This is a genomic window from Sphingomonas yabuuchiae, from assembly GCF_014199595.1.
Lineage (GTDB): Bacteria > Pseudomonadota > Alphaproteobacteria > Sphingomonadales > Sphingomonadaceae > Sphingomonas > Sphingomonas yabuuchiae.
In genome coordinates this window covers 225,348-337,155 of record NZ_JACHNX010000001.1, presented here as the reverse complement: position 1 = coordinate 337,155, position 111,808 = coordinate 225,348, and the positions used below count along the sequence as shown (strand labels likewise).

Genomic DNA, 111,808 nt, shown 5'->3' with positions numbered 1-111,808 from the left:
GCGATCGACGATCTGGGATGAAGGATCGCCCCGGCAAAGGCCGGGGCAGGTTCACGCGAAGCCGCGACGAGGTTCGCGCGGAGACGCGGAGGCGCGGAGATGACAGCCCGCGCGGCAGCGCTTGGACATCGTCGACACGTGGAGATGACAGGGCCGCTGGCGCGGCAAGTCCCAACCCTCCGCGTCTCCGCGCCTCCGCGCGAACCTCTTCTCCTTCGCGGCTTCGCGTGAACGACGGCCTTATACCACCGTGAACCCCGCCCAGAACGGGTCCTCGCGGTCGATCCAGATCGTGTTGTAGCCGGTCGACACCGCCGAGCCCTGGATCGACGGCACGATCGCCGTTTGCCCGCCGAGTTCGGTCGCTTCCTCGACCCGACCGATGAAACGGCTGCGGATATAGCTTTCATGCACGAAGCGGTCGCCGACCTTGAGCCGCCCCTTCGCCGCCAGATGGGCAAGCCGCGCCGAGGTGCCGGTGCCGCACGGGCTCCGGTCGATCGCCCGCTCGCCATAGAAGACCGCGTTGCGGCCGTCGGCATCCTCCGCCGAAGGCTTGTCGGCCCACAGCACATGGCTGACCCCCCGGATCGAGGGTTCGAGGGGATGGACCGGCTCGAACTTTTCGCGCACCAGCTCGCGGATCGTGCGGCTCAGTTCGACCAGCTTCGACGCACCCAGATCGTCCAGCCCGGTATAGGCCCCCTGCGGCTCGATGATCGCATAATAGTTACCGCCATAGGCGACATCCAGCGTCAACGGACCGAAGCCCGGCACGTCGATCTGAATCCCCTCGGCCGCCAGATAGGCGGGGACGTTGCGGATACGTACGGCGGTGACCTTCGCGCCGTCCTTCTCATATTCGATATGGATGGTGCCAGCGGGCACCTCGACCTTCAGCTTGCCCGGCTCGCGCGGGGTGATCAGGCCGTTTTCCAGGCCGAAGGTGATCATGCCGATCGTGCCATGCCCGCACATGGGCAGGCACCCGCTGGTCTCGATGAACAGGATCGCGGCGTCGCTGTCCAGCTCGCAGGGCGGATAGAGGAAGCCGCCCGACATCATGTCATGCCCGCGCGGCTCGAAGCACAGGCCGGTGCGGATCCAGTCGAACCGCTCCAGAAAGTCCAGCCGCCGCTCGGCCATGCTGGACCCGCGCAGCAGCGGCGCGCCGCCCGCCACCAGCCGGACGGGATTGCCCGCCGTATGGCCGTCGATGCAGAAAAAGGTATGGCGGATCGTGGGTGACGTCATCGGGATTCCCTTGCTGTAAAATCCGTATACGATATGACCAGGGTCATGCCCAAGCCGGAAAATCACACCTCAGCCTCGGATCGTCGCAGCGCCATCGTCGTGGGCGGCGGCGTCATCGGCACCACCACCGCACTTGCGCTGCAACGCACCGGCTGGACAGTGACGCTGGTCGAGGCGGAGGACACCCCGCGCGCCGCGTCCTGGGGCAATGCGGGCCATATCGCGACCGAACAGGCCGAGCCGATCGCCTCGCCCGCGATGGTGCGCGGTTTTGCCAAACGGCTATTCTGTCGCGGCGGCGCGCTCGCCCTGCCGCCGCGTGAGATCGCGACATGGCTGCCCTTTTCGCTCCGCCTGCTGAAAGCGGCACGCCCCGCGCGGTACGAACGTTCGCATCAGGCGCTGGCCGCGCTGCTCGCCCAAGCCATGCCTGCGTGGCAGCGGCACGTCGCCGCGCTCGGAGAGCCCGATCTGCTCCGCCCAGACGGCCATGTCGTGCTGTGGGAAACGCCGGAGAGCGCCGCGCGCGGTCTGGCCAACTGGCAGGCGGCGGATACTGGCACCACGCGCTTCCGCTCCCTGACCGAGGCCGAACTGCACGACTGGCGCGCTCGGGTGCGCGCGCCCATCGCAGGCGGCATCCGCTTCGAGGGCAGCGGCCAGATCGCCGACCCGACCCGGCTGGCAGAAACCACGACCACGCGCCTCCTGGCAGATGGCGGCACCCGCCTCATCGCGCGCGTCGCGGCTGTCGGCGACGGCGAGGTCCACCTGACCGACCATCGCCCCCTGTCCGCCGACCAGATCATCGTGACGGCGGGCGTGGCGAGCGCTGCCCTACTCCGCCCCTTCGGCCTGAAGGTCCCGATCATCGCCGAGCGCGGCTATCACCTCCAGACCGGCCCCGACGTCGACTGGCCCGCCGACCTGCCGCCGGTGGTGTTCGAGGACCGCTCGATGATCGTCACCCGCTTCGCAGGCGGCCTGCGCGCCGCCAGCATCGTCGAGTTCGCTCGCGCTGAAGCCAAGCCCGACCCCGCCAAGTGGAACCGCCTGCGCCACCATATCGCCGCGCTCGGCCTGCCGATCGGCGAGGATGCCAAGCCCTGGATGGGCGCGCGGCCGACCCTGCCGGATTACCTGCCCGCGATCGGCAAGGTGCCGGGGACCAGAGGCGTATCCTACGCGTTCGGGCACAACCATCTGGGCCTGACGCTCGCCCCTATTACGGGCGAATTGGTGGCGGCGATGGTGGCTGGGGAGTCGACGCCCGTTCCCACGTCGCCGTTCGAATTGCAGCGATTCAGGTGATCCGGGACAACTCTCCGTCGAACGACGGGTCTTGCCGAAGATCGGGCAGTGGCTAGTCGAAGATGCCAACCGCCGCATCGGCCCATATCGTGCACACCACTACCACTGTTCCGATCACGATCAGGGCACGGACCGCCAGGGGAGCCGACAGGCGCGGGGCGCATTCGCAGGCAACGCCGATCGTCCCGAGCAATATGGCGGCAAATATGAAGTCGACCAGGCTCCAATCGACCTCACTGGTAAATGGCATTGCCAGGGCCGGGGCGAGAAGCACGCACGTCAGCAGCGTCCAGACGGAATTCCGCAATGCCCGGGAATTGCTCCCCCGTAGGTTATGGATCAATTGCATAAGCACTCCATCTGACGGACGGCGGTCAGCATCATGACGTTGTTTGCCGGGTAAGGAAAGTGGCCGAATATGGCGCTTGTCGATCGCTTGGGCGAATGCCCCTCATGGGTAACCCGCGATACCACGCGATCGAGGTCATACTCACGTCGGCGGTATCATAATCCTTCCCTCGACATCCCGCCCCCATTCGCTATCGGTTAACCACAGCGCATCGGGGGAGCGGCGACCGGGTCCGTGCAGATCAAGCGGCTTCGCATTTCGGGTTTCAAGAGCTTCGTCGATCCGGCCGATCTGGTCATCGAACCGGGGCTGACCGGCGTTGTCGGGCCCAATGGCTGCGGCAAGTCGAACCTGCTCGAAGCGCTGCGCTGGACGATGGGTGAGAACAGCGCGCGGTCGATGCGCGGGGCGGGCATGGAAGACGTGATCTTCGCGGGCACCGCCACCCGCCCGCCGCGCGACTTTGCCGAGGTCACGATCCTGGCGGAGCGCGAGGGGGACGAGACCGAGATCGTCCGCCGGATCGAACGTGGCGCGGGCTCGGCCTATCGGATCGACGGGCGCGACGTACGCGCCAAGGACGTGGCGCTGCTCTTCGCCGACGCCGCGACCGGCGCGCATTCGCCAGCACTGGTCAGCCAGAACCGGATCGGCGCGGTCATCGCCGCCAAGCCCGCCGAGCGCCGCGCGATGCTGGAGGAAGCGGCCGGAATCGCCGGGCTCCATGTCCGCCGCCGCGATGCCGAGACCAAGCTGCGCGCGACCGAGACGAACCTGACCCGGCTGGACGAGGCGATCGCCGATCAGGACGCCCGCATCGCGACGTTGCGGCGACAGGCCCGCGCGGCGGAGCGGTATCGCCTGCTCTCCGACCAGATCCGGGTGGCCGAGGCGCGGATGATCTTCGCTCGCTGGCGCGATGCGGCCGAGGCGGCGGGCGCGGCCAAGATCGAGGCGGAGGCCGCCGAGCGCCGCGTCACCGAAACCACCGCCGCCGAGCGCGAAGCCGCCGCCGCGCAGGAACAGGCGGTCGCGCGCGCCGCCCGGACCCGCGCCGCCTCGCTCGCCGCGCGCGATACGCTGAGCGAGGCGGGTCATGCCCTGTCGCGCACTCGCGACCGCCGCCATGGGCTGCAACGCCGGATCGAGGAACTGGCCGCCGCGCGTGCCCGCATCGACGAGGACCGCGCGCGCGAGGATGCGCTGGCGCACGACGCGGCCGCCGCGATCCGGCGGCTGGCCGAGGAGTGCGAGGATCTGGAGGCGCGCATCGCCCATGCGGTGCAGGCCATGCCCCGGCTCGACGCGCTGCTGGCCGAGGCGGAGACGAAGAACCGCAATGCCGAGGTCGCGCTGGCCCGCGCCTTGTCGGCCCAGGCCGCCGAGGCCGCCGAGCGCCGCATCGCGGAGGCGGCGCTGGCCGCCGCCCGCGCCCGCCATGCCCGTGCCGAACGCGATGCCCGCGCGGTCGCCTCCGCGATCGAGGCGCTGCCCGACATGGCCGAGCAGGAGGCGGCGCGCGAAGCGGCGATTGCGACCCAAGCCGCTGCCAAGGTCGATGCGGACAAGGCGCGCGCGGCTTTGGGCTGGGCCGAGGAAAGCGAACTGACTGCGACCGGCGAACGCGATTCCGCCGAGGGTGCCCGCGCCCGCGCCATCGCCGCCCTTGCCGCGCTGGAGGCCGAGGCGGCGACGCTGACCCGTGCGACGGCGAGCAAGGGCGGGGACCGACTGCTCGACGAGGTGCAGGCCGAGCCGGGGTTCGAACGCGCGCTGGCGGCCGCGCTGGGCGACGAGCTGGAGACGCCGCTGGTCGACTGGCATGGCTCCCCCGTTGCGCCCGACGACCCCGCCGCGCCGGTCGGCACGCTAAGGCTGGGTGAGCGGATCAAGGCGCCGCCGACGCTTGCCCGGCGGCTGTCGCAGATTTTCCTGGTCGAGGCGGATTCGGGCCAGCATCTGAGCGTCGGGCAGCGGCTGGTCACGCGTGAGGGGCGGCTGCGGCGCTGGGACGGCTATATCGGCGAGGGCGGCGGCGCGGCGGCGGCGGAGCGGATGGAGCGGCGCAACCGGCTCGCCGCGCTGGAGGTCGAACGTCCGGCGGCCGAGGCGGCGGTGCAGACCGCGACCGAAGCCCGCGCCGCGATCGAGGACCGGATCGCCCGCGCCCGCGCCGCCGCCGCCAGCGCGCGGAACCTCCACGCCACCGCCGAAGCATCCTTGCGCGATGCCCAGCGCGCCGAGGATCGGGCACAGGCGGTGATCGAGCGACTATCCGCCCAGCGCACCGACCTCGCCGCCCGTGCCGAACGCATCGCCGCCGAGATGGACGAGGCGCTGGCCGAATGCGACCGCGCTCAGGCGACGCTGGCCGGACTGCCCGACGGCACGGCGAGTGCGGCGGAGACGGCGCGGCTCCAGCAGGAGACACAGCTGGCGCGCTCGGCGGTGGCGCTGGCCCGGTCGGAGCGGACGACGCTGGAGCGCAGCCTGACCCAGACTCGCGACCGGCTGTCCGCCGCGATGGCCGAGGCGCAGGGCTGGGACCAGCGTGCGGGCGAGGCGGCGGGCCGGATCGCCGAGATGGACGACCGCGCCGCGACGCTCGACCGCGACGCCGCCGCGCTGGCCGACCAGCCCGATCTGCTGGCCGAAGAGATCGCGAGGCTCGCCGCGGCGCATGACACCGCCAAGGCCGAGGCGGAGCGCACCCAGATCGAGGAAGCCGACGCCGAACGCGCGCTGCGTGCCATCGAGGCCGCGCATGCCGAGACCCATGCGCTGTTGTCCGCCGCGCGGGAGGCGCGCGCGGGCGCGCTGGCGCGGGTCGAGAATCACGAACTCCGCCGGGTCGAGCTGGGCCGTGTGTCGGGCGAACGCTTCGCCTGCCCCGCGCCGGTGCTGCCCGAGAAACTGGCCTTCGACAGCGCCAGCGTCGGCTCGCCCCAGGCCGAGGCCGCCGCGCATGACAAGCTGTCCGCCGACCGAGAACGCATCGGCCCGGTCAATCTGGTCGCCGAACAGGAACTGGCCGATCTGGAGGCAAGCGGCGCGGCCAGCGCCGCCGAGCGCGAGGATCTGGTGCAGGCGGTGGCGCGCCTGCGCAGCTCGATCGGACTGCTCAACCGCGAAGGGCGGCAGCGGCTGCTGGAGGCGTTCGAGGCGGTGAACGGCCATTTCCAGACCTTGTTCGCGACGCTGTTCGACGGCGGCTCGGCGCATCTGGCGCTGATCGACTCGGACGATCCGCTGGAGGCGGGGCTGGAGATCATGGCGCAGCCGCCAGGCAAGCGGCTCCAGTCGCTTACGCTCTTGTCGGGGGGCGAGCAGGCGCTGACCGCGGTGGCGCTGATCTTCGGCCTGTTCCTGACCAATCCGGCGCCGATCTGCGTGCTGGACGAGGTCGATGCGCCGCTGGACGACGCCAATATCGACCGGTTCTGCGGCCTGCTCGACCGGATGACGCGCGAGACGGATACGCGCTATCTGATCGTGACGCACAATGCGGTGACGATGAGCCGGATGCACCGGCTGTTCGGCGTGACGATGATCGAGCGCGGGGTCAGCCGGCTGGTGTCGGTGGATTTGCAGGCGGCGGAGACGTTGCTGGCGGCGGAGTGATGCCGCGTTTCAAAACGCCGACCTGGCGAATCCTCGCCGTACCCCGGCGAAGGCCGGGGTCCAGTTGCGGTGCGCTGTCGCAGGTGGGACGCCTTTGCCTCCCCCGCATCGAATAGCACGGCACCGACTTGGTGGAGCCTGGGCCCCGGCCTTCGCCGGGGTACGGCTGTATCTTCAAAACCTCCGTTCAGCCTGAGCGAAGTCGAAGGCCACGCGAAATCCTCACGGCAGCAGGAACGTCCCCTCGATCACCGTGACGCATCCACCGCCCAGGATCACCCGGTCACCCGCCAACCGACAGCTCAACCGTCCGCCCCGCGCACTGGCCTGCTCCGCCACGAAGGACTCGCGCCCCAGCTTCTGCGTCCAATAGGGCGTCAGCACCGCATGCGCCGCGCCCGTCACCGGGTCCTCGTCGATGGCGAAGGCGGGCACGAAGACGCGGCTCACCACATCGGCCTCCCCCGCCCCGCCACGCGCGGTCAGGATGACGACATAACGCCCGGCCTTGGCCAGTGCGGTAAAGTCCGGCGTGCAGTTGCGTACCGTCGCCGCATCGTCGACGACCACGACCACATAGCCCGCCGGATGGCGCAGCGTCTCGACCACGCCGTCCACACCCAGCGCCTCGACCACCCCCGGCAGCGCCTCGGGCGACGGTGAGCGCTCCGGCAAGGACATGCTGTAGCCCAGCCCGTCGCGTGCCACCTCCAGAACCCCGGCATGGCGCGTCGCGAACCGCACCCGTTCGCGCGTCGTATCCGACAACAGCACGACATGTCCGCTCGCCAGCGTGGCATGACCGCACATCTCGACCTCGTCGCCCGGCGTAAACCAGCGCAGCTCGAAATCCGCTTCACCGCCGTCCATCGGCACCAGGAAGGCGGTTTCGGACAGGTTGTTCTCCTGCGCGATCGCCAGCAGCGTGGCGTCGCCCGGCCAGGACGACAGCATCATCACCGCCGCCGGATTGCCGCCGAACGCCGCGTCGGCAAAGGCGTCGACCTGGGTAAAGGGTATGCGCATCAATAGCCTACCCGCTTGCCGAACCAGTGGGGGGTCACGTCCGCCTCGACCAGCGGATTGTCGGTGTCGACATGGCCTTCGGGATCGAGATGGATCAGCACCTCGACCTTGGGGAAGGCGCGGCGCAGCGCGCACTCGACGCCCTCGACCACGTCATGCGCGGCGGCGACCGTCATGTCGCGGTCGACCTCCATATGGAATTGCGCGAAGTCGTGGCTGCCCGAGCGGCGGGTGCGGAAGTCGTGAATGCCCTTCAGCCCCGGCTGGCGCGCGGCGACGTCGAGAAAGGCGGCGCGCTGGTCGTCGGACCATTCCTTGTCCATCAGCTGATCGATCGCGGTCGAGGATGCCTGGAACGCGCCCCAGGCCAGCCACACGGCGATGGCGATGCCGAAGACCGGGTCCGCGCCGTGCCAGCCGAAATACTGGTCCAGCACCATCGCGATGATGACCGATCCGTTGAGCAGCACGTCGGACTGGTAGTGGACATTGTCGGCCAGGATCGCGACTGAACCGGTGCGGCGGATCACGCTGCGCTGATAGGCGAGCAGGACGATGGTCGCCAGGATCGCGATCACCGACACGCCGATGCCGAATTCCGCGTCGCTGGTCGGATTGTCCGCGCCCAGCGCCATGACCGCGCGCCAGGCGATCCCCGCCGCCGAGGCGGTGATCAGCGCGACCTGGAACAGCGCCGCCAGCGCCTCCGCCTTGCCGTGACCGAAGCGATGGTCGTGGTCGGCCGGGGTTGCCGCCAGTCGCACGCCGTACAGCGTCACCAGGCTGGCCAGCAGGTCGAGCGCGGTGTCGGCGAGCGACCCCAGCATCGCAACCGAGCCCGTCCGCCACGCAGCGAACCCCTTCAGCGCCAGCAGGAACAGCGCCATCGCGACGCTGGCCAGCGCCGCCTTGGTCGCCAGCGGGATGACCTTCTTGCGTTCGTCCTGGGTCACGGGAACAGCAATCCCTCGTCCCAGCCATGTTCGCCGGTGCGGGTGAAGACGCGTCGCTCGTGCAGCCGGTGTTCGCGGTCGAGCCAGAACTCGATCCGCTGCGGGGTCACGCGGTATCCGCCCCAATGCGGCGGGCGCGGCACGGCGCCGCCGTCGAAGCGGGCACGCATCTCCTCGAAGCGCGCCTCGAACGTCTCGCGGGCGTCGAGCGGGCGCGACTGGTCCGAGGCCCAGGCGCCCAGCTGCGAGTCGCGGCCTCGGCTGGCGAAATAGGCGTCCGACTCGGCATCGTCGACGCGCGACACCGGCCCCTCGATGCGGATCTGGCGGCGCAGCGATTTCCAGTGGAAGAGAAGCGCGGCGTTGCTGCCCTCGCCCAGGTCCTGCGCCTTGCGGCTCTCGCGGTTGGTGTAGAACACGAATCCGCGGCGGTCATGGCCCTTCAGCAGGACCATGCGCACCGAGGGTTGCAGGCGCGCATCCACCGTCGCCAGCGCCATCGCGTTGTAATCGTTGATTTCGCTTGCCCGCGCCTCGGCAAGCCACGCATCGAACAGGGCAAAGGGATCGTCAGCCATGCGCCCGCCCATACGCCTGTGGGGTCGGAAAACCAATGTCGGGAACGGAAACGCTGAGTCCGTCATTGGAGGGATTACGCAACGGAGATTTCCCCAATGCCCGCACGCGCTTACTGGCAAGGCCAGATACGCCTCGCGCTCGTGTCGATCCCGGTCGAGATCTATCCGGCGACCAAAAGCGGCGCGACCATCCAGTTCAAGCAGATCCACGAACCGAGCGGCAACGCGATCCATTACGAAAAGGTCGTCAACGACATCGGCCCGGTCGACACCGACGAGATCGTGAAGGGCTATCAGGTCGCCAAGGGCGATTACGTCCTGCTCGACCAGGACGAGATCGACGCGGTCAAGCTGGAGTCGAAGAAGACGTTGGAGCTGACCCGCTTCGTCGATGCGGGCGAGATCAACGTCCTTTACTATGAGCGCCCCTATTTCGTCGTGCCCGCCGACGATCTGGCCGAGGAAGCCTTTATCGTCCTGCGCGAGGCGTTGAAGCGGACGGGCAAGGTCGGGCTGGGCCAGCTGGCGCTGCGGGGGCGCGAATATATCGTCAGCCTGCGGCCATGCGGGCGCGGGCTGATCCTGGAGACGCTGCGCTACGCCGACGAGGTGAACAAGGCACAAGCCTATTTCAGCGATATCGGTGATGCCAAGCCCGATGCCGAGTTGCTCGACCTGGCCGAGGCGTTGATCGAGAAGAAGTCCGGCCCCTTCGACCCCAAGCAATTCCACGACCATTATGTCGAGGCGCTGCACCGCCTGATCGAACGCAAGCGCAAGGCCAAGGGCAAGAAGGTCATCGAGGACGAGGATGACGCAACGCCCAAGTCGAGCGGCAATGTGGCCGACCTGATGGCGGCACTCAAACAGTCGATGGAGACGGGCGAGACGCGCAGCCGATCCCGCAAGGCTCCGGCCAAGACGACCCGCAAGACGCCTGCGAAAAAGACCACCCGCAAAGCCCCGGCGCGCAGACATGGCTGATCCGCTCGAACGCTATAACGCCAAGCGCGACTTCACCCGCACCGCCGAACCGGCGGGGACGCTGGCGCCGGGCAAGGGCAACAGCTTCATCGTGCAGAAGCATGACGCGACCCGGCTCCACTGGGATTTCCGGCTGGAGGTGGACGGGGTGCTCAAAAGCTGGGCGGTCACGCGCGGGCCGAGCCTGGACCCTGACGAAAAGCGGCTGGCGGTACGGACCGAGGATCATCCGCTATCCTATGCGACGTTCGAGGGGACCATTCCGGCGGGCGAATATGGCGGCGGCACGGTGATGCTGTGGGATCGCGGCACCTGGTCGCCGGTCGCGGGCAAGAGTGCCAAGGATCTGGAGGACGGGCATCTCCACTTCATCCTCGATGGCGAGCGGATGAAGGGCGAATGGCTGCTCGTCCGCATGAAGCCCAGGGGCAAGGAGAAGCGCGAGAACTGGCTGCTGCGCAAGGTCGCCGACGCCCAGGCCGGGGGCACCGACACGCTGACCGATCAGGCGCTGACCAGCGTGTCGACCGGACGGACCATGGCGCAGATCGCCGAAGGGAAAGCGGCGAAGCCAAGGTCCGCCAAGGCAGCGAAGGCGCGGCCGGGCAGTGCGAAAGCGAAGGCCAAGGCGAAAGCGGGCACGATGCCCGAATTTCAGCCCCCGGCGCTCTGCACTTTGGTCGATCAGGTCCCGGCCGGAAATGGCTGGCTGCATGAGATCAAATATGACGGCTACCGCGCGCTGATCGCGGTCGGCGGGGGCGAGGCGCGGGTCTTCACCCGCAGCGGGCTGGACTGGAGCGAGAAATTCCCCGGCATCGTGGCGGCCGCCGCCGACCTGCCCGTCACCAGCGCGCTGATCGACGGAGAGATCGTCGCGTTCAAGGACGGTCGCCCCGATTTCTCCACGCTGAAGGATGCGATCGGCACGACCAAGCCGATGAGCCTGTTCGCCTTCGACCTCCTCTCGCTGGACGGCGAGGATGTGACCGGCCTGCCGTTGGTCCAGCGCAAGGAGCGGCTGCGCGGCATCGTGCCCAAGGGCGACGAGGTTATCCAGTTCGCCGAACACGTCACCGGCTCGGGCGAGGCGCTGTTCGACAAACTGTGTGCCGAGGGGCTGGAAGGCGTCGTCTCCAAACGTGCCGACAGTCGTTACCCATCGGCGCGCAGCCGCGACTGGCTGAAGATCAAATGCCTGAAGCGGCAGGAGTTCGTGATCGTCGGCTGGCTGCCGTCCGACAAGGCGCGGCGGGGATTGAAATCGCTGCTGCTGGGCGTGAATCGCGACGGCAAGCTGGCCTATGTCGGCAAGGTCGGCACCGGCTTTACGCAAGACCGCATGGCCGAGTTGCGCACCTTGCTCGACGCCCGCACCCGCAAGACCGCGACCGTCGAGGCGCCGCGCGCGATGGTACGCGGCGCGAAATGGGTGCGCCCCGATCTGGTCGCCGAGATCGCGTTTACCGAGACGACGCCCGACGGCCTGCTCCGCCATCCCAGCTTCATCGGACTCCGCGAGGATAAGCCTGCCGATCAGGTGGTCGAGGAACGCCCCGCCCCCGCGCCTTCGGCCGAGGAGAGCGATATCGCCATCACCCATCCCGAACGGGTAATCTTTCCCGACGGCGACCTGACCAAGGGCAATCTCGCCGATTATGTCGCGACGGTCGCTCCGTTGATGCTGCCCTGGGTCGCGCGCCGACCGGTCAGCCTGGTCCGCTGTCCGCAGGGGCGGGCGCGGGCGTGTTTCTTCCAGAAGCATGACGCGGGCAGTTTCGGACCGCATGTCCATTCGGTGCCGATCCGGGAAAAGGACGGCGGCACCGAACCCTATCTCTATGTCGAGGATGCGGAGGGCCTGCGCGCCTGTATCCAGATGGGCTCGATCGAGTTTCACGGCTGGGGCTCCTCCATCGGCACGCTGGAACAGCCCGACCGGATGATCTTCGACCTCGACCCCGACCCGTCCGTGACCTTCGACGATGTGAAACGCGCCGCCGTGCATATTCATGACCAGCTCGCCGAACTGGGCCTGACCAGCTTTGCCATGCTGTCGGGCGGCAAGGGCGTGCATGTCGTCGTACCGCTGACCCCGAACGCCGAATGGCCCGCCGTGTCGGATTTCGCCGAACGCTTCGCCAAGGCACTGGCAAAGAGCGATCCCGACCGCTTCGTCGCGGTGGCGACCAAGGCCAGGCGCAAGGGCCGAATCTTCATCGACTGGCTGCGCAACCAGCGCGGGGCGACCGCCGTCATGCCCTATTCGGCGCGGGCAAGATCGGGCGCGCCGGTCGCGGCCCCGGTGGCGTGGCGCGAGTTGGACGGCATCGACACGGCGGCGCGCTGGACGATCCGCGATGCCGGGGAACTGGCGACGCGCGCGGGCGGTGCGGCGTTGCGCGGCTGGGGTGTGGCGGATCAAATCCTGCCCGATCTCTAATCGCCTGTTGCAACCTTGGGCCGATCCGGCGATTTTCCCCGCCGATGGACCCCTCCGAGGATAGCCCCGCGCAGGCCGCCGCCTGGATCGACGCCTATCGCGCGGCCGCCCCCGGCGCGGACGTGCTGGCGCGGTCCGGCGACCCGGCCTGGTCCGCCATGCTGGAGGAACTGGCCGCCGTCGCCAGCAACCTGGCCCATGCGCGCGAACGGGTGCAGCGCCACGCCGCCGATATCGGCACCGGCTTTCGCATCATCGGCGAAACCGACGAGCGGCCCTGGCCCGTCTCGCCCGTCCCCCTGCTGATCGACACGCGGGAATGGGCGGGGATCGAGGCGGGCGTGATGCAGCGCGCCGCGCTGCTGGAGACGATCCTCGCCGATCTCTACGGCCCCGGTCGGCTCGTGGCGGAAGGGCTCATCCCCGCCGCGCTGGCGACCGGCAGCCCCTATTTCCTGCGGCCCATGGTCGGCGTGACGCCGCCGGGCGGCCATCATCTGAGCTTCGTCGCCTTCGACCTGGCGCGCGGGCCGGACGGCGAGTGGCGGGTGCTGGCCGATCATCTGCGCAACCCGGCGGGCGCTGGCTATGCGCTGGAGAACCGGCTGGCGGTCAGCCGGACGCTGGGTGGCTTGCAGAACCGGCTGAACGTGCAGCGCCACGCGCCCTTCTTCGCCGCCTTTCGCGCCGGGCTGGCCGCCCAATGCCGCCGCACCGATCCGCGTATCGGCCTGCTGACGCCGGGCCGGTTCAACCCGAGCTACCCGGAACAGGCGCATCTGGCGCGCTATCTCGGCCTGTTGCTGGTCGAGGGCGCGGACCTCGCCGCGATCGAGGGGCAGGTCTATGTCCGCACCGTTGCGGGGCTGAAGCGGATCGATGCGCTGTGGCGGCGGCTCGATCCCCGGCTGCTCGACCCGCTGGCCTTTGACAGCCATTCACAGATCGGCGTGCCCGGCCTGATCGACGCCTATGTCGAGGGGCAGGTGGTGATCGCCAATGCGCCGGGCGCAGGCGTGCTGGAGAGCCCCGCCGTCTCCGCCTTCCTGCCCGCGCTGGCACAGGCTCTGGCGGGTGGGCCCCTGATGCTGCCCAATATCGCGACCTGGTGGTGCGGTGGGCCGCGCCAGGCCGCGCATGTCGCCGAGCATCTCGACACGCTGCTGATCGCCCCCGCCTTCGGCCCCCGCCCGCTGGGCCTGCCCGATGGCGCTCGCACGGGCGCGAGCCTGTCGGCCGAGGAGCGCGCCACGCTGCTGACCGACATGGCGAAACGGCCGCAGGATTATGTCGGGCAGGAGATGGTCCGCCTGTCGACCATGCCCGTGGTCATCGGTGACCGGCTGGAGCCGCGCCCCTTCACCTTGCGCGTCTTTGCCGCGCGTGACGGTGAGGGGCGGTGGACCGTCATGCCCGGCGGCTTCGGCCGGATCGGCGACCATCCCGAGGCGACGGCGGCGATGATCGGCGAAGGGCTGTGGTCCGCCGATGTCTGCGTCCATGGGCCTGAGCCGGTGACACCGATATCGCTGCTCGCCGACCCCGATTCGCTGCATGTCCGGCGCAATCCGGGGACTTTGCCCAGCCGGGTGGCGGACAATTTCTATTGGCTGGGCCGCTATCTGGAGCGGGGCGAGGCGCTGCTCGCGGCGATCCGCGTGATGCTGGGCAATTCGATCGACGTCGATGGCGGCGCGGCGCTGGACCCGCGCACGGTCGGGCGGCTGGTCGGCCTCATCACCGGCGGCGGCGCGGCCCCGCATCCCGACAGCCTGCACCGCGCCGCGCTCACTCAGTTCGCGCGGACCGCGATGGAGGATGAGGGCTTTCATTCGGTTGCCCGCATCAACCGGCTGGCGCGCGGGATCAGCGAAGGATCGCGCGACCGCCTGTCGGCCGACATGGTGCGGCTGCTGGAAGCCCCCTTCCCCAGCCATGCCGGGATGCTAGACCGGGCGGGGTCGCTGCAACGCCGCTATGCCGCGATCGCCGGACTGTCGGCCGAGCATATGGTGCGCACCACCGCCTGGCGCTTCCACGACCTCGGTCGCCGCGTCGAGCGGGCGGTGGCGGTGGCGCGCGCGACGCGGCTGTTCGGCATGGCGGGGGCGTCGGCGGACGACCTGTCCACCCTGCTCGACCTCGCCAACAGCCAGATCAGCTATCGCCAGCGTTATCCGACCGGCCTGGCCCGCGTCGCGGTGGTCGATCTGGTCGCGCTCGACCCCAACAACCCGCGCGCGCTCGCCTATCAGACCGCGCGCATCGCCGACTGCCTGTCGCGCCTGCCCGTCTTGTCCGACGACGACATGGCCGAGCCGCAACAGGCGCAAGCCATCGCCATCCGCGCCGCGCTGGAAACGGCGGACGCCCGCACGCTCGACGCCGATACGCTGGGCGATGTCGAGCGGCGGCTGGGCCTGCTGTCGGAAGCGATCGCGCGCCGCTATTTCCTGCAAGGCGCGGAGCCGTTGCGCGCCGGGGGACTTACCCTGGCATGAGAGACGGGGCATGATCTACGACATCCGCCACATCACCCGCTTCGATTACGGCGCGCAGGTCAAATATGCGCGCTGCAATCTGCGGCTGAAGCCCATCGACTGGCCTGGCCAGACGCTGGAGGCGTACGACCTGATCGTCGAGCCGGTCGGCCGCACCCGCGCCGCCCATGCCGAGGCGGGGCTGGCGCATGTCACCCGGCTGGTCGTCGACCGGCCGGTGCGCAGCCTGACCATCGAGAGCCGCGCGCGCATGGTCGTCGATCGCCCGGTGCCGATGCCGTCCCCGAATGATCCGACACTGGCCGAAGTCTCCGCGCTCGCCCGAAGCAGCCGCGACCTGTCGGCGGCGAGCCCGGCCAATTACATCTTCCCCTCGCCGCTGATCCCGCTCGACCCCGCCATAGCCGAATGGTGCGCGTCGGACCTGTCGCCGGAACGCGGCGCGCTGGAAGCCGGATTTGCGCTCGCCAACCGCATCCAGCGCGAATTCGCCTTCGACCCCGCCGCCACTTTGGTCGACACGCCCCCGGCCGAGGCGTTCCGCCAGCGGCGCGGCGTCTGCCAGGACTTTGCGCAGATCATGATCACGGGCTTACGCGCGGCGGGCATCCCGGCGGCCTATGCCTCGGGCTATATCCGCACGCTGCCGCCGCCGGGCCAGGCGCGGCTGGTCGGCGCGGACGCCACCCATGCCTGGGTGCTGATCTGGGGCGGGCCGGAGCATGGCTGGGTCGGGGTCGATCCGACCAACGGCATCTGGATGGCGGGCGACCACATCATCGTAGCGGTCGGCCGCGACTATGCCGAAATCGCGCCGGTCGATGGCGTCGTATTGGGCTCGGGCGCGCAGAAGATGGACGTCAGCGTCGACGTCGCGCCGATGGAAGAGATGGTCGCGGGATAGCCCGCCATCCCGCGACCTAACCCAACCTCCGTTCGCACTGAGCGAAGTCGAAGTGCAAGCCGAGCCGTTCCCCGCGAGTTGTATCCCGTGGCCTTCGACTTCGCTCAGGCTGAACGGAGGTTAGGGATAGACGCAGGTCGGGTTAGCCCTCTTCCGTCACCGCGTTGGGATTGTCCTTGTCCGGGTCGGGGTGGCCGCCCTTTCCATGATAGGCCGCCCCGCTCTGGCCGCCATGAAAGTCGCCTTCGCGCTCGGGCACGCCTTCGTACCCGCCGCCCTGGCTCTCGCCACCATGTTTGCCGGGCGCATCCGAAACGCCGTCCGGCGCGCCCTTCTTGCCGTCCTTGCCAACGGCCTGCATCGGTTCGGTCATGATCCGTCTCCTTCCGGCGCTCCAACGCATGGGGAACGGATTGCGCTCCGGCACGGACTCCCCCACATGAGAAGGTAATACACTGCCAACGGGGAACAGAGTGGCCGATCCATATCAGACGCTGGGCGTGAGCCGCATGGCCAGCGAAGCCGATATCAAGAAAGCCTATCGCAAGCTGGCGAAGGAACTGCATCCCGACCGCAACAAGGACAATCCGAAAGCGGCGGAGAAGTTCAGCCAGGTCACCAACGCCTATGACCTGTTGAACGACAAGGACAAGCGCGCCCGGTTCGACCGGGGCGAGATCGACGGCGACGGCAACCCCACCTCGCCCTTCGGCTATAGCGGCGGCCCCGGCGGTTTCGGCGGCGGTCCGCGCCCGGGTGCGGGTGGCGCTGGTGGGGCCGGGGGCGGTTTCCGCCAGCAATTCGATTTCGGCGGCGAGGGCGCCGATATGTCGGATATTTTCGAGGGGATGTTCAGCGGTGCCGGGCGCGGCGGTTTTTCGGGCGGCTTTGGCGGGTTCGGCGGACGGGGCCGTTCCGCCGCCAAGGGCGCGAACAGCGCCTATGCCCTGCGTGTCCCCTTTGTCGACGCCGCCACGCTCAGCCCGCAGCGGATCACGCTGGCCGATGGCAAGACGATCGACCTGAAACTGCCCGCCGGTGTCGAGAGCGGCACCCAGATGCGCCTTGGCGGCAAGGGCGAGCAAGGCCCCGGCGGCCCCGGCGACGCGATCATCACCATCGAGGTCGTCCCCCATGCCTTCTTCACCCGCGACGGCGACGATGTCCGGCTGGACCTGCCCATCTCGCTGGCCGAGGCGGTGCTGGGCGGCCAGGTGAAGGCGCCGACGGTCGAGCGTCCGGTCATGCTGACCGTGCCCAAGGGCACCAGCTCGGGCAAGACGCTGCGCCTGAAGGGCAAGGGCTTTCACAAGAAGGATGGCGGGCGCGGCGACCAGTTGATCACGCTGATGATCGACATCCCCGCCGATGATGCCGCGCTACAACAGTTTGCGGCGGAATGGACCGACGGCAGGAACCCGAGGGCCGCCATGGGCGTCTGATCGTTCCATGAGCGATGTGAACGGCCTGACTCCAGAAGAACGCGCACACCATCTAGGCAAGGCTCGACAGCGGCTGGACCGGCAGATCGCCAAGGTCCGACCCGGCTCCTATGCTTTTGAAATCCTGAAGCGAACGAGCCTGGGCGTGTTCAATGACGGGTTCATCCATGCCGGGAACCTCGCTTATCTGGCGTTGATGACGCTGTTCCCCTTCTTCATCACCACCGCCGCGCTGCTCTCGCTGTTCGGGCAGAGTAACGAGACGCAGCATGCGGTGGAGAGCTTCCTTCACGTCCTGCCCCCCGATGTCAGCGAACTGTTGCGCAAGCCCATCTCCGACGTGCTGGCGGCGCGGACCGGATCGCTGCTGTGGCTGGGCGGGCTGGTCGGCCTATGGACGGTCGGCGGGTTCATCGAGACGATCCGCGACATCTTCCACCGCGCTTACGGCGTAAAGGCGACGGCCGCCTTCTGGAAATCGCGGCTGTCCTCGACGCTGGTCATGATCGCCTCGGTCGTCGTCGCGCTGTTGTCTTTCCTGGCGGCCGGTATCCTGACGGCGGCGGAGCAGTTCATCTATCGCCTCGTCCCCTTCGCGCAGGACATGGCGGGCTGGATCGGCCTGTCGCGACTGATCCCCGGCGTAGTCATGTTCGGCGCGCTTTACCTGCTCTTCTATTCGGTCACGCCGGGGAAATATCGCGAGAGCGACTGCCCCAAATGGCCGGGGGCCCTGTTCACCGCCGCCTGGTGGGTCAGCATGACCGCACTGCTGCCCTGGGTCCTGTCCAAGCTGGGTGGTTATGACCTGACCTATGGCAGCCTGGCGGGCGTCGTCGTGATGCTGTTGTTCTTCTATCTCATAGGCCTGGGGCTGGTTTTCGGTGCGCATTTGAACGCGGCACTGGCGGAACCCCCCGAACCGGCGCTAGAGAGGGGGATTGATGGAAGTGAACCGGCAGGAGCGGTAACGGCGTGAACGGATTGATGGCAGGCAAGCGGGGGCTCATCATGGGCCTGGCCAATGACAAATCGCTGGCCTGGGGCATCGCCAAGCAGCTTTCGGAGGCGGGCGCGGAGCTCGCCTTTTCGTATCAGGGCGCGGCGATGGAAAAGCGGGTTCGCCCGCTGGCCGAACAGCTGGGCGTGGCGCGCCTGTTCGATTGCGACGTCTCCGAGATGGAGTCGCTCGACAAGCTGTTCGTCGATCTGAAGGCCGAGTGGCCGACGATCGACTTCGTGGTTCATGCCATCGGCTTTTCGGACAAGTCGCAGCTGCGTGGAAAATATTACGACACCACGCTCGACAATTTCCTGATGACCATGAACATCTCGGCCTATTCGCTGGTCGCCGTCGCCCAGCGTGCGCGGACGATGATGCCCGAGGGCGGCTCGATCCTGACGCTGACCTATTACGGTGCGGAAAAGGTCATCCCGCATTATAACGTCATGGGCGTGGCCAAGGCGGCGCTGGAGACCAGCGTGAAGTATCTCGCGGTCGACCTCGGCCCGGAGAATATCCGCATCAACGCGATCTCGGCGGGCCCGATCCAGACGCTGGCCGCGCGCGGCATCGGCGACTTCAACTATATCCTGAAGTGGAACGAGCTGAACGCGCCGATGCGTCGCACCGTGACCATCGAGGATGTCGGCGGCGCTGGCCTCTATATGCTGTCCGACCTGTCCTCGGGCGTGACCGGTGAAATCCACCATGTCGACGCCGGGTACAACGTCATCGGCATGAAGGCCGAAGACGCACCGGACATCGCGCTGGCGTAAAACCAGTCCTCCCCAAGCTCCGCTTGGGGAGGGGGACCATGCGGAGCATGGTGGAGGGGCATGGGCGGTGGCGAGGACAGCCCGCCATCGCGAATGCCGACACCCCTCCGTCAGGCCTGCGGCCTGCCACCTCCCCTTACAGGGGAGGAGTGGGCGGCCAACTTTATCTATCGCGCCTTGCGCCCCGGCGACGCTAAAGACGAACCCATGTCCGACCAGCTTTCCGCCGCCATCACCATCCGCCCGGCCCAAGGGCAGGACGTCGCCGCGCTCGACGCGCTGCTCGTCGCCAGCTTCTCCGCCCCCGCCGAAGCCGCGCTGGTCCGCGACCTGTGCGTGGAGGGCGACATGGTGCTGATGCTGGTCGCCATCAACGAGGCCACGGACGGGCTGATCGGCGCGATCGCGTTCAGCCGGATGGCCGTCGAGATCGGCGGCAAGCCCATCAATTCCGTCGCCCTCGCCCCCATCGCGGTCGCGCGCGACTGGCGGCAGCAGGGCGTCGGCGAGGCTTTGGTCGCCGCTGGGCTCGAACGGCTTGAAAAGGAAGGCGTCGTCCTGTGCTTCGCATTGGGCGATCCCGCTTTCTATGGCCGCTTCGGTTTCGCCGCCGATGTCGCGAGCGGTTTCGACAGCCCCTATGCGGGCGACTATTTCCTGGCCGCCCCGCTACAGGGCGGCCTGATCCCCTGCGGCGTGCGCGGGGCCGCCACACATGCGCCGGCCTTTGCCCGGCTGGGAGATGCTGCGTGAGCTTCAACAGTTTCGGCCGCCTGTTCCGCTTCACCACCTGGGGCGAGAGCCATGGCCCGGCGCTGGGCGCGGTGGTCGACGGGTGCCCGCCGGGCATCGCGCTGTCGGAAGAGGACATCCAGCCCTGGCTCGACAAGCGCCGTCCGGGCACCAGCCGCTTCACCACGCAGCGCCGCGAACCCGATCAGGTCCGCATCCTGTCGGGCGTGTTCGAGGGGCGGACCACCGGCACACCGATCAGCCTGATGATCGAGAATGTCGACCAGCGGTCCAAGGATTATGGCAACGTCGCGCTCGCCTATCGCCCCGGCCATGCCGATTATGCCTATGACGCGAAGTACGGCTTTCGCGACTATCGCGGCGGCGGGCGATCCTCGGCGCGCGAGACGGCGGCGCGGGTCGCGGCGGGTGCGGTCGCCCGCGCCGTGATCCCTCAGGTCAAGATTCGCGCATGGGTCGAATCGATCGGCGGCGATCGGATCGACTATGAGGCGTTCGACGATGCTCAGATCGACGCCAACCCCTTTTTCTGCCCCGATGCTGCGGCCGCCGAACGCTGGGAAGCGATCGTCGACGGCGCGCGCAAGTCCGGCTCCTCGGTCGGCGCGGTCGTCGCGTGCGAAGCGACCGGCGTGCCCGCCGGTTGGGGCGCGCCGCTCTATGCCAAGCTGGACAGCGAACTCGCCTCCGCCTGTATGAGCATCAATGCAGTCAAGGGTTTCGAGATCGGCGACGGATTCGCCGCCGCCGCGCTGACCGGTGAGCAGAATGCCGATCCGATGCGCGCCGGCAATGGCGGGCCCCGCTTCCTGGCGAACCATGCGGGCGGCATCGCGGGCGGTATCGCCACCGGCCAGCCCGTCACGATGCGGGTTGCGTTCAAGCCGACCAGCTCGATCCTGACCCCGGTCGACACCATCACCCGCACCGGCGAGGAGACGCAGATCGCCACCAAGGGCCGTCATGATCCATGTGTCGGCATTCGCGGCGTTCCCGTGGTCGAGGCGATGGTCGCGCTGGTTTTAGCCGATCAGGCGTTGCTTCATCGCGGCCAATGTGGTTAGCTAGAGGAACGGACGTTCTCCTGCCTCGTTAACCATTACGAGAATAAAGCAGGAGAGAATCAATGCGTTACATGCATGTAATCGCCGCCGCCGCGCTTGTGATCCCCGCTGCGGGCTTCGCCCAGGTGTCGGGCGGCACGGCCGGCGGAATGTCGGGACAGACCACCGCACCGGGCCAGTCGATGCCGGGTCAGACCATGCCGGGGCAGATGCCCGGCCAGACCATGGGCCAGCCCGGTGACACGATGAGCACGACGCCCGGCACCACCACCCGCTCGACGACGCGCGGCAAGAGCCGCAGCCGGACGACCACGCCGGACAGCACGGTCAACACCCCCTCGACCCTGCCGGACGCCACCGGATCGTCCACCACGACCGGCAGCGGTACGCTTGGCAGCGATCCGACCACCAGCGGCCAGGTCGGCACCGGCACCAGCGGTGGGACCACGACGCCGCCGGGCAGCAGCGGCGGCATGTAATCCCTTTCGGGTTCGTCACTACGGCAAGGGCCCGGTCGCGCAAGCGGCCGGGCCTTTTGCTGGGTTCCGGGGCAAGGGAAACCTGCCCAAAAAAAGGCCCCGACTTCCGCCGGGGCCTCCAAGATCAATCCGCGAAGGGATCGCGAACCAGGATCGTGTCCTCGCGCTCCGGGCTGGTCGACACCAGCGCCACGGGGCAGCGGATCAACTCCTCGATCCGCCGGATGTACTTGATCGCCTGCGCAGGCAGATCGGCCCAGCTCCGTGCACCCGCCGTGGATTCCTGCCAGCCTTCCATCGTCTCATAGACGGGGACGACCTTCGCCTGATCCGCCGCATGGGTCGGATAATAGTCGAGCGTCTCGTCGCCCAGCTTGTAGCCGACACAGATCTTCACCTCGTCGAACCCGTCGAGAACGTCGATCTTGGTCAGCGCGATGCCGGTGATGCCGCCGACCGCCGCCGACTGGCGCACCAGCACCGAGTCGAACCAGCCGCAGCGGCGCTTGCGGCCGGTGACGGTGCCGAACTCATGACCGCGCTCGCCCAGACGCTGGCCGGTCTCGTCCTCCAGCTCGGTCGGGAATGGGCCCGAGCCGACGCGGGTGGTGTACGCCTTGGCGATGCCCAGTACGAAGCCGACGCCCGACGGCCCCAGGCCCGAACCACCCGCCGCCGCACCCGCGATGGTGTTGGACGAGGTGACGAAGGGATAGGTGCCATGGTCGATGTCGAGCAGCACGCCCTGCGCACCCTCGAACAGGATACGCTTGCCGCCGCTGCGCGCCTCGTTGAGGTCGCGCCACACCGGCTTGGCGAAGGGCAGGACGAAGGCCGCGATTTCACGCAGATCGGCCAACAGTCGCTCGCGATCCACCGGCGGCTCGCCGAACCCGGCACGCAGCGCATCGTGATGCGCGCAGAGGCGGTCGAGCTGCGGGCCGAGGTCGTCCAGATGCGCCAGGTCGCACACGCGGATCGCGCGGCGGCCGACCTTGTCCTCATAGGCCGGACCGATGCCGCGCCGCGTCGTGCCGATCTTGCCCGCGCCGCTGGCGTCCTCGCGCAGACCGTCCAGGTCGCGGTGGATCGGCAGGATCAGCGGGCAATTGTCGGCGACGCGCAGCGTCTCGGGCGAGGCATGGACGCCCTGCTCGCCCAGACGCTCGATCTCGGCCTTCAGCGCCCAGGGGTCGAGGACGACGCCGTTGCCGATGACGCTGGGGGTGCCGCGCACGATGCCCGAGGGGAGCAGCGACAGCTTGTAGACATTCTCGCCGACGACCAGCGTGTGACCGGCATTATGCCCGCCCTGGAAACGGACGACCATGTCGGCGCGCTCGGCCAGCCAGTCGACGATCTTGCCCTTGCCTTCGTCGCCCCATTGCGCGCCGATGACTGCTACATTTGCCATGGATGCTATGCTCCGCCTGCCGGACGGACCCCATGCGCCCTTCGACAGGACTCGGCGGATGGGGGTTTCCAATAATGTGCGGGGCGCGCCTAGCGGGACGCGGCCCCCTATGTCAACCGGCGATGGCGGTTGGCTGGCCGTTGTTCAGGATATGGGTGCAAAGCTGTGCTTCGGGCGTGTCGCCTTCCTCCAGCGCCTGCACCGTCACCCAGCCCTGCGCCCGCAGCGAAGCGCCCGTTTCAGGCGCGGTGCCGAAGGGCAGGAACAGCCGCCGCCGCTCGGTCGGCGGCGCGGTGGCGACGATGGCATCGGCATAGAGCGAAAAGCCGGTGGCCTTCTCCTCCGCGCCGTCCTCATGGAAGATCGTATAGGTGCCGCCGCGCCCGACCTCACGCGGAGGGCCAGCGACGAACAGCGAGAAGCCCAGCCAGCTCTGAAACTCGAAACCATGCCGCTCGGTCGGGTCGAGCGTCATCGACACCCCCTCACCCAGCGCCGCCGCAATCGCCTCCAGCGCATCAAGGCGGCTGGCGAGCACACCCTGGGTGTCGAAGGCACGCAGCCGCTCCATCGCGGTCGCGAACGGCCCGGCGGCTTCGACCAACGGCAGATAGTCCGGTGCGATCGCCGCGACCCCGCCCGCATCCTTGGCGTCCAGCCGGTCCCGCAGCGCCGCCACCTGATCGGGAGCGACCGGCAGCGGCCCGGCGGCGAGCAGGTCGACCAGATCGGGTAGCGTGAAGTCGATCGAAATCCCGGTCGTCCCCGCAGCGACCAGAGCCTCCACTGCGACCCGCACCACTTCGGTGGCGGCGGCCGTCGAGTCGAGCCCGATCAGCTCCGCCCCGATCTGCCGCCACTCGCGTGCGGGCGCGAGTTCGGAGCCGCGCAGGCGGACGACCGTGCCCGCATAGGACAGGCGCACCGGGCGCGGGTGATGCCCCATGCGGGTGGCGGCGATGCGCGCCACCTGCGCGGTCAGGTCGGGCCGGATCGCCAGCGTGCGCTGCGACACCGGATCGACGAAGCGAACCGCGTCATGCAAGCCACCCGCCTTCAGCCGCGAGCCCAGCGCCTCGGCAAACTCGATCGACGGCGGATCGGCGCGCTCATATCCATGCAGCCGCGCCGCCTCCAGCACCCGCGCCTCCACCGAGGCGGCGGCATCGGCATAGGGGGGAAGACGGTCGTGATAGCCTTCGGGAAGGAGCGCGGTCATCGGATAAGCCTGTTCATCAGCGTGTGCGCCACGCCGTCGGGGTTGGTCATGACATCCGCGTTTCGGAAGCGGATCACCGCATAGCCTCGGCCTTGGAGCCAAGTGGTACGGTGGGCGTCGCGTGATTGGTCGTTATGCGTATCGCCGTCAACCTCTATGACCAGCTTGTGGGACCGCGCGGCGAAGTCGGCAATGTATGGGCCGATCGCGACCTGGCGCGAGAATTTGATGCCGTGGAAGCGGCGATCACGCAGGATCAGCCAGAGGCGTTTTTGCGGCTCAGTCATCTCCCGACGCATGGCGCGGGCGCGATCGCGGAGTACCGGATCGGTCTGCATAGTTTATCGCCCCCCGTTTGGAGGAATGTACCACTCCCTCTCCCCACTGGGGAGAGGGCCGGGGTGAGGGGCTGGGGCCGGGTGAGACGTCGCGGCCCAGCCCCTACCCCTCACCCAACCCTCTCCCCGGCGGGAGAGGGCTTTCCCCATTCGCTCGGTGATATGCTATACACCGATCAGCAGCAGCGAGGATGACCTCATGCCCATCAAGGACCTTACCGGCCCTTCCCGCATGACCGATGCGGAAAGGGAAGCCATACGAGCCGGGATCACGGCGATATTCGTGGCAGGCGGCCGTCCACCACCCAAATTCCCGCCCTTACGCCGCGACGATGGACCGGAACCTGTCGAGCCTCCGTCAGGACCGAGACCGCGGCCCTTGTCGGGCGGAGCAGAAGCCCCGCTCGAATAGCTTTTTGCAGAAAAAGGGCCGAACGCGTTTCCGCATCCGGCCCTTTCCATCAGCTTCTGATTTCAGCTGATCAGAACGCCAGACCCATGGCGGTCTTCACGCCCGGCAGCGCCTTGACCTTGGCCAGCAGCTCCGCATCCACCGCCTCGTCGACCGAGAGCAGCAGCACCGCTTCGCCGCCCGCCGAGCGGCGGCCGAGGTGGAAGGTGCCGATGTTGACGCCCGCCTCGCCCAGCGTGGTGCCCAGGCGGCCGATGAAGCCGGGTGCGTCCTCGTTGACGACATAGAGCATCGGCCCGGCGAGATCGGCCTCGACCTTGATGCCGAACAGTTCGACCAGGCGCGGGGCCTGATCGCCGAACAGCGTGCCCGCGACCGAGCGCTCGCCGTCCGCCGTCGTCACCGTCACGCGGACCAGCGTGTGGTAATCGCCCTCGCGGTCATGACGCACTTCGCGCACGTCGAGCCCGCGCTCCTTGGCGAGGAACGGCGCGTTGACCATGTTCACCGTGTCCGAATGGACGCGCATGAAGCCCGCCAGCACGGCGCCCGTGATCGGCTTGAGGTTGAGCGCGGCGGCGGCCCCCTCCGCCTCGATCGCGATGCCGGTCACCGCGCCATGCGACAGCTGGCCGACCAGCGAGCCGAGCTTTTCGGCCAGCGCCATGTAGGGCTTCAGCTTGGGCGCTTCCTCGGCGGTCAGGCTGGGCATGTTGAGCGCGTTGGTGACGCCGCCCGAGACCAGGAAATCGGCCAGCTGCTCGGCGACCTGGATCGCGACATTGACCTGCGCTTCGGTGGTCGAGGCGCCCAGATGCGGAGTCGAGATGAAGTTGGGCGTGCCGAACAGCGGGCTTTCCTTGGCCGGTTCGACTTTGAACACGTCGAGCGCCGCGCCGCCGATATGGCCCGAATCGAGCCCTGCCTTCAGCGCATCCTCGTCGATCAGGCCGCCGCGCGCGCAGTTGATGATGCGCACGCCCTTCTTGGTCTTGGCGAGATTTTCCGCCGACAGGATGTTGCGGGTCTGGTCGGTCAGCGGGGTGTGCAGCGTGATGAAGTCGGCGCGGGCGAGCAGCTCGTCCAGCGTCACCTTCTCGACGCCCATTTCCAGCGCACGCTCCGGCGTCAGGAAGGGATCGAAGGCGACGACCTTCATGCGAAGCCCCAGCGCGCGGTCGGCGACGATCGAGCCGATATTGCCCGCACCGATCAGGCCCAGCGTCTTCGACGTCAGCTCGACGCCCATGAAGCGGTTCTTCTCCCACTTGCCGGCCTGGGTCGAGGCATCGGCCTCGGGCAGCTGGCGGGCGAGTGCGAACATCAGGGCGATGGCGTGTTCGGCGGTGGTGATCGAGTTGCCGAACGGCGTGTTCATCACCACCACGCCCTTGGCGCTGGCGGCGGGGATGTCGACATTATCGACGCCGATCCCGGCGCGGCCGACGACCTTCAGGTTCGTCGCGTGCTCCAGGATCTCCTTTGTGACCTTTGTCGAGCTGCGGATCGCCAGACCGTCATATTCGCCGATGATCGCCTTCAGCTCTTCGGGCGTCTTGCCGGTGATTTCGTCGACCTCGACCCCGCGCTCGCGGAAGATCTGGGCGGCTTTGGGGTCCATTTTGTCGCTGATGAGAACTTTGGGCATGAGGAAAGCTCCGGGAAATTGGGGCGCGCGTAGGCGCAGAGAAGCAATGCTCCCTCTCCCCTTTGGGGAGAGGGTCGGGGTGAGGGGTTGGGGCTTGGCGACACACGCGCCGATGGCCCAGCATCGCCCCTCACCCAACCCTCTCCCCAAAGGGGAGAGGGCTTTGAAAGGTCAGGCCTTGGCGGTTGCGTAGGCCCAGTCGAGCCAGGGGCCGAGCGCTTCGATATCGGCGGTTTCGACCGTGGCGCCGCACCAGATGCGCAGGCCAGCGGGCGCGTCGCGGTAGCCCGCCACGTCATAGGCCGCGCCTTCGGCTTCGAGCAGCGAGGCCATCTTCTTGATGACCGCCTCGTCCGCACCCTCGACCGTCAGGCAGACGCTGGTGGTCGAACGGATCGCCGGATCGGCCGCCAGATGGCCGAGCCAGTCGCGCTCCTCGACGATTTTGTTAAGGGCCGCCGCATTGGCATCCGAACGCCTGATCAGCGCCTCAGCACCACCCAGCCCCTTGCCCCATTCGAGCGCGAGGATCGCGTCCTCGACGGCCAGCATCGAGGGCGTGTTGATCGTCTCACCCTTGAACACGCCCTCGGCCAGCTTGCCCTTCGACACCAGGCGGAAGACCTTGGGGAGAGGCCAGGCGGGGGTGTAGGTCTCCAGACGCTCGACCGCACGGGGCCCCAGGATCAGGACGCCATGCGCACCCTCGCCGCCCAGCACCTTCTGCCACGAGAAGGTCGCGACATCGATCTTGTCCCAGGGCAGGTCATAGGCGAACACCGCGCTGGTCGCGTCGGCGAAGGACAGGCCCTGACGGTCGTCGGCGATCCAGTCGCCATTCGGCACGCGCACGCCCGAGGTGGTGCCGTTCCAAGTGAAGAGCACGTCGTTCGACCAGTCGACCGCATCCAGGTCCGCGATCTGGCCGTAATCGGCGCGCAGGACGGTGGGATCGAGCTTCAGCTGCTTGACCGCGTCGGTCACCCAGCCCTCGCCGAAGCTTTCCCAGGCAAGCGTGGTGACGGGGCGCGCGCCCAGCATGGTCCACATCGCCATCTCGAACGCGCCGGTGTCGGAGCCGGGGACGATGCCGATGCGGTGGGTGTCGGGCAGCTTGAGCAGCTCGCGCATCAGGTCGATGCAATATTGCAGCCGCTGCTTGCCGATCTTCGAGCGATGCGAACGGCCGAGGCTGTCCGTCGCGAGCTTGGCTGCTTCCCAACCGGGAGGCTTGGCGCAGGGGCCGCTGGAGAAATAGGGACGCGCCGGTTTGGTGGCGGGCTTCGCGGGCGCAAGAGTGGCGTCAGCGGTATTCAAATCAGTCATTTAAGACTCTCCTCACAGAGAGCACGCGCGGCGTTGGGACCGCGTGGCCCGTCGACGGCCCTAGCGATGTCGATCGACGATGACAACCACAATCGCGATGACGCAATTTTACTTTTGTCGTGCGGCTAAACGCAGGACTTTTGCGATGTGAGCCTCGCCTACCCTTTCCGTACGTTGTCGAGCGTGTGCGCTCCACACACTCAAAGAAGCCATCCTCGTTATCCGTCATATCGATTTTCAATATATTAGTTGCACGATATTCGATGATGAATTATTGAATATCGATATTGATTTGGAATGGAGGATAGGACGGATGACACGCTTTGCCAGTCACATCAGCACGTTACTCTACGTCGCGCTGCTCGCCATTCTGGCGTTCGTCACGGCCGTTATCCTGGCGGCTGCCGGTGTGTTAATCGTCGATGCGATCTCGCCCGGCGCGCTGGGGGCGGTGCATGTGAACGCACAAGCGCTAGACATGAAGACCTCCGGCGTGGTCGTCGCTGCGCTGGCAGTCATGCTGACGGCCCTGGGGCTTGCCTGGGCCGCGCTGCTGCCGCTGATCCAGATGCTGCGCAGCACGGCGGCGGGCGCGCCCTTCACCCTCGCCAACGTCAAGCGGCTGAACTGGATCGCGGGCACCATCGCGGTCGCCTATCTGCTACAATTCGCGCTGCCCCCTATGCTGCCCTTCGACGCGCACGACATGATCAAACCGATGGGCGTGGACGGCGTGTTCGCCATCCTGCTGACCCTGGTGCTGGCACAAATATTTCGCGAGGGCGTGCGCCTGCGCGAGGATGCGGAAGGGACCATCTGATGGCGATCCGGATCAATCTCGACCGGCTGCTGCTCGACCGGCGCATGTCGCTGACCGAACTGGCCGAGCGGGTCGACCTGACGCTCGCCAATCTGTCGATCCTGAAGACCGGCAAGGCGCGGGCGATCCGCTTCACCACGCTCGATGCCATCTGCACCGCGCTCGACTGCCAGCCGGGCGACATATTGGAACATGTCGCAGACACGCCTCAGAATGGCTGATCGGGGCTGGTCAAAGCGGCGGTAAAGGGAGCAAGGGGTCGCATGGTTCGCGTCCCCCTGTTTCTCGTCGTTCCGATCCTGGGGACGGCGCTCCTCTCCGCCTGCGGGCGTCCCGATCGGCCCGTCCAGCAGGCCTCGCGCCCCGAACCCTATCGCCCGCCGGTCCGCGAAACTGCGCAGTGCGAGGCCGATCTGCGGCGCGAGGGCGTCGATTATCGCCGCCTGCCCGACAAGGAACTGGGGCCGGGCTGCGGTCTCTATGGCGCGGTGCAGCTGACCGATATCGGCGTGCCCGTCACCGGCGTCACCGCGATGCGATGCGGCAATGCCCGCGCCTTTGCCGGATGGGTGCGCAACGCCGTCGCCCCCGCCGCCTGGCAGATCCTGGGCTCGCCGCTGGCCAAGGTCGAGGGCATGGGCACCTATGCCTGTCGCAACATCGTCGGGACCAAGCGGATCGGCGACCGGCGTTCGGGCCATGCGCTGGCCAATGCGGTCGATGTCGGCGGCTTCGTGCTGAAGGACGGGCGGCGGATCACCCTGCTGAACGACTGGCATTCGACCGACCCGCAGGTGCGGCAATTCTGGACGGTCATCCGGGCCTCGGCCTGCAAGCGCTTCGGCACGGTTTTAAGCCCGGATTACAACGCGGCGCATCGCAACCACCTGCATCTGGAGGATGATGCCGCACATTTTTGCCGGTAGCGCATGGACCGGCGATACCCTACATCACCCAAAATGACCGATAAAACCCAAGTACCGAACCGCGTCTTCCCCAATGCCAGCCAGGACGCCGAGAGCGCCAAGACGATCGTCTCGACGCCGCAGACCGAAAGCCCCGCCTATACGCTGGCCTTTCAGGACATGGACTTCCTGCTGCGCGAAGACCTTCGTCCCGTCCGTTTCCAGCTGGAACTGCTGAAGGCGCAGTTGCTGCTCGAAGAGGCCAAGATCGCCTCGACCTTCGTCTTCTACGGCTCGGCGCGCATCCCCGAGCCCGCCAAGGCCGAGGCGCTGCTGGCGCTGGCGCATGACGACAAGTCGCGCAAGATCGCGGAGAATCTCGTCGCCAAGAGCAAGTACTACGACATCGCGCGCGAGCTGGCCCAGATCACCAGCCGCCTGCCCCGCGACGATCGCGGGATGCGCCAGTTCGTCGTCTGCTCGGGCGGTGGCCCGTCGATCATGGAAGCCGCCAATCGCGGTGCGGCTGACGTCGGCGCCGAGTCGGTCGGCCTGAACATCGTCCTGCCGCACGAGCAGGCGCCCAACCCCTATGTCACGCCGTCGCTGAGCCTTCAGTTCCACTATTTCGCGCTGCGCAAGATGCACTTCCTGCTGCACGCCCGCGCGTTGGCGGCCTTTCCTGGTGGATTCGGCACGTTCGACGAGCTGTTCGAACTGCTGACCCTGATCCAGACGGGCAAGATCCAGCCGATTCCCGTCCTGCTGTTCGGCCGCGCCTTCTGGGAACGCGTCGTCAATTTCGAGGCGCTGGTCGAGGAAGGCGTGGTGTCCGAGCGCGATCTCGGCATCTTCACCTATGTCGAAACCGCCGAAGAGGCGTGGGACGTCGTCCGCAACTTCTACGAGGAACGCGCCCGCAAGGAAGCCGAACAGGCCTAACGCCGGTTGGCTGATTGGACCATCGATAGCCCCTCCCCTTCAGGGGAGGGGTTGGGGTGGGGCCTGTCCACCGGCGAAACGTTTGCGGAAGCGCCCCACCCCCGCCCCCTCCCCTGAAGGGGAGGGGTGACTTAAACCTTCGCCATCGCCCGCGACGCGGTGCACAGGTTGCGGCTTGTCTCCTGCGGCACAGGCACCGCAACGCTCGCCCCCTTCGCGGCATCGCGAAAGGCGAGCAGGCGGAAGTCGTGGCCGATGCCGCCCTTCTCGACCCAGACCAGCCACAGGTCGCGCACCCGATACGCCCGCAGGAAACGCACGCGCGGCGGCGCGTTCGGGGGCACGACGTCCGACGCGTGGAACGGCGCCCCCGCCTCGGCGATCGGCTGTCCGACCGAGGCCAGCAACGCATCATGCACCGGCGTCGGCAGGTCCGCCATGCGCTTGGTCGCAGGCCGGGCGCCGGCGATGGCGCAGTTCGGAAGAGCGGGCATCGGGGAAACCTGTCCGGCATCGATCATCAGCATAGCCGCGCCACCCTTTTCGTTCGCCGGGCGTTCAGCCGTCCGGTGTCAGAGGCAATAACTATCACCGCCGCAAACCCGGTTGTCTACCACGGCCGACCCGTCGATAGAGGAAGCATGAAGCGTCTGATCGCCGCCTTCGCCGTTACGGTCCTGATCTGGGCGCAGCCGGTCGCCGCGCAGTCGATCCTGCGCGATGCGGAAACCGAATCGCTGTTCGCGGACATGTCCGCGCCGATGATCAAGGCCGCCGGGCTTTCTCCGCGCGACGTGAAGATCGTCCTGATCAACGATGATTCGATCAACGCCTTCGTCGCTGGCGGGCAGATCGTCTATGTTCATTCGGGGCTGCTCCAGGCGGCGGACAATGTGAACGAGGTACAGGGCGTCGTCGCGCATGAACTCGGCCATATCGCCGATGGTCATGTCATCCTGAGCGAACAGGCGATGAAGCCCGCGATGAAGATGCAGCTTCTGTCGATGGTGCTGGGCCTGGCCACCATTGCGATGGGCGGCGGTGCGGCGGGCATGGGCGTGCTCGCCGCGGGACAGCAGGCCGCGATGGGCCAGGTCCTCGCCTTCAGCCGCAACCAGGAATCGGCGGCCGACGCGGCGGGCGCGCGCTATCTGACCACGGCGGGTATCACCGGCAAGGGGATGCTGAGCTTCTTCAAGAAACTGCAAAACCAGCAATATCGGTACGGCTATACCAATATCGATCCGTTCGCGCAGACCCATCCGCTGTCGGCGACGCGTATCCAGTCGCTGACCGCCGATCTTCAGGGATCGCCCGCCTGGAACACGCCGATCGATCCCAGGCTCCAGGAACGCTTCCTGCGGGTGAAGGCCAAGCTGTTCGGCTATGTCTCGCCGCCCGAAACGACGCTGAGCAAATATCCCGACACCGACCAATCGGTCTATGCGCATTATGCCCGCGCCTATGCCTATCATAAGGCCGCCTATCCCGACAAAGCCGAGGCGGAGGCCGTCGCGCTGATCGCCAAGGACCCCAAGGACCCGTATTTCCAGGAAATCCAGGGGCAGATCCTGCTGGAATCGGGCAAGCCGCAAGAGGCGCTGGCGCCTTTGCGTGCCGCGACCATGGGCTCGGGCCAGAATGCGTTGATCGCCACCACCTTCGGCCATGCGCTGATCGCCACCGAGGACAAGCGCAACCTGCCCGAGGCGGTGAAGGTTCTGAAGGTCGCGGTCCAGCGGGACGAGGACAATCCCTTTGCCTGGGTCCAGCTGGGCACTGCCTATGAACAGATGGGCGACGAACCCCGCGCCGCACTCGCCACCGCCGAGCGGGCGAGCATGATGGGCGACACCCGCACCGCCATCCAGAGCGCACGCTATGCGATGGCCAATCTCACCCCCAATACGTCCGAATGGATTCGGGCGCAGGATATCGCCATGACCTCTGCCGACGCCGCCGCCAGTTCCAAGAAGAAGCGCCGCTGATGGGCATGAAGACTTTGGCCGCCGTCGCGGTCCTGGGTGGCCTGGTCGGTGGCGGCACCGCGCTGGCGCTGGCTCCGCTGGTCGCGCCGGGCGGTGCCTCGGGCGACAGCGTCCGCGCCTATCTGCTCGACCATCCCGAAGTCATCCCGGAGGCGATGCAGCGCCTGCAGGACCGCGAACAGGGCAAGGCGGTGGCGGCGATCGGCGGCGACCTGACCAAGCCGTTCGGCAATGCCTATACCGGCAATCCCAAGGGCGATGTCACGCTGGTCGAGTTCTACGACTATAATTGCGGCTATTGCCGGGCCAGCCTGCCGCTGTTGAAGCAGCTGACCCAGGCCGATCCCAAACTGCGCATCGTCTATCGCGAGCTGCCGATCCTGGCGCCGTCCAGCCGTGCGGCGGCGCGCGCCAGCCTGCTCGCCGCATCGCAGGGCAAGTTCGCCGCCTTTCACGACGCGCTCTATGCCGGGGGTCCGGTCAGCGACGCGACCATCGCCGCCGCCGCCGCCAAGGCGGGCGTCGACATGAGCAAGATGGCCGCCTTCCAGCCCCAGGCCGATGCCGAGATCGCCCGCAACCTCGAAGCCGCCGGGCGGCTGGGCCTGACCGGCACGCCGAGCTGGATCGTCGGCAACCGCATCCTGTCGGGCGCGTTGCCGCTCGAACAATTGCAAAAGGCCGTCGCCGAAGCGCGAAACCGTTGATAAAGCGGCGGTCTTCCAACGGGGGACTGCCGCATGACCGACCCGATCCTGTCCGTCGAGGGCGTGACCAAAACCTATAAGGGCGGGTTCACCGCCCTTCAGCCGGTCGATCTGAGCATCCGGCGCGGCGAGATTTTTGCGCTGCTGGGACCGAACGGCGCGGGCAAGACGACATTGATCTCGATCGTCTGCGGCATCGTCACGCCCTCGGCCGGGACCATCCGGGTCGACGGGCATGATGCGCTGCGCGACTATAAGGGCGCCCGGCGCAAGATCGGGCTGGTGCCGCAGGAATTGTCGGTCGACATGTTCGAGCGGGTCATCGACACCGTCAATTTCAGCCGGGGCCTGTTCGGCCGCGCGCCCAACCCCGCCTATGTCGAACAGGTGCTGCGCGACCTGTCGCTCTGGGACAAGCGCCACTCAAAGCTGATGGAATTGTCGGGCGGCATGAAGCGCCGCGTGCTGATCGCCAAGGCGCTGTCCCACGAACCCGACCTGCTCTTCCTCGACGAGCCGACCGCGGGCGTCGATGTCGAACTGCGCCGCGACATGTGGAAACTGGTCCATCGCCTGCGCCAGCGCGGCGTCACCATCATCCTGACCACCCATTATATCGAAGAGGCCGAGGAGATGGCCGACCGGGTTGGCGTGATCGCCAAGGGCAAGCTGCTCCTGGTCGAGGAAAAGGCCGAGATGATGAAGAAGCTCGGCAAGCGCGAGATGGTGCTGACGCTGGCCGAACCGATGGCGGCGATCCCGGCGACGCTGGCCGAATGGCAGCTGACCCTGGAGGACGAGGGCAAAAGGCTTCGTTACATCTTCGATGCGCGTGCCGAACATACCGGCATCCCCTCGCTCTTGCGGAGGCTGGGTGAGTTGGGGATCGGGTTCAACGATCTGGAAACCTATAAATCCTCGCTGGAGGATATCTTTGTCGATCTGGTCGAGGGGACACGCGCATGAACCTGCATGGCATCTGGTCGATCTATCGCTTCGAAATGGCGCGGTTCCGGCGGACGGTGTGGACCAGCCTGATGGTGCCGGTCATCACCACGACCCTCTATTTCGTGGTGTTCGGCACCGCGATCGGCTCGGCGATGAACCAGGTTTCGGGCGTGCCCTATGGCGCGTTCATCGTACCGGGCCTCATGCTGCTGTCGATCTTTTCGGAGAGCATCCTGAACGCGAGTCTGGGCATCTACATGCCCAAATTCACGGGGACGATGTACGAAATCCTCTCCGCCCCCTTGTCACCGATCGAGACGGTGCTGGGTTATGTCGGCGCGGCGGCCAGCAAGTCGATGGTGATCGGCCTCGTCATCCTCGCGACCGCCCATCTATTTGTCGACCTGACGATCCTGCACCCGGTCGCGATGCTCTTCTACCTGCTCTTGGTCGCCGTGACCTTCTCGCTGTTCGGCTTCGCCATCGGCATCTGGGCGCGCGGGTTCGAGCAGTTGCAGGTCATCCCGCTGCTGATCGTCACGCCTCTCACCTTCCTCGGCGGCGCCTTCTACTCGGTGACGATCCTGCCCGAGCCGTGGCGGACGGTGACGCTGTTCAACCCGGTCGTGTATCTGATCAACGGCTTCCGCTGGACCTTCTTCGGCACCTCGGACGTGACGCCGGGGGTCAGCCTGGGGGTGACGGCGCTGTTCCTGCTGGCGTGCCTGGCGTGGATCGGCTGGATCTTCCGCACCGGCTGGCGGCTGAAGAACTGACCTCATTCCTCCCCTGTAAGGGGAGGAAGATCTACTTTCTGAGCACCCCGCTCAGCACCGGCGTCACCACCAACCCGTTCAGGTCCACCAGCACATGGACCAGCATCACCACCCACAAACTGCCGGTCATCAGATACAGCCCGGTCATCACCGCCCCCAGCGCGGTGGTGGCGGCCACCCCGACCCAGCCCTGATAACGGTGCATCGCCCCGAACAGGATCAGCGAGGCGACAAAGCCGATCCCCGCCTGCCCCGTCGCCATCGCGACCAGCAGCGGCAGATAGAGGCGAAAGAACGCCTCCTCCGTCACCCCCGCCATGATGCTGAGCGCGGCGGCATATTTCACCTCTCGCCGCTCGCGCGGCAGCAGTGCGGAAATATTGCCCAGCGGCTTGCGCTTGCGCAGCCGTGCCAGCACCGCACCGACGACCAGCCCGCCGATCGCGCCGCCGATCAGCATCCCCTGCATCGCCTCGCCGCTGTCGAAGATCGGCGGCATGGTCGCGGCGACGGGCGCGAACTCGTCCGGCATCACGACCAGTGCATCGCTCCGGCCGAGCAGCGCCAGCCCGACGAGAACCGGCAAAAGGAACGCCAGCGCCGACCGCGCCAGCCACAATCGGAAGCGCATCCGCCGCGAATGGCTGTCGTTCAGCGCGCTGAACCGCCGATACTCGCCCAGGTCGCCCTTCTGGAACCACCAGATGCCCGCCAAGGCGGCCAGCAGCAGGAGGGCGGCGGCCGTCGTCATTCACCCCTCCCCTTCAGGGGAGGGGACGGGGGTGGGGCGCTTCCGCAAGCACAGGGTTTGAGGCGAGGCCCCACCCCAACCCCTCCCCTGAAGGGGAGGGGCTTGGTCAAGACGGAACCCTCACGCATTGCACATCAAAGCCGATGCTGTCCCTTCACCCAGCGCACGGTGCCCGACGAGGCGCGCATGACCACGCTCTCGGTCGTCATGACCTTGGGCCGACGCTTCACCCCGGCCAGCAGCGAGCCGTCGGTCACGCCGGTGGCCGCGAAGATGCAGTCGCCCTGCGCCAGCTCGGTCAGGTCATATTGCTTGTCGAGGTCGGTCACGCCCCATTTGTGCGCCCGCGCCCGCTCGGCATCGTTGCGGAACAGCAGCCGCCCCTTGAACTGCCCGCCGACGCAACGCAGCGCGGCGCAGGCCAGCACCCCCTCGGGTGCACCGCCCGAGCCCATATAGACGTCGATGGTCGTGTCCGGATCGGTCGTCGCGATCACCCCCGCGACATCGCCGTCCCCGATCAGCACCACGCCGCACCCCAAGCCACGCAGCTCGGCGATCAGCCCCTCGTGACGCGGCCGGTCGAGCACGCAGACCACGATATCCTTGGCCGCCACGCCCTTGGCCTCGGCGATGGCGCGGATATTGTCGCTGGGGCTGCGGTCGAGATCGATCACGCCCGCCGGATAGCCGGGGCCGACCGCGATCTTGTCCATATAGACATCGGGTGCGTTGAGCAGATGGCCCTTCTCCGCGATCGCCAGCACCGCCAGGCTGTTCGGCCCCGCCTTGGCGCAGATGGTCGTGCCCTCCAGCGGATCGAGCGCGATGTCGATCTCGGGGCCGTTGCCGGTGCCGACCTTCTCGCCGATGAACAGCATCGGGGCCTCGTCGCGTTCGCCCTCGCCGATGACGACGGTGCCGTCCATGTCGAGCTCGTTGAGCGCGGCGCGCATCGCCTCGACCGCCGCCGCGTCCGCCGCCTTCTCATCCCCGCGCCCGACCAGCGTCGAGGCCGCGATCGCCGCCGCCTCGGTCACACGCACCATTTCGAGGACGAGGACACGGTCGAGAACCTGGCTGGCGCTCTGAAGATCGGTCTGGCTCATAAACTCTCCTGCCACTGACCCGTGGCTATGTTGAACATGTTTTACGGCGCCATATCGCGCGTGGCGGCACAGGCATAGCCCGAAAGCCGCGAAGGCGGTGCAGCGAAACGGCACGCCACCGCGTTTGACCCGTTCCCGCTTCCCTCCCAAGATGGCCCCATGCCCAAACCGATGATCGCGCTGGAGAATGTCAGCCGCCGCTATGGCACGGTCGCGGCGGTCGACACCGTGTCGTTGACCGTCGAGCGAGGCACGTTCGTCGCGCTGGTCGGCGCATCCGGATCGGGCAAGTCGACGCTGCTGCGCATGATCAACCGGCTGGAGCAGCCCGATACGGGCCGGGTCCTGATCGACGGACAGGATGTGACCGCTGAGCCCCCGCCCCTGCTCCGTCGCCGCATCGGCTATGTCTTTCAGCAACATGGCCTGTTCCCGCACATGACGGTCGCGGCCAATATCGCCATCGGCCTGCGCATCGCCGGGCGCGATATCGGCGACCGGGTGGACGAATTGCTCGATCTCGTCGACCTGCCGCGCGACGTGGCGCAGCGTATGCCCGATGCGCTGTCGGGCGGCCAGCGCCAGCGCGTCGCCATCGCCCGCGCGCTAGCGACAGAGCCGCCGATCCTGCTGCTCGACGAGGCGCTGGGCGCGCTCGATCCGGTCACTCGCGATGCGGTGGCGGGGCGGCTGGTCGAACTGCACCAAAGGCTGGGGCTGACCACCATCCTCGTCACGCATGACATGGCCGAAGCATTGCTGACCGCCGCCCGTGTGCTGGTGATGGAAGCCGGCCGGATCGTCGCCGATGCCACCCCTGCCCAACTGGTACGCGGCGAAGGCGGCAGCACGGCGCAGAATCTGATGGCGGTCCCCCGGCATCAGGCCGAGCGGCTCGCGGGGCTCCAGGCATGAGCCCCTTTCTCGACGCCCTCACCCGCGTCCCCCCGCTGCTGGCCCAGCATATGCTGGTCAGCATGGCCGCGCTGCTGCTCGGCATCCTGATCGCGGTGCCGCTGGCCTTTGCCTGCGCGCGGCGGCCGGGGCTGTCGCGCGTGGCGTTGGGCTTCGCCAGCCTGGTGCAGACCATCCCGGCGCTGGCGCTGCTGGCGCTATTCTATCCGGTGCTGCTCAGCCTGTCGGGGCTGGTCGGCGGCGGGATACCGGCGCTCGGCTTCCTGCCCTCGCTGCTGGCGCTGACGCTCTATGCGCTGCTGCCGATCCTGCGCAATGGCGTGACGGGGCTGGTCGGGCTCGACCCGGCGGTCTTGCAGGCCGCCGATGCGGTGGGGATGACGCGAGGCCAAAAGCTGCGGCTGGTCGAGGCGCCCCTGGTCGCGCCGGTGCTGGCGGCGGGCATCCGCACGGCGGCGGTGTGGACGATCGGGGCCGCCACCCTGTCGACGACGGTGGGCCAGCCGAGCTTGGGCGACCTGATCTTTGCGGGCCTCCAGACCCAGGCCTGGGCGCTGGTACTGGCGGGCTGTTTCGCTGCCGCCGCACTGGCGCTGGTCGTCGACGCGCTGATCGGACTGATCGAGCGCGGGCTGGCGACGCGGCGGCGCTGGATGTGGTTGGGCGGACTGGTTGCGCTGGCATTGGGGATCGCACTGGCGACGCAGCCGCTCTGGCCCCGCGGTGGCGATGCGCGGCGACAGGTTGTAATCGGGGCGAAGAACTTTTCCGAGCAATATATACTGGCACGGCTGATCGGCGACCGGCTGACGCGCGCGGGCTATGACGTCAGCTATCGCGACGGGCTGGGCTCGACCGTGGCGTTCGAGGCGACGGCGGGCGGGCGTGTGGACGTCTATGTCGATTATGCCGGGACCTTGTGGACGACCGCGATGCGTCGGCATGATTCCCCGCCCCGCGCGGTGATGTTGGGTGCGCTGAAGGACTGGGCGGCGACCCGCGACGTGACGATGCTGGGGCCGCTGGGGTTTGAGAATGCCTATGCCTTTGTGATGAAGGCGCCGCTGGCGCAGCGAATGGGGGTGCGGTCGCTCGCCGATCTGTCCGCCGCTGCACCGGGATTGAAGCTGGGCAGCGACCTGGAGTTTCTCGACCGGCCCGAATGGGCGGCGGTGCGCGACGCTTACGGGCTGCGCTTCGCCAGCATGACGCCGTACAGCCCGACCTTCATGTACCGCGCGCTGGAGAGCGGACGGGCGGATGTGATCTCGGCTTTCTCCTCCGATGGCCGGATCGCGGCGGAACGGCTGACCGTGCTGGGCGATCCGAAACGGGCGATCCCCGGTTACGATGCGGTGCTGCTGGTGGCTAAGGACCGGGCGGGGGACGCGAAGTTCGTTCAGGCGCTGCGGCCGATGCTGAATCGTATTCCCGTCGAGGCGATGCGCGAGGCGAACTACCGGGTCGACCGCGATGACGCGGCGAAGCAAAGCCCGGAGGCGGCGGCGCGGTGGCTGGCCAAGCGGGTGGGGTTGTAATTTTGGTTCACGCGAAGCCGCGAGGACGCGAAGCAGAGAAGATTTTGGTTCGCGCGGAGGCGCGGAGACGCGGAGGGGGATCGCGCTGGGCGATCGTTCTGTTTTTTCCACCGACCAAAGAGGCAGGATGAAGGCCGCCGCCGGGCCCGACACCTCTGCGTCCTCCGCGCCTCCGCGCGAAACTCATTCTTCTTCGCGACTTTGCGGCTTCGCGTGAACAATAAGCCCCTCCCGCAGGCGAGTTTCAGGTCGGTCATGCCCCCGGCATGACCTAAACGATGCGGGGCATCGTTTACCTGAAACTGGGGTCGGGGAGGGCAAGGAGTCTCACTGAGACCATCACCCGTGGCATTCCCTCCCCCATCCCCTCCCGCCTGCGGGAGGGGCGTGCCAAGTATCAGATGTCCGGTGCAATCAATCGCGCAGCAGATCGTTGATGCTGGTCTTCGAGCGGGTCTGCGCGTCCACGCGCTTGACGATCACCGCGCAGTACAGGCCCGGCTTGCCGTCCACCGACGGCGTCGTGCCAGGAACCACCACCGAGTAAGGCGGCACATGGCCCCGGAAGACTTCGCCCGTCTCACGGTCGATGATCTTGGTCGAGGCGCCCAGATAGACGCCCATCGACAGCACCGCGCCCTCGCCGACGCGGACGCCCTCGGCCACCTCGGCGCGTGCGCCGATGAACGCGCCGTCCTCGATGATGACCGGATCGGCCTGGAGCGGCTCCAGCACGCCGCCGATGCCGGCACCGCCCGACAGGTGGACGTTCTTGCCGATCTGCGCACAGCTGCCCACGGTCGCCCAGGTGTCGACCATCGTGCCCTCACCGACATAGGCGCCGATGTTGACGAAGCTCGGCATCAGGATCGCGCCCTTGGCGACATGCGCGCCGCGCCGCACGACCGATCCGGGCACCGCGCGGAATCCGGCGGCGCGGAAATCGGCCTCCGACCAGCCGCTGAACTTCGACGGCACCTTGTCGAACCAGTGGCCCGCGCCCGGACCATTGTCGATCAGGACATTGTCGTTCAGGCGGAACGAGAGGAGGACGGCCTTTTTCAGCCACTGGTTGACGGTCCAGCCTCCATGGCCGTCCGGCTCGGCCACGCGCGCCTCGCCCCGGTCGAGCAGCGCCAGCGCGCGGTCGACGGCGATCCGCTCCTCACCCTGCGTCGCGAAGTTCAACTCGGCCCGGTTGTCCCAGGCGGCATCGATGGTGGCGGCCAGTTCATGTGCCATCGTCAGTCCTCCAATATGCTCGTCAGCCACGGCGTCAGCGCGTGGACGGTATAGTCGATATGGTCGCGGGCCGCCTCGGGCCCCTGCTCGGAGCCGTTGTCGACCCACACGGTCGTCATCCCGATCGCCTTGGCGGGGACCAGGTTGCGCGCCATGTCCTCGAAGAAGATCGCGCGGGCCGGATCGATGTCGAACGCCGCGCACAGCCCCGCATAGGCGGACGGCTGCGGCTTCGGCACCAGGCCCATGGCGGTGATGTCGTGCACCGCCTCGAAATGGCTGCCCAGCCCCAGCCGGTCGAGGACCTTCAGCGCATAGGGCTTGTCGCCATTGGTGAAGACCAGCTTGCGCCCCGGCAGCTTGGCCAGCGCGGCGGCGAGCGGCGCGTCCTGTTCCAGCACGTCCATCTCGATATCATGGACATAGGCCAGGAAGGCGGCGGGATCGACGTCATGCTCGGCCATCAGGCCCGCCAGCGTGGTGCCGTGCGCGTGGAAATATTCCTTCTGCACCCGGAACGCCTCGGCCGGGTCCAGGCCCAGCAGGTTGCTGACGAACTGCGTCATGCGCCGGTCGATATGTGCGAACAGATTGGCGCTCGCCGGATACAGCGTGTTGTCCAGATCGAAGATCCAGGCGTCGATATGGGCAAGCGCGGGCAGCATGGCGGCAGCGTGTAGGCGTGAGGCCCCATGGCCGCAAGCCGCCCCGTGGCCCGTCCGCGCCCCATCTCTCGCCACCCCTTAACGACGGCGCAAGAAAATCATGCTATCCCAAAGATCAGGCTCACCCCTGTCGGTTGGGCAGGCGGAATGATGGATGAGGGGTCTGAGCTTGCGAGCGCGGGAAGCGCGCGGTGCCGGGGGCATCGCGACAGTCTGGAGCCTGGTCTTCGGCGCGGGCACGATGGTCGCCGCCTGTGGCGGCGGCGGCAACGGCATCCAATCGATTCCCGCCCCGATCGCCAGTCCGACCCCGACACCGACACCCACCCAGACCACCCCTACCCCGGCACCGACCCAGAATTACGACACGGCGGGCTATCGGGCGACGGCGGGCGCGGTCGCGATGAATGCGCTCGCCGCCTATCAGCGCGGCGCGACCGGCGCGGGTGTTGCCCTGGGCGTCATCGATTCGGGCGTGGACGACCGCACCGGCGCCTTCACCGGGCGGATTTCCAGCGCCTCCGCCGATGTCGCGGGCGCGCGCGGCACCGGCGATCTGGACGGGCACGGCACCGCCGTCGCCTTCACCGCCCTGGGCGGCCGCAACGGCAACCGGGCGCAGGGCGTGGCGTTCGACGCGACGCTGGTCGCGCTGCGCGCCGACGAGCCGGGCAGTTGCGGCGGCTCCACCGAAAATGGCGGACTGGGCGGGACGTGCAGCTTTTCCTCCGACGCCATCGCCCGAGGGCTGGACACCGCCCGCAACGCAGGCGCGCGGGTCGTCAACATCTCGCTCGGCTCCAACGATACGCCGCCCAGCGCGCTGCTCGCGGCGATCGGGCGGGCGACGGCGGCGGGCATGGTGATCGTGATCGCGGCGGGCAATGACGGCGAATCCAACCCCACGCTGATGGCGCAGATCGCCAACAACAATGCGGTCGCGCGCGGCCAGGTCATCATCGCCGGATCGGTGAACGCGGGCGGCTCCATCTCGACGTTCAGCAACCGGGCGGGCCAGTCGGCCGCCCATTATCTGACCGCGCTGGGCGAACGGGTGGAGGCCCCCGATGCCAAGGGCGAACGGTTCCTCTGGTCGGGCACCTCCTTTGCCGCACCGCAGATCAGCGGCGCGGTCGCCCTGCTCGCCCAGGCCTTTCCCAACCTGACCGGCGCGCAGATCGCCGACCTGTTGCTGCGCACCGCGCGCGAGGCCGGGACGAGCGGCACCGACGATGTCTATGGTCGCGGCACGCTGGACCTGACCGCCGCCTTCCGGCCGGTCGGCAGCACCAGTGTCGCTGGCACCGGTGCCGCCGTCTCAATGGGGGTCAATGCGCGACTGTCTCCGGCGATGGGCGACTCGCGGTCGGAGGGGCTGACCCTGGTCGCGCTCGACGGCTATGCCCGCGCCTACCATATCGACATATCCGCCACGGTGGCGCAGGCCGCCCCCCGCCCGATGCTGGCGCCATCGTTGCTCGGCCGGATCGAGGGCACGGTCGTCAGCGACGGCACCCGTTCGATCGCGCTGACCCGTGCGATCACCTCGCCCGGCGAGGCGCGACTGCGCGCGATCGTCCCCACCGACGCGCCCAGCGCCATGCAGCGGATCGTCGCGGGCAGCGTCACCCAGACGCTCACCCCCGACACCGCCATCGGATTCGGCTTTGCCAGCACCGGCGACGCGATGGTCTCGGGGTGGACCGGCCAGTCCGGCCCCGCCTATCTGATGACCGATCCCGGCGCGGGCATGGACCGCGCGCCTCGCGCCGCGGCTGCCCTGCATCACGTCATGGGACGGGTGGGCGTCAGCGTCGCGGCGGAGAATGGCCGCTTCGCCGCGCCGATGCCGGGCATGGCCGCGCCCGGCTATGACCAGATGACGATGACGTTCGACCGCAGGCTGGGGCCTATCGCCGCGACCTTGGGCGTGACCCGGCTGGACGAACAATCGACCGTGCTGGGCGGCTGGTTCGGCGGCGCGCTGGGCCAGGCGCGCGGGCGCAGCTGGTTCGCCGACGGGGCCGCGCGCTGGCAGGACGATGGCGGCTGGACGCTGGGCGCCCGCTGGCGCAGCGGTTGGACCCGCGCGATCGGTGGCCTGGGCGGCGGCATGTTGGCCAGCCGCGCCTGGTCGGTCGAGGCGGGCAAGGCCGGACTGTTCGGCCATGACCGGATCGACCTGCGCCTGTCGCGGCCCTTGCGGGTCAGTGGTGGGGGGCTGGACCTGCGGCTGCCCGGCCACTGGGATTATGCCAGCGGGCAGGTCGATGGCTGGACGAGCAACCGTCTTTCGCTGGCCCCCACGGGGCAGGAAACGCTGGTCGAGCTGCGCCATGGCATCCGGCTGGGCGGGGGCGAGTGGTCGACGCATCTGTTCTGGCGGCGCGACCCCGGCAACATCACGATGCTGCCGCCCGAGCGGGGCATGGCGGTGAAGTATGGCTTGACCTTCTGATACGCGGTCTTGGCTGGCGGGGGCGGCGGATCGTCCCCATCTTCCTCATATGACACGCTATTCCCTGCTCGATCTGGTGCCCGTCGTCGAGGGCGGCACTGTGGCCCAGGCGCTGGCCAACGCCGCCGACCTCGCCGCCCATGCCGAGGCAGTCGGCTTTCACCGTTACTGGACCGCCGAGCATCATGGCATGGCGGGCATCGCGTCCGCCGCGACCGCCGTGGTGCTGGCGCACGTCGGACAGGCGACGAAGACGATCCGCATCGGCGCGGGCGGCATCATGCTGCCCAACCATGCGCCGCTGACCATCGCGGAGCAGTTCGGGACGCTCGATGCGCTGTTCCCCGGCCGGATCGACCTGGGGCTCGGCCGTGCGCCGGGATCGGACCAGCGCGTCGCCCGCGCGTTGCGCCGGACGCTCGACAGCGATCCCAACGCCTTCCCGCGCGACGTGATGGAGCTGCAAAGCTATTTCGCCAATGACGGGCAAACGGGCATCGTCGCGACGCCCGGCGCAGGCGCGACGCCGCAGATGTGGATATTGGGGTCCAGCCTCTACGGCGCGCAACTCGCCGCCGCACTGGGCCTTCCCTATGCCTTCGCTTCGCACTTCGCGCCCGACGCGCTGGACGATGCCCTGGCCATCTACCGTCGCGATTTCCGACCTTCGGCAATGCTCGACAAGCCCTATGCGATGGCGGGCTTCAACGTCTTCGCCGCGGATACCGACGCCGAAGCCGAATTGCTGGCCAGTTCGCAGCAACAGGCCTTCGTCGCGCTGCGCACCGGCAACCCCGGCAAGCTGCCCCCGCCCGTCCCCGGCTATCGCGAAAGCCTGGGGATGCAGGGGTCGACGATCCTCGACCATGTCCTGTCCTGCTCGGCCATCGGCTCGCCTGCGAGCGTGGAGCGACAGCTGGCGGCCTTTGTCGAGCGGACCAAGGTCGACGAGGTGATGATCGTAAGCTCGATCTTCGACCATGCGGCACGGAAACGGTCCATCGGGATCGCGGCGCACGCGATGGACGCGTTGGGTATGGTGGCGGCCTGAACTTTTCGGGTTCGCGCGAAGCCGCGACGACACGAAGAGAAGAGGATGGTTCGCGCGGAGGCGCGGAGAACGCGGAGGGGTCCGGCTTGTTGAACAGAAGGTCCCCTCCCCCTCATTCCTCCCCTGCAAGAGGAGGTGGCAGCGCGAAGCGCTGACGGAGGGGCGTCGCGCTGTCGATAAGGGAACACCCCTCCACCATCCTCCGGATGGTCCCCCTCCCCTTACAGGGGAGGAATGAGATCCGTCATATCGCCAGCAACGACGCAGGATGGGACAATTTGGCCCCGCCACCCAAGACACCTCTGCGTCCTCCGCGCCTCTGCGCGAACACAATCCTCTTCGCGCCATCGCGGCTTCGCGCGAACCGAAATCACCCCACCGCCGCCGGGAGCCGGAGCCGCACGAGCAACCCGCCCAGGTCTTCGCTCTCCTCCAGCGCCACGGTGCCGCCGTAGATCTCCGCCACGTCGCGCACGATGGCGAGGCCCAGGCCCGTTCCCGGCTTGCCGGTGTCGAGCCGGACGCCGCGATCGAAGATGCGGACGCGCTGATCTTCGGGGATGCCGGTGCCGTCGTCCTCGACCAGGATTTCGACGAACCCGGCCTGCGCACCCACCGTCACGAAGACGCTGCCGCCGCCGTACTTGGCAGCGTTCTCGACCAGATTGCCGAGCATTTCGTCCAGGTCCTGCCGCTCGACATGGACGACCAGGTCCTTCGGCCCGTCCACGTCGATGCGGACATGGCGATAGAGCCGCCCGACCGCGCGCTCGACCGATTGCAGGCTGGGCCAGACCTCGGCGCGGCTGTGCGCCGAACCGCGCCGTCCGACCGCGCGGGCGCGCGCCAGATGGTGGTCGACCTGGCGGCGCATCGTGCGCGCCTCGCGGATCACCGTTTCGGCCAGATCCTCGGACTGGGCGGTCGCCGCGTTCATGATGACGGTCAGCGGCGTCTTCAGCGCATGCGCCAGATTGCCCGCATGACGCCGCGCCTCCTCGGCCTGTTTCTCATTATGCTCGATAAGCGCGTTCAGCTCCTCGACCATCGGCGCGACCTCGTTGGGCATCGCGTCGGAGATGCGATCGGCTTTCCCGGCGCGCATCGCGGCGATCTCCTCGCGCACGCGGCGCAAGGGATAGAGGCCATAAAAGGTCTGCATCGCCGCCATCAGCAACAGGCCGACGCCCAGCAGCGCAAAGCTGCGCACCAGGATGCGGCGCAATGCGCCGATCTGTGCGTCCAGCTCAGTCGTTCGCTGCGCCACTTGGAAACGCCAGCGGACATCCGATCCGGGCAGCTTGACGTCCCGTTCGACGATACGCAGCTTTTCGTCCGGAAACTGGGTACTGTTATAGACGTGAATGTCGTCGTCGTTGCGCGCCGGGCCATAGGCGAGGCGCCGATCCCAGAGCGAGCGCGACGGGAAGGGGTCATAACCCTTGCCCGAAACCTGCCAATAGACGCCTGAGCCGGGCTCCAGAAACCCCTGATCGGCTGGTTCGCGGTTGAACCAGACCTCTCCCTGGGAGTCGATCCCAGCGGACACCAGCAAGGATTTCAGGACATAGGCCTGACGGTCGTCGAAATTCTGCGTGACGGCGGACACCAGCACCCGGTCGAGCGCGAAGCCGCCGCCCGCCAGCAGGACCAAGATCCACCCGGCGGCGATCAGGATCATGCGGCGCGACAGCGATCCCGTGCGCAGCGTCCGGCGCGGTGTATGTCCCTCCGTCACGGAAAAAGCCGGATCAGGCCGCCGAACCCGCCACAGCCCCCGCCGCCGGATCGTCCAGGCTGTAGCCCAGGCCCCGGATGGTGGTGATGACATCCTGTCCCAACTTCTTGCGGATGCGCGTCACGAACACCTCGATCGTGTTCGAATCGCGGTCGAAATCCTGGTCGTAGATATGCTCGATCAGCTCGGTGCGGCTGACCACCTTGCCCTTGTGATGGAGCAGATAGCTGAGCAGCTTATATTCCTGCGCGGTCAGTTTCACCGGCTCGCCCGCCCGCGTGACCTTGCCCGAACGCGTGTCGAGGCGGACGTCACCCGCCGTCAGCTCGGACGAGGCATTGCCGCTGGCGCGGCGGATCAGCGCGCGCAGGCGGGCGATCAGCTCCTCGGTCTGGAATGGCTTGGCGACATAGTCGTCGGCACCCGCATCCAGCCCCGCCACCTTGTCCGACCAGCTGTCGCGCGCGGTCAGGACGAGGACGGGCGTGGTCTTGCCCTCCTTGCGCCAGCGGTCGAGCACGGTCAGCCCGTCAATCTCGGGCAACCCTAAGTCGAGCACGATCGCGTCATAGCTTTCGGTCGAACCCAGAAAATGCCCTTCCTCGCCGTCTGTGGCGAGATCGATGGCATAGCCCGCGCCTTCCAGCGTGGCCTTCAACTGCTGGCCGAGATTGGGCTCGTCCTCGACGATCAGAACGCGCATCGCAAAACTCCCTGTATTTCTATGGGGCTGACCCACAAGCCGGTCATCAGCCGTCGGTTCGGCCGATGACCTTGCCGGTGCGGCCGTCCACCTCCACCCAGATCACCGTGCCATTGCGCAGGAATTTGAGCGTGTAAACCGACGCACCCGCATCATAATCGAAACCGATATATTGCGAATCGCGCATGGTCGGCACCACCCGCGCCTCGATCTCGCGCAGCGACAGATTGCCTTCCTTGCGCTGCTGATAGGCGCGCATCTGGTCGCCGCGACGTTGATCGGCGCCCATTCCCATCGGGGCCTCGATCAGCGGCGGCGAACCCATCGGTGCGGCGAGCAGAGCCAGAAGGACGGTCATCGACATGAAATTGGCATAGCGGTCAACCGTTGAACAGCCTCTGAATGGATCATGCAGCCGCGCGACAGCGCTTGGGGTGCTTGCCGGGTTCCGCATCCGCCCCTAACTGCAAGGCCATCATGGCAGCACCCGTTCTTTCCTACGAAGACCTGGGCCTTGTACAAGGTTCGGGCTGGCTCTTCCGGCATCTCGACATCCATGTCGGTCCGCGCGACCGGCTCGCGCTGATCGGGCGCAACGGGGCGGGCAAGTCGACCCTGCTGAAGCTGATGGCCGGGATCATCGATTCGGACGAAGGGCGGCGCGTGATCGTGCCGGGCACCCATGTCGTTTATCTGGAACAGGACCCCGATCTGGCCGGGTGCGCAACGCTGGGCGATTATGTCCTGTCGGGCGACGACGCGCCGGAGGCCTATGAGGCCGATGCCATCGCCGGACAGCTCGGCATCGACCTGACGCGCGAGGCGTCGACCGCCAGCGGCGGCGAACGGCGGCGCGCGGCGATCGTCCGCGCGCTGGCGATGAACCCGGACGTGCTGCTGCTCGACGAACCGACCAACCATCTCGACCTCGCCGCGATCGAATGGCTGGAGGACTGGCTGAAGCGCTTCACCGGCGCGTTCATCGTCATCAGCCACGACCGCACCTTCCTGACCCGCCTGACCAAGTCGACGCTGTGGCTCGATCGCGGCCAGATGCGGCGCAACGAGGTCGGCTTCGGCGGCTTCGATGCCTGGACCGAACAGGTCTATGCCGAGGAACAGCGCGCCGCCGAGAAGCTCGACGCCAAGCTCAAGATCGAGGAGCATTGGCTCCACCGCGGCGTGACCGCGCGGCGCAAGCGCAACCAGGGCCGCCTGGAAAAGCTGGTCCAGATGCGCGCCACCCGTGCCGCGATGATCGGGCCGCAGGGCGCCGCCAAGCTCGGCATCGCGTCCGACGATGTGAAGACCAAGGAGGTCATCAAGGCCGAGCACGTCACCAAGCGCTATGGCGACCGCACGATCATCAAGGACCTGAGCCTGAAGGTCACGCGCGGCGACCGGATCGGCATCGTCGGCTCGAACGGGGCGGGCAAGACGACGCTCCTCCGCCTGCTGACCGGCGAGATTCAGCCCGACGAGGGCAGCGTCTTCCTGGCCAAGACGCTGGACGGCGTGATCATCGACCAGCAGCGCAAGTTGATGGCCCCGGAAAAGCGCGTGCGCGAGGTGCTGGCGGACGGCGGCGACTGGATCGACGTGCGGGGCGTGCGCAAGCATATCCACGGCTATCTCAAGGAATTCCTGTTCGACCCCTCGCTGGCCGAGGCGAAGATCGGCACCCTGTCGGGCGGCGAGCGCTCGCGCCTGTTGTTGGCCCGCGAGTTCGCGCGCGAGTCCAACCTGCTGGTCCTCGACGAGCCGACCAACGACCTCGACCTGGAGACGCTGGACCTGCTTCAGGAGGTGATCGGCGATTATGAGGGCACCGTCCTGATCGTCAGCCACGATCGCGACTTTCTGGACCGCACGGTCACGGTGACGCTCGGCCTCGACGGGTCGGGCAGTGTCGATGTGGTGGCGGGCGGCTATGCCGACTGGGTCGCCAAGCGCAAGGCCGCCCCGGAAGCGAAGAAGGCCCCGGCCAAGGCCGCCCCCTCGCCCATCGCGCCGGTGCAGGCGAAGACCAAGCTGAGCTACAAGGACCAGCGCGACTATGAACTGCTGCCCAAGCGGATCGAGGAACTGGAGGCGGGCATCGCGCGCGACGAGGCGAAGCTTGCCGATCCCGATCTCTATGCCAAGGACCCGGCCCAGTTCGACCGCCTGATGAAGGCCATCGAAAAGGCGCGCGACGAAAAGGACGAAGCCGAAATGCGCTGGCTGGAACTGGCCGAGCAGGTTGAGGCGCTGGCGGGGTAATCGGGGCAGGGTAATCGGGGCGGGGTATCCCCCGCCCCTTCGCTTATTGCGTGATCCGTGCGGTCGCGACGGCGTTCTGGAACAGCGCGGCCATGGCCGCCGAAATATCCTGGTCGGTCGAAACCTTGGTGTAGAGACCGGGCGACGCGCACGCCTGCAACGCCGGTTCGATCTTGTAGAGATTGGGCTTGATATAGGTTTCCGACCACCAGTCGCCGGTCAGCGATTCCGGTAGATATTCGGTGTAGAGGACGGCGATCCGGATACCTCGCGCCTTGATGGTATCGCAGGGCACGGTGTCGATCGCGATTTCCGGGAGACCTCCGCTGCGCAATTCGTCGCGCATGCCGTCGGTGACCAGGAACATCACCGCCTGCGGCGTGTCGTTGTTGATGCCGGTGCCGGGCGTGCCCATGACCTTGTTCATCTGGACCATCGCGTCACTGGTGCCGGTGTCGGTGTCGTTGTAACCCACTTCGTTCGACCGGCAGGCAGACGTCGGGCACCCGTTCCGGTCATATTTGAACGGTTCCAGATTTTGTGTCGCCGCAACGACCTTCGACATGCTGGACGTAAGCTTGCGGATCAGCTGAAACCCGCCGCGTCCCCGGAATGTCCCGACGGCGATCCGATACTTTGCTCCGGTCTTGCTGGACGTGCTGGTGGCATTTGTCGTCAGCTTCGACACGGCGGTCCCTTCGTCGTCGATGCGCAGCGTCAGGTTATAGGATTGCGCAACGTCGTAGAGATCGACCGTATTGCCCGAAGCGTTCCGGCCCTTCAGGTCATTTTCGGCGTGACAGGCGAACTGGCATTTTTTCGAATTGCTGGCCGCCACCTTGGCCAGACCCGCACTGGTCGTGGGCAGGGCCATCGAACTGGATACGTCGAGCAACATGTAGAAGTTGATGTTGGGCGCGACGGCGTTCGTTGTCTCCGACTTACCGGAGATCGCGAGCGTTCCCAGTCCCAGGATACCCGCAAAAACGTTGTTCGACACGCCGCTATAGCTGACTGCGGCGTTCCGGCGGCCGTTGCTGTCGGTCGGGGCGGTGATGGTCACCGTCCCGACCGTGATGTCGCCCGCCGCGATCAAAGCCCCCGCCTGGGCGTCGAAAATCTTGCGGGCATAGGCCTCCGCATCGCCGTCATTCATACCCATCGCGACCTTGCTGACCGCCGACAGCGCGGCGGAATCCGCCACCGCATTCATCTTGGTCTGCGCCTTCATCGCACGCGCATAATCGATGCCCATGCCGATCGCGAAGATCAGGACGGGCAGCGCCATGGCGAACATCATCATTACCGCACCGCGACGATGACGCAGCACGCCGCACACGAAGCGATAAAGCGAAAGAATCATGGGAGTGAGCAATCCGAACAGGCGATCTGGTCGGTGTTGCGCGGGACCATCCACAGCGTGTCGCCGAGCGTCATCGGGCCGAACTGACCGAAACTGGTGGGGGGACGATAGGGATAGTTGACCTGCGCCAGCAGGAAGGTGGCGTTGGGCGTCTTCATGGCGGCGGGAATGTCGATCGCCTGGCCGGGCGCATAGGGCGCGATCGACAAGCCCCGGCTCCAGACCACTTTGGTATTTCCGGTGGCATCGGTCGACACCTCACTCACCCGAATCTGGGAATCCCCGGCGGCATAGGGCTGCATCACCTGCGAGGCTGCGACCAGATTCGACTGGATTTCGGCCTTCGTCATCTTGCCGGTCGCGTTCTGCGCGATCAGGTCAACGGCGGCGCGGGCGGTGATCGTCACCTTGCGCTTGCACGCCATCGCGTCCTGCAACTGCACCCCGCCCAGATACAGGACCAGCATCACCGGCAGGATGATCGCGAATTCGACCAGCGCGACGCCGCGCTCGTCGCCGCGCAGGGCCCGGAACACGCGCGCCGTCACAGATAGGCCTCGGTCTTCGACACCGATGTTGCGATCAGGATGGTCGGCTTGCTGCTCAGCGGCGACAGATCGGCGGCAGGTGCGATCGGCATCGGCCAGAGATAGATGAAACGCACCGTGACCAGCGAGCCCTGCGATCCCACGTCATAGGACAGGTCGGTGAATTTCCGGGCCGCCGCATCGAAGTTCAACGATCCCGTGCCGCCCGTCGGGATGGTCGCCCCCGCCGCGACGCTCTGCACATCGACGAACAGCCGCGAGCAGGACAGGAAGCTGGGCAGCGACTGGCACCCCTTGCTGCGGAACCGCTCGGCCAGCTGCGCCTTGGTCATGCCGTCGCCAAGGCCCTCGAGATCGGCGGCCTGGACCTGGCCGGTGACGATACCGCGCGCCGCGACCTCGACCGCACTCTCCAGCGCCTCCTGCGCCAGATAGGCGAGGCTCGACTGCAGGATCGCCAGCAGCAGCGCGATGAACGGCGCGGCGACCAGCGCGAACTCGACGATCACCGCCCCCCGCCGATCGGTCCGGAGCACGGGCGGAACGTCGCCGGAATGGCGAGAGGGGAGAGGGGGTGACATAGGCGGCGGATATCCTTCCCGCCCATATTGGTCAGAACCGGTTAAACTTCGGCAAACAAACCGGCTGCGTAACGGAACCGGTTGAGGCGCCCCTTCCTGCCTTAGCGTAGCGCGCGGGCGTAGAGCGCCAATGTCCAGCTCATCGCCTGGAGGAACAGCGCGGGGTCGTAACGCGGCCCCTCGTCGCGGAGAAAGGCGTGCTGCCCGGCGACCTCATGCCATTCATAGGAGGCGCCGACCTGTTCCAGCCGCGCGCGGATCGTCTCGCGCCCGGCATAGGGGACATGCGGGTCCTGCCGTCCCCAGACGAACATCGTCTCGGCCTTCAGTTCGCCCATGCGCGCCAGGCTGTCGTCGCAGCGTCCCTCGCCCAGCGTGCCCGAATGGATGTCGGTGGCATAGAAGCATGCCGCCGCGCCCACGCGCGGATCGAGCGCGGCGCGATAGGCCAGATGCCCGCCCAGGCAGACGCCGAACGTGCCGAGATGCCCGTTGCACGCGGGATGTGCGGCCAGCGCGGTCAGGCCTGCGGTCGCATCCGCGTCATAGGCGGCGACCGGCTTGGTGAACTTCAGGTCGTTGCCTCGGTCCGTGCCCGGCTTGTCATAGGCCAGCACGGTCCCGGCGGGTTCATATTCATGATAGACCTCGGGCACCGCGACGACATAGCCCTGCCCCGCCAGCATCGCCGCCAGCCGCCGGATCGGCGCGGTCACCTGATAGATTTCGGAAAATAGCAGGATGCCGGGAAAGCGTCCGTCGATGGCGGGGCGGAACAGGTGCATCCGCATCGTGCCGTTGCCGGGCACCTCGACATCCTGGGTCTCGTCGCTGCGTATGATCATGGCGGGCCTGTCCTGGTTGATGGCCTTGCCCATCGCATCCCGTTCGAGGCAGGGCAATCGGGTTGCGTGGACCACGGCCGTCGCTATCGTCGGGACATGTCGGGGAGCAGGATGCGGCTGGCGCTGTTGAGCGCGGTCTGGATATTGGGGCTGATCGCCTCGGGGTTGCATCCGTTCGACCGGGTGACCTGGTGGATGGAGGTCGCGCCGGTGCTGGTCGCGTTGCCCTTGCTTTGGGGATGGCGGCGGCGCTTTCCGCTGACCGGGCTGGCGCTGGTCCTGATCGGACTTCACGGCCTGATCCTGATGCTCGGTGGGGCATATAGCTATGCGCGCGTGCCGGCGGGGTTCTGGGTGCAGGATTGGCTGCATCTGGCGCGCAACCCCTATGACCGGCTGGGCCATTTCGCCCAAGGGTTCGTGCCCGCCATCGTGTTTCGGGAATGGCTGGTCCGGCGGGGCGGGCTGGGGCGCGGCGGGATGCTGACCTTCCTCGTGATCGCCTGCTGCCTGGCGGTGAGCGCGGCGTATGAATTGATCGAGTTCGGTGCGGCGATGGCGCTGGGCCAGGGCGCGGACGAGTTTCTGGGGACGCAGGGCGATCCATGGGACACGCAATGGGACATGCTGATGTGCCTCATCGGCGCGGTCGCGGCGGTGGTTACGCTGTCGCGGGTGCATGATCGGCAGATGGTGGGGATGGTGGAGCGGTGATTTGTTCGCGCGGAGGCGCGGAGACGCGGAGGAGTCTCGCCCAGCCGCAGGCTGCCTCCATTCACAACCAATCGACTTCGTCTTCCGATCGAGAGGGTGTGCGAAAGCGCGGCAAATCCAGTCACCTCCGCGTCTCCGCGCCTCCGCGCGAACAAAAAAGATGAAGCGCACACCGCTCCGTGGTAGACCGAGCCTACACTAGGAGTTCTCGACATGGTCCAGCGCCACCGCTGACGCGGCACAGGTTAATACGGCGGCACGCACCGCCCCCTGCCCATCATTTCGAGAGATTCTATGCCACGCTTGCAGAACAAGACGTGCGTCGTCACGGGCGCCGCGCGCGGGATCGGCCATGCCATCGCCCGCCGCTTTCACGTGGAAGGCGCAACCGTCATCCTGACCGATCGCGATGCCGACACCGGCCTCGCAGCGGCAGAGAGCATCGGCTGTCGCTTCGAGCCGCTGGACGTTTCGGAAGAAGCCGACTGGGCGCGCCTCTCCCGGGTCGTGCCCACCGCCGATGTCGTCGTCAACAATGCCGGGATCACCGGGTTCGAGGACGGCTATGTGCCGCACGATCCCGAACATGCGTCGCTGGCGGACTGGCGCGCGGTGCACCGGGTCAATCTGGACGGCACCTTCCTGGGCTGTCGCTATGCCATCGGCGCGATGAAGGCGGCGGGCACCGGCTCGATCATCAACATCTCTTCGCGCTCGGGCCTGGTCGGAATACCGGGCGCGGCGGCCTATGCCTCGTCCAAGGCGGCGATCCGCAACCACAGCAAGACGGTCGCGCTCTATTGTGCGCAGGCGGGGTGGAAAATCCGCTGTAACTCCATCCACCCCGCAGCGATCCTGACGCCGATCTGGGAGCCGATGCTGGGCGACGGCCCCGACCGCGCCGCAAGGATGGCGGCGCTCGTCGCCGATACGCCGCTCAAACGCTTCGGCGAACCGGACGAGGTGGCTGCGATCGCGGTCATGCTGGCCTCGGACGAGGCGAGCTATATCACCGGATCGGAGTTCACCATCGATGGCGGGCTGCTGGCCGGGTCGGCGGCGAGCCCGGGCTAAGCCTATGGTGTCGGGCGGTTTCGGCCGATAGGCTGGGGCCATGAATCGCAACCTCACCGAAGACCGCCCGACCTTCGTCACCCATCTGGAATGCTCGCTGACCGGCGAACGCTATGAGGCGGACCAGCTTCACGGCCTGTCGCGCGCCGGACGCCCGCTGCTGGTCCGCTACGATCTGGAGGCCCTGGGCCAGGCGGTGTCGCGCGACACCATCGCCGCGCGTGAGACGGACTTGTGGCGCTGGCGCGAACTCCTCCCCGTCCGGCGCACCGGGAGCATCGTCTCGCTGGGCGAGATCGAGACGCCGCTGATCCCCATTCCCCGCTCGGGCGGCGCATCGGTGCTGGTCAAGGATGAGGGGCGGCTGCCGACCGGGTCGTTCAAGGCGCGCGGGCTGGTCATGGCGGTGGCGATGGCGCGCGAACTGGGCGTCACCCGGATCGCAATGCCGACCAACGGCAATGCGGGCGCGGCCCTGGCCGCCTATGCCGCGCGCTGCGGGATCGAGACGGTGATCCTCTGCCCGGAGGAAACGCCGGAAGTGAATGTCCGCGAGATCGCCGCCCAGGGTGCGCGCGTCTGGCGGGTCAACGGCCAGATCGACGAGTGCGGCGCCATCGTCGGGCGCGGCGCGGCCGAGGGGCGCTGGTTCGACTTCTCGACGCTGAAGGAGCCCTATCGGATCGAGGGCAAGAAGACGATGGGGCTGGAACTCGCCGCGCAATTGGGGTGGGAGTTGCCCGACGCGATCTTCTACCCGACCGGCGGCGGCACCGGCCTGATCGGCATGTGGAAGGCGTTCGACGAGATGGAGCGGCTGGGCTGGATCGGCAGCAAACGCCCGCGCATGTATGCGGTACAGGCGAGCGGCTGCGCCCCCATCGTCCGCGCGTTCGAGGCGGGCGAGGAACATGCCGAACGCTGGGAGGATGCCGCGACGGTGGCGGCGGGGATCCGCGTGCCGAAAGCGGTCGGCGACTTCCTGATCCTGCGCGCGGTTCGCGAGTCCGGCGGCGCGGCGCTGGCAGTGGGCGACCCGGCGATCCTGAAGGCGGTGGAGGATTGCGCGAAGAAGGACGGCTTGTTGCTCTGCCCCGAGGGCGGCGCGACGCTGGCGGCGTACAACCAGGCGGTGCGCGACAATCTGGTCGACGAGGATGAGCGGGTCGTGCTGTTCAACTGCGCCACCGGGTTGAAATACCCGATGCCCGAGGCGGGGCAGTGGCTGGACAAGAACGGGGCGATCGATCTGGGGGCGCTTTGATTCCCTACCTCCGTTCAGCCTGAGCGAAGTCGAAGGCCAAGGGGAGACCGTCCCGCGTGCACTTCGACTTCGCTCAGTGCGAACGGAGGTGGGGCCTCACCCGATCAACAACCGAATCCCCAACGCCGCGAGCAACGCCAGCGGCATCGCCACCGCGCCGACCTTCAGGAAGGCGAGGAAGCTCACATCCTCCCCCTCGCGCCGGATCGCCTGAAGCCACAGGATCGTCGCGAGCGAGCCCGTGACCGACAGGTTCGGGCCGAGGTCGACACCGATCAACAACGCGTCGGTGACGATCTGCGGCGGATGCGCCTGCGCGATCGCACTGCTGGCGACCAGCCCGGCAGGCAGGTTGTTCATCGCGTTGCTGACAAAGGCCAGCGTCGTGCCCGACACCGCCGCCGCCCGCGTCGGATCGGCCAGCATGTCGCGAAGCCCCCGCGCCACCCAGGCGATCACGCCCGTCCGGTCCAGCGCTTCGACCAGCACGAACAGCCCCGCGACCAGCGGCAGCACGCCCCAGGACACCGACGTGGCCAGCGTCAGCGGCGAGCGCCCCGCCAGCAGCGACACGATCACCGCCGTCGCGATCCCCGCCAATGCGGTCGGCAGGCCCAGTTCGGCATCCAGCGCCGACACGACCAACAGGAGCAGCGCCGTCAGCACGATGCCCGCAATGGCCAGCTTGCCTCCCATCGACAGCGGGTCGCGAGTCACATCACTCTCGCAGTCCCCCGCGATCCGCGCCCGCTGGGTGAAGCGCAGCACCGCGAAGGTCACGAGGATCGACGCCAGCGATGGCAGCGCGAACGCCGCCATCCATGCGCCCAGCGGCGGCATGTGCCCGCCATAGAGGACGAGGTTCGCCGGGTTGGAAATGGGCAGCACGAAGCTGGCCGCATTGGCGATCAGCGCACAGGCGAACAGCAAAGGCAGCGGATCGGCCTTGGCCTTTTTCGCCGCGACGAACACGGCGGGCGTCAGCACGACGGCGGTGGCGTCGTTGGACATGAAGGTCGTGACGACCACGCCCGTCGCATAGACCAGCGCGAACAGCTTCGCGCGCGACCGGCCCGCCATGTTGACGGCGGTGGCGGCGATCCAGTCGAACGCGCCATGCTCGCGCGCCGTCTCGCTGAGCAGCATCATGCCGATCAGGAAGAGATAGACGTCGGTACCCTTCGCGATCGCCTGTCCCGCCTCATTCAGCGGCATCAGGCCGAGCACGATCAACAGCACCGCACCCGCCACCGCCCAGATCCATTCGGGCCAGCGCATCGGCCGCGCGATCACACCCGCAGTCGACAGCCCCGCAATCGCCCAGGTGGCTCCGTATGCCAGCGTCACCATCCGCACCCATTCTTGTTCGGCCCGAGCCGGGCACCATCGATCCCGGCGATAGGCCAGGCGCCGATCGCGTGGCAATCCTCGCCCGGTGCGACGGGCAGGCGGCGCTTCGGGATGGCATGGGCGTCGCGGACCAGACAGTCGATCCGGTCATAGCCTTCGCCGCAGCGGACTTCGATCGCGTTCAATCCCTCGGCCAGCGTCACGGTCGCCCGCCACAGGCCGTCCTCGCCCCGCGTCATCGGCGTGTCGCTATCGCCGACCCGCGCGACCGGCGTCGCATCCACACCGAACAGCCGAGCGACGATCTCGACCGCACCGGGCCGAGGCACCTGATGCGGGTCGGTCGGACGGGTGATGAGCCGGACATCGCCCGGCGACACGATCTGCACATGCGGCCAGGCCGCATCCAGCCGCCGGAAGCGCCAACTGACCACCCGGTCCTCAACACAGACGATGGTGAAGCCCGGTGCGCCGCCATCCTCCTCGATCTGCGCGGTCGAGCGGGTCGCGCCATAGATCACGCGGCCGTCGTTGAGCAGCTCGTTGTAATGGGTATGGCCGGTATCGACGAAGGCGACCTCGCCGTCGATGAATTGGCGCGCGATCAGGTCGCCGTCCGCCGCCAGATCGCCGGGATAGGCGTGCATGAAGACCAGCGGCACTTCGCCCGACGCCTTTGCCCGCGCCAGTTCCTCGGCCAGTTTGTTGCGGTGATGCATGGTCAGCCGGAAGTCGGGACCACCGGCCCCCGCCGACACCACGTCCAGGAACAGGCAGCGATGCCCGGCGATCACCTCCATCTCGGGCCGGTTGGCCTTGGGGATCGCCGCTTCGTAGTGGAACAGGTCGCCCGGCTCGAAATCATGGTCGCCCGGGATGATCCGCCATGGCAGCGACAGCGGCGCGAGCGCGTCGATCATCCGGGCATATTGCTCGCGCGTGCCGTGATTGGCGTTATCGCCGGGCACGAAGACGAAGTCCGCTTCGCCCATTCGCGCATTCACCTGCGCGACGATGGTCTTCAGCCGGTCGAGGCCCTGCCAGTCGTCCGCTTCGTCCAGATGCAGGTCGCCGATATGGACCCAGCAGATACCGCTCACGCCTGTGCCTCCTCGGGCTTGGCACCACCGGAGCAGGCGGGGCGCAGAGTCCCTGCAAAGCCGATCCACAGCCCCAGGCTCGCCATCGCGAAACCGCCGAGAATGTAGAAGGCGATGTGATAGCCCAGTTCCTGCGCCAGCCAGCCGCCGATGGCGGGCGACAGCGAGGCGCCGACGCCCTGGATGGTCATCACCGCGCCCTGCCCGACATTGACCCGGCCGGTGCCGCTGAGCAGGCAGGCGACGAGGCCGGGCACCGCGACGCTCTGAAGCCCCGCACCGATGCCGTCGAGCGCCTGGACCGGCCACACGCCCCAATGCTCGATGAAGGTGCCCGCCAGAAAGCCACGCAGGGGAAGGGCGGCGAAGGAGATCAGCAGGACCAGCCAGTAACCGCGCCCGGCGGCGACCTTCATCGCGACCAGGCTGGCGATGATCATCACCGCCTGCGCCACCATGACGGTGGTCGCGGTGAACATCGCCGCATCGCCTTTCCCTGCGCCGACCACCGCCATGCCATACAGCGGCAGCATCGCGCCGTTGCCGAGATGGAAGCAGGCCAGCGCCGCCGCCAGGATCAGCATCGGCTTGTTGGCGAGCAGTGCCTTGAAACCCTCGGCCTGGCCGCCTTCCTGATCGTCGCCGTCCTCATCCTCAAGCCCGCGCGCGGCGCGGTGGTCGATGGCGCGTTCGGGGATCGACAGGACCGAGATGATCGCCAGCACGCCGAAGGCGGCGGCCAGGAAGAAGATGGCAGGCATGCCGAACTTCCAGCCGAGAAAGCCGGAAAGCCCAGCGCCGACCATATTGCCCGCATGGTTCCAGGCCTGGTTGCGGCCATTCTGCGCGTTAAAGCCCTTTTGCCGGACGACGCCCAGCGTCATGCCGGTCACCGCCGGGCCGATCGCCGCGCCCGCAATGGCGGTCGCCACCTGGCTGACCCCGACGACGATGCCGGTCTGCGACCAGAGGATCAGGAAGGATGCCAGAACCGTGCAGATGCCGGTGATGACGACGACCCAGCGCTTCTTGTCGGTATGGTCGATGAACGCGCCCGCAGGCACCGTCATCACCATGCCCGCCACGCCGCCCAGCGTCATGACGGTGCCGATCGGCCCGGTCTGCCACCCGCGCTGTTGCAGGAAGACCCCCAGGAACGGGCCGATGCCCGCCTGCATATCGGCCATGAAAAAATTGAGCGCCTGCAACCAGCATGTCGCGCGGCGGCGATCGCCTTCGGACGATGGGGACGTTCGAGAATCGGGTAATGCCGCTGTGGCCATGATAGGTCTCCGCGAGATGCGGGGCCCAACCCAGCAATAGTTTGAAATATCCGTCGATCGTATGATTTATGTTTGGCGAACGATTGGCGGTAAAGTTATCCCGCTGTAGAACAAGGATAAACCTGCTACCAATTCAAATACCACGCAAGAATTCATGACAATAACTTCATGAGAAAGCGCCGGAACTTTTCGCCCGATCGTCGAAACGGCGATGGCCATGACTTCAGGATTCGGCACATCCCGTCGACCGCAAGGAAGGCATCAGCATGAACCACCACTGCGTCGCCATCGTCCCCGCCGACAACCTCGATGCCAGCACCGCCTTCTACGAACGGCTCGGCTTTTCGGTCGCCGCCGATTTCGGTCATTATCGCATCCTGGAGGACGGACGCGGCTGGCATCTGCACCTCAACCACATGCCGGGCTGGCCGGTGCGCACGGACGACAATCCGTTGGGTCTCTATCTCTATGTCGAGGATGTCGACGCGGTCGCCGAGCGGGTCCGCGACTGCATCATCGAGCCGGGCACGCCGCACGCCAAACCATGGGGCACCTATGAGTTCGCGGTCAGCGATCCGACCGGGGTTCTGGTGCGGATCGGACGGATCGTCGAATAGCGCCGTCCGCTTGCCCTGTCGGCCCGACCGCATCACATAGGCGGCCTGTCCGGATGCCGATGGCTATGTGCCCGGCCCCGCAACGATGATGGACGATTGCCGTGACCACCAAGATCTACCTGTCCGCCGACCGCCTGCTGGAGGATTCCTTCCGCCTGGCCAATCTGGTCTTCGACTCCGGCTTTCGCCCGACCCATATCGTCGGCATCTGGCGCGGCGGTGCGCCGGTCGGCATCGCGGTCCAGGAACTGCTCGAATATCGCGGCGTACAGAGCGACCATATTGCGATCCGCACCGCCTCCTATACCGGCATCGACCAGCAGGAGCCGCAGGTCCGCATTTACGGGCTGGGTCATCTGGTCGACGTCCTGAACCCGGAGGATCGTCTGCTCCTGATCGACGATGTGTTCGATTCCGGGCGTTCGGTCCGCGCCTTGCTGAAGGAACTGAGGCAGCGCTGCCGGAACAATATTCCGGACGAGGTCAAGGTCGCGACCGTCTGTTACAAGCCGTCACGCAACGTGACCGACCTGACGCCGGACTTCTTCGTCCATGAGACGAATGACTGGCTGATCTTTCCGCACGAGATCAACGGCCTGACCGAAGAGGAAATTCGCGCGCACAAGCACGGGGCCGCCATCATCCTGCGCTGACGATCGAGGCGCGGGCCGGGCGCGGACGGACTGCGCCCCGAAACCTCAGTGGAGCTTGGCGATCGACAGCCCGTCTTCCTTCGCCCGCGCCTTGACCGACTCCTCGCTGCGGGTCAGCGCCTTGGCGATGGCCTTCAGCGCCATGCCTTTCTTCGCAAGGGTGTGGAGTTTCTGAATCTCGTCCTGCCGCCAGGGCTGGCGGTGTCGTTCGAAGCGTTCGGCCATACCACCTTATAGCGCGCTCGCGGGCCCCTGACCATGGCGGCGCCCTGCATGATGGCCCGCTTACAAATGCGTCATGAACCCTGACCTGCCTTGCCATCCCATTGCGGCGCAGCAAGATAGCCCGATCGGGAGACGTTATAACATTTGGGGTTGTCGATGCGTTTTTGTGCTCTCCTCTGCTGTGTCGCGTCGTCCGCGATTGCTTTCCCTGCGCTGGCGCAGACCCGTGGCGTACCGACGCCCGATGCGGACGCCACCCCGGCGGCCACGGCGAATCAGCCCTCCGACATCGTCGTCACGGCCAAGCGGCTCGACACCGCGCGCGAGCATATCCAGCCCAGCCTGGGCGCCTCCAATTATGAAATCACCAGCGCCACGATCAAGGCGCTGCCCGGTGGCGAGAACCAGCAGTTCAACCAGATCCTGCTCCAGGCCCCCGGCGTCGTGCAGGACGGTTTCGGCCAGTTCCATGTCCGCGATGATCACAACGGCCTGCAATATCGCATCAACGGCACCATCCTGCCCGAGGGGCTGGCGGTGTTCGGCCAGACCCTGTCCCCGCGCCTGGTCGACAAGGTCAACATCCTGACCGGCGCCCTGCCCGCGCAATATGGCCTGCGCACCGCCGGGATCATCGACATCACCACCAAGAGCGGGCTGTTCGACAATGGCGGCACCGCATCGATCTATGGCGGCAGCCACAATACCATCCAGCCGAGCCTGACCTATGGCGGCTCTTCGGGAAGCACCAATTACTTCGTGTCGGGCGATTACCGGCACAGCGGGCTTGGCATCGAGAGCGTCGACGGCCGGTCGAACCCGGTGCATGACGATACCGACCAATATCAGGCCTTCACCTATATCGACCATATCCTGGACGACCAGAATCGCGTGTCCTTCGTCGGCGGCTATTCGAACCAGTGGTTCCAGATCCCCAACCCCGTCGGCCAGCAGCCGAGCGCCGGGTGGAGCGTCGGCGGCCAGACCGCCTTCCCCAGCGAAAAGCTGAACGAGACGCAGCTGGAAAAGACCGGCTTCGGCCAGGTCGCGTTCCTCCACGATGCCGAGCCGCTGACCGTGCAGGCCTCGCTCTTCGCGCGTTATTCGTCGCTGCGCTATCGCCCCGACATCCTCGGCGAGTTGCTCTATAACGGGCAGGCACAACAGGCGTATAAGCAGGACTTCGCGATCGGCGGACAGGTCGATGCGGTCTATCATGTCGGCGATGCGCACACGCTGCGCGGCGGCCTGCTGGTGACGCGCGACCGCTCGACCAGCGCGACGATGACCAATGTCTTCCCAGTCGACGGCAATGGTGCCCAAGCGGGCGAGCCGATCGCGATCGTCGACAATAGCGGCAAGACCGCGACCAGCTTCAGCGCCTATCTCCAGGACGAGTGGACGCTCCTGCCCAAGCTGACGCTCAACTATGGCGCGCGCTACGACCTGTATAACGGTTATCGGCGCGAGGGGCAGCTGTCGCCGCGCGTCAACCTGGTCTGGCAGCCGGGTGATATCTACACGCTGCACGCGGGCTATTCGCGCTATTTCGTGCCGCCGCCCTTCGAGCTGGTCGGCAATACCAGCATCGCCAAGTTCGTCGGGACCAGCGCCTATCCGGCCGTCACCGTCAACGACGTGCCCTATGCCGAGCGGCAGGATTATTTCGATGTCGGATTCCAGGCCAAGCCCAGCCGCTACTTCACCTATGGCATCGACGCCTATTACCGCATCTCGAAGAACCTGATCGACGAGGGGCAGTTCGGCGCGCCGATCATCCTGACGCCGTTCAACTACAAGCAGGGCCGCATCGGCGGGATCGAGGCGAATATGAGCTATGCCCGCGGCGGCCTGCTCGCCTATGCCAATTTCGCCGCCGCCAAGGCCAAGGGGCGCAGCATCGTCTCCAGCCAGTTCAGCTTCGGCCAGGACGATCTCGACTATATTGCGCGGCATTACATCTATCTGGACCACGACCAGACGTTCACCGGATCGGCGGGCCTGTCCTATGCCTTTGCGCAAGGGACCAAGCTGGGCGGCAGCATGATCTATGGTTCGGGCCTGCGCCGCGACGACGACGTCAATTCCATCCCCAACGGCGCCAAGCTGTCGCCCTATGCGCAGTTCAACCTGACCGCGAGCCAACATCTGGCGGGGCCGAACCTGGACATCCGGTTCGACGTCATCAACCTGCTCGACCACAAATATGAAATCCGCGACGGGACCGGCGTGGGTGTGGGCGCGCCGCAATATGGCCCGCGTCGCGGGTTCTTCGTCGGCGTGTCGAAGGCGTTCTAATGCCATTTTCCTCCCCTGTAGGGGGAGGTGGCAGGCCGCAGGCCTGACGGAGGGGTGTCACCCTATCGAGAGCGGGACACCCCTCCACCATGCTTCGCATGGTCCCCCTCCCCTTGCAGGGGAGGAATGCACTTAGCCGATCGCGTATTTCCTCATCCGCTCCGGCATGCGCTTGTCCAGCCCCGTCGCCAGCGTCCGGTCGCGCGCGGCCTCGGTCGTCATGCCCAGATGCGTCTCGGCGATCGAGCGTCCGTACAGCGCCCAGGGTCGCCTGGGATCGATCGCCAACGCGGCGTTGAAATCCGCAAGCGCGGCCCGGTCGTCCTTCTGGCGGAGATGGATGAAGGCCCGGCTGTCGAGAAAGCTCGGGTCGCCGGGGATCGCGTGGACGGCGGCATTGCAGTCGCCCAGCGCCTTGTCGAGATCCTTGTCGGCCAGCATCCGCGACCAGCACCGGCCGTTCTGCGCACTGCTGCGATGCGAGTCGTCACGATGCGCGGCCATCCACAGATCATATTGCGCGATCGCCGCATCGAAGGCGTCCGCCCCCGAATAGAGCCGCGCCATCTGAAGCCGTACGGCGTCCTCGCGCGGCAACTGCCCGTTCAGCAGGTCGAGATCGGTGATCGTCCCCGCCGGATTGCCCGCGCGCAGCCGCAGCTCGGCGCGGATCAACCGCGCCTGCGTATCGGCCGGGTCGAGCGTCAGCGTGGTGTTGAGATCGTCGATCGCCAGCACCGGGCGATGCTGGTCCAGATAGGCGAGCGCGCGCTGGCGGGGAAAACGCGGGTCCTTGGGCGCCATCGCGATCGCCTGCGTAAAGGCGTCGATCGCATGGGGCAGGTCGTGCTGGGTGACGAACATCGCGCCGCGACGGCTGTAACCCTCGGCATCGCCTGGCGGCGCGGCCTCGGTGGTGGATTGTGCGACGACAGCCGCCGTGCCCGGATCGGCATGCGCCACCGCATCGAACAGTCGCCCGCCGCTATAGGTGAAATAGATGCGGTGCTGGAGATTGGAGACATAGAGCCGGTGCGACACGAAGAAGTCCGCGCCCAGCAGCATGTCGGTCTCCAGCGGCCCCAGATCGGCGATGTGGAGCCGCACATTGTGCAGTTCCTCATTGCCGATCTTCAGCAGCTTGAACCGCGCGGTCCAGCCCTGGACGACATGGCGGCCCAGCCCACGCTCCCATCCCGCCGCCTCGACGCCCGGATCGCCGGGATGGACGCCCGCCCGGGCGGCGGCACGCAGGCTCAGGACGGTCTGCGCGGCGCCGGTGTCGAAGGTCGCGTTCAGCTTCGCGCCGTCCAGCTCGACCGTGCCGACGGTGTGGCTGTGCGCCTGATCCTTGGTCTCGATCGGGATTTCGAAATAGGGCTTGCCGCCGGTCCAATAGGCCATGGAGGCGTGTGCGCAGCCACTGGGCCTGAACAGGCGGACCATGCCGCCGGGCAGGTCATATTCGACATCGCTCAGACCCAGGACGTTCTGGCCGAGCAGGCCGGTCTGTCCGACATCGCTGCCGCTGACGATGAATTGGATGTTCGGGATGTCGGCCCCGGCCAGCGTGAAGTGCTTGACCGTGGCGACGGTGGCGTCCGAGCTGCCGCCGATCCCGTTCACCCGGAAGCCGAAGGGCAAGGGCTGTTCCGGCAGGCCCAGTTCGCGTGCGACGGGAGGCGAGATGTTGCTGTAAAAGGCCCCGCTGTCGAGGATGAAGGGGGCGGGCTTGCCGTTGATCCGGGTCTCGACCACCGGGCGCAGGCCCTGCATCGTGACCGGGATCGCCGCCATCTGGCCGACCTTGCACGTCTCCGCCATGGCCGGACTCGCCGCCGCCCCGGCCCACAGCGCCGCGACCATGATCCGCCTGCGCCCTGCCCCCTTCACCATGCCACCATCCCCATGCCAGCTATAGGGGCCGAGCATATCAGCGCAGGGCGCGGGACAGGATGACGCGGGCCTGACATTCTCGAAATGCGGGGCCGTTTCCCGCCAGCTATTCGGCTATAGCGGATGCCCGTCGCGACAGCGTTCCCATTCCACCGGGTCGTGCGCGCAGGCCATGGTGACGCTGTCCCGCCGTTCGATCGACAATGCGCGCAAGCGGGCCTGGTTGGTCATGCGCGCGGTGGCGTCGACCTCCATCAGACGCTGGTACGCGCGCAGGCCGGGCGTGCAATGTCGCCGGGCGCTGCGCATCTCGCCCCGGTAGAAATAGGCGTCGCCCGCATGGAGCAGCCAGCGCCCGCCCGACTGGCGGATCGCGACCCCGGAATGGCCCCATGTATGGCCCGGCAGCGGCACCATCAGAATCTCGGGCGGCAGTCCGGCCAGATCGCGCACTGCGTCGAAGCCGAACCAGGATTCCCCGCTGGCGGTATAGCGCCGCCAGCGATCCACCCCGTTCCATTGCGGCGGACGCCAGCGGTTGCGCGCGACGATGCCGTCATGGGGGCCGGTCGCATCGTCATATTCGCGGGCCATGACGTGCACGGTCGCGTGCGGAAAATCCTCCAGCCCGCCCGCATGATCGAAGTCGAGATGGGTCAGAACGATATGCCGCACGTCGTGCGCGGTATAGCCCAGCGCCTCGATCTGGCGGATCGCCGTTTCCTGCTCGCGCAGCCGGATGTTGAGCATCGCGCGCCACGCCAGGGGGATGCGCGGTTCGGGACGGCGATGGGGATGCGCCACATCGCGTAGGCCGAAGCCGGTATCGACCAGCACCAGCCCGTTCGCCTCGGTCTCGATCAGCAGGCAATGGCAGACGAGCTGGCCGATCGGGCCCCGGCTGCGTCCGTCGAAAAGCGCCCCGCCCAATGGGCAGTCGGTGCCACAGTTGAGATGGTGAATCCGCATATCCCCTCAACCGGACGACGCAAAGGACGGTTCCTTATTCCGTTCTCTTCCAATCAGTTAAATCGACTCATCTGGATCAGGGGCGGGGAACAAGCCCCCCGCCGGAGACGCTGGGACAGGCAACGCCACAGGAGCACCCCCATGTCGGTCAGACATTTTGCCATGATCTTCGGTATCGTCTTCCTCCTCGCGGGCGCGGCGGGGTTCGTGCCCGGCCTGTCGCCCACGCACGTCCATCCGGGGGTCAGCGTCACCGCCTCGTCCCGGCTGGCGCTGGGGCTGTTTCCGGTGAACATCCTGCACAATCTGGTCCACCTCGCCTTCGGCCTGTGGGGCGTGCTGGCGGCGCGCCGTATCCCGGCCGCCTTCGGCTATGCCAAGGGGGTAGCGATCATCTATGCCGTGCTGACGGTGATGGGGCTGATCCCGCTGACCGCGACGACCTTCGGGCTGGTGCCGCTTTATGGCAACGACATCTGGCTGCACGCGCTGCTGGCGCTGGTCGCGGGCTATTTCGGTTTCGTCCACCGCGAGCATGTCGTGAACGGCACGCTGCGGTAACAGCGGTCAGGCCACCGCCTCCGGCGCGTTGGTGAATTGCGCCAGCATCTGCGCCAGTTCCTGTTTGCGGAACGGCTTGGTCAGACGCGGCATGGAGGGCTCGACCCCTTCCGCCTCGGCATAGCCCGAGACCAGCAGGATCGCGACGCCCGGCCGCCGTGCCTGGACCAGCCGGGCGAGATCGGTGCCCGACATGCCGGGCATCAGATGGTCGGTGACGAGCAGGTCGAACGCCGTGTCCGCCTCGACCAGCCGGACCGCTTCCTCGGCCGAGCCCGCCTCGATCACCGCATAGCCCAGGTCGCCCAGCATATCGGCGGTGCTGTGCCGCACCAGTTCCTCGTCATCGACCAGCAGCACCCGGCCGCTGCGCTTCGCGGGGCCCGCACAGGCCGGGCCCGCTGCGGCGACGGGTGAGGCCGACCCGCTGACCGGCAGGAACAGCGCGACCCGCGTCCCCTGCCCCGGGACGCTCTGGATATCGAGCGCGCCGCCGAGCTGCGAAGCCAGGCCATGGACCATCGACAGGCCAAGCCCCGTGCCCTTGCCCACGCCCTTGGTCGAGAAGAACGGCTCGACTGCGCGCGCCAGCGTGGCGGCATCCATGCCGCTGCCCGTATCGGCGACCGACAGGCAGATATAGTCGCCCGGCGCGCCATCGGTGCCCGCGTCGCGCCGTGACGCCGTGATGCGTAGCGTGCCGCCGTCCGGCATCGCGTCGCGTGCATTCACCGCCAGGTTGAGCAGCGCCATTTCCAACTGATTGGGATCGGCATCGGCGGGCGGCAGGCCGGGGGCGATATCGACCTCGACCGCGATCTGCGGCCCCGTGGTGCTGGCGACCAGATCGCTCATGCCCGCCACCAGCTGGGCCATGTCGACCGGGATCAGCTGAAGCGGCTGGCGCCGCGCAAAGGCGAGCAACCGCTGGACGAGCGTGCGGGCGCGCTCAGCGGACTGCGCCGCGCCCGCGATCAGCCGCTGTTCACGCGCGCCGCCCAACTGTTTGTGCTGCAACAGGTCGAGCGTCCCGACGATCGGGGTCAGCAGATTGTTGAAGTCATGCGCGACGCCGCCGGTCAGCTGGCCCATCGCCTCCATCTTCTGCGCCTGACGCAGCGCCTCCTGCGCCTCGACCAGCTGTGCCTCGCGACGCAGGCGCTCGGTCACGTCGGTGACGAACTGGTACAGGCCGACCTGCGCACCCGCCTCGTCCAACAGGGGGTGGAAGCTGATCTCGTAACAGGGTCGGTCACGGTCGGGATCGCCGAACTCCTGAACGACGGTCAGGCGCCCGCCGTCCATGGCCCGCGTCCAGGCCGCGCGCACCTCCTCGCGGAGCACCGGCTGGTCGTCGAGCAGCGCCAGCATATTGTCGCCGGTGTGCGGGCGCACGCCGAAGACCCGCTCGAACTCGGCGGCATTGGCGGCGTTCAGCGCCAGGATGTTGAAATCCAGGTCGATCGCCATGACCATGATGTCGGTATGTTCGACCAGCTTGGCCAGCATGTTGCGCTCGGCGGTCCGCTCGGCCACCCGCTGCTCCAGCGTGGCGTTCAGCTCGCGCAGCCGGTCCTCGGCCACCTTGCGGTCATGGATGTCGACCGACGATCCGAACCAGCGGACGATCTCGCCGGTGCGCGGGTCGCGATAGGGGTGAGCGAGGTCCAGGAACCAGCGATATTCCCCCGCGGCCGAGCGGATGCGGTGCTCGGACCGGTGCACGCCTTCGCTGTCGCGGGCCGCCTGGAACGCCGCGACGACATGCGGGCCGTCGCCGGGATGGATGAAGGCCCCCGCAATCTCCGCCGGGGACAGCGACTGGAAGGCGGCGCCGGTATAGTCGGAGAATTGCCGGTTCAGAAACTCCATCCGCCCTTCGGCATCGGCGATCCAGATGATCTGCGGCACGGTGTCGACCATCAGCCGGAACCGCGCCTCGCTCTCGACCAGCGCGGCGCGGGCGGTGACATGGCCCGTCGTCTCGGCCAGCACGCACAGCACGCCGCCGGGCCGCCCGTCCTCGTCGATGACCGGCGAGTAATCCAGGTTCATCCATACCTGTTCGGGCACGTCGTTGCGGTACAGGGTCAGTTCCTGATCCTGATAGCGCAGCGTCCCCCCCGCCAGCCCGACGCGCATGACGTTGTCGTTGAAGTCGGCGACCTCGGGCCAGCCCTCGCGCACCGGCGATCCCAGCAGCTGGGGATGCCGCTTGCCCGCAAAGACCGCATAGGCGTCGTTATAGAGCATGACGCCGCCCTCGCCCCACAGCATCACCATCGGCACGGGCGAGCGCAACAGAATCAGCGTGGCGGTGCGCAGCGGCGCGCTCCAGCCCGTAATCGGCCCTAGCGCCGTTTGCGACCAGTCACGCTCGGCGATCAGCGCGCCGCACATCCCGCCGCTGTACAGGCTGTCGCGAAAGCCGGGGGCGGTCGTCATGAGTGGGTGCAATCCTCCAGGGGCGCGACCGACAGAGCCGGGCGATGGTCCCGACGCTAGACCAAATTCCCGCGCCATGCGACGGATTTCAGGTCAAAATCCGCCGTACCGCCCCGTGACGACGGTCAGGCCAGGGTGATGCGCCGCCCCTCCCGCGCCGAGCGATAGATGGCCTCGATCACCCGCATATCTGCCAACCCCTCCTCGCCGGGCACCAGCGGATCGGTGCCGTTGGCGATGCACTCGGCGAAATGGTCGAGCTGTCCGGCATGCTGGCCCTTGCCTGCGGGCACCTGCTGCTCCTCGGTCCGGCCGTTGCGGCGGACCCACATCTTCTGCCCCTCATAAGAGGTGGCGGGCTCCAGCTCGATCCAGCCATCGGTGCCCGACACGCGGTACATATTGTGGTTGGAGCTGTAGCTCGACACGCAGGTCGCCTCGATGCCCGATGGAAAGCGCAGCAGGAAGCTGATCCGGTCCTCGACGGTGCGGAAACGCGGATCGCTGCGGTCGGTGGATTCGATCGCGCTGACCTCGACGGGCTCCTCCCCGGTCAGATAGCGGGTGGCGTTCAGGCTGTAGATGCCGATGTCCATCAGCGAGCCGCCGCCCGACAGCTTGCGGTCCAGCCGCCACTGGTTGGGCTGCGCGTTGAAGCCATGGTCGGCGGTGATGATCCGCGTTGGCCCGACGAAACCTTTTCGCGCCATGTCGATCGCCAGCCGGTTGTGCGGCTCGAACCGCGAGCGATATCCGATCATCAGCTTGCGCCCCGCCGCCCGGCACGCCGCGATCATCGTGCGGCATTCCGCGACCGAGATCGCCATCGGCTTTTCGCACATGACATGCTTGCCCGCCTTGGCCGCGCGCACCGTATATTCGGCGTGCATGGAATTGGGCAGGATCACATAGACGATGTCGACATCCGGATTGTCGCGGATGCGGTCGAAATCGGCATAGGAATAACGGTGGCTCTCGGGCACGCCATATTTTTCGCCGAAGCGCGCCAGCTTTTCCGGCGTACCGCTGACCAGCGCGACCAGCCGCGACTGCTCGCATTCGGCGAATTTCGACATGATCAGCTCGGCATAGCGGCCCAGCCCGACAATGGCGTACCCCGCCTTGCGCCCGCGCGGCGCGGCGCAGGCCCCGCCCCCCGCCGCCAGGGCCAGCCCCGCCCCCAGCCCCGCTATGATGGTCCGACGATCGGCGTCCCGCATGATGCTCTCCCATGTTCGCCAGGCATGTTCGCCTGTTCGATCAGAGGGTTATCATGAACGACGAAGACCTGTCATGGTAATCCTCTCTCGCCGGGAGGGAGGATCAGTCGCGCATTCTCTGTGCCTCGACGATCCGGGCGTCGCTGCCCAGCGTATAGAGATAGGTCTTTCGCTGCTCCGAGCCGGGGCGGTAGCGACGCAATATGCGCGCCTGTTCGCGGGTCAAGGCGAAGCGGACATAGCCCGACCGGACGAGGCACTGGTCGACTTCGGATTGCAGTTGCGACTGCAGGGCATCGACCTGCCGGTCCGGCGCATAGGCGCGCCGCAACAGCATCTGGCGCGTACTGATGTCGAATATGTCGTCGGTCGGGACGACCGGGGGGACGTTCGCTTCGCGATCCAACACGGCAGCGCCGCGTACATAGCGTTTCGCCGCCGTGTCCCCGGCCACGTCGCGCCGGGCCGCTTTCAACATACAGGCGCGGCTGCCACCGTCGAAAGCCTCCCGCGAAGCGCCGGGCCTGCCCCAGCTATAGGGCTGGGGGGTTGCGGCCAAGGCGGCTGACGACACGCACAACAGGGCAAGCGCAAGACCGATCTTCGGCATGACCTCTCCTCGGTTTCTCTACCCCGAGGCTAACCGAAAAGGGCGGGCGCGTCATGCCTTTCCGATTCCTCCCGACACGGGACATGCCACGGCCGAGACAGCTGTCCACGCCGTCACGCCCGGCGCAACATACATTAGTGAAAACCGATTCATCCTTTCTTTCCCTCTGCCCACTATGGACAAGGGCTTGGTCGAATTTGGAGCAGGGAAACTGCCATGGGGCGGTCCGGACCGGGCTATTAGAATCGCGAAGCGCGCCGACAGGTTCTGATTCCCTGTCGGATCAAGTCCGTCCGCGGCTGGGGGGATGCGTGCATCCACAATATCTCGTCGCGGGGCATGATGATCGCCTGTGACGATCCCCTCGCGCCGGGCGAATATCTGGACCTGCGGCGCGGCCGTCAGGTGGTGATCGGCCGGGTCGTCTGGCGGCGCGACCGATTCTCGGGCGTCCGTACGCAGGATGTCATCAGCGCCGATGCGCTGGTCAACGAGCCCCGCCTCGAAGCGCGGCCGACCGGCACGCGTCGCAGCGAGGACCGCTCCACCCTGCGCCACACCATGGCCGGGGAGATCGACGCCGCCCGGCGCATGGAGCGCAGCCGCTCATTGTCGCAGGCGATGCAATTCGGTGCGCTCGGCCTTTTCGGGCTGGTTGCCGCCGCGACCATCGCGATTCAGGTCGGCCATATGCTGGCCGCCCCGGCCGCGCAGATCACCCAGGCCCTGTCCCGATAATCCGAAGGGCCGGTCAGTCCTGATCGGCCTGCAACGCAGCCGCCAGCCAGTCGGGGCGGATCGCGTCGCCCAGCGACTCGACGCGGCGATGCTCGACCATCAGGCCCAGTTCCGGATAGGTCGCGCGGGTCCGGTCGCCTGCCTCGCCCAGGGGAGCGACGACCAGCCGCCGATTGACCTTCGAGCGGTGGTGCATCCGCGCCGTATTCTCCTGCCCGACATAACAGCCCTTGGTGAAGCTGACGCCGTTCAGCTCGCGCGCATTGCACTCCAGCCAGAGCGTCTCGCCCGATCCCAGCTCGCCGACACCCTCGGTCACCCCCAGCGACAGCCGGTGCGCGGTCCAGCCGCTTGCGGCTTCCCCCGCCGGGGCCAGCCAGCGATGGCCCAGTTCGGGCAGGCGCGGATCATGGGGGCGTCCCTCGGCACTGCGGCTCCAATGGACGGCCAATCCCTCGACCGAATCGATCGTGATCGCGCGGCGCAGGCGGTACATGCCCAGCCGCCTTGCCAGCGCCTCGACCTGCGACGCCTCCGCATCGACCAGCACCGCCTCGCCCTCGGCCCATAGGAGGAAGTCGAACAGCGCCTTGCCCTGCGGCGTGAGCAGCGCGGCCCAGCGCGGGGCATCCGGCGTCAGGCCCACGACATCCTGCGTCACCAGCCCCTGCAGGAAACCGCGCACATCCTCGCCCGCGATGCGGATCAGGCGACGGTCGGAAAGGGTCGTTGCGGAGGTCGTCGCGGGAATGGCTGTTGGGGTGGCATCGGTCATGACCGCAAGGTAGGAGGGCCTGACCCTATGCGAAAGGCCCGTTTGCCATGACCTTCGACCTGCTTCTCTCCGGCGGCACCGTCCACACCCCCGGCGGCCCCGTCCGCGCCGATGTCGGCGTGCGCGATGGCCGGATCGTGGCGATCGGGGCAAAAGGCGATGCGGGCCGGGTGATCGACTGCACCGGCCTCGACATCCTGCCCGGCGTGATCGACAGCCAGGTGCATTTCCGCGAACCCGGCCTGATGCACAAGGAAGACCTGGCCAGCGGCAGCCGCGCGGCGGTGATGGGCGGCGTCACCGCCGTGTTCGAAATGCCCAACACCAAGCCGAATACCGATTCGGCCGAGGCGATCACCGACAAGCTGACCCGCGCCAGGACGATGTTCTGCGACCATGCCTTTTACGTGGGTGCGACCAACCACAATGCCCGCGACCTGGCCGAACTGGAACGGATGCCGGGCACGGCGGGCGTCAAGATCTTCATGGGTGCCTCGACCGGCGACCTGCTGGTGTCCGAGGATGCGCGGTTGGCCGAAGTGCTCGCCTCGGGCCATCGCCGCGTCGCGATCCATGCCGAGGACGAAGACCGGATGAACGCCCGCACCGATGAGCGGATCGAGGGCGACCCGTCGTCGCACCCGGTCTGGCGCGACGACGAGAGCGCGCTGCTCGCCACCCGTCGCATCCTTCGCCTGGCGCGCGAGGCGAATCGCCGTATCCACATCCTGCACGTCACCACGCCCGCCGAGCTGGAATATATCGCGCAGCACAAGGACATCGCGACCTGCGAAGTCACGCCGCAGCACCTGACGCTGGCGGGCGAGGAAGCCTATCCGCGCCTCGGCACGCTGGCGCAGATGAACCCGCCGATCCGCTCGGGCGCGCATCGCGACGGGCTGTGGCACTGGCTGAACCAGGGCGTGCCCGACGTGATCGGCTCGGACCATGCGCCGCACACGCTGGAGGAAAAGGCCAAGCCCTATCCGGGCAGCCCGAGCGGGATGCCGGGCGTGCAGACTTTGCTGCCGCTGCTGCTCGACCATGCCGCGAACGGCCGCCTGTCGCTTCAGCGCGTGATCGAACTGACCAGCGCGGGCGCGCAGCGCATCTTCGGCATCGTCGGCAAGGGGCGGATCGCGGCGGGCTACGACGCCGACTTCACCATCGTCGACCTGAAGAAGCGCTGGACCATCGAGGATCGGTGGCTCCAGTCCAAGTGCGGCTGGTCGCCCTTCACCGGCATGGAACTGACCGGCAAGCCGATCGGCACCATCGTGCGCGGCCAGGTGGCGATGTGGGAAGACCAGCTCGCCGATGCGCCGACCGGCCAGCCGATCCGCTTCGAGGCGGTCGATTTCGGATGAGCGAGAGCCGGTGGGTGCGGGACATCCGGGTCTATTGCCCGGTCGCACCCGCCACGCTGGCGGCGCTGATGGCGGGCCATCCGGCGGCGGTGGAGGACGATCCCACCGCCGCCGCGCTGCTGGCGATCCTGCGCACAGCCCCGCTCGGCGATTTCGGGCAATATCGCGAAGTGGTCGAGCTGGCGCTCGGCTATGAGGGGTTCCGGCCGGGCGTGGGCGCAGTGCCGACCCTGGGCGCGGTCGGTGCGGCGAGCTGGTCGCCGACCGTCATCCTGACCGCGATCCATGATGCGGAGGCGGATGTGGAGGCGCTGGCGGACGCCCTGCTCGCCGCGCATCCCTGGGACGTGCCGGTGATGGCCGTCAGCGAGCCTTATCGGTTGCTGGTGCGGGGATAGGGTCGAGCGTGGGCTTCGACTTCACTCAGCCTGAACGGCCGTTGTAAAAGCCTGGCCACACTACCCCACCACCGTTCAGCCTGAGCGAAGTCGAAGGCCAAGGGAATCCCCCGGCCCTCAAGACCCGATCAGAACGGCAACCACCGCGCCTTGTGCGTGAAGTTCATATACCCGACATTGACGCCCGCGCGCCAACCGACGCCCAGCCGCACCGGGATCAGCACGACATTGCCGCGCCGCAAATAGGTCGCGGCGAACCCGCCGACGAAATACAGCCGCCCCTCGGCCGCCGGGAAGCGGTGGAACAGTTCCTCGGTGTCGTAGAGGTTGTAGACCAGCACGAACACCTTGTTCGCATCGCCGCCGATATCGAAGCCCAGCGACGGCCCGGTCCAATAGACCGGCATCTGCCCCTCGACCTTGTGGGTCATCACGCCCGAGCCATAGCGCAGGCCGACGACGAACGCGCCCGACGCCTCGCGCCCGGCGATATAGGCGTTGGGCCGCCCCTGTTCGCGCAGGATACGCTCGATGATGCCCGCCAGCCCCTCGGCGCCCTGTCCGAACACACCCTCACCCGCCGCCAGCAGGTCGTCACGCTCGAACGTATCGGCGGCCTGCGTGGTCTGGGCCGCGCGCGAATCGGGGGTGCCAGGCGTGGTCGTGACCGGCGGTTGCTGGGCGGGCGGGGTCGACTGGACCGGCGGATCATAGTCCTGCGGCGGTGCGCTCTGCTGGGGTGCGGGGCGCGAAGGCTGGGTGCCGAGGTCGCTGTCGATGCCCTGATTGGGGTCGATCGTGCGGACCTGCGCCGCAACCGGCGCGGTGGCGACCATGGCCAGGCCAGCCAGCAGGGACAGACGCCATGACAGGCCCAGACAGACGATACGCATGAATTCTCAACTCCCCCGGCGAACCGATAGGCCACGTTAACCAGCCCGCAGCTTGCGGCGCAATGAATGACGAAATGAGGATTAGTCGATTTTCCTGATAAAATCCCGCCCAGACCCGGTTGATTGCCTCCACCGGGCCCGCTATAGCCGCACCTCGCCGCAGCCGGAGACGTGGGTGAGTGGCTGAAACCAACGCTTTGCTAAAGCGTCGTACGGGAAACCGTACCGAGGGTTCGAATCCCTCCGTCTCCGCCATATTGCGCCGCCGCTTCCCGACATTCCATCGACCGCCCGGACGAGCCCCCGCCACAGGCGCGCCCCGGATCCTGCGCGTCCGGCATGCCTGAGGACATCCCATGAGCCAGACCACCATTCACGCCATGGGCGAACAGCATCTGGTTCATCGCACGGGCTGGCTTCGCGCCGCCGTGCTGGGGGCCAATGACGGCATCATCTCGGTCTCCAGCCTGATCGTCGGCGTCGCGGCCGCGCCGGGTGCGACGGCGGGCGCCGTGCTGGTGGCCGGGATCGCCGCTCTGGTCGGCGGCGCGCTGTCGATGGCGGCGGGGGAATATGTCTCGGTCAGTTCGCAGGCCGATACCGAGCAGGCCGATCTGGCGCGCGAGGCGGCGGAGTTGGTCCGTGCGCCGCTGGCCGAAACGCGCGAACTGGCCGCGATCTACGAACAGCGCGGGGTCGAGGCGGGGCTGGCGCGGCAGGTGGCCGAACAGATGATGGCGCATGACGCGCTGGGCGCGCATCGCCGTGACGAACTGGGGCTGGCCGATGACGGCGGCTCCGACCCGCTCCAGGCGGCACTGTTTTCGGCGGGGGCGTTCAGCGGGGGCGCGATCCTGCCCGTACTGGCCGCCGCGCTGTCACCCCGAGCCTGGGTCCTCTATCTGACACCCGCGACGGCGCTGGTCCTGCTGGCGGTGCTGGGCGCGCTCGGCGCGAAAGCGGGCGGCGCGCCGGTCGGGCGCGGCATGGCGCGCGTGGTCCTGCTGGGCGCGCTGGCGATGGGCGTGACCGCGCTGATCGGGACGCTGACCGGCACGGTGATCTGACGATAGTATAGAAGCTTTCGCCCCCTTCAGGGGAGGGGAAGTTCAGTAAGGCGGGGCGACCTTCGCCCGCTGTTCCCGCGCCGCCTGGGTCCACCAGGCGAGATCGTCGGCGAAGCGCGGAAAGCTGCGCGACAGCGCGGCCCCGCCATCGCCGGTCGGCTGCCCCCCGGCATCCAGCGTCTGGCCGATGCCGCCGACGGTCAGCGTGCTGGACACCACGACCATCCCCATTTCGCTCAGCGTGCCATGCCAGGCGACGCTGGCATGCGCGCCCGCCAGCCGTCCGGCCGAATAGCTGGCGATGGCGGCGGGGCGCCAATACCATTCCTCAAGGAAGTGATCGGTGAGGTTCTTCAGCCCCGGCTGCTGCCCCCAATTATATTCGCCGGTCACGAAGACGAAGGCATCGGCGGCGCGGATCTTGGCGGCGAGCGTCTCCATCGCCTCGGGCGCTTCACCGGCCGAATATTCCTTGTACATCCGGTCCAGCATGGGTAGCCCGACCGCCTTGGCGTCGATCAACTCCGGTTCGGCACCGCGTTCGCGGAAGGATCGGACCAGATAATCGGCCAGCCGGATGCCCTGCCGATCGGAACGGTAGGAACCGTAGAAGATCAGGATATGGTCGGCCATCAGATGTCTCCTCAAGGTCTGCCCTCCCGCACAACGCGAGGTGGCCCAGCGGCGATCCGGCCTCACCCCTTGGCGGCGGTGGCGGCCAGTTCCTCCAGATCCAGGTCATGTTCCAGATCGTGCAGCGTCTCGTCGTCGATCTCGCCAGCGCGGTGCAGGCGGACCAGTTCGGCGCGGCCCGCCGTGACGGCGGCGATGATGACGTCGAAATGGCTCGTGATCGCGGCCGTGAGTTCCTCGGCGCTGCCCTCGAAATTCTGCCCGGCCGTCGCACGCGCCTGGTAACGGCGCAGCAATTGCGGGTGGATCAGCTGCCCGTCATCGTCATGCGCCTCGCGCTCCACGGCGACCAGCTGGACGCGGAACATCGCCGCCTCCGCCGCGTGAAGGTTGAGCGGGGGATGCGAGGCGGGATCCTCGCGCGGTGCGGCCCGCCGGATCACCCAGCCCAGCGACGTGCCCTGCACCAGCACGGTGACGAGGATGACGACGAAGGCCGTCACCAGCATCAGGTCGCGCGCGGGCATCTGTTCGGGCAGCGACAGCGCGACCGCCAGCGTCACGACGCCGCGCATGCCCGCCCAGCTCATCACCAGCGCGGCGCGCCCTCCCAGCGGCCGGGCGATCCGCCAACCGACGCGGCGCAGGCCCGCCACGACCGCATCGACCCCGAATATCCACACGAACCGCGCGACGATCACCGCCGCCACGATGACCAGCACCGGCAGGCCCATGGTATCGATCACCACCGCCGGATCGCCGACCCGCTCCGACAGGCCGCGCAGTGACAGGCCGATCAGGGTGAACACCGCCGCTTCAAGCAGGAAGACCAGCACCTGCCAAAAGGCGAGCGCCCGGATGCGCACGCTCGCGCTGAACACGACATGCTGGTACCAGCCGCAGGTTAGCCCCGCCGTGACCACCGCGATCACGCCCGAGACATGGAGCAGCTCGCCCGCGATATAGGCGCTCCAGCAGACCAGCAGCGTCAGCGCGATCATCAGCGTATCGTCGCCGAGCCGCCGGAGCAGCAGGACCCAGGCCGCGCCGATCGCCGCACCGACCGCGATCCCGCCCAGTACCAGCAGGAAGAAGCTGCCCACCGCCGCGCCCAGGCTGAATCCGCCGGTCAGGACGGCGGCGACGGCGAAGCGGAACAGCACCAGCCCGGCAGCATCGTTGAGCAGGCTCTCGCCCTCCAGCAGGGTCGACAGCCGTCGCGGCAGGCGCACGCGCTGCAACACCGCGCGTGCCGACACCGCATCGGGCGGCGACAGGATCGCGCCCAGCGCGACACAGGCGGCCCAGGGCAGCGCGGGCAGCAGCAGCTTGGTCACGACCGCGACGATGGCGGTGGTGAAGAACACCGCACCGACCGCCAGCGACAATATCCCGACCATGTGCCGTCGAAACGGCGCGATCGCGGTGAACCACGCTCCGTCCATCAACAGCGGCGGCAGGAAGAGGACCAGCACCAACTCGGGATCGATGGTGATCCCCGGCAGGCCGGGCATGAAGGCGATCGCCCCGCCCCCGACGATCAGCGCGGCGGCGGGCGGCAGCGACAGCCGATGCGCCAGATAATGCAGCCCGACCACCGCCAGGAACATGGCGATGATCAGCTCGAAACCTTCCGCCGGATGCACCGCCCTGCTCTCCCCCCGCTGCGACGATCAAGGGAAAGCGCAGAAAGGGCGCAAAATCAACAAGCTTGGCCGTTTCCTCACCCTTGCAGGATACCCCCGACGACCCCCCCACCATCCCGGCGAAGGCCGGGGTGGTGCATGCTCTGGAGCGACGGCCCGACATTCGCAGGGGGATTCTTGCAGGGCAGGATCGTTTCACACCCCCTTGGCGGTCGACATGCACGGCGCGGGATCGGCGATCCAGTCATGGTCGTAGCTGGCGGGCACCGTCTCGCCCTGGCCGACGCCGGGCTTCGTCCCCTTCGGCGCATAGAAGATCCAGGCCATGCTGTTGTCGAAGGCGTCGATCCGGCCATTGTCGCGCGCCGCCATGGCGGCATCGATCTCGGGCTGTTCGACGCGCGAGCCCCGGACCATGCGGATGGTGCCGTCGCGCATCTCCCAGGCGCGGCGGTAATGGCGGCCGAACATCATCGTGTCGAAGCTGGGCTTGGACGACCATTGCTTCGCGTCGGTGCCTGTGGGCAGGCGGACGGTGGTGACGTGGCAGCTATATTCGGGCTTGGAATAGAAGGGCACGCCCTGCGGCTGATCGGCGCTGCGCACGCGGCGATCGGGCGGGCTGAAGCCGCCGCCGGGCAGTGCGAGGGAGCGGCCACCGTAATCATCCTTGTCCCAGTCGACCGTGCCGGTGCCTGCGATCGTCAGGATGCTCGCCTGCGCCTTCTGGTCGTAACGCCACTGCACGCTGTCGATCGCCTGCCAGAAATCGCCGGTCAGTTGCTGGCGAAAGGCGTCGAGCATCTGCCCCGGCGTCACCGCCGAGAACTGCACCTGCTGCTGAAGCCCGGCGACGCCGCGCGTGATCGTGGTGGAGGTGATCCTGGCGGGCTTGTCGAACCCGGCCCGCGTGTCGATGTCGTACAGCGTCGTCTCATCCGGCACGTCGGGCAGCGGCCGGTTCAGCTTTTCCAGCGCCTCGCCGCGCGTGGTCAGCGGCAAGACCCATTGCACCGGAAAGACCGGCCGCGCGGCGGGCGGCACGACGGCGGGCATCGTTCCGTCCAGCCAATAGGTTGCGCCGTCGATATGCGCACGGACCAGCACATGGTCGAACAGTTGCGGGCCCGACAGACGCTGGTCGAACCCGTCATCGGCGGCGTTGGAATTGACGAGCACCGCCTCTGCCTCGATCCCCAGTTCGCGGAGCAGGGCCAGCAGCAGCGCGGTCTTGCCCTTGCAGTCGCCATAGCGCCGCTGCCACGTCTCGTCGGCCGAGGCGGGGGTCAGGTTACCGCCGTTCAGCCCGACATAGATGTAGCGGACATCCTGCTGGACCAGCTTCAGCGCGGCGGCCGCCCGGTCGAGCGGCTTGGGCGCAGCCGCAGCGATCCGCGCCGCTTCCTGGCGCAGCGGGGAATTGGGCGCGAGGGTCGCCGCCTTGGTATAGAGCGGGGCGAAGTGGCGGGACACCGAGGGCCAGTCGGCGAAATCGCTATATTCGACGATGCGCTGCCACTGGTAACGCGGCGGCGCATCCTTGGGCGGGGTCAGCGTCGCGGGATTGTCGAAGTGGAAGTCGACGCCCTGGTCCTGCGTCTTCAGCGCGGCGGTCATGTCCGGGCTGATCTTCAGCTGCGGCTTGTGCCCGGCCTCCCAGTTCAGCCCCAGATGATAGCGACCGGGCGCCGGGCTGGCGGCCAGCACCAGCAGGCCCGATGCCTTGCCGCCCATGGTCGGGTCCTTGGCAAAGGTCGTCCATTCGACCTCCAGCTCGTCGCCGACGCGCAGGTCGGGCACGCGCAGCACGGCGGTCAGCGTGCCGTCGAGCATCGCCTCTTCCAGCTTGCCCTCGCGGCGCAGCACCTCGAACGCGGCGGCCTTCATCGCGTCGATCGTCTGGCCGTCGCGGATGACATGGATGCCATGGACGATCGGCGGCCCCGCCGCCGGGTCCCAGGCGATGGCGATATTGCCGATCTGCAGGGCGTTGGATTGCAGGATCTTGATGCGATAGCCCATATATTGGGCCTGCCCCTGGTCGGTGATGTGCGCCACGACATCCTGTCGGCGCATGAAGACCGGGCCGCCGACATCGCTGGGCACCGCCAGCGGTTCGGACCGCGTGACCCAGGCGGGGACCGGCCCCGTTTGCGGGCCGCGCTCGGCCGCTACGGGCCGCCCCGCCTGTTTCGCCGCCTGCTTTTCCGCATTCTGGGCCCCGGCGCCCCCCGCCGCCAAGACCGACACCAGCGCCCACACCGGCGCGATCGCCATTACGCCACGCAACCTCATAGTCCCCCCATCCTCCCCGGATGGCCGCCATAGTGGCCAAAAGAGCGGCGGGCGCAAGCCGCGCCATGCTTGCCCCTGTCCGGGCGATGGTGCATCGCCCGGGTCCCACGGCTGAGTTTGGCCGAAGATCTGGGGGAGCGTCCATGCCCGTCACCGACATCGCCACCCGCGTCTATAATCACGGCTGGCGGCTCGACCCGGTCGTGCGCAGCCTGCTGGATACCGATTTCTACAAACTGCTGATGCTGCAGATGATCCGGCGGCTTCATCCGGAGGTGACGGCGACCTTCTCGCTCATCAACCGCAGCAAGCATGTCCGGCTGGCCGAAGTGATCGACGAAGCCGAACTGCGCGAACAGCTCGACCATGCGCGCTCGCTCCGGTTCGGCAAGAAGGAGCTGATCTGGCTGGCGGGCAACAGCTTCTACGGCAAGCAACGCATGTTCTCGCCCGAGTTCCTCGACTGGCTCGCCCGCTTCCAGCTGCCCGATTACGAGCTGCGCACCGTCGACGGGCAGTTCGAGCTGCATTTCGACGGCCCCTGGGCCGAGACGACGATGTGGGAAATCCCGGCACTCGCCATCGTCAACGAATTGCGCTCGCGCGCCGCACTGAAGGGCAAGGGGCGGTTCGAACTCGACATCCTCTATGCCCGCGCCAAGGCCAAGCTGTGGGACAAGGTGGAGCGGCTGCGCGACCTGCCCGACCTCGTTCTCTCCGATTTCGGTACGCGGCGGCGGCACGGTTTCCTGTGGCAGCGCTGGTGCGTCGAGGCGCTGAAGGAAGGGCTCGGGGACCGGTTCATCGGCTCGTCCAACGTGCTGCTGGCGATGGACAATGACCTGGAGGCGATCGGCACCAACGCGCACGAGCTGCCGATGGTCATGGCCGCTCTCGCCCCCGACGATGCGGGGGTGGCGGCGGCGCCGTACCGGGTGCTGGAGGAGTGGCAGGCGCTGTATGACGGCAACCTGCTGATCGCGCTGCCCGATGCGTTCGGGACCACCGCCTTCTTGCGCAACGCGCCCGACTGGCTGGCCGACTGGACGGGCTTTCGCCCCGACTCCATGCCGCCGATCGAGGGGGGCGAGCAGATCATCGCCTGGTGGCAGGCGCATGGCCGCGACCCGCGCCGCAAGCTGCTGATCTTTTCGGACGGCATGGATGTCGACAGTATCGAGGCGACCTATCGCCATTTCCATGGCCGGGTGCGGATGAGCTTCGGCTGGGGCACCAACCTGACCAACGACTTCCGCGACTGCGATCCGGCGGGCGCGGCGGGGCTGGAGCCGATTTCGCTGGTGGCCAAGGCCATTAGCGCGGATGGGAATCCGGCGGTCAAGCTGTCCGACAATCCCGCCAAGGCGACCGGCGATCCGGCCGAAATCAAACGCTATCTGCGCATCTTCGGCGAGGATGGGCGCCGCGCCAAGGCGGTCCGGGTGTGACGGGATAGCCGTTGCTGGCAGGGGCAGTTCGCCGGATTGTCACGCCGGGATTGATCAGCATTCGTAACGCCGCCTCTCCCCTCACTTTAGAGGGGGGTCGGCGGAGCCTGCCGGAGTAGCTGGCTAGCGCAGCCCGAGTAAGGGGTCGACCGAGCATCGGGCTAGCAAGCGTCGCTAACCCTCTCCCCCTCGCATTGCGGACAAGAAAAAAGGAGGCCGGCTTTCGCCGACCTCCCTCTTTTCGCAATCAACCTTGGTTGAGCGTGGCTTACTGGCCAGCGCCCGGACCGTAGGTGATCTCGACGCGACGGTTCTGGACCTCGCGGACGCCGTCGGCGGTCTGAACGCGCAGCTTGTCGCGCTGTTCGCCGAAGGCTTCCGTGGCGATCGAGCCATCGGGGATCGAATGCGAGGTCATGTACGCCTTCACCGCGTCGGCACGACGCTGCGACAGACCCATGTTGTACTTCGGCGTACCCGACGTGTCGGTGAAGCCTGCAACCATCACGCGGGCATTGCCGCAGCTCTGGTACTGGGTGATCGCGTTGTCGAGGATCGACGCTGCTTCCGGGGTGATGTCCGACTTGTTCCACTCGAAGAACACGATGAACGGACCCGGCGAGCACGGCACGGCCTCGGGAGCCGGCGGCGGGGGCGGCGGGGGAGGAGGCGGCGGGGGCGGCGGGGGCGGCGGCGGAGGCGGCGGAGCAGCCGGCTCACCGAAGTTGTACGCCACGCCACCCAGCAGCGAGTGCGACCGGAAACGGCCGTCATGCGTGTTGTTGGCGACGTCGACCAGCTTAACGTTCTCGGCGTTGAAGAAGCGATACTTCAGCGTCGCGTCGATGTGGTCGGTCAGCGGTGCACGGATGCCCGCCAGAGCCTGCCACGCGAACACGGTGTCCGAGTCGTTCAGGAAGTCAGCGCGGTTATTGAGAGCGTAGTTCGCCTTGACGCGAGCCACACCGACACCGCCACCGACGAAGCCCTGGATGCCGTCGTCAGCACCGAAGTCGAGCAAGCCGTTCAGCATGAAGCTGAGCGCCGAGGTCGAACCACCGGCATAGCTGTAGCTGCCAGCCGGAACGGTGCCAGCACCGATGCCGGTGTTGGTCAGCGTGGTCGAGCTGAAGCCGTCAACCGTTGCGCGACGATAGCCGACTTCGGTTTCCAGACGGAAACCACCGAAGTCGTAACCCATCACGCCGTCAACGTCGTAACCATAGTCATGGTCGACGGTCGCAACGCCGGTGCGCGTGCCGGTGACATCATAATCGATGTCTTCGACGATCATCCCGCCGCCTTCGATGCCGACGTACCACGACTTGTCGCGGGCGAGGGCAGGCGAAGCCAGAGCGGTGGAGGCGAGTGCCAGAACAATGGCAAGCTTCCGCATCATAGTCCCCTTTCTTGGTTGTCACTACGGACAGCGCAAACCCACTATCGGAGCGTTGGTTTCCACGCAAGCGAACAAAAGCCCCCGACTGTGGCATTAAAAGCACAGATTTCCGGTCAGCCGGACGCCACCAGACCATGGTCGCGAAGCGTCGCGATAATCGCGTTCAGCGCAAAACGTGCTTCGAAATCAATGACTTGGCCGCCAGATGGCAGCGCGATGCCAGGTCGTTGCGCGCCAACAACTTTTTTTCCCTCGATTACCAGCGACCGGGCCGCGACACGGCCCAGCCGCCACTGATTTCCGTCCCATTCGCAGCGGCAGTCATCGGCCCGGCTCCACACCGACAATCCTACCCGCGGAACCAGGAATCGCCAGCCGCCATCGGTCCAGCCTGCCATCATTCCGGCACGGCCCGTCCAGATATCGTCCGGCCGGTCGCCGACGATCCAGGCCTGGCCGGGCGATGGAGTGGCGGGCGGCGCATTCACGCCGACCGCCTCGACGCAAGGCTGCACGACCAGGTCGAGCAGGCTCAGCGCCTCGTTGTGGGTCAGCTCCTTCTGCGCCTGTCCCGCCGCCAGCATGGGCAACATCCAGCGCGGTGTGTCGTTCGTCGTCATCATCCCTCCCCCACGATTCCGACCAGCGGCGCGGATGCACCCCAGGTCCCGATCTGCCGGATCGCCACCCGCGTTCCGTCCGCCACCGTGCCGCTCCACATAGGTGAGGTCAGTTCCTCGACCCGGTCGCCGATGGTGATGCGATAGCGCTCCGTCTCCTCGCCCAGCGGCGCATCCACCCGGTCCAGCCAGCGCCAGCCGATCCGGCTCCGCCGCGTCCAACCGATGGTGACGCGCCCGTCCGCACCGCGCCGACACCGCCAGCCGACCGGCGGAGGCGGCAGGACCGATAGGCCAGTGACTGCCGCCGACGCCTGAACACCCTCGACCGGGTCGCCCAGGCCGTGGGCCAGGAAACGCACGCTGCGGCCCAGCATCTCGATCGGCACGTCCAATGTCCGCACCGAACCGGGCGCGATCAGGACGAAGGATGCGCCGGGCGCAGCTTGTCCGATCATCGCCTCGGTTCCACGAAGCCCGCGCCGCAAGCCGCTCAATCGCCAGCGCTTGTCACCCAGCGGCCGTGCCTGGGCGAACTGGATCAGTTCGCCGTCGATCCAGGCGAGGTTGGCGCCCGCATCCAGCGCAGCATCATCGGCATCCGCCAGATCCTCGACCAGTTGCACGTCGAATCTTCCCCGACGATCGACCAGGGCGCCGCCGCCGCCGGGCGTCACCGCGCTGACCACCCCGATGATACCGGGCAGCGCCGTCGGGCCGAGCGCCGTCCAGCTTGCGCCGTCGTCGAGGCTATAGGCCAGCTCCGCCTGTCGCCAGCCGGGGCCGCCCGCCGCCACCACCGACAGGCGCGGCGCCGAGAGCAGTTCGTCGGTCAGCGGTGGCGCCTCGAACGCGATCAGCCGGGTCGCGCCGATCACTCGATCCGCCGCCCGTGCGATCCGGCCAGGCGAGGCAGGCAGGATCGGCCCGCCCTGCCCCAGCGGCACGCAGGTCAGCCGGACCGCCATCGCCTCCCACGCCGCCTCGATCACCCGCCAGCGCCCCGCCTCGCCATCGATCCGCACGATGTTGCCCGGCGTGATAGTCAGCGCCTCGGGGCCGAGCGTCACGATACGCCGCACCCGCTCCACGGCGTGGCGCGCCAGCCGATCCTGCGCCAGCGTGCGCGCGGTCGCGGCATCGAGCGCGGCGGCCAGTTCGACTCGGTCGTCCCGCACGCCACCGGGGCGACGGGCGCGCTGCACTCCGATCTGATAATCGCGCGCCGGGTCGTAATGGGCGACCGTGACGCTGCTGGGGACCACATCCTCGCCCGCCATTTCGCGCACGTTGCGACGCCCCGGTCCCTTTGCGCCCATGCCATCGTCGTGGATGACCGTCCCGGCCCCGGCACCCGGCACGGCCAGCCGTACGCCCGCCCCCTCGGCGACCCATTGCCCGCCGCTCATGTCGGCCAGCATATCCAGCACCGCGCGCACGCTGCCACCGCTCGCCGCAAAGCCCGCCACACTCATCCCCGCATCGGCGGGCCGCACCACGGGCGACAGCGCCCGCGCGATCCCGTCACAGGAGACGGGACCGGGATCGGCCTCCACCTCGAAGGTCAGTTGCGGGATACGATTGCCGAACTCGGCCAGGGCCAGCCCCTCGAACACGGCATAGGCGACACCGCGAAAGGCCGAAGCCCGCGCCCCCTCGATCGAGGCGATCAGTGGGTCGACCGGCTGGTCCTCGGTGCCAGGATAGACGCGAAAGCCGGTCGCGACCTTGAAGTCCCCCGTGCTCCCGCGCAGCAACCGGCCATCGGCCCAGATCCGCCCGACCCGCCGGATCGCCCGCCCCGACAAGGCGACCGCGAAGTTGGCGGAGTAGCTGTAGCTTTCCGTACCCGGCCGCCCCTTGCCGCTGCCGATCACGCCCCGCGCCTCGACCAGATCGGTCGCCCAGATCACCGGCCCGGCGACGCGCATCGTGCCGAAGACGGCGGGCATCTGCGTGCCATAGGTGGATGTCTGCACCGACAGTTCGGCCAGGCGCGGGCTTTGCCTGCGCGGCGGGCCAAGAACCGCATGATCGACCCGATTGCCGATCAGCGCGCCGATCGCGCCGCCCACCGGCCCTAGCAGCGCACGTCCCACCGTGCCCAAGACCAAGGTCGCCATTACCCCTCCCCCTTCCAATATCCCAGCACCGGCCAGGGCGGCGCACTCGGCCGCCAGGCGACACGGCGCAGCCCCGCATCGGCATGGACGATCCCGTCGCTCACCCGGATCGCCAGATGAAGTTGCCCCGGCCCGGCCTGCATCAGCAGCACCGCGCCCGGCTCATCCCCGCCTCGCTCGAACACGGCATCGAGCAGCGCCGCCACCCGCCCCTCGTCGCTGCTGCGCCAGCCATAACCGGTCGGCGCCTCCCGCCCCGTCGCCAGCGCGACCAGCCCGACGCAATCCAGCCCATGCACCGCGTCGCGCCCGTGCAGCCGGAAGCGCACGCCGACCAGCGCCCGCGCCGCCGCCTCCACACCGTTCATGCGCCGGGATAGCGGGTGAGCAGGTCGATGCCGGGCAGGAACGGCTCGCCACGAAAATTGACGACATTGCCGAAGCGCGACAGGCAGGTTTCGAGCCGCTTGTCACACCCCTCGACCAGTTCGATCAGCGCGCCCGGCGCGACTGCGAAGGCAGATGCGGCGGACAGCCACAGCCGATTCCCCTCGGACCGCGCCACCATGGCTTCCAATCCGGCATTGTCGCCGCCGAACCAGATCAGCCGCCCCTGGCCATAGGCGTTGGCGACCGGCTCGGCGGCGTCGAGGGTCAGCGCGACTTCGCCGTCCCAGGCCGTCACCCGCACGAACCGCCGCCGCCCCGCCATCGCCACGCGGCACCGCCGGTCGCCCAGCGAGGCGCGGCAATCGGGCGATGTTTCCTCCGCCACCGGCCGGTCGAGCGATGCCGCCACCCCGCGCAATTCGGCGGTGAAGCCGCCCTCGCCCAGTTGGACCGCGCCGATCGTTCCCTGTCCCAGCGGCACAGGCGCTGCCTCGCCGGTCCAGTCGACCGCGATCGCCGCCACGCTCGCCCCGTCCCAACGGCCGCTCAGCAGATCACGCTCGCCGATCGCCGCGCTGGTCAGCGCCCCCGACGCCTCCATCAGATCGGGGGCGAGGCCGTCGCCGCGCAGGATCGCACTGGGCGTCAGGCCGGGCGCGGCACGGTAGCGCAGCCCCTCGATCCACAGGTCATGGTCGTGGCCCGTCAGCCCGATCGTCACTCCGTCGCGCCGGTCGATCCGCCAGCACAGCACCCATGTCGTCAGCGTATCGGCGCTCATGCCTCCCGCACCTCGACCAGCGGGACAGACGCCGCCGCGCCCGCGCGGAACCCGGCCAGCGTCGCGCTCAACCGATCCTCGGCAAAGCGGACGGGCACGTCGAAGATGAAGCTGGCGGTGATCGCCGCGCCCTTGGCAGGCGCGGTGTCGAACAGCAGCCAGCCGCCCGACTCCAGTCCGAAGCCGGTGACGCTGAGGCCTGCGACCTTCACAGAGACACTGCCCGCCACCGGTCGGGTGATACGGCGCGACTGGCCACCATAATGTCGGACCAGCGCAAAGCGGCGGGTGGTGCCGTCGCCGATGCCGATCACCTCGTCGGTGCCGCTGCTGTCGAAGGGATCGCGGAGGCGGAAGCCCCGCGCCGGTCCCATCCGCGCCCGGAAAAAGCCGAGCAGCGCGGCAATGTCCTCGGCCGAGCGGATGCCGGGTCCGACATCATAGGTCGTCCGCGCCTCCGCCCAGGCCGCATTGCGTGCCTCGCGCCCGCCCGCGCTGGTCAGGATCGCGGTGGAGAAGCCCGGCGTCACCTCCGCCTCGCGCCCCAGCGCCAGCGGGAACAGCACATCGTCGAAAGCCTGCACCTCGTCCTCCTCCCCTTCCCAGCACACAAATCCGTCGCGCATCACCTGCGGCATCGCCCACAGGTGCGTCGCAGCCACGCCCCGCTCGCGCGCCACCTGCGCGGCGTCGGCGATGCGACCCCATTGGTCCCGCTGATCGCCGCGCAGCACGAAGCCCGACAGGTAATGCTGGCGCGCAGGCGGGTAGCCGAGCCGTGCCTCGGCCAGCGCGACGCCCTTCCGGGTCGAGGCGGTGTCGCCCGCCGTCACCCAATCATAATCCTCCAGCTGAAGCACTTCGAAGGCCGGGCTCGCCCAGCCGATCGGCATGTTGGCGCGGCTAGCCTCGGGCGCGAGCGGGTCGAGCACGGTTGGCAGATAGGTGAGCAGATGCGTGACGCAGCCCGGCGCCGCCGCCTTTGCCGCCGCGCACAACGCCGCCGTCGAGGCCGCAAGCCACGCCCCCGCGCGGTCCAGGGTGTCGCGTTGCGCCTGGCTCTTCGCACCCGCGATGCTTGCCATCGGCACCGGTGCGAAGGCCGCCACCGCAGCCGCGTCGTACAGGCATGGCGCACCGTCCGAGGGACGCACCCACCACCAGGGTTCGCCGACCTGGAATTGCGGGGCGAGCCCGGCCGCTTGGCCGATCGCCAGAAAGGCCTGCGCCACCGCCTGGAGATAGGCCATCGCGCCGGAATGCGCCGGGCTGAGCAGCGTGGACGGCGGCTCCCATCCGGTCAGCGCGGGCGCGCCATCGGCCGAACGCTGTTTCCAGTCGCCCCAGCAATGCGCGTCGAACAGTTCGTAGGATAGCGACCAGATCAGGTCGTATCCCAGTGCCTTGGCCTCGCCCGCGAAACCCCGATGCCATGCCGCACAGGCCATGTTGAGCACGCCGCCGATCAGGCTGGCGTAAAGACCGTCCCCGCTGCGTTCCAGCCGGAAATAATGGCTCATGCCGACATAATGGACGATGCCGCCGCGATAGCCGAGGTGCAGCATGTTGCGCAGCAAACGCTGCGGCGTCAGGTGATAGCTGTCGTCATAACCGCTGGCGATGCGGAACCCCTGTTCGGGCATGACGCCTGCGCCGACCCCGATCACCGCGCCCGGTCCGTCACAGGCGATGCCGGTCAACTCGACCCAGCCCTCGTGCGGCTGCGCCAGCAGGGTCGCGCCCGCATCATAATCGGGGGCGACCAGCGAGACGAACATCCGGTCGACATCCCCCGCCCAGACGGGATCGCGATCTTGCGGAAATCGGAACCCGCCCGCAAGGTCCGCGAAGTCGATCACGACCTCCGCATCCTCCGGCGTGCCGGTCGCGTAATTCCACAGCCGGACATACCAGGCACGGGCCTTGCCGCTCTCGTCGCGCCCCTCAATGGTCAGCGTCGGCCCATGCCGCGCATCCAGCGGCTTGATCCCGCCCGAGCGCCAGCGGAACTGCAACCGGCAGTCGCGATAGTCGCGCACCGTGTCGTAGCGCAGCAGCGGATGGTCGTGCCGGTCGGCCGATTCCCAGATCAGCCCCGCCAGATCGTCGGCACGGTAGAATACGGCGTCGATCCGCAGCGCGTCCGGTGCGGTCGCGACCACCGCTGCCATCATCGGGCGCGGAAAATCGACCGTCCAGTAACGCGGGTCGAAGCGCGACAGCGTGTCGCTCCGCTGGTCGCGGCGTTCGCTATGCAGGCACCATTGCATCGTTCATCCCCCAAATCCGGCCCCTCCACCACCGGGCTGACGCCCGGCGGTCCCCCTCCCCAAGCGTAGCTCGGGGAGGAATGGGTCTCTCAAATCCTCCCCATCTCCGATGGGGAGGGGGACCGCGCCCGAAGGGCGTGGTGGAGGGGCATGGCCCTCAATCCTCCGCCAGCGCCGCGCGCACCGCCCGCGCCACCTGTCGGCTGGAGCGTTGCAGCACGCCCGCCGCCTCGCCCGCCCCGGCGTTGATCGTGATCGCCACCCGCACGTCGCGCGGGGAACCACCGGGGCGCAGCGTCTCGACCCGCCCGCTGTTCGTCGGCACGAACACCTCCGGCCCGCGCTCACCGATCAGATAGGGGCGGTCGGGCGATACCGGCCCGCCGGTCGCCCGCCCCGGCAGGCCCGAGGCGAGGCCGCCCAACAGGCCGAGCAACCCGCCGTCGCTGAGTGCGCCCACACCCTGTTTCAGCGCCATGCGCGCGATCTGGTCGAGCACCGACAGCGCCGTCGCCTTCAGTTCCTCGAAACCGAACTTGCCGGTCCGCGCGGCGCGCAGCAGCGCCCCCTCGACCGAGCGCGCGCCGATCTCCGCCGCATCGGCCAGCCCGCGCGACAGTTCGGCGCGCATCGACCCCATGTCCGCCATGAAGCCCCGCATATCGATGCGGGGTGCGAAATCCTGCTCATCCATCCGGATACATCTCCCGCAAGCGGGCGAGGGTGGCGGGGGAGGGCGGATCGCCACCCTCCGCTCCGCCTGTCATCGCCGCCACGATTCCCTGAAGCTCGGCCGGGGTGGCGCGCCAGAAGCGGTCGGGCGACCAGCCCAGCACCGCACCCGCCATCCCCGCCAGCCGCGCCGCCGCCTCGGCAAAGGTCATCGGCCGCCCAGTATCTGACGCAGCAATTGCCGCAGTATGGGTGCCAGCGCCGCCAGACCCAGATCGACCAGCGCCTCGCCCAGCTGTTCGCGGCTCAGCCCCTCGGGCACTTCGCGCAGGCAATGCCAGATCAGCGTAGCCGCCTCCCCCAGCGAGAGTTTGCCCTCGCCCGCCCGCTCGACCAGCTCGAACAACGGCCCCAACTCGCCCTCCGCCGCGACCAGCGCCTGGAAGCTCGGCCGCACGACCAGCTCAGCACCCCCGACCCGGACACTCGCCTCGCCGCGCATCGGATTCGCGCTCATGCCGACACCACTGGGCCGGAGCTTTCCAGCGCCAGCGTATAAGTCCGCTCGCCACCGAAATCGCCGCTATAGTCGAGGCGCGTGACCAAGAACCGCCCGGTCATCGACCCGCCGCTTTCGAAGCTCAGCCGATAGGTTTCGATCGTGCCTGCCAGCGCATGGCCGCGCATCCGCGCCTCCGCCGCCGATCCGGTGAACACGCCGGCGCCCGCCACGCTGACATGCCGCACGCCAGCGCCCGACAGCAATTCGCGCCAGCCGCCCGAATCCTTGCTCGTCACCACCACCGTCTCGCCGTTGATCGACAGCTGCGTGGTGCGCAGTCCCGCCATCGTCGCGAAGGCGGGCGGCTCCGCCCCGTCGCCGATCTTGAGCAGAAAGGCGCTTCCCTTTTCGATTGCCATGTCCCGTCCCCCTATTGTCCCGTGCGCCACAGCCGGGCGCGCCATTCGACGCTCGCGGTCCAGCGCGCGCCCGTCTTCGCCATGCGGGTCGCGGTCACGCTCAGCCCCGCCACCCGCCATCCGTCCGCCAGGATCTCCGGCAATCCGATCGCCTCCACCGCCTGGACGCAGGCGCGCAGCCGTCGGGGCTGTTCGCCCTCATCGGTCAGGGTCAGCGCGACGCGCAGCTCGCGCCCCTCGATTCCCGCCGCGCCCCAATCGCTATCGCTCGGCTCGCCCAGCACGGCTTGCGGCACGCTCGCCCGCACCGGCACCGCATCGAACAGGGCCACCCCCAGCGGCGTCAGCGCGGGGCGGAGCGCGGTCATCAGCCCGGCGCGCAGTGCCTCCCGCGCGGTCATGCCCGCCTCGGCCCGTCGAGCCGCATCCGCCGATAGGGCCGCCAGAGTGCGGCAACGGCGGCAGGCGGCACGGCGGCGGCATCGCGATTGTCGAACAGATGCGCCCCCATGATCGCCACGCCATGTGCGATCTCGGGCGGCAGGCTGTCCCAAGCCTCGGCCAGGCCTGCACGATAGCGCACCGTCGCGGCCTCCTGCATGCGAACCCAGCCGCGCCCGTCCCGGTCGATCGCGTTTTCCCCGCCGGACAGGATCGTCACGACCGGCGTCGCCGCCAACGCCTGCCACGCTACCGATCCCGGCATCGGCTCCTCGACCAACCGCTGAATCAGCATCTGCCCGCAAAAGGATTCGGCCAGTCCCAGCGCAACGCCCGCTACGCGCTCGACCAGCGCCGCTTCATTGCCCTCTTCCAGCCGAAGCAATGCGCGCACCGCGCCCGCCGCCGCCGTCACGGTCGCAAGGGGCATGGCCTCCTTCGTCCCGCTCATCATGAATTCTCCTTCACCGATACAAGTTGCGACAAGCTCGACACACGGGCGTCACAGTTGGCGCGCAGAGAGTCCGACAGCCGCTGCCCGCCTCCCCCTTGGGCACCGGCCATGCCGACCCCGCGCCCCCCGGCCGGTTCGGCATCCTCCCTGAACTACGGGGCAGCCCTTTGTCGGCTGCCCCGATTTTTCAGAGACTTAGGCCGTCGCGAACTTCATCAGCTTGATCGCCTCCGAGTCGCTGACGCAGCCGCCGACTCGCCGCGTGGCGTAGAAGGTGACGAACGGCTTGTTGCTGTACGGATCGCGCAGGATCGCGGTCTCGGCGCGTTCGGTGATCAGATAGCCCGCCTGGAAATTGCCGAAGGCGATGGCGCAGGCATCCTGCGCGACATCGGGCATATCCTCCGCCTCGACGACCGGATAGCCGAGCAGCGTGGCGGGCTGCCCCGCCACCAGACCGGGCGCCCAGAGGAACTGCCCGTCCGTCGTCTTCAGCTTGCGGATGCGGGCCGAAGTGGCCGCATTCATCACGAAACAGGCCCCCTGTCGGTATGGTGCACGTAGCAGCTGGACAAGCTCGATCAGCCGATCCTCCCCGCCAGCCATGAACGCACCCGACGCGCCGCTCGGGATATATTGCAGCGTGCCGAAGGGGCGTACCCCGTCCTTGGCGGTCGAGATCGGGTTGGTCAGGAAGCCCTTGGGCCGGTTGACGCCCGAACCGTTGACGAAGGCCTGCCCCTCCGCGCGGCCGAACTCGGTCGCGATCTCGCTGGCCAGCCAGCCTTCGACATCGAAGGCCGCATCGTCGAGCATCGCCTGGCTGGCCGAGGGATTGGCGTAGAGCTCGCCCATCGGCGGCGCGAGTTCGACGAAGCTAGGCGTCGCCGTTTCGGGCCGCGCCGCCGTCTCGCTCGCCCAGCCCGAAGGCGTGCCGCCGGTGGTCACCAGCTTGCGATAGCCCGCCGAGCCGACCGTCACGACATTGGCGATACTGCGGATCGGCGAGACGTTGCGCAGCACCGATCCGATCGCCGCGTCGATTTCACGCGGCACGGCGAAACCGCCGCTGTCGCCGGTGGTGCCGGTAAAGGCCTTCAGCTCGACGGTGGTGCCGCTGCGCACATAGCCGTCGAACGCGCCGTTCGTCTTGGCCGCCGCGCCGTCCAGCACGGGTCGTTCGATCACGTCCATATCAGTCCCCCTTGGTCAAAATGTGAGTCACGCGGGCGAGCGGCTGCATCGGCACCGTCACCAGGCTGATCTCGATGAGCTCGGCCGACAGGATGGCGCGGGCCGCGCCCTGATGGACGACACGCGGCCGGTATCCGACCGACAGGCCCGCCACCGCGCCCGAGCGGACCAGCGCGGCGAGTGCCGGGTCGTCGACCACGCCCTCGACCGCCAGGCCGCTATCGTCCTCGGTGAGCGCGGTGATGCGGCCCATCGCCTCGCCCCGATGCTGCCAGAGCAGCGGCACGTCGCCCGCCCCCGCGAACGCCCCGCGCCGCATGACGTCGCCCGCCCGGTCCATCCGGTCCCAGATCGCGGCATAGCCGGTGAAGGAAAGGCTCATTTCAGCCAGTCCTCCATCCCCAGCCGCATCGCGATTCCTGCCAGCAGCAGCGCGCCGAGCAGTCGGGTCAGCCAGCCGACCGCGCTCTTCCACACCGACGACTTCGCCTCGCGCCAGGCGGTCAGCAGTTCGCGCAGTTCGGCGACATCCTCTGCGGCGTCGGCATCGGCGAGGCCCAGCCGGGTCAGCGCCCGCGTCGCGCCCAGCTCGCCCGCTTCCTCCGCCACCGCGCGCAGCGTCACCAGGTCCGCACCGCTATCCGCCGCCTGCGCCAACAGCCGCGCCAAAACGTCCCCGCTCATGACAGGCCGACCATCTGGCGCTTCTCCGCCGGATCGAGGAAGTCGGCGCTCGCCGCCATCTGCCACAGCATCTGGCGTTCCTCGGCCAGCGCGGTGACGCGGTTGATGTCGACCGACAGGCTCGCGCCCTCGAACCAGCCCGCCAGTCCCTGCGCCAGGCCGCTCAGGACTCCGCCTGCCAGCGGCAGGATCGCCTGTCGCCACAAGGCACGGTTCGCCTCGCGATAATTGGCATAGGTGTTGTCGCCGGGCAGGCCGAGCAGCATCGGCGGCACCCCGAAGGCCAGCGCGATCTCGCGCGCCGCCGATGACTTGGCCGCGATGAAGTCCAGCTCGGCCGGGGTCAGGCTCATCGCCTGCCACTTCAATCCGCCCTCCAGCAGCAGCGGACGCCCGGCATTGCCGCTGCCCGCAAAGCCCTCCATCTCGGCGCGCAACCGCTCGAACTGGTCCGGGGTCAGCGTCGAACCGTCACCCGGATCATAGACCAAAGCCCCTGACGGCCGCGCCGCATTGTCGAGCAGCGCCCGGTTCCAGGCGGCGGCCGCATTGTGGATCGCGATCGCCCCCGCCGCCGCGCCCAGACAGCCCAGCCCGTAATGATCGTCGAGCGGGTGGCAGCTTTTCAGATGCACCACCGACGGCTTCACCGGATCGACCGGCAAGGTCGTCACGCGACCGCCCGCGCGATAGAGATAGGCGGCGGGCCAGCCGCTGGCGTCCAGCTCCATCGTCACCCGCTCGGGGCGCAGCGCGAACAGCTCGGCCACCTCGCCCCCGGCATCGCGCAGAATCTGCACATAGGCATTGCCGTGCAGCAGCATGTGCGTCGCCACCGTCTCCAGCAGCGCCTGCCCCTCGCTGCGCGCCGCGACCAAAGCGACCAGTTCGGGATGCGAAGCGGTCAGCGGCGCATCGGCCAGTCCGCCTGCGACCATCCGCACCGCCCGCTGCGCCACCGGATTGCGCAGATACCCCTCGCGCACCTGCGTCTCATAGGACGGCGCGGCACCGGTCAACGGCACCCCCGACCGCGCCAAACCCAGCCCGAGCAAAGGACGCGCGGCCCCCCGCCCGGTCTTGCGACCGAACATCCTCATCGTCGAATCTCCCTTAGCTCCTCCCCGGCACGGGGAGGTGGCAGCGCGCAGCGCTGACGGAGGGGGGCTTCCACACGGGTCGCCCTTTGCGGCACGCCCCCTCCACCACCGCTTCGCGGCAGTCCCCCTCCCCGTTCCGGGGAGGATCAGCTCATAAATTCCGTATCCCCGGCGCCCCGCGCCCCGACAGCATCAGCTCGGTCAGTGCCCAGACCAGCGCATCCGCCCGGTCCGGCGAGCGGCCGGGCCCGTCATAGGCCCCCGCCACCCCCAGCCCGCACAGCTCATCCTCCAGCGCGGGGAAGCCTCGCGAATGCCACACCCTACCTTGCGCATAGAGGAACGACACCGGCTCCGCCCGCGCGGCCTTTCCGATCGAGGCATAGACCAGATGCACCGGCAGGGTCGGATCGGCGAGCCGCAGCACGCTTTCCACCATGTCGCCACCCTGGTTGCGCTCGGCCACCACCCGGTCCGCGCGGTTGCGCCGGGCACAGCCTGCTACCCGCGCGGCCCAGCCCTCCGGCGAAAGCCCGGCCTCGCTGGCATCCTCCAGCACATAGCCATGCCCGTCGCGCCCCAGCCCGACCGCCACGATCCCGCAGGCATCGCCGCTGCTGGTCGCGGGCGGATCGACGCCGACCACGACCCGATCGAGCGCGGGCACCGTCTTGGCCCGCTGCCGGTCGAGCAGCGCGCGGGTCCACAAGGCCCCCTCGCGGTCGTCGACCATCTCGCCGTCCAGCTCCTGTCGCCCCAGCCGCGTGTCGCCATATTGCGCCAGCATCGCGTCCTGAAAACTGTCGGGCAGATGCGCATTGTCGCTGGTCCGCCCGATCGTCTCGACGCAATCGGGCAGCGCCATGACCTTGCGCATCAAGGGCGTCGCGCGCGGCGTGGTCGTGACCAGTACACGCGGCCGCTCGCCAAGCCGGAGCGTCATCATCAGATTGTCCCATCCGGCCTCCCCCTTCCACTTGCCCAGTTCGTCGCACCACGCCGCATGATGCTGCGGCCCGCGCAGCGCCTCGGGCGCGGCGGCCGAATAGGCGAAGCCGATCGCGCCGGACGCGAAATGCACCTGCCCCAGACTGCCGATCCACTTCGGCGTCTCGCCCTTGCGCGCCACCGCCAGCAGTCCGCTTTCGCCGCGCACCATCACGCGCTCGACATCGCGCAAGGTCGCCCCCATCAGCGCGATCCGCGCCCCCGGATGCTCGCGGGCGAGCGCACTCACCCACTCCGCCCCCGCACGCGTCTTGCCGAAACCACGCCCGGCGCGGATCAGCCACACCCGCCAGTCGCCCGGCGGCGCCACCTGTCCGTCATGCGCCCATAATTCCCATCGCTCGACCAGTTCGCGCTTCTGCGCAGGGCTCAGCGCGGCCAGCGCCTGTTCGCGCGCACCCGGCTCCAGCATCGCCAGCGTGGCGAGCCGCGTCGCCGCATCCTGTCCCGCCATCACGCCATCCCCTTCAACCGCCGACGCGCCAGCCCATCGAGCGCGCGTTCCAGCGCCGCATCGGTCTCGGCCGAGTCGGCCCGTGCCGCTTCGCTCGCGCCGTCACCGGCCTTGGCCAGCGCATCGCGGCGTGCGAGCAGCTTCAGATAGAATTGCACCTCGGTGGCGCTGAGCGGCGGGGTGATGGAGAGGCCGGTGGTCCCCGCACCGGCCTCTCCGCCCTCCTCCCCGTCCTCGGCCGCCAACAGGGTCAGCATCCGGCGCAGCAGCCCTTCCTCGACCAGCGCATGCGCCGCGCCGATCGCTTCATCCCAGGCCTCGCCAAAGGCCCGGTCGCGCGCCCGCAAAGTGCGTGCAGCCCGCAGCGTCTCTCCCACCGCGCGTGCTGCCGCCCCCGCATCGGCGCTGACCGCCAGCGCCGCCAGGAATTGCCGTCGCCGCGCCAGCGTCCACCGCGCGCCCTCCCCCGTTCCGGCCATCCCCGCTCCCCCCGAAACACCGAGCGCGAACCCGACCGCTTCCCCGATCGCATCCGCCCCTCGATGTTCCCGTTATGTACCGATAACAGTCGGGTTTGTATCCAACAAACGAACCAGATGGGTTTACCGCATAAAAGCGGCTTGCCAGACGCCAAGCGCATCGGCATTAGGCAGGGCTTCCCGAGAGGGGGCGATTAGCTCAGTTGGTAGAGCGTCTCGTTTACACCGAGAATGTCGGCGGTTCGAGCCCGTCATCGCCCACCATTCCGACATCACTCTATAGCCCCACCCCGGCGAAGGCCTGGGTCCACTTGCCACGCGATCGGTGGAGCGCCGAGAGAGATTATGTTCGCGCGGAGGCGCGGAGGACGCGGAGGTGTCTCGCATGGGGCAGCTCTCGACCTTGATGACCTGAAATGGCCCCCCTCCCCTTCAGGGGAGGGGCCGGGGGTGGGGCGCTTCCGCAAGCGCGGCGTTCGTGGAAAGGCCCCACCCCAACCCCTCCCCTGAAGGGGAGGGGCTCTCATAGACTCAGCGTAATGTCATCCTGCTCTGCCTCTCTCCATCATGTGCTGATGGAGCTGCGCCGTCGCCAATCCGATACCCTCTCTGCGTCCTCCGCGCCTCCGCGCGAACAAATCTTCTGGGATCAACCGCGGTGACAGGGCAACTGGACCCCGGCCTTCGCCGGGGTGGTCTTAGTCCGCAATCAGGCCAGCTTCCAATATGTCGCGTAACGCTCATGCGCGATGCGATGATACGGGACCAGCCGCACCTTCTGGCCGTCCGCCGCCGGGATGGTGAACTCCAGCGGCTTGCCGGTCGCGCTGATCGTCTTCGCCAGGGCATCGGGCTCACCCGATAGCGTCGGGGCCTGGAACGGCGTGTCGTTATACTCGCCGTACTTCCGCTCGCTGACGATGATGTCCGCACCCGGCGCCAGCCCCTCGCGACCCAGTGCGCCCGCCAGCACCAGCGGGCCATAGGTGAAGGCGACGATCTCCGGCGCGGCGGGGGCGCTCTCGACGGCGGGTTCCATGACCATACGCCATTCGACCGTGTCGCCGGTCTTCCAGGTCCGGGTCAGTTCCGCATAGCTTCCCGGCTTGTCGGAGCGCTGCACCTCCGCGCCGTTGACCAGCAGGGTCGCGGTGCGGCTCCATTTCGGGTGGCGCAGCTTCAGGGTCAGTTCGGTCGGCTGGCGCAGTTTCCAGCGGAACTGGGTGTTGCCCGCCTCGGGGAAGTTCGTCGCCTGGGTCAGCGACGCCCCCTTGTCGGCCCAGGTCACAGTCGAGGGAATGAACAGGTTCACGTACAGCGCCCGGTCGTCATGGAAGTAGATCGAGTCGCAATACTTCACATGATTTTCCATGCCCGTGCCGGTGCAGCACCAGAAGCTGTCCTCGGGCGTGTGATAGAGCTTCATGTACCCCGGCCGCGCACCCTGGAAATAGGTCGCCATGCCCGAGTCCGGGTCCTGCGAGGCGAGGATGCCATTGTAGAGCGTCCGCTCGTAATAATCGGCATATTCCGCCTGCGGGTCGCGCAGGAACAGCGCGCGGGTCAGCTTCAGCATATTGTGCTGGCAGCATGTCTCCGATCCCTTGGCGGAGAAGACATGCTTGTCGAAGTCCGCCATGGCGAAGAAATGCTCGCCATCGCCATGCCCGCCGGTGGCAAAGGCGCGGGTATGCGCGACCGTCCGCCAGAAAAAGGCGGCGGCGTTGTGATAGGCATCATCGCCATTCGCCTCATAGACGCGCTGGAAACCGATGATCTTCGGAATCTGGGTGTTGGCGTGCATCCCGTCGAGATAGTCGCGGCCCTGGCCCAGCGGCTTCATCACCGCCTTTTGCGAGAAGCGTTCGGCCAGACGGCGATAGTCCTCGTTGCCGGTCATGAAATACAGATCGGCATACACCTCGTTCATGCCGCCATATTCGGTCTCCAGCATCGTCTCGAACTGGGCATCCGACAGCGGCTTGGTGGCGACGACGCCCCAATCGGCCAGCCGGATCAGCACCGGCCGCGCCGCCTCGCTCCCCGCGAGCTGCACCGCATCGCGCAGGCCCGCATAGACCTTGTGCAGCGTGTACCAGGGCACACCGGTGATCGGCTCGCCACGCAGATGCGCCGCGACCAGCGCCGGCCCCTTCGGAAAGGCGCAGACCAGGCCGGTGCCCGCCGCCTGCTGGCACGCGGCCAGTTCATTCGCGATATAGTCGATGCGCTGGCGGTAGCGCTTGTCCTTGGTCGCGCGGTACGCCAGCGCACAGGCCGAGAGATAATGGCCCAGCGTATGGCCATGGCAGTTGATGTCAGCCCACTGCGCCTCCGACTCCCAGCCGCCATAGACCGGCGCCTTGGGCTTCAATCCGGCATTGGTGCGGAAATTCGCGAGCAACCGGTCGGGCTGCAGGCGCATCAGATACGCCTCGGTCATCTTCTGCGCATGGAGGAAGGGACTGTCCGCCAGCGTGACGTCGGCCATGTCGAAGGGCTGCACCGCGTTAGCAGGCATGGGGGCCGCCATGGATGCCATCGGCTTGAGGCCATTCTGCGCCCAGGCCGAAGCGGGCATCGCCGCCCCCCATCCTGTCGCCAGCGCAGCCGTGCTGGCCGTGGCAAGGACTTGACGCCGCGACGGGGCGGGACAGCATGAAGGCACCGATCTTCTCCGACTAATCTTATTTTATGCCAGTGTGCGTTGCGCCACCCGAATCCGCAAATGTTTTCGTATGTGCACGCAAATGGCGTTGTTGGAGGCCGATCGATCTGGTTTATTTGTCCGACAGGTTAGGCCTGGTTCAGCCGGTTCGGCGGAACAGCAATCGCTCGAAGCCCCAGTGCAGGATCGCCCCGATCGCGACGCCCAGCATGACTTCCTGCGCCCGCGCCAGCGCGGCGGTCAGGATCGTGCCCCCCGGCGGCACGGTCAGCAGGACGATGACCGAGGTCCACATGCACACCCGCAATTCGGTGCGAATCCGCGCAATGGCGGCGGTGACTCCGACCGCCACCGCCAGCATCGCGACCGCCCCGGCATCGGGCATGGCAAAGGCGACGAGCAGCGCCACCGCCACCCCGATCAGCGTCGCGACGATCCGCCAGGTGAGCGAGCGATGCGTGTCGCCCAGCCGGTCCTGCGAGACGACGAGCGCGGAGACGCTAGCCCAGACCGGATGGTCGAGGTGCAGCCGGTCGGCGATGCTGAGCGCCAGCACCGCTGCGCCGGTACAGCGCGCGACGAAGGCGATGGTGCGCACCGTCTCCTCGCGCGACACATGCGCCGTCACCCAGTCGCGCAGGAGCGGCGGCGGCGTCACCGGAAGAGATTGGCCCGCGCCAGTTCCAACACCTCGTCGCCACGCCCGCTCAGGACCGCGCGCGCGGCATAGAGGCTGAACCCCTTGATCTGCTCGGCCTGGATCTTGGGCGGCATGATCAGTTCCTGCGTCTCGGTCACGACATCGACCAGTGCCGGGCCGTCATGCGCGAACGCTTCGCGCAACGCGCCCTCCAGCGCGTCAGAACGGGTGACGCGCACCCCGAAATAGCCCATCTCGCGCGCGATCGCGCCGAAGTCCGGGTTCTGGAGCGACACATTGTCGTCGACATAGCCCGCCGCCTTCTGCTCCAGCGCGACGAAGCCGAGCGTCGAATTGTTGAAGACTACGATCTTGACCGGCAGCTTCATCTGCACGGCGGTCAGCATGTCGCCCATCAACATGGTCAGTCCGCCGTCCCCCGACATCGACACGACCTGCCGCCCCGGATAGGCCCCCTGCACGCCCAGCGCCTGCGGCAGGGCATTGGCCATCGATCCGTGGTTGAAAGAGCCGATGATCCGACGCCGACCGTTCATCGTCAGATAGCGCGCCGCCCAGACGGCGGGCGTGCCGACATCGGCAGTGAAGACGGCATCCTCATCGGCGAGCCGGTCGATGGTGCGCGCGACGAATTGCGGATGCAGCGGCTTGTCGCCGTCTCGCGGGGTGGCGAGGTCGTCCAGCCCCTTGCGCGCGTCGCGGTAATGCGCCCGCGCCTTGTCCAGGAAACGCCCGTCGCGCTCGCCCGCGATCAGCGGGATCAGGCCGCGCGCCACCTCGGCCACGTCGCCCACCACGCCCAGGTCCAGCGGCACCCGCCGCCCCAATGCGCCCGGGTCGCGATCGACCTGCACCACCTTCGCCTTTTCGGGATAGAAGTTGCGATAGGGGAAATCGGTGCCCAGCATCAGCAGCGTGTCGCACTCCATCATCGCGTGATAGCCCGACGAAAAGCCGATCAGCCCGGTCATGCCGACATCATAGGGGTTGTCGTATTCGATCCATTCCTTGCCCCGGTATGCATGGACGATCGGGGCCTTCAACGCTTCGGCCAGCGCCACGACCTCGGCATGGGCCCCCGCCGTGCCCGCGCCGCACAGCAGCGTCACCGCCTTCGATTCGTTGAGCAGGTCGGCGATCTTGCCCAGCTCCGCCTGCGGCGGCACGAGGCGCGGCGTGGCCAGCGGCGGAAAGGCGACGCTGCGCGTCTCGGGCGCGGGCTTCAGCGCGACATCGCCGGGGATGACCAGCACCGCCACGCCGCGCTTGCCGATGGCGGTGCGGATCGCGCGGTGGAGCAGTTCGGGCATCTGGCGCGGGTCCTGCACCATCTCGCAGAAATGGCTGCATTCGCGGAACAGCTCGGTGGGATGGGTTTCCTGGAAATAGTTCAGGCCGATCTCGCTCGACGGGATATGCGCCGCGATCGCCAGCACCGGCACATGGTTGCGGTGGCAGTCGAACAGTCCGTTGATCAGATGGAGATTGCCCGGCCCGCAGCTGCCCGCGCAGACCGCCAGCCTGTCGGTCGCCGCCGCTTCCGCCCCCGCCGCAAAGGCGCCCGCTTCCTCGTTGCGGACATGCATCCATTGGATCTTGCCCGACTTGCGGAGCGAGTCGTTGAACGCGTTCAGGCTGTCGCCCGTCACGCCCCAGATCCGCTCGACGCCCGCCTCGACCAGCGTGCGGTTCAAAAGATCGGCGATCGTCTCGGCCATGGTTCGTCTTTCCCTTGCTGTGGACGGGGCCGGTGCCCGTCATGCTGCAAGAGCGAAACGATCCGGGGTGCGAATGGCTTCGCACCCCGGGGATGAACTTCATGCAAGGCGGCTAAAGCGCCGTGCAATCGGGATCAGAACAGCCCGTCATCATCATCGTCGAACGTCACCGCCGCCGTCACCGTCGCGACCGGCTCCATGCCGGGCAGCAGATAGGCCGCATGGATCAGACGTTCGGACGCCATGGTATAGAGGCTTGCCGCCCAGGGCAGCATGTCCGCCAGCACGGCCTCGTCCGCCGCGGTCATTTCGGTGCCGTTCGGGGTTTCGGGCGCGACCCGATCGGCGTAGCGGGTCAGCTCCAGAGCGACGGTGCACAGCGTCTGTACGAAATCATGCTGCTCGCCCAGATCCCCGGCGCTCGCCTGGAGAGAGGCGACGATCCGCTCGGCATCCCCGCCACCCTTGACCATGGCCCCTGCCGAGCTTTCGCAGGCGCGCCGCACGACCGCCAGCGCTTCCTGAAGCGCGCCGCGCGTGTCGCCATTCTCGCTGTGCGTGTTGTCCTGCTGGACCAGATCGATCCCGCTGAGCACGCCGATCAGCGAACCGACCGCCACGCTCAACTGGTCGAGGCGGCTGGCGCAGGGGGCGACTTCCTTGGCGATCACCGCCACCGCGCGGCCCAGCGTGCCGTGGCGACGGCACAGCAGCTGGGTGTTGGTCGAGATATCCTGCACATTCACGGCGATGTGGCGGATGCGGCTCAGCCCGTCGGTCAGGTCGGCCAGCGTGCGGCTGACAAAGCCGGTCAGCTCGGCCAGATGGCCATCGGCATCGCACAGCTGGTCGGTGACATTGCCCAGCGAGGAGATGCCATGTTCCAACCGGAACAGCAGCTGTCCGTCCGCGCCGCCCTGCGACCCCAGCAGCTCGCGCAAGTGATCCGCCAGCGGCGCCAGCCGTTCCAGCGAGGTGACGATCGAGGCGATCTCCCGCCCGAACTCGTCGGCCATCGCGTTCAGCTGAGCGGAGATCAGCCGGGCCATATGCGCCTTGGCCCCTTCCGGCATGCCGCCCGGCGCATCGTCCATCGCGACCCGGCGCAGCATGGCGATGGCATGTTCGGCGCGCTGGCGCACGCTGTCGCCGATCTGGATCGCGCCCAGGATGCGCGCGACCTCGCCCTGTACGGTGCGCACGATGCCGCCGACCTCGTCGGTCATGCGCATCACCGATTCGATATGATCCTGCAGCGCATTGGCATTGGCGGTCAGCTCGGCGGGCACGGCGGCCCCGGCGCGGTCGCATTCGGTGGCGAGCAGGCGGTCGGCCTGCTGCACGTCGCCCACCACCCGGCCGAACTGGTCCAGCTGCCGCTCGATCTGGCGCAGTTCCTGGCGGCCGGTGGTCAGCTTCTCGTCCATGCCGACGACGAAGTTGAAGAACGCCGCCTCGCCCGACGAGGCGATCTTGATGTTCATCCCATAGATGCCGAGCAGCTTCAGTATGGTGCTGACCTCGTTCAGCAGGCCGCGAAGCTCGCGGGTGCGGCCGGTCAGCGTCTCGACCTCGATCGCGCGCCGCTTTTGGATGATCGGCAGGGTGATCAGGCGATAGGCGACGTCGCGCAGCCGGGAGACCGCCACTCCGGCGGTGTCGTGCGACAGGGCCTGGCGAATGGTCGTCAGCCCGTCCGCCATGCCGTCGATCGTGCCGATCGCGGTGGCCAGCGTCTCGCCGGTTTCGCGAAAGGCATCCTCCAGGCCGCCCATCCGGTCCTGCACCTGCTCCGCCAGTGTCGCGAAGGAAATGGCGGGCGAGGTCGGCAGGTCGCCAGCCAGCGGAGCCGCATTGTCGGTATCGATCCGTGCCACAAACATGTGTCGTTCCTTCTTAGCGTGCCGTGGCGTGGAGCAGTTCGCGTGCGACGCTGCCCAGCGGGATGATCTTGTCATGGGCGCCGCGCGCGATCGCTTCCTTGGGCATGCCGAACACGACTGAGGTCGCCTCGTCCTGCGCAAAGGTGCGGGCGCCCGCCTGCTTCATCTCCAGCAGGCCACGCGCGCCGTCGTCGCCCATGCCGGTCAGGATGATGCCGACCGCGTTGGAGCCCGCGTTGCGCGCCGCCGAACGGAACAGCACATCGACCGAGGGGCGATGGCGCGAGACCAGCGGCCCCTCGCGCACCGACACGACATAGCGCGCGCCCTGCCGCTCCAGCATGGTGTGGCGCAGCCCGCCCGGCGCGATCAGCACGCGGCCGCGCATCACCGTGTCGCCGTCCTCGGCCTCCTTGACGTCGACCTGGCACAGCCCGTCGAGCCGCTTGGCAAAGGCGCGGGTGAAGCTCTCCGGCATATGCTGGACGATGACGATGCCCGGCGAATTGGCGGGCAGCGCCTCCAGCACCTCGCGCAGCGCCTCCGTGCCGCCGGTCGAGGCGCCGATGCACACCACCATCTCGGTCGTGCGGCTCATCGCGCGGCCGGTCGGCGGCGGCAGGACGGCATCGGCCGTCAGTTTCTGCGCCGGGTTCAGCTTGACCTGGGAGCGCCGTGCGCCAAGCCGCGCCTTGGCCGCACCCTTCACCGTCTCGCGGATCATCATATGCGCTTCGTTCAGGTGGTCGGCGACCCCCACGCGCGGCTTCAGGATGACGTCGACCGCCCCGGCCTCCAGCGCCTGGAGCAGCGTTTCCGAGCCTTCCTCGACCAGCGAGGAGCACATCACCACGGGCAGCGGGCGCTGCGCCATCAGCTTGCGCAGGAAAGTGATGCCGTCCATGCGCGGCATCTCGACGTCCAGCGTGATGACATCGGGCACCTCCTCATGGATATAGCGCGCGGCGGCGAAGGGATCGGCGGCGGCGGCGATCACCTGGATATCGGGATCGGCGGACAGGATCGCGGTCATCGCCTGGCGGACGCTGGCGCTGTCGTCGATCACCAGCACGCGGACTTTGCTCATGGCCGTCAGATCCGTTGGAACACGGTGTTGGACACCGTCTTCAGGGGAAGGTCGAAACCCGTGATCGATTCGGAATGGCCCAGGAACATCCAGCCGCCGGGGCGCAGGCATTCGGCCAGACGGCGCACGACCTTTTCCTGGGTCGGCTTGTCGAAATAGATCAGGACGTTGCGACAGAAGATGATGTCCATCGGATCACCCACCGGATAGCGCTCGTCCATCAGATTCATCTGGGCAAAGCCGATCGACGAACGCAGCGCGGGCACGATGCGCATCTCGTCGCGCTTGGGATCGCTGGCGCTCATGACATAGCGTTTGCGCAAGGCCGTCGGCACCGGATCGAGCATCGCGGCCGCATAGATGCCCCGACGCGCGGTGCGCAGCACTTCGCTGTCCAGATCGGTCGCCAGGATACCGAAGTCGGGGCCGCCCCTGTCGGCGGCAAAGGCGTCGAGCAGCATCGCCAGCGTATAGGGCTCCGCGCCGGTCGAGCAGGCCGAGCTCCACACGCGGACCCGGCGCTGCCCCTCGTCGCGCAGGCGCGGCATGACCGTGCCCATCAGATAGTCGAAATGCTTGGGTTCGCGGAAGAAGTCGGTCTTGTTGGTCGTGACCGCGTTCAGCAGATGCTCGCGCTCGCCCTCCAGATGATCGGCCTGGAACACCCAGGCGCAATAATCGCCCAGGCTGCTCAGCCCCGTCGCGCGCACGCGGCGGCGCAGGCGCCCCTCGATCATCGTCATCTTGGCGGGCGGCAGGCGAATCCCGCACTCCTTGTAGACATAGGCGGAGATGCGATCGAAATCGCGACGCTGTAGCGCGTCGGGCGATGCCGATGCCGCGCGGGCCAGACTGCTCAAAGGAACGGCTCCTGTCGGAAGCGAGAGGAAGGGGTCGGCCGCCGCGCCGGGCGGCCGAAAAGCAATGGGATCACGCCGCCATGCCGAGATCGGCCAGGGCGGCCTCGGCACCGTCCGCGCCGAACAGGCGCGCCGGGTCGAGCAGTGCGACGAAGCCCGCACCTCGCCGCAGGATCGCCTCGATCTGCTCGGACCGCCAGCGACCGCCCAGGTCTGGCGCGCTCTCGACCGATTCGGCCGGGAAGGTCGCGACGTCGAGTACCCGGTCGACGACCATCCCCAGCGCCAGCGGCTTGCCCTCGCCCCCCGCCACGTCGACCACCAGAACGCGGGTGGTCAGCGTCGGATCGACCGGGGGCATGCCCAGGCGAACCCGCAGGTCGACCATCGGCACGGAGTCGCCGCGCACATCGGTCAGGCCCAGGAACCAGTCGGGTGCATGGGGCACCCGATAGGCGTTACGGTGGTCCAGGATTTCGCGGACCGTCGTCACCGGCAGTGCGAATTCTTCGTCGCCCAGCCCGAAGACCACGACCTGGATGTCGGATGCCCCGCTCATGCCGCGCGTCCGAACGCGGCGTCTTCGCCGTCGGGGCCGCCATTGGTCAGGTCCAGCGCGAAACCGCGCACCCGGGCCTGCTGATCGGCGACCGAACCGCTGCGTGCCGGAGCCGCCTTGGGCTTGGCCTTGGTGGGACGCGGCGCGACGCGGCGCACCGAGCGGATCTGCGCACCCTGTCCGTCGACCCGGAAATAGGCGATGCTTTCCTGAAGCTCCTCGGCCTGGCTGGCGAGTTCTTCGGAGGTCGAGGAAATCTGCTCGGACGCCGAGGCGTTCTGCTGCGTCACCTTGTCGAGCTGCTGGATCGCCTCGTTGATCTGGACCGCACCGATATCCTGTTCCCGGCACGCCGCGCTGATCTCGGCGACCAGTTCGGCGGTACGGCGGATGTCGGGAACCAGCTTGATGAGCATCTCGCCCGCCTGGGTCGCGGCACCGACGGTATCCGACGACATGCCGCTGATTTCCGCCGCCGCCGTCTGGCTGCGCTCGGCCAGCTTGCGGACCTCGGCGGCAACCACCGCAAAGCCGCGACCATGTTCGCCCGCACGGGCGGCCTCGACCGCCGCGTTCAACGCCAGCAGGTCGGTCTGGCGCGCGATTTCCTGGACGATGCCGATCTTCTCCGCGATGGTGCGCATCGCGACCACGGCCTTCTGCACGGCGGCACCGCTCTGTTCGGCGTCCTGCGACGACTGGCGCGCGATCTTCTCGGTCTGCGTCGCGTTGTCGGCATTCTGTTTGATGTTGGCGGCCATCTGCTCCATCGAGGCAGAGGCTTCCTCGGCGGCGGCGGCCTGTTCGGTCGCGCCCTGGCTCACCTGTTCCGACGAGGACGACAGCTGTTGGCTGCCCGCCGCGACATTGTGAGCCGCTTGCGTGGTCTGGCCGATCGTTTCGCGCAGGCGGACGGTCATCCGGTTGACGGTGTCGACCAAGTCCTTGATCTCGTCATTGCTGGCAACGTCCACCTCGTTGCTCAGGTCGCCATCGGCGACGGCGGACACGGCTTCGCCGATCTTGCGCAGCCCCTTGGACACCAGCAACGCGACCCACAGGGCGCCGCCGATCGCGATCAGGAACGCGACGATCGCCGTCGCCATCAGCGTGGTTCGCGCCGACGCATAGAGGATGGCGGAATCGGCCTTGGCCTTGACCATCTGCCCCTGCGTGATCTCCGCCAGCTTGGTCAGCGTGTCGGTGAGGCGCACGGCCACGACGCGACCCTCGGTCATCGAAACGGTCGATGCCTCGGCATTGTGGTTCTGCATCGCCAGCGAGCGCGCACGGTCGCTGATCGTCTTGTATGCGCGCCATTCCTCCAGCGCTTTGGTCCAGACCGGCCGCCCCTGTTCGGTGGCGATCTTCAGGCCACTGTTCAGGCTTTCCAGAATCTTGGCGTCATATTGGGCGAAGCCGCCGTCGAAGTTGCGCTTTTGCGCAACATCTTCCGTCAGCATCATGTTCTTTTCGGCGCGGATGGCGCGACCGATATCGCCATCGGCGGTCAACGACAGCTTGATACGCTGGGCCGGTCCGTCGATGATTTGCGCGATCATCACATTCAACGCGTTAACCTTCGAAACCCCGACTCCGACGACAACCGCCAGAAGTAACAAGACAATCGCAAATGTACCTGCCAGCTTGGCCTTGATCGTAACTCGCATATGCCACCCCGCTATGAAACCCGACACTTCGGATGCTATGAAACCACCCGCCGAAACTGAGCGGATCATAGGCAGAAATTGATGAATTATTGGTTCAGGACGATGATATCAGCGTCATGACCGTGGTGCTGGCGAAGGCCCCCCGGCACTTCGCAAGCACCACGCACGGGTCATGCCGCGTGGCCGAACTCGGCATCTTCCCCGTCCGGCCCACCCTCGTTCAGGTCGAGGGCGAAGCCGCGCACCCGCGCCTGCTGATGCCCGATCGAACCTGCCTGCACCGCAGCCTTGCGCGTCCTGGCGACCGACTGGCGGGTGACAGGCTTGCGCACCGCCGGTCGTGCGTTTTCGGCGACCTGGAAAAAGGCGATGCTGTGCTGAAGCTCCTCGGCCTGGCTGGCGAGTTCCCCCGAGGTCGAGGAAATCTGCTCGGAAGCCGAGGCGTTCTGCTGCGTCACCTTGTCGAGCTGCTGGATCGCCTCGTTGATCTGGACCGCACCGATATCCTGTTCGCGACATGCCGCGCTGATCTCGGCGACCAGTTCGGCGGTGCGGCGGATGTCGGGCACCAGCTTGGTCAGCATCTCGCCCGCCTGCGTCGCGGCCGACACGGTGTCCGACGACATGCCGCTGATCTCCGCCGCCGCCGTCTGGCTGCGCTCGGCCAGCTTGCGGACTTCGGCGGCCACCACCGCAAAGCCGCGACCATGTTCGCCCGCACGGGCCGCCTCGACCGCCGCGTTCAGCGCCAGCAGGTCGGTCTGGCGCGCGATTTCCTGGACGATGCCGATCTTCTCGGCGATGGTGCGCATCGCGGTCACGGCCTTCTGCACGGCGGCACCGCTCTGTTCGGCGTCCTGCGACGACTGGCGCGCGATCTTCTCGGTCTGCGTCGCATTGTCGGCATTCTGTTTGATGTTGGCGGCCATCTGCTCCATCGAGGCAGAGGCTTCCTCGGCGGCGGCGGCCTGCTCGGTCGCGCCTTCCGACACCTGTTCGGACGAGGACGACAGTTGCTGGCTACCGCTGGCGACCTGATCGGCCGCCCCCGCGACATTGCTCGCGAACTGGGTGAGGTTGTCGACCAGATTGTTGATCGCATCCTTCATGCGGCGGTGATCGCCCTCGCACTCGATCTCCACGCGTTCGAGCAGCGAGCCGGTGCTGACCAGGTTCAGCACGCGATTGCCCTCGCCGATCGGCAGCAGGATCGCGTCGAGCATCCCGTTGATCCCGCTCACCAGCCCGGCAAAGTCGCCGGGGAAGCGGGTCGCGTCGCCACGCTCGCTCAGCTTGCCCGCCGTCGAGGCCGCGATCAGGCGCTGGATCTCGCCGATGATCGCCTGGAAATTGGCGCGCAGCAATTCGATCGTGTCGTTGATGAACGCCTTCTTGCCGGGCAGTTGCTGCATCGGCGCATTGAAATCGCCCTCGCCGAACTGCTTGATACAGGCCATCGCCATCTTCTTGGCGGCGATGTGGTTGGCGACCATCTCGTTCAGGCGGCGGGCCATGACGCCGAAATCGCCCTGGAACTTGTCGACCGGCACGAACACGTCGATGTCGCCGCGATCATGCTCGGCCGACATGGTGTTCATCTCGGCGATCAGGCCCTTCAGATTGCCGCGAAGCTGCTCGATCGTGTCGTTGATGAAGGCCTTCTTGCCCGGCAGTCGCGCCAGCGGCGCCTCGAAATCGCCCTGCGCCAGCGCGGCCACACAGGCCATCGCCTGTTTCTTGACCGCGATATGGCTGGCGACCAGTTCGTTGACGGTCCGCGCCGCAACGGCCAGGTCGCCGGAAAACTCCTCGACCGGCAGCACCACGTCGATGTCACCGCGCTCATGCTCGGCGGCGACATGCGCCAGCCGCCGGTTGAAGGCGGTGGCGGGGATGGCGGCGGTTTCGAGCAGTTCGTTGACCGCGACGAGCATCTCGCGTGCCTTGCCGGTCGCGCCCGACAGGTCGGCCCGCTCGCCGACCCGCCCCTGGGCAAAGGCCCGCTGGAGCCGGCCGATCTCCGTCGTGGCGACGTCGACATGCGAGGTGTCTTTCAACGAAGCATGGAAACGCATGATAGTCCTCTCTCCTATTCTATGCTGAGAGCCTGAATCAGGCGGCAATCGCAGCCGCACGGGTGACGTCGAGGTCGGCCGCGCCGAACAGGCGCACCGGATCGAGCAGCGCGACGAAGCCCGCCCCCCGCCGCAGGATCGCCTCGATCTGCTCGGACCGCCAGCGACCGCCCAGGTCGGGCGCGCCCTCGACCGATTCGGCCGCGAAGGTCGAAACATCGAGCACCCGGTCGACGACCATGCCCAGCGCCAGCGGCTGGCCCTGCGCGCCCGCCACATCGACGACCAGAATCCGTGTGGTCAGCGTCGGTTCGACCGGGGGCATCCCCAAACGAACCCGCAGGTCGACCATCGGCACGGAATCGCCACGCACATCGGTCAGCCCCAGGAGCCAGTCGGGGGCGTGCGGCACCCGGTATGCGGTACGGTGGTCGAGGATTTCACGGACCGTGGTGACGGGCAGCGCGAATTCTTCATCGCCCAGTCCGAAGACCACGACCTGGATATCGGCCGCGCCGCTCATGCCGCGCGTCCGAACGCGGCGTCTTCGCCGTCCGGGCCGCCATTGCTCAGGTCGAGCGCGAAGCCATGCGCGCGGGCCTGCTGGTCGGCGATCGAACCGTTGCGGCGCGCAGCCTGCTTCGATCTGGCCTGGGCCGGACGGCTGGCCGTATGCCGGATGACGGCACGTCCCACGCCATCGATCTGAAAATAGGCGATGCTTTCCTGAAGCTCCGTCGCCTGGCTGGCCAGTTCTTCGGAGGTGGACGAAATCTGCTCGGAGGCGGTGGCGTTCTGCTGCGTCACCTTGTCGAGCTGCTGGATCGCCTCGTTGATCTGGACCGCGCCGATGTCCTGCTCGCGGCAGGCGGCGCTGATCTCGGCGACCAGTTCGGCGGTGCGGCGGATGTCGGGGACCAGCTTGGTCAGCATCTCGCCCGCCTGGGTCGCGGCATCGACCGTGTCGGTCGACATGCCGCTGATTTCCGCCGCCGCCGACTGGCTGCGCTCGGCCAGCTTGCGGACCTCGGCGGCAACCACCGCAAAGCCGCGACCATGTTCCCCGGCCCGCGCCGCCTCGACGGCGGCGTTCAGGGCCAGCAGGTCGGTCTGGCGCGCGATTTCCTGCACGATGCCGATCTTTTCGGCGATGGTCCGCATCGCGATCACCGCCTTCTGCACCGCCACGCCGCTATTCTCCGCATCCTGCGAGGATTGGCGCGCGATCTTCTCGGTCTGCGTCGCATTGTCGGCATTCTGTTTGATGTTGGCCGCCATCTCCTCCATCGCGGCGGAGGCTTCCTCGGCCGCTGCCGCCTGTTCGGTGGCGCCCTGGCTCACCTGTTCCGACGACGAGGACAGTTCGTGGCTGCCGCTGGCCACATTATGCGCTGCCTGGGTCGCATCGCCGACGACGCCGCGCAGGCGATCGACCATCGACACCA

104 protein-coding genes, 2 tRNA genes and 1 pseudogene (2 of these 107 only partly in view) are annotated in these 111,808 nt (G+C 67.7%); 40 read left to right on the top strand and 67 right to left on the bottom strand.

All coding sequences use genetic code 11. From position 1 onward, the window contains the following. On the top strand, positions 1 to 21 hold the end of the coding sequence (locus GGQ89_RS01565; protein WP_184103579.1) for a M24 family metallopeptidase. It extends 1,182 nt beyond the left edge of the window; the window shows 21 of its 1,203 coding nt (coding positions 1,183–1,203); the start codon falls outside the window, past its left edge; it ends in the stop codon at positions 19 to 21. Between the two features lie 219 nt (positions 22 to 240). Here GGQ89_RS01565 and GGQ89_RS01560 read toward each other — a convergent pair whose 3' ends face one another. Further along, complete coding sequence (locus GGQ89_RS01560; RefSeq protein WP_206362783.1) at positions 241 to 1,254, bottom strand: 4-hydroxyproline epimerase; 1,014 nt, start codon at positions 1,252 to 1,254, stop codon at positions 241 to 243. Positions 1,255 to 1,287: 33 nt separating this feature from the next. Here GGQ89_RS01560 and GGQ89_RS01555 point away from each other — a divergent pair, with 33 nt between their 5' ends. Beyond that, positions 1,288 to 2,565, top strand: a complete 1,278-nt coding sequence (locus tag GGQ89_RS01555) for an NAD(P)/FAD-dependent oxidoreductase (RefSeq protein ID WP_244955744.1) — start codon at positions 1,288 to 1,290, stop codon at positions 2,563 to 2,565. Between the two features lie 52 nt (positions 2,566 to 2,617). Here GGQ89_RS01555 and GGQ89_RS01550 read toward each other — a convergent pair whose 3' ends face one another. Continuing rightward, positions 2,618 to 2,815, bottom strand: coding sequence for a hypothetical protein (locus tag GGQ89_RS01550; protein ID WP_184103576.1), 198 nt, complete (start codon positions 2,813 to 2,815; stop codon positions 2,618 to 2,620). Between the two features lie 333 nt (positions 2,816 to 3,148). Between GGQ89_RS01550 and GGQ89_RS01545 the strand changes: the two genes are divergently transcribed. After that, positions 3,149 to 6,535 carry an AAA family ATPase gene (locus GGQ89_RS01545; protein WP_184103573.1) on the top strand — a complete coding sequence of 1,129 codons (3,387 nt, stop codon included), beginning with the start codon at positions 3,149 to 3,151 and terminating at the stop codon, positions 6,533 to 6,535. A gap of 222 nt (positions 6,536 to 6,757) precedes the next feature. Here GGQ89_RS01545 and GGQ89_RS01540 read toward each other — a convergent pair whose 3' ends face one another. From GGQ89_RS01540 to pdxH, 3 genes are read right to left on the bottom strand one after another with little or no spacing between them, the layout of a single operon-like run. Beyond that, the gene (locus GGQ89_RS01540) at positions 6,758 to 7,561 is read right to left on the bottom strand and encodes a PhzF family phenazine biosynthesis protein (protein WP_056430806.1); all 804 of its coding nucleotides are present in this window, start codon (positions 7,559 to 7,561) and stop codon (positions 6,758 to 6,760) included. Beyond that, positions 7,561 to 8,514 carry a cation diffusion facilitator family transporter gene (locus GGQ89_RS01535; RefSeq protein WP_056430810.1) on the bottom strand — a complete coding sequence of 318 codons (954 nt, stop codon included), beginning with the start codon at positions 8,512 to 8,514 and terminating at the stop codon, positions 7,561 to 7,563. Before GGQ89_RS01535 ends, GGQ89_RS01540 begins: the two co-directional genes overlap by 1 nt. After that, positions 8,511 to 9,092, bottom strand: coding sequence for a pyridoxamine 5'-phosphate oxidase (gene pdxH / locus GGQ89_RS01530; RefSeq protein WP_184103570.1), 582 nt, complete (start codon positions 9,090 to 9,092; stop codon positions 8,511 to 8,513). Before pdxH ends, GGQ89_RS01535 begins: the two co-directional genes overlap by 4 nt. 96 nt (positions 9,093 to 9,188) lie before the next feature. Between pdxH and ku the strand changes: the two genes are divergently transcribed. From ku to GGQ89_RS01510, 4 genes are read left to right on the top strand one after another with little or no spacing between them, the layout of a single operon-like run. Next, positions 9,189 to 10,076 carry a non-homologous end joining protein Ku gene (ku, locus tag GGQ89_RS01525; RefSeq protein WP_184103567.1) on the top strand — a complete coding sequence of 296 codons (888 nt, stop codon included), beginning with the start codon at positions 9,189 to 9,191 and terminating at the stop codon, positions 10,074 to 10,076. Then, the gene (gene ligD / locus GGQ89_RS01520) at positions 10,069 to 12,519 is read left to right on the top strand and encodes a DNA ligase D (protein WP_184103564.1); all 2,451 of its coding nucleotides are present in this window, start codon (positions 10,069 to 10,071) and stop codon (positions 12,517 to 12,519) included. Before ku ends, ligD begins: the two co-directional genes overlap by 8 nt. A gap of 44 nt (positions 12,520 to 12,563) precedes the next feature. Further along, positions 12,564 to 15,020, top strand: coding sequence for a circularly permuted type 2 ATP-grasp protein (locus GGQ89_RS01515; RefSeq protein ID WP_184103561.1), 2,457 nt, complete (start codon positions 12,564 to 12,566; stop codon positions 15,018 to 15,020). 10 nt (positions 15,021 to 15,030) lie between these two features. Continuing rightward, complete coding sequence (locus GGQ89_RS01510; protein WP_184103558.1) at positions 15,031 to 15,924, top strand: transglutaminase family protein; 894 nt, start codon at positions 15,031 to 15,033, stop codon at positions 15,922 to 15,924. Between the two features lie 142 nt (positions 15,925 to 16,066). Here GGQ89_RS01510 and GGQ89_RS01505 read toward each other — a convergent pair whose 3' ends face one another. Continuing rightward, positions 16,067 to 16,297 (bottom strand): hypothetical protein, encoded by a 231-nt coding sequence (locus GGQ89_RS01505; protein WP_076714885.1) that lies wholly within the window; start codon positions 16,295 to 16,297, stop codon positions 16,067 to 16,069. Between the two features lie 100 nt (positions 16,298 to 16,397). On the opposite strand from GGQ89_RS01505, the gene GGQ89_RS01500 reads away from it, so the two are divergent. The 6 genes from GGQ89_RS01500 (at position 16,398) to GGQ89_RS01475 (ending at position 21,441) form a co-directional block, all read left to right on the top strand. Next, a complete protein-coding gene (locus tag GGQ89_RS01500) occupies positions 16,398 to 17,366 on the top strand; it encodes a DnaJ C-terminal domain-containing protein (RefSeq protein WP_184103555.1) in 969 nt (322 codons plus the stop codon). Positions 17,367 to 17,373: 7 nt separating this feature from the next. Next, positions 17,374 to 18,345 carry a YihY/virulence factor BrkB family protein gene (locus tag GGQ89_RS01495; protein ID WP_184103553.1) on the top strand — a complete coding sequence of 324 codons (972 nt, stop codon included), beginning with the start codon at positions 17,374 to 17,376 and terminating at the stop codon, positions 18,343 to 18,345. Positions 18,346 to 18,353: 8 nt separating this feature from the next. Further along, complete coding sequence (gene fabI, locus GGQ89_RS01490; protein WP_056431409.1) at positions 18,354 to 19,145, top strand: enoyl-ACP reductase FabI; 792 nt, start codon at positions 18,354 to 18,356, stop codon at positions 19,143 to 19,145. Between the two features lie 207 nt (positions 19,146 to 19,352). Further along, on the top strand, positions 19,353 to 19,898 hold the full coding sequence (locus GGQ89_RS01485) for a GNAT family N-acetyltransferase (RefSeq protein ID WP_184103551.1): 546 nt from the start codon (positions 19,353 to 19,355) through the stop codon (positions 19,896 to 19,898). Further along, a complete protein-coding gene (gene aroC, locus GGQ89_RS01480) occupies positions 19,895 to 20,962 on the top strand; it encodes a chorismate synthase (protein WP_061780565.1) in 1,068 nt (355 codons plus the stop codon). The genes GGQ89_RS01485 and aroC overlap by 4 nt, the downstream gene beginning before the upstream one ends. A 62-nt stretch (positions 20,963 to 21,024) precedes the next feature. Continuing rightward, on the top strand, positions 21,025 to 21,441 hold the full coding sequence (locus tag GGQ89_RS01475) for a hypothetical protein (RefSeq protein WP_076714876.1): 417 nt from the start codon (positions 21,025 to 21,027) through the stop codon (positions 21,439 to 21,441). A gap of 124 nt (positions 21,442 to 21,565) precedes the next feature. Here the strand turns inward: GGQ89_RS01475 and GGQ89_RS01470 are convergent, their stop codons facing one another. The 5 genes from GGQ89_RS01470 to GGQ89_RS01450 form a co-directional block, all read right to left on the bottom strand. Continuing rightward, positions 21,566 to 22,855 carry an adenylosuccinate synthase gene (locus tag GGQ89_RS01470; protein WP_184103547.1) on the bottom strand — a complete coding sequence of 430 codons (1,290 nt, stop codon included), beginning with the start codon at positions 22,853 to 22,855 and terminating at the stop codon, positions 21,566 to 21,568. Between the two features lie 112 nt (positions 22,856 to 22,967). Continuing rightward, positions 22,968 to 24,074, bottom strand: a complete 1,107-nt coding sequence (locus GGQ89_RS01465; RefSeq protein WP_184103544.1) for an ATP phosphoribosyltransferase regulatory subunit — start codon at positions 24,072 to 24,074, stop codon at positions 22,968 to 22,970. Then, positions 24,071 to 24,412, bottom strand: a complete 342-nt coding sequence (locus GGQ89_RS01460; protein WP_184103541.1) for an endonuclease domain-containing protein — start codon at positions 24,410 to 24,412, stop codon at positions 24,071 to 24,073. Before GGQ89_RS01460 ends, GGQ89_RS01465 begins: the two co-directional genes overlap by 4 nt. Positions 24,413 to 24,894: 482 nt before the next feature. Beyond that, positions 24,895 to 26,472, bottom strand: coding sequence for a phosphoglycerate dehydrogenase (gene serA / locus GGQ89_RS01455; RefSeq protein ID WP_184103538.1), 1,578 nt, complete (start codon positions 26,470 to 26,472; stop codon positions 24,895 to 24,897). A gap of 171 nt (positions 26,473 to 26,643) precedes the next feature. Next, positions 26,644 to 27,798, bottom strand: a complete 1,155-nt coding sequence (locus GGQ89_RS01450) for a phosphoserine transaminase (protein WP_184103535.1) — start codon at positions 27,796 to 27,798, stop codon at positions 26,644 to 26,646. A gap of 313 nt (positions 27,799 to 28,111) precedes the next feature. On the opposite strand from GGQ89_RS01450, the gene GGQ89_RS01445 reads away from it, so the two are divergent. Genes GGQ89_RS01445 through GGQ89_RS01430 form a run of 4 tightly spaced genes read left to right on the top strand, consistent with a single transcriptional unit; the run spans position 28,112 to position 30,465 of the window. Then, on the top strand, positions 28,112 to 28,618 hold the full coding sequence (locus tag GGQ89_RS01445; RefSeq protein ID WP_184103532.1) for a DUF2975 domain-containing protein: 507 nt from the start codon (positions 28,112 to 28,114) through the stop codon (positions 28,616 to 28,618). Further along, positions 28,618 to 28,839 carry a helix-turn-helix domain-containing protein gene (locus GGQ89_RS01440; RefSeq protein ID WP_056430864.1) on the top strand — a complete coding sequence of 74 codons (222 nt, stop codon included), beginning with the start codon at positions 28,618 to 28,620 and terminating at the stop codon, positions 28,837 to 28,839. Before GGQ89_RS01445 ends, GGQ89_RS01440 begins: the two co-directional genes overlap by 1 nt. Positions 28,840 to 28,881: 42 nt before the next feature. After that, the gene (locus GGQ89_RS01435) at positions 28,882 to 29,544 is read left to right on the top strand and encodes an extensin-like domain-containing protein (RefSeq protein ID WP_184103529.1); all 663 of its coding nucleotides are present in this window, start codon (positions 28,882 to 28,884) and stop codon (positions 29,542 to 29,544) included. A 33-nt stretch (positions 29,545 to 29,577) separates the two neighbouring features. Then, positions 29,578 to 30,465 carry an LOG family protein gene (locus GGQ89_RS01430; RefSeq protein WP_042490639.1) on the top strand — a complete coding sequence of 296 codons (888 nt, stop codon included), beginning with the start codon at positions 29,578 to 29,580 and terminating at the stop codon, positions 30,463 to 30,465. 131 nt (positions 30,466 to 30,596) lie between these two features. Here the strand turns inward: GGQ89_RS01430 and GGQ89_RS01425 are convergent, their stop codons facing one another. After that, entirely contained in the window at positions 30,597 to 30,992 is a 396-nt protein-coding gene (locus tag GGQ89_RS01425; RefSeq protein ID WP_184103526.1) for a hypothetical protein, read from the bottom strand. A 114-nt stretch (positions 30,993 to 31,106) separates the two neighbouring features. On the opposite strand from GGQ89_RS01425, the gene GGQ89_RS01420 reads away from it, so the two are divergent. From GGQ89_RS01420 to GGQ89_RS01405, 4 genes are read left to right on the top strand one after another with little or no spacing between them, the layout of a single operon-like run. Next, on the top strand, positions 31,107 to 32,453 hold the full coding sequence (locus GGQ89_RS01420) for a M48 family metalloprotease (RefSeq protein WP_076714858.1): 1,347 nt from the start codon (positions 31,107 to 31,109) through the stop codon (positions 32,451 to 32,453). Next, entirely contained in the window at positions 32,453 to 33,160 is a 708-nt protein-coding gene (locus GGQ89_RS01415; protein ID WP_184103523.1) for a DsbA family protein, read from the top strand. Before GGQ89_RS01420 ends, GGQ89_RS01415 begins: the two co-directional genes overlap by 1 nt. A 33-nt stretch (positions 33,161 to 33,193) precedes the next feature. After that, on the top strand, positions 33,194 to 34,126 hold the full coding sequence (locus GGQ89_RS01410; protein WP_184103520.1) for an ABC transporter ATP-binding protein: 933 nt from the start codon (positions 33,194 to 33,196) through the stop codon (positions 34,124 to 34,126). Beyond that, positions 34,123 to 34,884: an ABC transporter permease gene (locus tag GGQ89_RS01405; protein WP_058745464.1), complete on the top strand. Its 762-nt coding sequence runs from the start codon at positions 34,123 to 34,125 to the stop codon at positions 34,882 to 34,884. Before GGQ89_RS01410 ends, GGQ89_RS01405 begins: the two co-directional genes overlap by 4 nt. Positions 34,885 to 34,915: 31 nt before the next feature. Here GGQ89_RS01405 and GGQ89_RS01400 read toward each other — a convergent pair whose 3' ends face one another. Both GGQ89_RS01400 and glpX read right to left on the bottom strand, forming a co-directional pair. After that, positions 34,916 to 35,635, bottom strand: a complete 720-nt coding sequence (locus tag GGQ89_RS01400; RefSeq protein ID WP_184103517.1) for a CPBP family intramembrane glutamic endopeptidase — start codon at positions 35,633 to 35,635, stop codon at positions 34,916 to 34,918. Positions 35,636 to 35,769: 134 nt separating this feature from the next. After that, the gene (gene glpX, locus GGQ89_RS01395; RefSeq protein ID WP_056430890.1) at positions 35,770 to 36,744 is read right to left on the bottom strand and encodes a class II fructose-bisphosphatase; all 975 of its coding nucleotides are present in this window, start codon (positions 36,742 to 36,744) and stop codon (positions 35,770 to 35,772) included. Positions 36,745 to 36,903: 159 nt separating this feature from the next. Between glpX and GGQ89_RS01390 the strand changes: the two genes are divergently transcribed. Both GGQ89_RS01390 and GGQ89_RS01385 read left to right on the top strand, forming a co-directional pair. Continuing rightward, entirely contained in the window at positions 36,904 to 37,659 is a 756-nt protein-coding gene (locus GGQ89_RS01390) for an ATP-binding cassette domain-containing protein (RefSeq protein WP_184103514.1), read from the top strand. Further along, positions 37,656 to 39,197, top strand: coding sequence for a glycine betaine ABC transporter substrate-binding protein (locus GGQ89_RS01385; protein WP_184103511.1), 1,542 nt, complete (start codon positions 37,656 to 37,658; stop codon positions 39,195 to 39,197). The genes GGQ89_RS01390 and GGQ89_RS01385 overlap by 4 nt, the downstream gene beginning before the upstream one ends. Before the next feature lie 414 nt (positions 39,198 to 39,611). Here the strand turns inward: GGQ89_RS01385 and dapD are convergent, their stop codons facing one another. After that, complete coding sequence (gene dapD, locus GGQ89_RS01380; RefSeq protein ID WP_056430899.1) at positions 39,612 to 40,439, bottom strand: 2,3,4,5-tetrahydropyridine-2,6-dicarboxylate N-succinyltransferase; 828 nt, start codon at positions 40,437 to 40,439, stop codon at positions 39,612 to 39,614. Between the two features lie 2 nt (positions 40,440 to 40,441). Next, positions 40,442 to 41,104 (bottom strand): pyrimidine 5'-nucleotidase, encoded by a 663-nt coding sequence (locus tag GGQ89_RS01375; protein ID WP_184103508.1) that lies wholly within the window; start codon positions 41,102 to 41,104, stop codon positions 40,442 to 40,444. Between the two features lie 154 nt (positions 41,105 to 41,258). On the opposite strand from GGQ89_RS01375, the gene GGQ89_RS01370 reads away from it, so the two are divergent. Both GGQ89_RS01370 and GGQ89_RS01365 read left to right on the top strand, forming a co-directional pair. Beyond that, on the top strand, positions 41,259 to 43,562 hold the full coding sequence (locus tag GGQ89_RS01370) for a S8 family peptidase (RefSeq protein WP_184103505.1): 2,304 nt from the start codon (positions 41,259 to 41,261) through the stop codon (positions 43,560 to 43,562). 49 nt (positions 43,563 to 43,611) lie between these two features. Beyond that, complete coding sequence (locus GGQ89_RS01365; RefSeq protein ID WP_184103502.1) at positions 43,612 to 44,613, top strand: LLM class flavin-dependent oxidoreductase; 1,002 nt, start codon at positions 43,612 to 43,614, stop codon at positions 44,611 to 44,613. Between the two features lie 370 nt (positions 44,614 to 44,983). Here GGQ89_RS01365 and GGQ89_RS01360 read toward each other — a convergent pair whose 3' ends face one another. The 3 genes from GGQ89_RS01360 to GGQ89_RS01350 all read right to left on the bottom strand — a co-directional run bounded on the left by GGQ89_RS01360 (position 44,984) and on the right by GGQ89_RS01350 (position 47,412). Next, the gene (locus GGQ89_RS01360) at positions 44,984 to 46,294 is read right to left on the bottom strand and encodes a sensor histidine kinase (protein ID WP_056431412.1); all 1,311 of its coding nucleotides are present in this window, start codon (positions 46,292 to 46,294) and stop codon (positions 44,984 to 44,986) included. Between the two features lie 70 nt (positions 46,295 to 46,364). Then, positions 46,365 to 47,054, bottom strand: a complete 690-nt coding sequence (locus GGQ89_RS01355) for a response regulator transcription factor (protein WP_056430910.1) — start codon at positions 47,052 to 47,054, stop codon at positions 46,365 to 46,367. Positions 47,055 to 47,100: 46 nt separating this feature from the next. Beyond that, positions 47,101 to 47,412, bottom strand: coding sequence for a PepSY domain-containing protein (locus GGQ89_RS01350; RefSeq protein WP_076717881.1), 312 nt, complete (start codon positions 47,410 to 47,412; stop codon positions 47,101 to 47,103). A 119-nt stretch (positions 47,413 to 47,531) separates the two neighbouring features. Here GGQ89_RS01350 and GGQ89_RS01345 point away from each other — a divergent pair, with 119 nt between their 5' ends. After that, complete coding sequence (locus GGQ89_RS01345; protein ID WP_184103499.1) at positions 47,532 to 49,316, top strand: ABC-F family ATP-binding cassette domain-containing protein; 1,785 nt, start codon at positions 47,532 to 47,534, stop codon at positions 49,314 to 49,316. 43 nt (positions 49,317 to 49,359) lie between these two features. Here the strand turns inward: GGQ89_RS01345 and GGQ89_RS01340 are convergent, their stop codons facing one another. From GGQ89_RS01340 to GGQ89_RS01325, 4 genes are all read right to left on the bottom strand, one after another. Beyond that, entirely contained in the window at positions 49,360 to 50,679 is a 1,320-nt protein-coding gene (locus GGQ89_RS01340) for a TadE/TadG family type IV pilus assembly protein (protein ID WP_240456563.1), read from the bottom strand. Further along, complete coding sequence (locus GGQ89_RS01335; protein WP_342354497.1) at positions 50,676 to 51,215, bottom strand: TadE/TadG family type IV pilus assembly protein; 540 nt, start codon at positions 51,213 to 51,215, stop codon at positions 50,676 to 50,678. Before GGQ89_RS01335 ends, GGQ89_RS01340 begins: the two co-directional genes overlap by 4 nt. Positions 51,216 to 51,223: 8 nt before the next feature. Beyond that, positions 51,224 to 51,763, bottom strand: coding sequence for a TadE/TadG family type IV pilus assembly protein (locus GGQ89_RS01330; RefSeq protein ID WP_338112376.1), 540 nt, complete (start codon positions 51,761 to 51,763; stop codon positions 51,224 to 51,226). A gap of 146 nt (positions 51,764 to 51,909) precedes the next feature. After that, positions 51,910 to 52,653, bottom strand: a complete 744-nt coding sequence (locus GGQ89_RS01325; RefSeq protein WP_184103492.1) for a dienelactone hydrolase family protein — start codon at positions 52,651 to 52,653, stop codon at positions 51,910 to 51,912. 96 nt (positions 52,654 to 52,749) lie between these two features. On the opposite strand from GGQ89_RS01325, the gene GGQ89_RS01320 reads away from it, so the two are divergent. From GGQ89_RS01320 to GGQ89_RS01310, 3 genes are all read left to right on the top strand, one after another. After that, positions 52,750 to 53,367: a DUF2238 domain-containing protein gene (locus GGQ89_RS01320; RefSeq protein WP_184103489.1), complete on the top strand. Its 618-nt coding sequence runs from the start codon at positions 52,750 to 52,752 to the stop codon at positions 53,365 to 53,367. Between the two features lie 294 nt (positions 53,368 to 53,661). Beyond that, positions 53,662 to 54,441: an SDR family oxidoreductase gene (locus GGQ89_RS01315; RefSeq protein WP_184103486.1), complete on the top strand. Its 780-nt coding sequence runs from the start codon at positions 53,662 to 53,664 to the stop codon at positions 54,439 to 54,441. A gap of 40 nt (positions 54,442 to 54,481) precedes the next feature. Beyond that, positions 54,482 to 55,705 (top strand): threonine synthase, encoded by a 1,224-nt coding sequence (locus tag GGQ89_RS01310; RefSeq protein ID WP_184103483.1) that lies wholly within the window; start codon positions 54,482 to 54,484, stop codon positions 55,703 to 55,705. Positions 55,706 to 55,801: 96 nt separating this feature from the next. Here the strand turns inward: GGQ89_RS01310 and GGQ89_RS01305 are convergent, their stop codons facing one another. The 4 genes from GGQ89_RS01305 to GGQ89_RS01290 all read right to left on the bottom strand — a co-directional run bounded on the left by GGQ89_RS01305 (position 55,802) and on the right by GGQ89_RS01290 (position 59,657). Beyond that, complete coding sequence (locus tag GGQ89_RS01305) at positions 55,802 to 57,052, bottom strand: SLC13 family permease (RefSeq protein WP_206362794.1); 1,251 nt, start codon at positions 57,050 to 57,052, stop codon at positions 55,802 to 55,804. Beyond that, positions 57,049 to 58,155 carry a metallophosphoesterase gene (locus tag GGQ89_RS01300; protein ID WP_184103476.1) on the bottom strand — a complete coding sequence of 369 codons (1,107 nt, stop codon included), beginning with the start codon at positions 58,153 to 58,155 and terminating at the stop codon, positions 57,049 to 57,051. Before GGQ89_RS01300 ends, GGQ89_RS01305 begins: the two co-directional genes overlap by 4 nt. Beyond that, entirely contained in the window at positions 58,152 to 59,438 is a 1,287-nt protein-coding gene (locus GGQ89_RS01295) for an MFS transporter (protein WP_184103473.1), read from the bottom strand. The genes GGQ89_RS01300 and GGQ89_RS01295 overlap by 4 nt, the downstream gene beginning before the upstream one ends. 66 nt (positions 59,439 to 59,504) lie before the next feature. Next, the gene (locus GGQ89_RS01290) at positions 59,505 to 59,657 is read right to left on the bottom strand and encodes a hypothetical protein (RefSeq protein ID WP_184103470.1); all 153 of its coding nucleotides are present in this window, start codon (positions 59,655 to 59,657) and stop codon (positions 59,505 to 59,507) included. A gap of 47 nt (positions 59,658 to 59,704) precedes the next feature. On the opposite strand from GGQ89_RS01290, the gene GGQ89_RS01285 reads away from it, so the two are divergent. Beyond that, positions 59,705 to 60,055 (top strand): VOC family protein, encoded by a 351-nt coding sequence (locus GGQ89_RS01285; protein WP_184103467.1) that lies wholly within the window; start codon positions 59,705 to 59,707, stop codon positions 60,053 to 60,055. A gap of 101 nt (positions 60,056 to 60,156) precedes the next feature. Further along, complete coding sequence (locus GGQ89_RS01280; RefSeq protein ID WP_184103464.1) at positions 60,157 to 60,708, top strand: phosphoribosyltransferase family protein; 552 nt, start codon at positions 60,157 to 60,159, stop codon at positions 60,706 to 60,708. Positions 60,709 to 60,753: 45 nt separating this feature from the next. Here GGQ89_RS01280 and GGQ89_RS01275 read toward each other — a convergent pair whose 3' ends face one another. Continuing rightward, positions 60,754 to 60,933, bottom strand: a complete 180-nt coding sequence (locus GGQ89_RS01275; protein WP_042490606.1) for a hypothetical protein — start codon at positions 60,931 to 60,933, stop codon at positions 60,754 to 60,756. Between the two features lie 156 nt (positions 60,934 to 61,089). On the opposite strand from GGQ89_RS01275, the gene GGQ89_RS01270 reads away from it, so the two are divergent. Next, positions 61,090 to 63,231, top strand: coding sequence for a TonB-dependent receptor (locus GGQ89_RS01270; RefSeq protein ID WP_184103461.1), 2,142 nt, complete (start codon positions 61,090 to 61,092; stop codon positions 63,229 to 63,231). Positions 63,232 to 63,363: 132 nt separating this feature from the next. On the opposite strand, the gene GGQ89_RS01265 is transcribed toward GGQ89_RS01270, so the two are convergent. Together GGQ89_RS01265 and GGQ89_RS01260 are read right to left on the bottom strand one after the other, a co-directional pair. Beyond that, positions 63,364 to 65,127: an aspartyl protease family protein gene (locus tag GGQ89_RS01265; protein WP_240456561.1), complete on the bottom strand. Its 1,764-nt coding sequence runs from the start codon at positions 65,125 to 65,127 to the stop codon at positions 63,364 to 63,366. A gap of 114 nt (positions 65,128 to 65,241) precedes the next feature. Next, on the bottom strand, positions 65,242 to 66,096 hold the full coding sequence (locus GGQ89_RS01260) for an MBL fold metallo-hydrolase (protein ID WP_184103458.1): 855 nt from the start codon (positions 66,094 to 66,096) through the stop codon (positions 65,242 to 65,244). A gap of 162 nt (positions 66,097 to 66,258) precedes the next feature. Here GGQ89_RS01260 and GGQ89_RS01255 point away from each other — a divergent pair, with 162 nt between their 5' ends. Further along, the gene (locus tag GGQ89_RS01255; RefSeq protein WP_221238808.1) at positions 66,259 to 66,657 is read left to right on the top strand and encodes a DUF4383 domain-containing protein; all 399 of its coding nucleotides are present in this window, start codon (positions 66,259 to 66,261) and stop codon (positions 66,655 to 66,657) included. Between the two features lie 6 nt (positions 66,658 to 66,663). Here the strand turns inward: GGQ89_RS01255 and GGQ89_RS01250 are convergent, their stop codons facing one another. The 3 genes from GGQ89_RS01250 to GGQ89_RS01240 all read right to left on the bottom strand — a co-directional run bounded on the left by GGQ89_RS01250 (position 66,664) and on the right by GGQ89_RS01240 (position 70,932). Beyond that, positions 66,664 to 69,102: a PAS domain-containing protein gene (locus GGQ89_RS01250; protein WP_184103452.1), complete on the bottom strand. Its 2,439-nt coding sequence runs from the start codon at positions 69,100 to 69,102 to the stop codon at positions 66,664 to 66,666. A 125-nt stretch (positions 69,103 to 69,227) separates the two neighbouring features. Beyond that, positions 69,228 to 70,322: a Gfo/Idh/MocA family protein gene (locus GGQ89_RS01245; protein ID WP_184103449.1), complete on the bottom strand. Its 1,095-nt coding sequence runs from the start codon at positions 70,320 to 70,322 to the stop codon at positions 69,228 to 69,230. Between the two features lie 103 nt (positions 70,323 to 70,425). Then, the gene (locus tag GGQ89_RS01240) at positions 70,426 to 70,932 is read right to left on the bottom strand and encodes a hypothetical protein (protein ID WP_184103446.1); all 507 of its coding nucleotides are present in this window, start codon (positions 70,930 to 70,932) and stop codon (positions 70,426 to 70,428) included. A gap of 258 nt (positions 70,933 to 71,190) precedes the next feature. Here GGQ89_RS01240 and GGQ89_RS01235 point away from each other — a divergent pair. Further along, positions 71,191 to 71,670: pseudogene (locus tag GGQ89_RS01235) on the top strand (PilZ domain-containing protein); the annotation flags it as partial. Between the two features lie 13 nt (positions 71,671 to 71,683). On the opposite strand, the gene ygfZ reads toward GGQ89_RS01235, so the two are convergent. Continuing rightward, the gene (ygfZ, locus tag GGQ89_RS01230) at positions 71,684 to 72,445 is read right to left on the bottom strand and encodes a CAF17-like 4Fe-4S cluster assembly/insertion protein YgfZ (RefSeq protein ID WP_184103443.1); all 762 of its coding nucleotides are present in this window, start codon (positions 72,443 to 72,445) and stop codon (positions 71,684 to 71,686) included. Positions 72,446 to 72,492: 47 nt separating this feature from the next. Between ygfZ and GGQ89_RS01225 the strand changes: the two genes are divergently transcribed. After that, the gene (locus GGQ89_RS01225; protein WP_184103440.1) at positions 72,493 to 73,812 is read left to right on the top strand and encodes a dihydroorotase; all 1,320 of its coding nucleotides are present in this window, start codon (positions 72,493 to 72,495) and stop codon (positions 73,810 to 73,812) included. After that, positions 73,809 to 74,210, top strand: a complete 402-nt coding sequence (locus tag GGQ89_RS01220) for a hypothetical protein (protein ID WP_184103437.1) — start codon at positions 73,809 to 73,811, stop codon at positions 74,208 to 74,210. Before GGQ89_RS01225 ends, GGQ89_RS01220 begins: the two co-directional genes overlap by 4 nt. A 128-nt stretch (positions 74,211 to 74,338) precedes the next feature. Here the strand turns inward: GGQ89_RS01220 and GGQ89_RS01215 are convergent, their stop codons facing one another. Further along, entirely contained in the window at positions 74,339 to 75,103 is a 765-nt protein-coding gene (locus GGQ89_RS01215; RefSeq protein WP_056430973.1) for a DUF1134 domain-containing protein, read from the bottom strand. 165 nt (positions 75,104 to 75,268) lie between these two features. Between GGQ89_RS01215 and GGQ89_RS01210 the strand changes: the two genes are divergently transcribed. Both GGQ89_RS01210 and GGQ89_RS01205 read left to right on the top strand, forming a co-directional pair. Continuing rightward, positions 75,269 to 75,358: transfer RNA gene (locus GGQ89_RS01210), tRNA-Ser, on the top strand. 101 nt (positions 75,359 to 75,459) lie between these two features. Next, complete coding sequence (locus tag GGQ89_RS01205) at positions 75,460 to 76,170, top strand: VIT1/CCC1 transporter family protein (RefSeq protein WP_184103434.1); 711 nt, start codon at positions 75,460 to 75,462, stop codon at positions 76,168 to 76,170. A 42-nt stretch (positions 76,171 to 76,212) separates the two neighbouring features. On the opposite strand, the gene GGQ89_RS01200 is transcribed toward GGQ89_RS01205, so the two are convergent. The 3 genes from GGQ89_RS01200 to GGQ89_RS01190 form a co-directional block, all read right to left on the bottom strand. Next, positions 76,213 to 76,803 (bottom strand): NADPH-dependent FMN reductase, encoded by a 591-nt coding sequence (locus GGQ89_RS01200; RefSeq protein WP_184103431.1) that lies wholly within the window; start codon positions 76,801 to 76,803, stop codon positions 76,213 to 76,215. 62 nt (positions 76,804 to 76,865) lie between these two features. After that, positions 76,866 to 78,449 carry a Na+/H+ antiporter gene (locus GGQ89_RS01195; RefSeq protein ID WP_206362782.1) on the bottom strand — a complete coding sequence of 528 codons (1,584 nt, stop codon included), beginning with the start codon at positions 78,447 to 78,449 and terminating at the stop codon, positions 76,866 to 76,868. A gap of 195 nt (positions 78,450 to 78,644) precedes the next feature. Further along, the gene (locus GGQ89_RS01190; RefSeq protein WP_240456560.1) at positions 78,645 to 80,744 is read right to left on the bottom strand and encodes a DUF3857 domain-containing protein; all 2,100 of its coding nucleotides are present in this window, start codon (positions 80,742 to 80,744) and stop codon (positions 78,645 to 78,647) included. Between the two features lie 143 nt (positions 80,745 to 80,887). Here GGQ89_RS01190 and pncB point away from each other — a divergent pair, with 143 nt between their 5' ends. Continuing rightward, entirely contained in the window at positions 80,888 to 82,192 is a 1,305-nt protein-coding gene (gene pncB / locus GGQ89_RS01185) for a nicotinate phosphoribosyltransferase (protein WP_184103428.1), read from the top strand. A gap of 268 nt (positions 82,193 to 82,460) precedes the next feature. Here the strand turns inward: pncB and GGQ89_RS01180 are convergent, their stop codons facing one another. From GGQ89_RS01180 to GGQ89_RS01095, 18 genes are all read right to left on the bottom strand, one after another. Then, the gene (locus GGQ89_RS01180) at positions 82,461 to 83,588 is read right to left on the bottom strand and encodes an OmpA family protein (RefSeq protein ID WP_076717867.1); all 1,128 of its coding nucleotides are present in this window, start codon (positions 83,586 to 83,588) and stop codon (positions 82,461 to 82,463) included. Between the two features lie 116 nt (positions 83,589 to 83,704). After that, positions 83,705 to 84,211, bottom strand: a complete 507-nt coding sequence (locus tag GGQ89_RS01175) for a DUF2793 domain-containing protein (protein ID WP_184103425.1) — start codon at positions 84,209 to 84,211, stop codon at positions 83,705 to 83,707. Beyond that, entirely contained in the window at positions 84,211 to 86,334 is a 2,124-nt protein-coding gene (locus tag GGQ89_RS20205) for a phage tail protein (RefSeq protein ID WP_184103422.1), read from the bottom strand. Before GGQ89_RS20205 ends, GGQ89_RS01175 begins: the two co-directional genes overlap by 1 nt. After that, complete coding sequence (locus GGQ89_RS01165; protein WP_184103419.1) at positions 86,334 to 86,702, bottom strand: peptidoglycan endopeptidase; 369 nt, start codon at positions 86,700 to 86,702, stop codon at positions 86,334 to 86,336. Before GGQ89_RS01165 ends, GGQ89_RS20205 begins: the two co-directional genes overlap by 1 nt. Beyond that, a complete protein-coding gene (locus tag GGQ89_RS01160) occupies positions 86,699 to 87,505 on the bottom strand; it encodes a DUF2163 domain-containing protein (protein WP_184103416.1) in 807 nt (268 codons plus the stop codon). Before GGQ89_RS01160 ends, GGQ89_RS01165 begins: the two co-directional genes overlap by 4 nt. Continuing rightward, a complete protein-coding gene (locus GGQ89_RS01155; protein WP_184103413.1) occupies positions 87,502 to 89,775 on the bottom strand; it encodes a DUF2460 domain-containing protein in 2,274 nt (757 codons plus the stop codon). The genes GGQ89_RS01160 and GGQ89_RS01155 overlap by 4 nt, the downstream gene beginning before the upstream one ends. A 157-nt stretch (positions 89,776 to 89,932) precedes the next feature. Continuing rightward, on the bottom strand, positions 89,933 to 90,469 hold the full coding sequence (locus GGQ89_RS01150) for a tail tape measure protein (RefSeq protein WP_184103410.1): 537 nt from the start codon (positions 90,467 to 90,469) through the stop codon (positions 89,933 to 89,935). Continuing rightward, a complete protein-coding gene (locus GGQ89_RS01145) occupies positions 90,462 to 90,659 on the bottom strand; it encodes a phage tail assembly chaperone (protein WP_184103407.1) in 198 nt (65 codons plus the stop codon). The genes GGQ89_RS01150 and GGQ89_RS01145 overlap by 8 nt, the downstream gene beginning before the upstream one ends. Continuing rightward, complete coding sequence (locus GGQ89_RS01140) at positions 90,656 to 90,964, bottom strand: gene transfer agent family protein (protein WP_184103404.1); 309 nt, start codon at positions 90,962 to 90,964, stop codon at positions 90,656 to 90,658. Before GGQ89_RS01140 ends, GGQ89_RS01145 begins: the two co-directional genes overlap by 4 nt. Then, positions 90,961 to 91,368 (bottom strand): phage major tail protein, TP901-1 family, encoded by a 408-nt coding sequence (locus GGQ89_RS01135; RefSeq protein ID WP_076714791.1) that lies wholly within the window; start codon positions 91,366 to 91,368, stop codon positions 90,961 to 90,963. Before GGQ89_RS01135 ends, GGQ89_RS01140 begins: the two co-directional genes overlap by 4 nt. Positions 91,369 to 91,379: 11 nt before the next feature. Next, positions 91,380 to 91,769: a tail completion protein gp17 gene (gp17, locus tag GGQ89_RS01130; protein WP_184103401.1), complete on the bottom strand. Its 390-nt coding sequence runs from the start codon at positions 91,767 to 91,769 to the stop codon at positions 91,380 to 91,382. Then, on the bottom strand, positions 91,766 to 92,260 hold the full coding sequence (locus GGQ89_RS01125) for a head-tail connector protein (protein WP_240456559.1): 495 nt from the start codon (positions 92,258 to 92,260) through the stop codon (positions 91,766 to 91,768). Before GGQ89_RS01125 ends, gp17 begins: the two co-directional genes overlap by 4 nt. A 198-nt stretch (positions 92,261 to 92,458) precedes the next feature. After that, entirely contained in the window at positions 92,459 to 93,457 is a 999-nt protein-coding gene (locus GGQ89_RS01120) for a phage major capsid protein (protein ID WP_184103398.1), read from the bottom strand. Between the two features lies 1 nt (position 93,458). Continuing rightward, the gene (locus tag GGQ89_RS01115; protein ID WP_184103396.1) at positions 93,459 to 93,839 is read right to left on the bottom strand and encodes an HK97 family phage prohead protease; all 381 of its coding nucleotides are present in this window, start codon (positions 93,837 to 93,839) and stop codon (positions 93,459 to 93,461) included. After that, positions 93,836 to 94,141 (bottom strand): DUF6127 family protein, encoded by a 306-nt coding sequence (locus GGQ89_RS01110; RefSeq protein ID WP_056431169.1) that lies wholly within the window; start codon positions 94,139 to 94,141, stop codon positions 93,836 to 93,838. The genes GGQ89_RS01115 and GGQ89_RS01110 overlap by 4 nt, the downstream gene beginning before the upstream one ends. After that, on the bottom strand, positions 94,138 to 95,241 hold the full coding sequence (locus GGQ89_RS01105) for a phage portal protein (RefSeq protein ID WP_184103393.1): 1,104 nt from the start codon (positions 95,239 to 95,241) through the stop codon (positions 94,138 to 94,140). The genes GGQ89_RS01110 and GGQ89_RS01105 overlap by 4 nt, the downstream gene beginning before the upstream one ends. A 151-nt stretch (positions 95,242 to 95,392) precedes the next feature. After that, positions 95,393 to 96,703 (bottom strand): DNA-packaging protein, encoded by a 1,311-nt coding sequence (locus GGQ89_RS01100; RefSeq protein ID WP_076714781.1) that lies wholly within the window; start codon positions 96,701 to 96,703, stop codon positions 95,393 to 95,395. Further along, positions 96,703 to 97,182: a hypothetical protein gene (locus GGQ89_RS01095; protein WP_076714779.1), complete on the bottom strand. Its 480-nt coding sequence runs from the start codon at positions 97,180 to 97,182 to the stop codon at positions 96,703 to 96,705. Before GGQ89_RS01095 ends, GGQ89_RS01100 begins: the two co-directional genes overlap by 1 nt. A gap of 188 nt (positions 97,183 to 97,370) precedes the next feature. Here GGQ89_RS01095 and GGQ89_RS01090 point away from each other — a divergent pair. Next, positions 97,371 to 97,446, top strand: a tRNA-Val gene (locus tag GGQ89_RS01090). Between the two features lie 445 nt (positions 97,447 to 97,891). Here the strand turns inward: GGQ89_RS01090 and GGQ89_RS01085 are convergent. The 11 genes from GGQ89_RS01085 to GGQ89_RS01035 all read right to left on the bottom strand — a co-directional run. Further along, positions 97,892 to 99,703: a glycoside hydrolase family 127 protein gene (locus GGQ89_RS01085; protein WP_240456558.1), complete on the bottom strand. Its 1,812-nt coding sequence runs from the start codon at positions 99,701 to 99,703 to the stop codon at positions 97,892 to 97,894. 286 nt (positions 99,704 to 99,989) lie between these two features. Next, the gene (locus tag GGQ89_RS01080) at positions 99,990 to 100,508 is read right to left on the bottom strand and encodes an FUSC family protein (protein WP_056431185.1); all 519 of its coding nucleotides are present in this window, start codon (positions 100,506 to 100,508) and stop codon (positions 99,990 to 99,992) included. Then, on the bottom strand, positions 100,505 to 102,229 hold the full coding sequence (poxB, locus tag GGQ89_RS01075; RefSeq protein ID WP_184103387.1) for a ubiquinone-dependent pyruvate dehydrogenase: 1,725 nt from the start codon (positions 102,227 to 102,229) through the stop codon (positions 100,505 to 100,507). Before poxB ends, GGQ89_RS01080 begins: the two co-directional genes overlap by 4 nt. Before the next feature lie 134 nt (positions 102,230 to 102,363). Further along, positions 102,364 to 104,112, bottom strand: a complete 1,749-nt coding sequence (locus GGQ89_RS01070) for a hypothetical protein (RefSeq protein WP_184103384.1) — start codon at positions 104,110 to 104,112, stop codon at positions 102,364 to 102,366. Between the two features lie 13 nt (positions 104,113 to 104,125). Further along, positions 104,126 to 105,199 (bottom strand): protein-glutamate methylesterase/protein-glutamine glutaminase, encoded by a 1,074-nt coding sequence (locus GGQ89_RS01065; RefSeq protein WP_056431193.1) that lies wholly within the window; start codon positions 105,197 to 105,199, stop codon positions 104,126 to 104,128. Between the two features lie 5 nt (positions 105,200 to 105,204). After that, positions 105,205 to 106,059 carry a CheR family methyltransferase gene (locus GGQ89_RS01060; protein ID WP_076714771.1) on the bottom strand — a complete coding sequence of 285 codons (855 nt, stop codon included), beginning with the start codon at positions 106,057 to 106,059 and terminating at the stop codon, positions 105,205 to 105,207. Between the two features lie 70 nt (positions 106,060 to 106,129). Next, positions 106,130 to 106,618: a chemotaxis protein CheW gene (locus tag GGQ89_RS01055; protein WP_184103381.1), complete on the bottom strand. Its 489-nt coding sequence runs from the start codon at positions 106,616 to 106,618 to the stop codon at positions 106,130 to 106,132. After that, positions 106,615 to 108,288, bottom strand: a complete 1,674-nt coding sequence (locus GGQ89_RS01050; RefSeq protein WP_184103378.1) for a methyl-accepting chemotaxis protein — start codon at positions 108,286 to 108,288, stop codon at positions 106,615 to 106,617. The genes GGQ89_RS01055 and GGQ89_RS01050 overlap by 4 nt, the downstream gene beginning before the upstream one ends. A 170-nt stretch (positions 108,289 to 108,458) precedes the next feature. After that, positions 108,459 to 110,363 carry a methyl-accepting chemotaxis protein gene (locus GGQ89_RS01045; RefSeq protein ID WP_184103375.1) on the bottom strand — a complete coding sequence of 635 codons (1,905 nt, stop codon included), beginning with the start codon at positions 110,361 to 110,363 and terminating at the stop codon, positions 108,459 to 108,461. Positions 110,364 to 110,400: 37 nt separating this feature from the next. Continuing rightward, the gene (locus GGQ89_RS01040) at positions 110,401 to 110,886 is read right to left on the bottom strand and encodes a chemotaxis protein CheW (RefSeq protein WP_056431210.1); all 486 of its coding nucleotides are present in this window, start codon (positions 110,884 to 110,886) and stop codon (positions 110,401 to 110,403) included. Continuing rightward, positions 110,883 to 111,808: the 3' end of a methyl-accepting chemotaxis protein gene (locus GGQ89_RS01035; protein ID WP_184103373.1), read on the bottom strand. 982 nt of this gene lie beyond the right edge of the window; the window shows 926 of its 1,908 coding nt (coding positions 983–1,908); its start codon lies beyond the right edge, outside the window — the gene reads right to left on this strand; it ends in the stop codon at positions 110,883 to 110,885. The genes GGQ89_RS01040 and GGQ89_RS01035 overlap by 4 nt, the downstream gene beginning before the upstream one ends.

What these genes read in the sequence shown, in the direction of transcription:
- GGQ89_RS01070 (WP_184103384.1), bottom strand. Translation starts at nt 104,112, where the DNA reads ATGTTTGTGGCACGGATCGATACCGACAATGCGGCTCCGCTGGCTGGC.
- GGQ89_RS20205 (WP_184103422.1), bottom strand. Translation starts at nt 86,334, where the DNA reads ATGGCGACCTTGGTCTTGGGCACGGTGGGACGTGCGCTGCTAGGGCCG.
- GGQ89_RS01430 (WP_042490639.1), top strand. Translation starts at nt 29,578, where the DNA reads ATGACCGATAAAACCCAAGTACCGAACCGCGTCTTCCCCAATGCCAGC.
- GGQ89_RS01120 (WP_184103398.1), bottom strand. Translation starts at nt 93,457, where the DNA reads ATGGACGTGATCGAACGACCCGTGCTGGACGGCGCGGCGGCCAAGACG.
- GGQ89_RS01055 (WP_184103381.1), bottom strand. Translation starts at nt 106,618, where the DNA reads ATGAGCGGGGCATCCGACATCCAGGTCGTGGTCTTCGGGCTGGGCGAC.
- GGQ89_RS01345 (WP_184103499.1), top strand. Translation starts at nt 47,532, where the DNA reads ATGGCAGCACCCGTTCTTTCCTACGAAGACCTGGGCCTTGTACAAGGT.
- GGQ89_RS01465 (WP_184103544.1), bottom strand. Translation starts at nt 24,074, where the DNA reads ATGACCGCGCTCCTTCCCGAAGGCTATCACGACCGTCTTCCCCCCTAT.
- GGQ89_RS01390 (WP_184103514.1), top strand. Translation starts at nt 36,904, where the DNA reads ATGCCCAAACCGATGATCGCGCTGGAGAATGTCAGCCGCCGCTATGGC.
- GGQ89_RS01180 (WP_076717867.1), bottom strand. Translation starts at nt 83,588, where the DNA reads ATGCGGAAGCTTGCCATTGTTCTGGCACTCGCCTCCACCGCTCTGGCT.
- GGQ89_RS01225 (WP_184103440.1), top strand. Translation starts at nt 72,493, where the DNA reads ATGACCTTCGACCTGCTTCTCTCCGGCGGCACCGTCCACACCCCCGGC.
- gp17 (WP_184103401.1), bottom strand. Translation starts at nt 91,769, where the DNA reads ATGACCGCGCGGGAGGCACTGCGCGCCGGGCTGATGACCGCGCTCCGC.
- GGQ89_RS01445 (WP_184103532.1), top strand. Translation starts at nt 28,112, where the DNA reads ATGACACGCTTTGCCAGTCACATCAGCACGTTACTCTACGTCGCGCTG.
- GGQ89_RS01275 (WP_042490606.1), bottom strand. Translation starts at nt 60,933, where the DNA reads ATGGCCGAACGCTTCGAACGACACCGCCAGCCCTGGCGGCAGGACGAG.
- GGQ89_RS01270 (WP_184103461.1), top strand. Translation starts at nt 61,090, where the DNA reads ATGCGTTTTTGTGCTCTCCTCTGCTGTGTCGCGTCGTCCGCGATTGCT.
- GGQ89_RS01365 (WP_184103502.1), top strand. Translation starts at nt 43,612, where the DNA reads ATGACACGCTATTCCCTGCTCGATCTGGTGCCCGTCGTCGAGGGCGGC.
- fabI (WP_056431409.1), top strand. Translation starts at nt 18,354, where the DNA reads ATGGCAGGCAAGCGGGGGCTCATCATGGGCCTGGCCAATGACAAATCG.
- GGQ89_RS01505 (WP_076714885.1), bottom strand. Translation starts at nt 16,297, where the DNA reads ATGACCGAACCGATGCAGGCCGTTGGCAAGGACGGCAAGAAGGGCGCG.
- GGQ89_RS01315 (WP_184103486.1), top strand. Translation starts at nt 53,662, where the DNA reads ATGCCACGCTTGCAGAACAAGACGTGCGTCGTCACGGGCGCCGCGCGC.
- GGQ89_RS01460 (WP_184103541.1), bottom strand. Translation starts at nt 24,412, where the DNA reads ATGCAGACCGATCCGGTACTCCGCGATCGCGCCCGCGCCATGCGTCGG.
- GGQ89_RS01370 (WP_184103505.1), top strand. Translation starts at nt 41,259, where the DNA reads ATGAGGGGTCTGAGCTTGCGAGCGCGGGAAGCGCGCGGTGCCGGGGGC.
- serA (WP_184103538.1), bottom strand. Translation starts at nt 26,472, where the DNA reads ATGCCCAAAGTTCTCATCAGCGACAAAATGGACCCCAAAGCCGCCCAG.
- GGQ89_RS01125 (WP_240456559.1), bottom strand. Translation starts at nt 92,260, where the DNA reads ATGAGCGGGACGAAGGAGGCCATGCCCCTTGCGACCGTGACGGCGGCG.
- GGQ89_RS01250 (WP_184103452.1), bottom strand. Translation starts at nt 69,102, where the DNA reads ATGACGACCGCCCCCGGCTTTCGCGACAGCCTGTACAGCGGCGGGATG.
- ligD (WP_184103564.1), top strand. Translation starts at nt 10,069, where the DNA reads ATGGCTGATCCGCTCGAACGCTATAACGCCAAGCGCGACTTCACCCGC.
- GGQ89_RS01085 (WP_240456558.1), bottom strand. Translation starts at nt 99,703, where the DNA reads ATGCCTGCTAACGCGGTGCAGCCCTTCGACATGGCCGACGTCACGCTG.
- GGQ89_RS01310 (WP_184103483.1), top strand. Translation starts at nt 54,482, where the DNA reads ATGAATCGCAACCTCACCGAAGACCGCCCGACCTTCGTCACCCATCTG.
- GGQ89_RS01375 (WP_184103508.1), bottom strand. Translation starts at nt 41,104, where the DNA reads ATGCTGCCCGCGCTTGCCCATATCGACGCCTGGATCTTCGATCTGGAC.
- dapD (WP_056430899.1), bottom strand. Translation starts at nt 40,439, where the DNA reads ATGGCACATGAACTGGCCGCCACCATCGATGCCGCCTGGGACAACCGG.
- pdxH (WP_184103570.1), bottom strand. Translation starts at nt 9,092, where the DNA reads ATGGCTGACGATCCCTTTGCCCTGTTCGATGCGTGGCTTGCCGAGGCG.
- GGQ89_RS01145 (WP_184103407.1), bottom strand. Translation starts at nt 90,659, where the DNA reads ATGACCTTTGCCGAGGCGGCGGCGCGGCTGGCGGGGATGGCGGGTGCG.
- GGQ89_RS01050 (WP_184103378.1), bottom strand. Translation starts at nt 108,288, where the DNA reads ATGCGAGTTACGATCAAGGCCAAGCTGGCAGGTACATTTGCGATTGTC.
- GGQ89_RS01475 (WP_076714876.1), top strand. Translation starts at nt 21,025, where the DNA reads ATGCGTTACATGCATGTAATCGCCGCCGCCGCGCTTGTGATCCCCGCT.
- GGQ89_RS01340 (WP_240456563.1), bottom strand. Translation starts at nt 50,679, where the DNA reads ATGATTCTTTCGCTTTATCGCTTCGTGTGCGGCGTGCTGCGTCATCGT.
- GGQ89_RS01165 (WP_184103419.1), bottom strand. Translation starts at nt 86,702, where the DNA reads ATGAACGGTGTGGAGGCGGCGGCGCGGGCGCTGGTCGGCGTGCGCTTC.
- GGQ89_RS01435 (WP_184103529.1), top strand. Translation starts at nt 28,882, where the DNA reads ATGGTTCGCGTCCCCCTGTTTCTCGTCGTTCCGATCCTGGGGACGGCG.
- GGQ89_RS01105 (WP_184103393.1), bottom strand. Translation starts at nt 95,241, where the DNA reads ATGAGGATGTTCGGTCGCAAGACCGGGCGGGGGGCCGCGCGTCCTTTG.
- GGQ89_RS01220 (WP_184103437.1), top strand. Translation starts at nt 73,809, where the DNA reads ATGAGCGAGAGCCGGTGGGTGCGGGACATCCGGGTCTATTGCCCGGTC.
- GGQ89_RS01420 (WP_076714858.1), top strand. Translation starts at nt 31,107, where the DNA reads ATGAAGCGTCTGATCGCCGCCTTCGCCGTTACGGTCCTGATCTGGGCG.
- GGQ89_RS01110 (WP_056431169.1), bottom strand. Translation starts at nt 94,141, where the DNA reads ATGAGCGGGGACGTTTTGGCGCGGCTGTTGGCGCAGGCGGCGGATAGC.
- GGQ89_RS01175 (WP_184103425.1), bottom strand. Translation starts at nt 84,211, where the DNA reads ATGACGACGAACGACACACCGCGCTGGATGTTGCCCATGCTGGCGGCG.
- GGQ89_RS01555 (WP_244955744.1), top strand. Translation starts at nt 1,288, where the DNA reads ATGACCAGGGTCATGCCCAAGCCGGAAAATCACACCTCAGCCTCGGAT.
- GGQ89_RS01425 (WP_184103526.1), bottom strand. Translation starts at nt 30,992, where the DNA reads ATGCTGATGATCGATGCCGGACAGGTTTCCCCGATGCCCGCTCTTCCG.
- GGQ89_RS01320 (WP_184103489.1), top strand. Translation starts at nt 52,750, where the DNA reads ATGTCGGGGAGCAGGATGCGGCTGGCGCTGTTGAGCGCGGTCTGGATA.
- ku (WP_184103567.1), top strand. Translation starts at nt 9,189, where the DNA reads ATGCCCGCACGCGCTTACTGGCAAGGCCAGATACGCCTCGCGCTCGTG.
- GGQ89_RS01065 (WP_056431193.1), bottom strand. Translation starts at nt 105,199, where the DNA reads ATGAGCAAAGTCCGCGTGCTGGTGATCGACGACAGCGCCAGCGTCCGC.
- GGQ89_RS01495 (WP_184103553.1), top strand. Translation starts at nt 17,374, where the DNA reads ATGAGCGATGTGAACGGCCTGACTCCAGAAGAACGCGCACACCATCTA.
- poxB (WP_184103387.1), bottom strand. Translation starts at nt 102,229, where the DNA reads ATGGCCGAGACGATCGCCGATCTTTTGAACCGCACGCTGGTCGAGGCG.
- pncB (WP_184103428.1), top strand. Translation starts at nt 80,888, where the DNA reads ATGCCCGTCACCGACATCGCCACCCGCGTCTATAATCACGGCTGGCGG.
- GGQ89_RS01115 (WP_184103396.1), bottom strand. Translation starts at nt 93,839, where the DNA reads ATGAGCCTTTCCTTCACCGGCTATGCCGCGATCTGGGACCGGATGGAC.
- GGQ89_RS01140 (WP_184103404.1), bottom strand. Translation starts at nt 90,964, where the DNA reads ATGAGCGCGAATCCGATGCGCGGCGAGGCGAGTGTCCGGGTCGGGGGT.
- GGQ89_RS01510 (WP_184103558.1), top strand. Translation starts at nt 15,031, where the DNA reads ATGATCTACGACATCCGCCACATCACCCGCTTCGATTACGGCGCGCAG.
- GGQ89_RS01200 (WP_184103431.1), bottom strand. Translation starts at nt 76,803, where the DNA reads ATGGCCGACCATATCCTGATCTTCTACGGTTCCTACCGTTCCGATCGG.
- GGQ89_RS01100 (WP_076714781.1), bottom strand. Translation starts at nt 96,703, where the DNA reads ATGGCGGGACAGGATGCGGCGACGCGGCTCGCCACGCTGGCGATGCTG.
- GGQ89_RS01355 (WP_056430910.1), bottom strand. Translation starts at nt 47,054, where the DNA reads ATGCGCGTTCTGATCGTCGAGGACGAGCCCAATCTCGGCCAGCAGTTG.
- GGQ89_RS01190 (WP_240456560.1), bottom strand. Translation starts at nt 80,744, where the DNA reads ATGAGGTTGCGTGGCGTAATGGCGATCGCGCCGGTGTGGGCGCTGGTG.
- GGQ89_RS01450 (WP_184103535.1), bottom strand. Translation starts at nt 27,798, where the DNA reads ATGACTGATTTGAATACCGCTGACGCCACTCTTGCGCCCGCGAAGCCC.
- GGQ89_RS01150 (WP_184103410.1), bottom strand. Translation starts at nt 90,469, where the DNA reads ATGGATGAGCAGGATTTCGCACCCCGCATCGATATGCGGGGCTTCATG.
- GGQ89_RS01360 (WP_056431412.1), bottom strand. Translation starts at nt 46,294, where the DNA reads ATGATCCTGATCGCCGCCGGGTGGATCTTGGTCCTGCTGGCGGGCGGC.
- GGQ89_RS01415 (WP_184103523.1), top strand. Translation starts at nt 32,453, where the DNA reads ATGGGCATGAAGACTTTGGCCGCCGTCGCGGTCCTGGGTGGCCTGGTC.
- GGQ89_RS01385 (WP_184103511.1), top strand. Translation starts at nt 37,656, where the DNA reads ATGAGCCCCTTTCTCGACGCCCTCACCCGCGTCCCCCCGCTGCTGGCC.
- GGQ89_RS01485 (WP_184103551.1), top strand. Translation starts at nt 19,353, where the DNA reads ATGTCCGACCAGCTTTCCGCCGCCATCACCATCCGCCCGGCCCAAGGG.
- GGQ89_RS01245 (WP_184103449.1), bottom strand. Translation starts at nt 70,322, where the DNA reads ATGCGGGACGCCGATCGTCGGACCATCATAGCGGGGCTGGGGGCGGGG.
- GGQ89_RS01240 (WP_184103446.1), bottom strand. Translation starts at nt 70,932, where the DNA reads ATGCCGAAGATCGGTCTTGCGCTTGCCCTGTTGTGCGTGTCGTCAGCC.
- GGQ89_RS01400 (WP_184103517.1), bottom strand. Translation starts at nt 35,635, where the DNA reads ATGACGACGGCCGCCGCCCTCCTGCTGCTGGCCGCCTTGGCGGGCATC.
- GGQ89_RS01045 (WP_184103375.1), bottom strand. Translation starts at nt 110,363, where the DNA reads ATGCGTTTCCATGCTTCGTTGAAAGACACCTCGCATGTCGACGTCGCC.
- GGQ89_RS01350 (WP_076717881.1), bottom strand. Translation starts at nt 47,412, where the DNA reads ATGACCGTCCTTCTGGCTCTGCTCGCCGCACCGATGGGTTCGCCGCCG.
- GGQ89_RS01205 (WP_184103434.1), top strand. Translation starts at nt 75,460, where the DNA reads ATGAGCCAGACCACCATTCACGCCATGGGCGAACAGCATCTGGTTCAT.
- GGQ89_RS01095 (WP_076714779.1), bottom strand. Translation starts at nt 97,182, where the DNA reads ATGGCCGGAACGGGGGAGGGCGCGCGGTGGACGCTGGCGCGGCGACGG.
- ygfZ (WP_184103443.1), bottom strand. Translation starts at nt 72,445, where the DNA reads ATGACCGATGCCACCCCAACAGCCATTCCCGCGACGACCTCCGCAACG.
- GGQ89_RS01135 (WP_076714791.1), bottom strand. Translation starts at nt 91,368, where the DNA reads ATGGCAATCGAAAAGGGAAGCGCCTTTCTGCTCAAGATCGGCGACGGG.
- GGQ89_RS01470 (WP_184103547.1), bottom strand. Translation starts at nt 22,855, where the DNA reads ATGGCAAATGTAGCAGTCATCGGCGCGCAATGGGGCGACGAAGGCAAG.
- GGQ89_RS01040 (WP_056431210.1), bottom strand. Translation starts at nt 110,886, where the DNA reads ATGAGCGGCGCGGCCGATATCCAGGTCGTGGTCTTCGGACTGGGCGAT.
- GGQ89_RS01540 (WP_056430806.1), bottom strand. Translation starts at nt 7,561, where the DNA reads ATGCGCATACCCTTTACCCAGGTCGACGCCTTTGCCGACGCGGCGTTC.
- glpX (WP_056430890.1), bottom strand. Translation starts at nt 36,744, where the DNA reads ATGAGCCAGACCGATCTTCAGAGCGCCAGCCAGGTTCTCGACCGTGTC.
- GGQ89_RS01295 (WP_184103473.1), bottom strand. Translation starts at nt 59,438, where the DNA reads ATGGCCACAGCGGCATTACCCGATTCTCGAACGTCCCCATCGTCCGAA.
- GGQ89_RS01550 (WP_184103576.1), bottom strand. Translation starts at nt 2,815, where the DNA reads ATGCCATTTACCAGTGAGGTCGATTGGAGCCTGGTCGACTTCATATTT.
- GGQ89_RS01515 (WP_184103561.1), top strand. Translation starts at nt 12,564, where the DNA reads ATGGACCCCTCCGAGGATAGCCCCGCGCAGGCCGCCGCCTGGATCGAC.
- GGQ89_RS01255 (WP_221238808.1), top strand. Translation starts at nt 66,259, where the DNA reads ATGATCTTCGGTATCGTCTTCCTCCTCGCGGGCGCGGCGGGGTTCGTG.
- GGQ89_RS01405 (WP_058745464.1), top strand. Translation starts at nt 34,123, where the DNA reads ATGAACCTGCATGGCATCTGGTCGATCTATCGCTTCGAAATGGCGCGG.
- GGQ89_RS01155 (WP_184103413.1), bottom strand. Translation starts at nt 89,775, where the DNA reads ATGCAATGGTGCCTGCATAGCGAACGCCGCGACCAGCGGAGCGACACG.
- GGQ89_RS01160 (WP_184103416.1), bottom strand. Translation starts at nt 87,505, where the DNA reads ATGAGCGCCGATACGCTGACGACATGGGTGCTGTGCTGGCGGATCGAC.
- GGQ89_RS01560 (WP_206362783.1), bottom strand. Translation starts at nt 1,254, where the DNA reads ATGACGTCACCCACGATCCGCCATACCTTTTTCTGCATCGACGGCCAT.
- GGQ89_RS01285 (WP_184103467.1), top strand. Translation starts at nt 59,705, where the DNA reads ATGAACCACCACTGCGTCGCCATCGTCCCCGCCGACAACCTCGATGCC.
- GGQ89_RS01260 (WP_184103458.1), bottom strand. Translation starts at nt 66,096, where the DNA reads ATGCGGATTCACCATCTCAACTGTGGCACCGACTGCCCATTGGGCGGG.
- GGQ89_RS01440 (WP_056430864.1), top strand. Translation starts at nt 28,618, where the DNA reads ATGGCGATCCGGATCAATCTCGACCGGCTGCTGCTCGACCGGCGCATG.
- GGQ89_RS01265 (WP_240456561.1), bottom strand. Translation starts at nt 65,127, where the DNA reads ATGGTGAAGGGGGCAGGGCGCAGGCGGATCATGGTCGCGGCGCTGTGG.
- GGQ89_RS01290 (WP_184103470.1), bottom strand. Translation starts at nt 59,657, where the DNA reads ATGGCCATCGCCGTTTCGACGATCGGGCGAAAAGTTCCGGCGCTTTCT.
- GGQ89_RS01325 (WP_184103492.1), bottom strand. Translation starts at nt 52,653, where the DNA reads ATGATCATACGCAGCGACGAGACCCAGGATGTCGAGGTGCCCGGCAAC.
- GGQ89_RS01215 (WP_056430973.1), bottom strand. Translation starts at nt 75,103, where the DNA reads ATGCGTATCGTCTGTCTGGGCCTGTCATGGCGTCTGTCCCTGCTGGCT.
- GGQ89_RS01410 (WP_184103520.1), top strand. Translation starts at nt 33,194, where the DNA reads ATGACCGACCCGATCCTGTCCGTCGAGGGCGTGACCAAAACCTATAAG.